Source organism: Thiorhodovibrio frisius (assembly GCF_033954835.1).
GTDB classification, from domain to species: domain Bacteria; phylum Pseudomonadota; class Gammaproteobacteria; order Chromatiales; family Chromatiaceae; genus Thiorhodovibrio; species Thiorhodovibrio frisius.
The window spans coordinates 3,717,345-3,832,687 of record NZ_CP121471.1 but is presented as its reverse complement, the minus strand read 5'-3'; the positions used below and the strand labels follow the sequence as shown (position 1 = coordinate 3,832,687).

General features: G+C 61.1%; 86 protein-coding genes (2 of these 86 cut by a window edge). 42 read left to right on the top strand and 44 right to left on the bottom strand.

Annotated features, from left to right (window positions below; all coding sequences use genetic code 11):
• Nucleotides 1-1,380: the 5' portion of a TMEM43 family protein gene (locus Thiofri_RS17475; protein ID WP_009147597.1), read on the bottom strand. It extends 81 nt beyond the left edge of the window; only the first 1,380 of its 1,461 coding nucleotides appear in the window; it begins with the start codon at nt 1,378-1,380; its stop codon lies beyond the left edge, outside the window.
• A gap of 454 nt (nt 1,381-1,834) precedes the next feature.
• On the opposite strand from Thiofri_RS17475, the gene Thiofri_RS17470 reads away from it, so the two are divergent.
• A complete protein-coding gene (locus Thiofri_RS17470; protein ID WP_009147598.1) occupies nt 1,835-3,037 on the top strand; it encodes a pyridoxal phosphate-dependent aminotransferase in 1,203 nt (400 codons plus the stop codon).
• A 71-nt stretch (nt 3,038-3,108) separates the two neighbouring features.
• Here the strand turns inward: Thiofri_RS17470 and xseA are convergent, their stop codons facing one another.
• On the bottom strand, nt 3,109-4,479 hold the full coding sequence (xseA, locus tag Thiofri_RS17465; protein WP_009147599.1) for an exodeoxyribonuclease VII large subunit: 1,371 nt from the start codon (nt 4,477-4,479) through the stop codon (nt 3,109-3,111).
• 117 nt (nt 4,480-4,596) lie between these two features.
• On the opposite strand from xseA, the gene Thiofri_RS17460 reads away from it, so the two are divergent.
• The gene (locus Thiofri_RS17460) at nt 4,597-5,406 is read left to right on the top strand and encodes a response regulator transcription factor (RefSeq protein WP_009147600.1); all 810 of its coding nucleotides are present in this window, start codon (nt 4,597-4,599) and stop codon (nt 5,404-5,406) included.
• Here Thiofri_RS17460 and Thiofri_RS17455 read toward each other — a convergent pair.
• Nucleotides 5,342-7,705, bottom strand: coding sequence for a M1 family metallopeptidase (locus Thiofri_RS17455; protein ID WP_009147601.1), 2,364 nt, complete (start codon nt 7,703-7,705; stop codon nt 5,342-5,344). The genes Thiofri_RS17460 and Thiofri_RS17455 overlap by 65 nt on opposite strands.
• Nucleotides 7,706-7,950: 245 nt before the next feature.
• On the opposite strand from Thiofri_RS17455, the gene Thiofri_RS17450 reads away from it, so the two are divergent.
• The 4 genes from Thiofri_RS17450 to Thiofri_RS17435 all read left to right on the top strand — a co-directional run bounded on the left by Thiofri_RS17450 (nt 7,951) and on the right by Thiofri_RS17435 (nt 12,366).
• A complete protein-coding gene (locus Thiofri_RS17450) occupies nt 7,951-9,156 on the top strand; it encodes a ChaN family lipoprotein (RefSeq protein ID WP_009147602.1) in 1,206 nt (401 codons plus the stop codon).
• 50 nt (nt 9,157-9,206) lie between these two features.
• Nucleotides 9,207-10,487: a U32 family peptidase C-terminal domain-containing protein gene (locus tag Thiofri_RS17445; protein ID WP_040855328.1), complete on the top strand. Its 1,281-nt coding sequence runs from the start codon at nt 9,207-9,209 to the stop codon at nt 10,485-10,487.
• Between the two features lie 202 nt (nt 10,488-10,689).
• Nucleotides 10,690-11,628 carry a 4-hydroxybenzoate octaprenyltransferase gene (ubiA, locus tag Thiofri_RS17440; protein WP_009147604.1) on the top strand — a complete coding sequence of 313 codons (939 nt, stop codon included), beginning with the start codon at nt 10,690-10,692 and terminating at the stop codon, nt 11,626-11,628.
• A 96-nt stretch (nt 11,629-11,724) separates the two neighbouring features.
• Nucleotides 11,725-12,366, top strand: coding sequence for a thiol:disulfide interchange protein DsbA/DsbL (locus Thiofri_RS17435; protein WP_009147605.1), 642 nt, complete (start codon nt 11,725-11,727; stop codon nt 12,364-12,366).
• 37 nt (nt 12,367-12,403) lie between these two features.
• On the opposite strand, the gene ygfZ is transcribed toward Thiofri_RS17435, so the two are convergent.
• Nucleotides 12,404-13,438 carry a CAF17-like 4Fe-4S cluster assembly/insertion protein YgfZ gene (gene ygfZ / locus Thiofri_RS17430; RefSeq protein WP_009147606.1) on the bottom strand — a complete coding sequence of 345 codons (1,035 nt, stop codon included), beginning with the start codon at nt 13,436-13,438 and terminating at the stop codon, nt 12,404-12,406.
• 269 nt (nt 13,439-13,707) lie between these two features.
• Here ygfZ and Thiofri_RS17425 point away from each other — a divergent pair, with 269 nt between their 5' ends.
• Nucleotides 13,708-15,558, top strand: coding sequence for an RNB domain-containing ribonuclease (locus tag Thiofri_RS17425; RefSeq protein WP_009147607.1), 1,851 nt, complete (start codon nt 13,708-13,710; stop codon nt 15,556-15,558).
• Here the strand turns inward: Thiofri_RS17425 and Thiofri_RS17420 are convergent.
• Complete coding sequence (locus tag Thiofri_RS17420; RefSeq protein WP_009147608.1) at nt 15,517-16,227, bottom strand: hypothetical protein; 711 nt, start codon at nt 16,225-16,227, stop codon at nt 15,517-15,519. The two genes, Thiofri_RS17425 and Thiofri_RS17420, sit on opposite strands and share 42 nt — an antisense overlap.
• A gap of 161 nt (nt 16,228-16,388) precedes the next feature.
• Nucleotides 16,389-16,766 carry an Mth938-like domain-containing protein gene (locus Thiofri_RS17415; protein WP_009147609.1) on the bottom strand — a complete coding sequence of 126 codons (378 nt, stop codon included), beginning with the start codon at nt 16,764-16,766 and terminating at the stop codon, nt 16,389-16,391.
• A 273-nt stretch (nt 16,767-17,039) separates the two neighbouring features.
• Here Thiofri_RS17415 and Thiofri_RS17410 point away from each other — a divergent pair, with 273 nt between their 5' ends.
• The 10 genes from Thiofri_RS17410 (at nt 17,040) to Thiofri_RS17365 (ending at nt 28,458) form a co-directional block, all read left to right on the top strand.
• A complete protein-coding gene (locus tag Thiofri_RS17410; protein ID WP_009147610.1) occupies nt 17,040-18,461 on the top strand; it encodes a TolC family outer membrane protein in 1,422 nt (473 codons plus the stop codon).
• A gap of 234 nt (nt 18,462-18,695) precedes the next feature.
• On the top strand, nt 18,696-19,805 hold the full coding sequence (aroC, locus tag Thiofri_RS17405; RefSeq protein WP_009147611.1) for a chorismate synthase: 1,110 nt from the start codon (nt 18,696-18,698) through the stop codon (nt 19,803-19,805).
• Nucleotides 19,805-20,944, top strand: a complete 1,140-nt coding sequence (locus Thiofri_RS17400; RefSeq protein WP_009147612.1) for an MFS transporter — start codon at nt 19,805-19,807, stop codon at nt 20,942-20,944. The genes aroC and Thiofri_RS17400 overlap by 1 nt, the downstream gene beginning before the upstream one ends.
• A 186-nt stretch (nt 20,945-21,130) precedes the next feature.
• Complete coding sequence (locus tag Thiofri_RS17395; protein WP_143741806.1) at nt 21,131-22,153, top strand: hypothetical protein; 1,023 nt, start codon at nt 21,131-21,133, stop codon at nt 22,151-22,153.
• 61 nt (nt 22,154-22,214) lie between these two features.
• On the top strand, nt 22,215-23,732 hold the full coding sequence (locus tag Thiofri_RS17390; protein ID WP_009147614.1) for a glycogen synthase: 1,518 nt from the start codon (nt 22,215-22,217) through the stop codon (nt 23,730-23,732).
• Nucleotides 23,733-23,887: 155 nt separating this feature from the next.
• Nucleotides 23,888-25,318 (top strand): 3-isopropylmalate dehydratase large subunit, encoded by a 1,431-nt coding sequence (gene leuC / locus Thiofri_RS17385; RefSeq protein WP_009147615.1) that lies wholly within the window; start codon nt 23,888-23,890, stop codon nt 25,316-25,318.
• A 9-nt stretch (nt 25,319-25,327) separates the two neighbouring features.
• Nucleotides 25,328-25,966 carry a 3-isopropylmalate dehydratase small subunit gene (gene leuD / locus Thiofri_RS17380; protein ID WP_040855338.1) on the top strand — a complete coding sequence of 213 codons (639 nt, stop codon included), beginning with the start codon at nt 25,328-25,330 and terminating at the stop codon, nt 25,964-25,966.
• Between the two features lie 15 nt (nt 25,967-25,981).
• A complete protein-coding gene (locus tag Thiofri_RS17375; protein ID WP_009147617.1) occupies nt 25,982-26,587 on the top strand; it encodes a Uma2 family endonuclease in 606 nt (201 codons plus the stop codon).
• Nucleotides 26,588-26,658: 71 nt separating this feature from the next.
• The gene (gene leuB / locus Thiofri_RS17370) at nt 26,659-27,744 is read left to right on the top strand and encodes a 3-isopropylmalate dehydrogenase (RefSeq protein ID WP_009147618.1); all 1,086 of its coding nucleotides are present in this window, start codon (nt 26,659-26,661) and stop codon (nt 27,742-27,744) included.
• A gap of 3 nt (nt 27,745-27,747) precedes the next feature.
• Nucleotides 27,748-28,458 (top strand): CDP-alcohol phosphatidyltransferase family protein, encoded by a 711-nt coding sequence (locus Thiofri_RS17365; protein WP_009147619.1) that lies wholly within the window; start codon nt 27,748-27,750, stop codon nt 28,456-28,458.
• A 114-nt stretch (nt 28,459-28,572) separates the two neighbouring features.
• On the opposite strand, the gene serB is transcribed toward Thiofri_RS17365, so the two are convergent.
• The 7 genes from serB to Thiofri_RS17330 all read right to left on the bottom strand — a co-directional run bounded on the left by serB (nt 28,573) and on the right by Thiofri_RS17330 (nt 36,898).
• Complete coding sequence (serB, locus tag Thiofri_RS17360; protein WP_009147620.1) at nt 28,573-29,847, bottom strand: phosphoserine phosphatase SerB; 1,275 nt, start codon at nt 29,845-29,847, stop codon at nt 28,573-28,575.
• Between the two features lie 205 nt (nt 29,848-30,052).
• Nucleotides 30,053-30,277: a carbon storage regulator CsrA gene (gene csrA / locus Thiofri_RS17355; RefSeq protein WP_009147621.1), complete on the bottom strand. Its 225-nt coding sequence runs from the start codon at nt 30,275-30,277 to the stop codon at nt 30,053-30,055.
• Nucleotides 30,278-30,562: 285 nt separating this feature from the next.
• The gene (locus Thiofri_RS17350; protein WP_009147623.1) at nt 30,563-31,801 is read right to left on the bottom strand and encodes an aspartate kinase; all 1,239 of its coding nucleotides are present in this window, start codon (nt 31,799-31,801) and stop codon (nt 30,563-30,565) included.
• 47 nt (nt 31,802-31,848) lie between these two features.
• Entirely contained in the window at nt 31,849-34,452 is a 2,604-nt protein-coding gene (gene alaS, locus Thiofri_RS17345) for an alanine--tRNA ligase (RefSeq protein ID WP_009147624.1), read from the bottom strand.
• Nucleotides 34,453-34,491: 39 nt separating this feature from the next.
• Nucleotides 34,492-35,016, bottom strand: coding sequence for a regulatory protein RecX (locus tag Thiofri_RS17340; protein WP_051023781.1), 525 nt, complete (start codon nt 35,014-35,016; stop codon nt 34,492-34,494).
• 131 nt (nt 35,017-35,147) lie between these two features.
• Nucleotides 35,148-36,230 carry a recombinase RecA gene (gene recA, locus Thiofri_RS17335; protein WP_009147626.1) on the bottom strand — a complete coding sequence of 361 codons (1,083 nt, stop codon included), beginning with the start codon at nt 36,228-36,230 and terminating at the stop codon, nt 35,148-35,150.
• Nucleotides 36,231-36,388: 158 nt separating this feature from the next.
• Nucleotides 36,389-36,898, bottom strand: coding sequence for a CinA family protein (locus Thiofri_RS17330; protein ID WP_009147627.1), 510 nt, complete (start codon nt 36,896-36,898; stop codon nt 36,389-36,391).
• A gap of 231 nt (nt 36,899-37,129) precedes the next feature.
• On the opposite strand from Thiofri_RS17330, the gene Thiofri_RS17325 reads away from it, so the two are divergent.
• On the top strand, nt 37,130-37,411 hold the full coding sequence (locus Thiofri_RS17325; RefSeq protein WP_009147628.1) for a cupin domain-containing protein: 282 nt from the start codon (nt 37,130-37,132) through the stop codon (nt 37,409-37,411).
• 106 nt (nt 37,412-37,517) lie between these two features.
• Here the strand turns inward: Thiofri_RS17325 and Thiofri_RS17320 are convergent, their stop codons facing one another.
• From Thiofri_RS17320 to Thiofri_RS17305, 4 genes are all read right to left on the bottom strand, one after another.
• Entirely contained in the window at nt 37,518-39,248 is a 1,731-nt protein-coding gene (locus Thiofri_RS17320) for a putative bifunctional diguanylate cyclase/phosphodiesterase (RefSeq protein WP_009147629.1), read from the bottom strand.
• A 100-nt stretch (nt 39,249-39,348) separates the two neighbouring features.
• Nucleotides 39,349-40,926 carry a SpoVR family protein gene (locus Thiofri_RS17315; RefSeq protein WP_009147630.1) on the bottom strand — a complete coding sequence of 526 codons (1,578 nt, stop codon included), beginning with the start codon at nt 40,924-40,926 and terminating at the stop codon, nt 39,349-39,351.
• A 3-nt stretch (nt 40,927-40,929) separates the two neighbouring features.
• Entirely contained in the window at nt 40,930-42,198 is a 1,269-nt protein-coding gene (locus tag Thiofri_RS17310; RefSeq protein WP_009147631.1) for a YeaH/YhbH family protein, read from the bottom strand.
• A gap of 25 nt (nt 42,199-42,223) precedes the next feature.
• Nucleotides 42,224-44,146: a PrkA family serine protein kinase gene (locus tag Thiofri_RS17305; RefSeq protein ID WP_009147632.1), complete on the bottom strand. Its 1,923-nt coding sequence runs from the start codon at nt 44,144-44,146 to the stop codon at nt 42,224-42,226.
• A 394-nt stretch (nt 44,147-44,540) separates the two neighbouring features.
• Between Thiofri_RS17305 and Thiofri_RS17300 the strand changes: the two genes are divergently transcribed.
• The gene (locus Thiofri_RS17300; protein ID WP_009147633.1) at nt 44,541-45,002 is read left to right on the top strand and encodes a molybdenum cofactor biosynthesis protein MoaE; all 462 of its coding nucleotides are present in this window, start codon (nt 44,541-44,543) and stop codon (nt 45,000-45,002) included.
• 30 nt (nt 45,003-45,032) lie between these two features.
• On the opposite strand, the gene Thiofri_RS17295 is transcribed toward Thiofri_RS17300, so the two are convergent.
• On the bottom strand, nt 45,033-45,701 hold the full coding sequence (locus tag Thiofri_RS17295) for a lysozyme inhibitor LprI family protein (protein WP_009147634.1): 669 nt from the start codon (nt 45,699-45,701) through the stop codon (nt 45,033-45,035).
• A gap of 268 nt (nt 45,702-45,969) precedes the next feature.
• The gene (locus Thiofri_RS17290; protein ID WP_009147635.1) at nt 45,970-48,990 is read right to left on the bottom strand and encodes a methyl-accepting chemotaxis protein; all 3,021 of its coding nucleotides are present in this window, start codon (nt 48,988-48,990) and stop codon (nt 45,970-45,972) included.
• A gap of 271 nt (nt 48,991-49,261) precedes the next feature.
• Between Thiofri_RS17290 and Thiofri_RS17285 the strand changes: the two genes are divergently transcribed.
• Together Thiofri_RS17285 and Thiofri_RS17280 are read left to right on the top strand one after the other, a co-directional pair.
• A complete protein-coding gene (locus Thiofri_RS17285) occupies nt 49,262-49,396 on the top strand; it encodes a PAS domain-containing protein (protein WP_143741807.1) in 135 nt (44 codons plus the stop codon).
• Nucleotides 49,397-49,430: 34 nt separating this feature from the next.
• A complete protein-coding gene (locus tag Thiofri_RS17280) occupies nt 49,431-50,792 on the top strand; it encodes an alpha/beta hydrolase (RefSeq protein WP_009147636.1) in 1,362 nt (453 codons plus the stop codon).
• Between the two features lie 236 nt (nt 50,793-51,028).
• Here Thiofri_RS17280 and Thiofri_RS17275 read toward each other — a convergent pair whose 3' ends face one another.
• The 22 genes from Thiofri_RS17275 to Thiofri_RS17170 form a co-directional block, all read right to left on the bottom strand.
• On the bottom strand, nt 51,029-53,107 hold the full coding sequence (locus Thiofri_RS17275) for a putative bifunctional diguanylate cyclase/phosphodiesterase (protein WP_009147637.1): 2,079 nt from the start codon (nt 53,105-53,107) through the stop codon (nt 51,029-51,031).
• Between the two features lie 3 nt (nt 53,108-53,110).
• The gene (locus Thiofri_RS17270) at nt 53,111-56,986 is read right to left on the bottom strand and encodes a transporter substrate-binding domain-containing protein (RefSeq protein ID WP_009147638.1); all 3,876 of its coding nucleotides are present in this window, start codon (nt 56,984-56,986) and stop codon (nt 53,111-53,113) included.
• A gap of 138 nt (nt 56,987-57,124) precedes the next feature.
• Nucleotides 57,125-57,517, bottom strand: coding sequence for a type II toxin-antitoxin system VapC family toxin (locus tag Thiofri_RS17265; protein ID WP_009147639.1), 393 nt, complete (start codon nt 57,515-57,517; stop codon nt 57,125-57,127).
• Nucleotides 57,514-57,753, bottom strand: a complete 240-nt coding sequence (locus Thiofri_RS17260; RefSeq protein WP_009147640.1) for a type II toxin-antitoxin system Phd/YefM family antitoxin — start codon at nt 57,751-57,753, stop codon at nt 57,514-57,516. Before Thiofri_RS17260 ends, Thiofri_RS17265 begins: the two co-directional genes overlap by 4 nt.
• 492 nt (nt 57,754-58,245) lie before the next feature.
• Nucleotides 58,246-59,604, bottom strand: a complete 1,359-nt coding sequence (locus tag Thiofri_RS17255) for a DUF4424 family protein (RefSeq protein ID WP_009147641.1) — start codon at nt 59,602-59,604, stop codon at nt 58,246-58,248.
• Between the two features lie 230 nt (nt 59,605-59,834).
• Nucleotides 59,835-60,884 carry a substrate-binding domain-containing protein gene (locus Thiofri_RS17250; RefSeq protein ID WP_009147642.1) on the bottom strand — a complete coding sequence of 350 codons (1,050 nt, stop codon included), beginning with the start codon at nt 60,882-60,884 and terminating at the stop codon, nt 59,835-59,837.
• A complete protein-coding gene (locus Thiofri_RS17245) occupies nt 60,881-62,413 on the bottom strand; it encodes a metallophosphoesterase (protein ID WP_009147643.1) in 1,533 nt (510 codons plus the stop codon). Before Thiofri_RS17245 ends, Thiofri_RS17250 begins: the two co-directional genes overlap by 4 nt.
• Nucleotides 62,400-63,146 (bottom strand): serine/threonine protein phosphatase, encoded by a 747-nt coding sequence (locus Thiofri_RS17240; protein ID WP_009147644.1) that lies wholly within the window; start codon nt 63,144-63,146, stop codon nt 62,400-62,402. The genes Thiofri_RS17245 and Thiofri_RS17240 overlap by 14 nt, the downstream gene beginning before the upstream one ends.
• 60 nt (nt 63,147-63,206) lie before the next feature.
• Complete coding sequence (locus tag Thiofri_RS17235) at nt 63,207-64,472, bottom strand: inorganic phosphate transporter (protein WP_009147645.1); 1,266 nt, start codon at nt 64,470-64,472, stop codon at nt 63,207-63,209.
• Nucleotides 64,473-64,576: 104 nt separating this feature from the next.
• Nucleotides 64,577-65,257, bottom strand: a complete 681-nt coding sequence (locus Thiofri_RS17230; protein ID WP_009147646.1) for a TIGR00153 family protein — start codon at nt 65,255-65,257, stop codon at nt 64,577-64,579.
• A 64-nt stretch (nt 65,258-65,321) separates the two neighbouring features.
• A complete protein-coding gene (locus Thiofri_RS17225) occupies nt 65,322-66,428 on the bottom strand; it encodes a hybrid sensor histidine kinase/response regulator (protein ID WP_009147647.1) in 1,107 nt (368 codons plus the stop codon).
• A 59-nt stretch (nt 66,429-66,487) separates the two neighbouring features.
• Nucleotides 66,488-70,441 carry a PAS domain-containing protein gene (locus tag Thiofri_RS17220; protein WP_323705506.1) on the bottom strand — a complete coding sequence of 1,318 codons (3,954 nt, stop codon included), beginning with the start codon at nt 70,439-70,441 and terminating at the stop codon, nt 66,488-66,490.
• Nucleotides 70,438-70,599, bottom strand: coding sequence for a hypothetical protein (locus Thiofri_RS17215; RefSeq protein ID WP_009147650.1), 162 nt, complete (start codon nt 70,597-70,599; stop codon nt 70,438-70,440). Before Thiofri_RS17215 ends, Thiofri_RS17220 begins: the two co-directional genes overlap by 4 nt.
• 59 nt (nt 70,600-70,658) lie before the next feature.
• Nucleotides 70,659-75,044 (bottom strand): response regulator, encoded by a 4,386-nt coding sequence (locus tag Thiofri_RS17210; RefSeq protein ID WP_051023784.1) that lies wholly within the window; start codon nt 75,042-75,044, stop codon nt 70,659-70,661.
• Nucleotides 75,045-75,171: 127 nt separating this feature from the next.
• On the bottom strand, nt 75,172-79,368 hold the full coding sequence (locus tag Thiofri_RS17205; protein ID WP_009147652.1) for a response regulator: 4,197 nt from the start codon (nt 79,366-79,368) through the stop codon (nt 75,172-75,174).
• 27 nt (nt 79,369-79,395) lie between these two features.
• Nucleotides 79,396-81,393, bottom strand: a complete 1,998-nt coding sequence (locus Thiofri_RS17200; RefSeq protein WP_009147653.1) for a hybrid sensor histidine kinase/response regulator — start codon at nt 81,391-81,393, stop codon at nt 79,396-79,398.
• Between the two features lie 60 nt (nt 81,394-81,453).
• Nucleotides 81,454-82,665 carry a TRAP transporter substrate-binding protein gene (locus Thiofri_RS17195; RefSeq protein ID WP_009147654.1) on the bottom strand — a complete coding sequence of 404 codons (1,212 nt, stop codon included), beginning with the start codon at nt 82,663-82,665 and terminating at the stop codon, nt 81,454-81,456.
• A complete protein-coding gene (locus tag Thiofri_RS17190; protein WP_009147655.1) occupies nt 82,665-83,729 on the bottom strand; it encodes an HD-GYP domain-containing protein in 1,065 nt (354 codons plus the stop codon). Before Thiofri_RS17190 ends, Thiofri_RS17195 begins: the two co-directional genes overlap by 1 nt.
• Nucleotides 83,730-83,929: 200 nt before the next feature.
• Nucleotides 83,930-84,724, bottom strand: a complete 795-nt coding sequence (locus Thiofri_RS17185; RefSeq protein WP_009147656.1) for a DUF4351 domain-containing protein — start codon at nt 84,722-84,724, stop codon at nt 83,930-83,932.
• Between the two features lie 234 nt (nt 84,725-84,958).
• Nucleotides 84,959-88,072 (bottom strand): diguanylate cyclase, encoded by a 3,114-nt coding sequence (locus tag Thiofri_RS17180; RefSeq protein ID WP_009147658.1) that lies wholly within the window; start codon nt 88,070-88,072, stop codon nt 84,959-84,961.
• Between the two features lie 80 nt (nt 88,073-88,152).
• Nucleotides 88,153-89,229: a polyamine ABC transporter substrate-binding protein gene (locus Thiofri_RS17175; RefSeq protein ID WP_223296682.1), complete on the bottom strand. Its 1,077-nt coding sequence runs from the start codon at nt 89,227-89,229 to the stop codon at nt 88,153-88,155.
• A gap of 242 nt (nt 89,230-89,471) precedes the next feature.
• A complete protein-coding gene (locus tag Thiofri_RS17170; RefSeq protein ID WP_040854766.1) occupies nt 89,472-90,527 on the bottom strand; it encodes a response regulator in 1,056 nt (351 codons plus the stop codon).
• Nucleotides 90,528-90,597: 70 nt separating this feature from the next.
• Between Thiofri_RS17170 and Thiofri_RS17165 the strand changes: the two genes are divergently transcribed.
• From Thiofri_RS17165 to Thiofri_RS17140, 6 genes are all read left to right on the top strand, one after another.
• Entirely contained in the window at nt 90,598-90,855 is a 258-nt protein-coding gene (locus tag Thiofri_RS17165) for a response regulator (RefSeq protein WP_009147661.1), read from the top strand.
• A complete protein-coding gene (locus tag Thiofri_RS17160) occupies nt 90,839-91,393 on the top strand; it encodes a SiaB family protein kinase (RefSeq protein ID WP_009147662.1) in 555 nt (184 codons plus the stop codon). The genes Thiofri_RS17165 and Thiofri_RS17160 overlap by 17 nt, the downstream gene beginning before the upstream one ends.
• Nucleotides 91,394-91,499: 106 nt before the next feature.
• Nucleotides 91,500-91,889, top strand: a complete 390-nt coding sequence (locus Thiofri_RS17155) for a DUF1987 domain-containing protein (RefSeq protein WP_009147663.1) — start codon at nt 91,500-91,502, stop codon at nt 91,887-91,889.
• Between the two features lie 11 nt (nt 91,890-91,900).
• The gene (locus Thiofri_RS17150; protein ID WP_009147664.1) at nt 91,901-92,749 is read left to right on the top strand and encodes a GGDEF domain-containing protein; all 849 of its coding nucleotides are present in this window, start codon (nt 91,901-91,903) and stop codon (nt 92,747-92,749) included.
• Nucleotides 92,727-93,536 (top strand): substrate-binding periplasmic protein, encoded by an 810-nt coding sequence (locus tag Thiofri_RS17145; protein ID WP_009147665.1) that lies wholly within the window; start codon nt 92,727-92,729, stop codon nt 93,534-93,536. The genes Thiofri_RS17150 and Thiofri_RS17145 overlap by 23 nt, the downstream gene beginning before the upstream one ends.
• Complete coding sequence (locus Thiofri_RS17140) at nt 93,520-95,250, top strand: PP2C family protein-serine/threonine phosphatase (protein ID WP_009147666.1); 1,731 nt, start codon at nt 93,520-93,522, stop codon at nt 95,248-95,250. Before Thiofri_RS17145 ends, Thiofri_RS17140 begins: the two co-directional genes overlap by 17 nt.
• 150 nt (nt 95,251-95,400) lie before the next feature.
• On the opposite strand, the gene Thiofri_RS17135 is transcribed toward Thiofri_RS17140, so the two are convergent.
• Nucleotides 95,401-96,684: an HD-GYP domain-containing protein gene (locus Thiofri_RS17135; RefSeq protein WP_009147667.1), complete on the bottom strand. Its 1,284-nt coding sequence runs from the start codon at nt 96,682-96,684 to the stop codon at nt 95,401-95,403.
• A 303-nt stretch (nt 96,685-96,987) separates the two neighbouring features.
• On the opposite strand from Thiofri_RS17135, the gene Thiofri_RS17130 reads away from it, so the two are divergent.
• The gene (locus tag Thiofri_RS17130; protein ID WP_009147668.1) at nt 96,988-97,941 is read left to right on the top strand and encodes an IS1595 family transposase; all 954 of its coding nucleotides are present in this window, start codon (nt 96,988-96,990) and stop codon (nt 97,939-97,941) included.
• Entirely contained in the window at nt 97,892-98,392 is a 501-nt protein-coding gene (locus tag Thiofri_RS17125; RefSeq protein ID WP_323705502.1) for a YybH family protein, read from the top strand. The genes Thiofri_RS17130 and Thiofri_RS17125 overlap by 50 nt, the downstream gene beginning before the upstream one ends.
• Nucleotides 98,393-98,532: 140 nt before the next feature.
• Here Thiofri_RS17125 and Thiofri_RS17120 read toward each other — a convergent pair whose 3' ends face one another.
• The gene (locus Thiofri_RS17120) at nt 98,533-99,336 is read right to left on the bottom strand and encodes a TMEM43 family protein (RefSeq protein WP_223296698.1); all 804 of its coding nucleotides are present in this window, start codon (nt 99,334-99,336) and stop codon (nt 98,533-98,535) included.
• Between the two features lie 655 nt (nt 99,337-99,991).
• Here Thiofri_RS17120 and Thiofri_RS17115 point away from each other — a divergent pair.
• The 12 genes from Thiofri_RS17115 to Thiofri_RS17060 all read left to right on the top strand — a co-directional run bounded on the left by Thiofri_RS17115 (nt 99,992) and on the right by Thiofri_RS17060 (nt 112,440).
• Nucleotides 99,992-100,168, top strand: coding sequence for a CsbD family protein (locus tag Thiofri_RS17115; RefSeq protein WP_009147671.1), 177 nt, complete (start codon nt 99,992-99,994; stop codon nt 100,166-100,168).
• Between the two features lie 236 nt (nt 100,169-100,404).
• Nucleotides 100,405-102,321, top strand: a complete 1,917-nt coding sequence (locus tag Thiofri_RS17110; protein ID WP_009147672.1) for a methyl-accepting chemotaxis protein — start codon at nt 100,405-100,407, stop codon at nt 102,319-102,321.
• A 166-nt stretch (nt 102,322-102,487) separates the two neighbouring features.
• Nucleotides 102,488-104,011 (top strand): chemotaxis protein CheW, encoded by a 1,524-nt coding sequence (locus tag Thiofri_RS17105; protein WP_040855385.1) that lies wholly within the window; start codon nt 102,488-102,490, stop codon nt 104,009-104,011.
• The gene (cheB, locus tag Thiofri_RS17100; RefSeq protein ID WP_009147674.1) at nt 104,008-105,072 is read left to right on the top strand and encodes a chemotaxis-specific protein-glutamate methyltransferase CheB; all 1,065 of its coding nucleotides are present in this window, start codon (nt 104,008-104,010) and stop codon (nt 105,070-105,072) included. The genes Thiofri_RS17105 and cheB overlap by 4 nt, the downstream gene beginning before the upstream one ends.
• Nucleotides 105,073-105,082: 10 nt before the next feature.
• A complete protein-coding gene (locus Thiofri_RS17095; RefSeq protein ID WP_009147675.1) occupies nt 105,083-105,706 on the top strand; it encodes a HEAT repeat domain-containing protein in 624 nt (207 codons plus the stop codon).
• Complete coding sequence (locus Thiofri_RS17090) at nt 105,696-106,556, top strand: CheR family methyltransferase (RefSeq protein WP_009147676.1); 861 nt, start codon at nt 105,696-105,698, stop codon at nt 106,554-106,556. Before Thiofri_RS17095 ends, Thiofri_RS17090 begins: the two co-directional genes overlap by 11 nt.
• Nucleotides 106,553-106,924 (top strand): response regulator, encoded by a 372-nt coding sequence (locus tag Thiofri_RS17085; protein WP_009147677.1) that lies wholly within the window; start codon nt 106,553-106,555, stop codon nt 106,922-106,924. The genes Thiofri_RS17090 and Thiofri_RS17085 overlap by 4 nt, the downstream gene beginning before the upstream one ends.
• Nucleotides 106,921-109,686 (top strand): chemotaxis protein CheA, encoded by a 2,766-nt coding sequence (locus tag Thiofri_RS17080; protein WP_009147678.1) that lies wholly within the window; start codon nt 106,921-106,923, stop codon nt 109,684-109,686. Before Thiofri_RS17085 ends, Thiofri_RS17080 begins: the two co-directional genes overlap by 4 nt.
• Nucleotides 109,686-109,922 (top strand): hypothetical protein, encoded by a 237-nt coding sequence (locus tag Thiofri_RS17075; protein ID WP_009147679.1) that lies wholly within the window; start codon nt 109,686-109,688, stop codon nt 109,920-109,922. Before Thiofri_RS17080 ends, Thiofri_RS17075 begins: the two co-directional genes overlap by 1 nt.
• An 18-nt stretch (nt 109,923-109,940) precedes the next feature.
• Nucleotides 109,941-110,315: a response regulator gene (locus Thiofri_RS17070; protein ID WP_009147680.1), complete on the top strand. Its 375-nt coding sequence runs from the start codon at nt 109,941-109,943 to the stop codon at nt 110,313-110,315.
• A 42-nt stretch (nt 110,316-110,357) separates the two neighbouring features.
• Nucleotides 110,358-111,635: a methyl-accepting chemotaxis protein gene (locus Thiofri_RS17065; protein ID WP_009147681.1), complete on the top strand. Its 1,278-nt coding sequence runs from the start codon at nt 110,358-110,360 to the stop codon at nt 111,633-111,635.
• Nucleotides 111,636-111,651: 16 nt separating this feature from the next.
• The gene (locus Thiofri_RS17060; protein WP_009147682.1) at nt 111,652-112,440 is read left to right on the top strand and encodes a ParA family protein; all 789 of its coding nucleotides are present in this window, start codon (nt 111,652-111,654) and stop codon (nt 112,438-112,440) included.
• A gap of 50 nt (nt 112,441-112,490) precedes the next feature.
• On the opposite strand, the gene Thiofri_RS17055 is transcribed toward Thiofri_RS17060, so the two are convergent.
• A complete protein-coding gene (locus Thiofri_RS17055) occupies nt 112,491-114,710 on the bottom strand; it encodes a putative bifunctional diguanylate cyclase/phosphodiesterase (protein WP_009147683.1) in 2,220 nt (739 codons plus the stop codon).
• A 396-nt stretch (nt 114,711-115,106) separates the two neighbouring features.
• Here Thiofri_RS17055 and Thiofri_RS17050 point away from each other — a divergent pair, with 396 nt between their 5' ends.
• Nucleotides 115,107-115,343, top strand: partial view of a hypothetical protein gene (locus tag Thiofri_RS17050; RefSeq protein ID WP_407702948.1) — the beginning only. The gene runs 396 nt beyond the window's last position; only the first 237 of its 633 coding nucleotides appear in the window; it begins with the start codon at nt 115,107-115,109; the stop codon falls past the right edge of the window.

The following is a 115,343-nucleotide window of genomic DNA, read 5'->3' as shown; positions in this document are numbered from 1 at the left end:
GAGGCGTTTTCCGGCGTGCTCAATGCTTTTCAGCTCTTCACGCGACAGGTTGCCATCGGCCAGGGCGAGTCGGATCAGTGTCTTCAGGTGTTCTTCGCTGGCAATGCGGCTTGGCGGGCCTGCGCTGCCCATGTCTTTCGCCTTCGCCAGCATGGTCGCGAAATGTGCGTCATTCCAGCCCTGCTTACGCGACCAGTCGCGCAGAAATTTTTCTTCCTTGGGATCGAACTGGCCATCGGCGAACACCAGCTTGGCCAGTTCGATGAACTCCAGTTCCGTCATGTCCAGGGTCTCGAGTTGAGGCCCGTACTGGGTTTGCAGATCTTGGTAGACCGCTTTCCGGGTCTGTTTCTTGCGCTGACGCAGAGCAATGATGCCGACGATCAGCAGGGCCGCCAATACCGCCGGGACCAGTGGGTTGGCCAGGAAGAAACCACCAAGCATGGTGATGAGTATGAGTGGGATGCCCAGCACCAGGGAAAGAACAAAAGCCCCGGATCTGGCGATGTTGCCAATGACAGGAACGGAGTAGAGAACTCCCAGGATGGTGCTGAAGAAGATATTGAAGCCCAGGATGACCGCCACTGACGCCAGACCCCGAACAATCCACTTTAACCGGCTGATATGGGCCGCCATGGTCGCCAGTGCGGTCTCGCGCTCGCCAGCGACCAGATGGTGCAAAATTCCGCTGTCCTGGATAAGATCATTGATCATGCCGGTGCGCGCCTGGGATGTATCGGCTACGCCACGTCCAGCTGCCGCCTTGCCAAAATAAGTGGCTGTCGCTGGCACTGGAATGCCAGTGTAGCGCACTCGTTCATCGCCGAGATTGTCGGACTGTCCTTTGGAGAGGTAGAGATACCCGCCCTGGTCTTGCAGTGCCGAGTGCGTTACCTGCAAATCCTGAGGTGATATTTCCACGGTTTTATCAACAAATTCAATACGTGCGCCATTGATGGCCAAGTCCCCAAGGTCGTACTGCGCCAGAGTAAATGTGCGCGAAGAAAGCTGCTGACGGATCCCCTGGTTGCGGGAATTGCTCTCCACGCTGCTCATCCACCGGCGCGTCCATGTCACGTGATCATCAGAGTCCGTGTCCTTGTCCCAGGCATAGATCTCGGCGCTGCGGCGCACCATTAGATAGCCGGTGAAGGTCTCGACATAGTCGCCGTCCATGACCAGTCCTTGATCCATATTTCCGGTATAGGAAAAGCGCTGCTCGGAGACCAAATCACGCGGAGATTGGACGCTCTGGGTTTGTTGCGCGGCCTGGTGATAGTCGAAGCGGGTCTCGTTTTTCCAGATGGCTCCCAGGCCGATGAACACGATGGCGGGACCGAGCAGAAGGCCTGCCCAGCGGTTTTTCTTATCTGTTGCCATGGTGCGTACCCCCCTAGGATTTGCAGGACTCTAAAAAAACATTCGTCAGATCATGGCTGATCTAGGCTGGCTGACGAAAACCTAGCATCCTTTTTTGGGCGGGACAACAGTCCTGTTTGCACCCTTACATGGACCGCCTGACGCTCATGGTCCCGGCCACCCCAGAGAATGAATCCATGTGATTCACGCTATACCAATCGCAAACCTTCACGCTTCTGGTGCGGAATCTAGGTCCGAATTGCCCTCTGTGCCAATCTGCTTGCGACACCGACGGGTGCTGTGCGAGCCTTCTGCTCTGGCTGGCTTTGCGGCGTGACGGCCTGAGACATGGGGCATGATGCTCGGCTATGATTGTGGCATCTGAGCGCCTTCCTGCATCGGTCCGCATTGTCGCGTTGGTGTTGCGGTGGCGCGCACCTGATCACTCTGTCCAACTTCAAGGTGTCAAACAACCATGACGATCAAGCTCTCTGCCCGGGTCCAGGCGGTCAAGCCCTCGGCCACTCTTGCGATTACCGCCCGTGCCAAGGCGCTGCGCGCGGCTGGTAAGGATGTGATTGGCCTTGGTGCCGGCGAGCCGGATTTCGACACGCCGGCCCATATCAAGGAGGCCGCGATCAAGGCCATTCGCGATGGCTTCACCAAGTATACGGCGGTCGATGGCACCACCGAGCTGAAAGCAGCTGTGGTGGCCAAGTTTGAGCGCGAGAATGGGCTGCATTTTGCTGCCGATCAGATTCTGGTGTCCTGCGGCGGCAAGCAAAGCTTCTATAACCTGGCCCAAGCGGTGCTTGATCCGGGCGATGAGGTGATTATTCCTGCGCCTTACTGGGTGTCTTATCCCGATATGGTATTGCTGGCGGGGGCCGCGCCGGTGTTTGTGCATGCGGGAGCGGAGCAGCAATTTAAGATCACTCCGGTGCAATTGCGCTCGGCCATGACCGAGCAAACCCGGCTGGTGGTGATTAACAGCCCGTCGAACCCGACCGGCATGGCATACAGCGCCGATGAACTCAAAGCGCTTGGTGAGGTACTGCGGGAGTTTCCGCGCGCACTCATTGCCACGGATGACATGTACGAGCATATCCGCTGGCGGAAAGACGAGCCCTTTGTCAACATCCTCAATGTTTGTCCAGATCTTGAACCGCGCACCATGGTGCTCAATGGCGTGTCCAAGGCTTACTCCATGACCGGTTGGCGCATTGGTTATGCAGGTGGCCCCGAGCCAATCATTAAGGCGATGAAAAAGGTCCAGTCGCAGAGCACCTCCAACCCGACCTCCATCTCTCAGGTAGCGGCGCAGGCGGCGCTTGAGGGCTCGCAGGAATGCATTCTGGAGATGGTCGCGGCCTTCAAGGAGCGTCACGATCTGGTGGTTGATGCACTTAATGGCATGCCTGGCATTGACTGCATGGCGACCGATGGCACTTTTTATGTGTTTCCAGAGGTGCAGGGGCTGATTGATGGTCTGAAGTCGGTCAGCACGGATCTTGAACTCGCGGAGTATCTGATTGAGCAGGCCGGCATCGCCTTGGTGCCGGGCTCGGCGTTCGGGCTCAATGGGTGCGTGCGCATTTCCATCGCTACCAGCCGTGACAATCTTGAGCAGGCGATGGAGCGGCTTGCCAAGGTGGCAGAGTTGGCTCAGGGGGGCTGAGCCGGCCTCATTTACTGTGAATCACTCAGATTCATTACCCTGGGTGGTCGGGACCATGAAGGTTATCCAGCTCAATCGCTGCTTGCTTGCTCTTCTGCCCGCGCGGTAATGGTGCCGTCTGCCAGGCGGATGCTCAGGCGCGCGTTTGGTTGCACTTGATGGCGGCTTTTGAGGAGTTTGCCGTCGCTACTGCTTACGAGCGCGTAACCGCGGCCCAGGGTCGCCAGTGGGCTGCGGGCATTCAGAGCGGCGCTGATGGCCTGCAGGCGCTGGCGGCGCTGTTCGATCAGCCTTTGCGCGGCTGCGCTCAGTTGGCCCTGGAGTCTGTCGCTGTGGTTGCGTTCGCGCTCAATGGTGCGGGCCGGGGTGGCAATGGCCAGGCGCTGTTGTAGGTGATTCAGTCCGTCATGCTGGCGCCGCAGGATGCGTCCCTGTATCTCGCACAGGCGTTGCTCGAGCCGATCAAGTCTTTGTGCCTGCTGTTGCAGTTGGTTGCGGGGATGCAACAGGCGCAGATGGCGTTCGGTGTTAATCAGGCGGCGTCGGACTTGGTCCAGCCAGGTTTGGGTCTTGGCCACCAGGCGACCTTCCAGGCCGAGCAGGCGCTCGCGCATGGCGAGCTGTGCCGGTGTGGCGCATTCAGCCGCAGCCGAAGGGGTCGCGGCACGGCGATCAGCGGCCAGATCGGCCAGGCTGAGGTCGACTTCATGACCGATGCCTGTCAGCACTGGGATGGCGGAGGCGCGAATCTTGCGCACCAGGCCTTCGTCGTTAAAGGCCATCAAGTCTTCAAAGGAGCCTCCGCCGCGCGCCAGGATCAGCAAATCGCAGTCAGCGCGTGCGTTGGCGCGTTCTAGCGCGGTGATCAGGCTCTCGGCCGCACCTTCGCCCTGGACCTGCGCCGGATAGATGAGTAACGGCGTGAGTGGCCAGCGCCGCCCGAGCACCGTGAGCAGATCATGCAGCGCGGCACCGCTCGCTGAGGTCACCAGGCCGATCTGGCGCGGCAAGGGCGGCAGCGGGCGTTTGCTGGATTCATCGAACAAGCCCTCGGCGGCAAGGCGTCTTTTTAGTGCCTCAAGTGCCATGCGCAGCGCGCCTTCACCGGCCGGCTCGGCATGCTCGACGATCAACTGGCAGTCGCCGCGTGGCTCGTAAAAGGCCAGGCGCGCGCGCACCAGCAGTTGCTGGCCATTTGCGGGCGTGACAGCAGCGAGCAGGCGCTTGTTGCGGAACATGACGCAGCGCATCTGTGCGGCTTGATCCTTGAGGCTGAAATACAGATGCCCGGAGGCCGGGCGCGCCAGATTGGAGACCTCGCCCTGCACCCATAGCAGCGGAAAACTGCCCTGGAGTACGGCGGACAGTTCGCGGTTTAGCCTGGAGACGGACCAGATATCTCGGTTAAAGTCAAGAGCGGGCGGTTGTTTGTCGTATGTCATGTCGCATGGGGCGATGGTTGGTTGCGGGCGTGCCAGGGAGCATGCTAAACAGTTCTTTTGCGCATTGAACGCATTTTACTCCGACTTTGGCAATGTTCTGGGAGGGGGAGGTTATGCATGAGGTTAGAACAGCAAGACGTTGCTGACGCGGCTTGCGGTGAATCCGCGCTTGAATACCCTGATGATGATCCGGTGCAGCCCTTAGGCGAGGACGAAGCGCCAGATCTGATCGCGGAAGCCGGTTCGGAATCCGTCCCGGAGGAGCCTCCGCCTCCACCGCTACCGATTCGGGTGCTTCTGGTCGATGATCATGTGATGGTGCGCGACGGGCTGGGTGCGTTGCTGCGGGGGGATCCCAGCGTCGAACTCATCGGCGTGGCTGGCGACGGCGATGAGGCCGTGCGCATGAGTGAGGAACTGGAGCCGGATGTGGTGGTGCTGGATGTTTGTATGCCCGGCATGAATGGCATCGAGGCGGCGGCGCGCATTCGTGCCCTGTCGGCCGGGGTGCGGGTGATTGCGCTCTCGGCACATGGCGATCAGAGCTTCGTGCAGCAAATGGCCGCCGCGGGCGCGACGGGGTTCGTGCAGAAGGACCAGTCGGTCGAGGATCTGCTTGACGCCATTCGGCAGGTCAAGTTGGGCGAAGCATTTTTCTCGCGCGCGCCTGAGCCAGCCGAGGAGGCCGGCTTCAACCGGCTGTCCGCGCGCGAGCGCGCCTTGCTTGAAGCCATGGCGCGCAACAGCGCGCTGCGCAATATCGCCGAGGACATGGGCATCAGCACCAAGACGGTTGATACCTACCGCCGGCGGATTATGAAAAAGCTTGGCTTTACCACGCCTGATGAGTTGCTGCGCTATGTCACGGCGCTTGGTGTGGGTGTGGGTGTGGGTGCGCGAGCGCATCGATCAGAGACTGGCGTTTGACCGGAGCCAGAGGCGTGCCGGTTTTATCGCTAAACCAGTGCATCAAGGGGGAGTCCCGCACCGGCCATTGGCCCTTGCGCTGGTTGGTGGGTTGGGCGCCGGCAAATAGCAGATAGCCGTATTTTCCGTAATGTGGCAGCTTGCGCGCCAGCCCGGCGATGGCGGCTGGGTCCTGTGCTGCGAGCCACCCCATTGGCCGAGAGTCCCTTGAGGCAGGCGCGGCACTATCGCTGCCGCCCGGTTTCGCGCCCGTTGCCGCTGGTCCGGCAGCGCCTGGATTGGAAAAGCGCGTCAGCACCGGAATTTGGTCTTTAACAAAGGCATCCTCGCCACTCAGCTTGACCAGCCGTTGTGCGGTGTTGATTTGGAAATTGGTGCTGTCGCGACTGAACTCAGGCAGAAAACGGTTTTCCCAGCCTAGCAGCCAGACTGCCCCGGAGGGTAGCTGTTCGATGTCGGCATCCGACAAAATACGCCAGTGCGGCTGGCCTTTTTGCCAGTCATCGGCGAGTTGCCGGTAGGCGCGCAGCAGCTCCGCCGGGGCCGCTGCGGGCAGGATCAGGGTGCCAGCTTCCGCGCCGAACAGGTTGCTCAGGCTGACGGGGGTTTCGCCGGGCTCTAGCATACGGAAGCTGTCGAATACTGGATCGACGGCCAGTCGCAGCGGGGGCTGATCGAGCGTCAAGGCAAAGGACCGCTCGCGCTCGCCGTTGAATGCAAGCCAAAGGCTATGAGGTGCGCCCAGGCTGTCGTGCACGATGACCGGCACCCGCAGCGGAAAGGGCGGTTCGGATTGCAGTTGTCGCACCCCAGCGCTGACCCGATAGCGCCCGTCGGGCTGCTGGTGCGATTCAACCCCCTCAAGACTCAGACGCAGGGCGCCCGGGCGTTTTGTCCAGGCGCTGAAAAATGCGTTCAGATCCTGTTCGCTGGTTTGCTCAAAGGCCTGCTGGATATCCTGCCAGCTCGCGGATTGGAATTTGTTCTGCGCATAAAACAGCCGCAGGCCGGCGATGAAGGGCGCATCGCCCAGCAGCTGGCGCAGCATGTGAAAAACCATCAGCGATTTGCCATAGCCAATGGCCTGCGAGGCCTGACTGTGGCGGGCGCGAAAATCGATCAGGGGCATGTCGCTCCCGGCGCGGACATAATCGGCATAGGCCTTGAGCTGATCACGCCGATAGGCGCTGCCCTGGCCGACGAGCGCTTTGTTTAGATGGTCGGCTAGATAGGCTGTCAGCCCCTCGCTCCAGTTGCCGCTGTCCCAGTCAACGAAGACGCCATTGCCCCACCAGTTGTGCAGAATTTCGTGTGGGTAGGAGCTGTGCAGGATAAAGGGCAGGCGCAGCACTTGTGGGCCAAGCAGGGTGAAGGAGGGCATGCCATAACCGCTCTCCCAAAAGTTCTCGACCAGGGCGAACTTGGAATAGGGGTATTGGCCAATCAGGGTGCTGTAGCGCTTGAGATAGTCGCGCGTGGCGTCAAGGTAGCGCTTGGCGAGAGTGTCGTCCTTCTCGCGCAGCCAGGCCTGGATGTCCACCCCATCGGCCGCCTGCTGATAAAACTCAAAGGGTGCGGCGATCAGGTAAATTTCATCCTGTGGATGGGATTCCTGCCAGTAGACTTGAACCGCCGAATGCTCATGGCTCGGCGCCTCCCCGGCGGATGAATCTGCTGTGTCGGGGGTATCGTCTGCGCCCAGCGGCGGGACTTGGCCAGGCCCGACACCCTGGGACACCGCACTCCAGCCTGCGGGGAGACCGACTGCCAGGGTGAAGGAATCCATGGTATTGTCCAGGCGCGGATACCAGCCGCTGTAGCCGCTTAGAAACACGCCATCCGCTGAAATAGTGCCGAGCGATTGCTGGCGCGAGCGGCCCATGCCTTCTGTGAGTTCCTGCAACCCGTGGCGAATGCGCCCGCGATAGTGCAGACTGATCTCGGTGGCCGGGCTTGGTAACTCGGCGCGATAAAAATGCAAGTGGCCGTGGCTGCCAGTCAGGTGCAACCGCCCCGCGCTCGCCAGCTCGGGGTGCAGATTTCGATGCAGGGCGAAATTCACCTCCCGCATCGGCTCGGGCAGCGTCAGCCGGTCGTTGGCGATGATCTCGCCCGCGCGCGGATTGAGTTTCACCACAAGCGCATGCGCGCTGGTGCGAACCTGGTCGTTGCCAGGGGGGGGAGCGGCTTTGGCCGGGATCGGCAGCAACACTGCAACCAGCAGCACAACCAGGCCGGCGAGCCATGACTGCTGCGGTGCGCTGCCAGGAAAAATCGGGCAAATTCGAGTGTGGGGCATCGTTCTCATCGAGCATATTGGCCGTTGAACCGATCAACTCCGAGCAAGTTTGGGGTTGTACCCAGTACCGCGCAACCTGATGTATACCGAAACTCCTTGAGATGTCGGCTCGTTCTGGGCCGGGTGACGGCAAGGTGGGTGGCAACTGGGGACACCGTGAATACATCATGGTTAGTGTCACCCAGCATCTTAGGGTATCGTCCAGCGCGCGGTCATCAGTCTTTCATCGCGGAGGAATCAGACCTGTGTTCAGCCACTCCCGCTTCTCCGGGGCGTTGCGCCACTGGCGCGCGTCCATGCTTGGTCTCCTCCTGATGTGCTTTCCGTTGTTTGCAGTCAGTGCGCAAGTGCCGCCGGGTGTCGCCATGGACGCGGAGGCAGCCACAGCCGAGCAAGCCGTCGCGAGCACCCAGGTGCTTGACATGACCAGCCTGGTCGGGCTTGAGGATCTGATCGAGCGCATTGCCGATCAGGATGCTGTGTTTATCGGCGAGACGCACGACAGCTATGCCGATCATCTCAACCAACTGGCCATCATCGAGCGACTGCACGCGCGTGGCAAGCCGCTGGCGATCGGGATGGAATTTTTCCAGCAGCCGTTCCAGTCAGTGCTCGATGCCTATGTCGCGGGCGACATCAGCGAACAGGATATGCTCAAGCAGACTGAATATTTTGACCGCTGGCGCTTCGACTACCGGCTCTACCGCCCCATTTTGCACTTCGCGCGCGAGCATGGCATCGCGCTGATCGCGCTCAATGTGCCCAAGGAGTTGACCGAAAAAGTCGGCGGCCAGGGGCTCGATGCCCTGTCAGCCGAGGAGCGCGCCCGGCTGCCGACGCAACTCGATGCGTCCGATCCTGCTTATCGGGAGCGTATCAAAGCCGTCTTTGATCTGCATCCGCAAGGCCCGGATAGCGACTTCGAGCGTTTTCTCGCGGTGCAACTCCTGTGGGACGAGGGCATGGCGGAGCAGGCGGCGCGCTATCTGGAGATGCACCCTGGGACGACCCTGGTTGTGCTGGCCGGTAGTGGACACATCGAATATGGTCAGGGCATCCCGCAAAGGCTCAAGCGGCGCCGTCCGGTGGAAATGGTTACCATTTTGAACGGCACCCATTATGCCTTTGCGCCTGAGCGGGCCGATTATCTGCTGTTTCCGCAGCCCGCAGAATTGCCCGAGCGTGGCCTGCTTGGCGTCATGCTGGATATTGAGTCGGACGGCGAGGGTATTGGCATCCAGGGCTTTGCGGCTGAGAGTGGTGCCAGGGACGCTGGGCTCAAGGAAGGCGACCGTCTGGTGCGCATTGGCGAGCGCACCATTGAGGACTACGCCGATGTGCGCATCGCTATGATCGACGCCACACCGGGGGAACGCTTGGTCGTGGAAGCTTTGCGCCCGGGACTCATCGGCGAGCCCGAGCGCCTGATGGTGACGGTGGAACTGCATTGACCGCCAATCCAGCGGCAAACCCGGCAGCCAATCCGGTAGACAACCCGGCAATTGGCACCGGCCCCGAACTCTTGGCGCCGGCCGGCACCCGACGCAATCTCGACTATGCGCTCGCCTATGGTGCCGACGCCGTCTATGCCGGCATTCCGCGCTACAGCCTGCGGGTGCGCAACAACGATTTTACCGGCAAGAATCTGATCACCGGCATTCGCGCCGCCCATGCGCTCGGTCGTCGCTTCTATCTGGCCGTAAATCTGGTGCCCCATGGCGCCAAGCTGCGCACCTTTGTTGAGGATTTGCGCCCCATTCTGAGCCCGGATGATGCAGCCGATGTGCCCGATGCGCTCATCATGTCCGACCCCGGGCTGATCGATCTTGTTTGCCAGCACTGGCCGGATATGCCCATTCATCTGTCGGTGCAGGCCAATACCACCAATGCGGCGGCGGTGCGCTTTTGGCGGCGACAGGGGATTGCGCGGGTGATTCTGTCGCGCGAGCTGTCGCTGGCGGAAATTGCCGAGATTCGCCAGCAGTGCCCGGATATCGAGCTGGAAGTCTTTATCCACGGCGCACTTTGTATCGCCTACTCCGGGCGCTGCCTGCTGTCCGGTTACTTTAATCATCGCGACGCCAATCAGGGCAGTTGCACCAACGCCTGTCGCTGGGAATACCGGCTTGGAACCGCCGCCCAGGCTGATCAGGGCTACGTGCTCGAAGAAGCGCAGCGCCCCGGCGAACTGCTGCCGGTGTTCGAGGACGAAAACGGCACCTACATACTCAATGCCAAGGATCTGCGCGCCGTCGAGCATGTTGCCGCGCTGGTCGATATCGGCATTGATTGTCTGAAGATTGAAGGGCGCACCAAATCCCACTACTACAGCGCTCGTGCCACCCAGGTCTACCGCCAGGCCATCAATGCCGCCTGTGCCGGTCTCCCCTTTGAGCCACGCTGGCTGGAGCAGCTCGAGGGTCTGGCCAACCGTGGCTACACAGCCGGGTTTTTCCAACGCCACGCGCCCGAACAGTTGCAGAACTATCAGGACGGCGTCTCGCGCAATGTTGGCGCCATATTTGTCGGCGAGGTGACTGACTATGATGCTGCGGCCGGTCTCGCCGAGATCGCGGTCAAAAACCGCTTCGCGCGCGGTGACCGGCTCGAACTGCTCACGCCCGCCGGCAACCATGCATTCGCCTGCGATCAGCTGACAGACAGTCAGGGCCAGCCGCTCGAGGTTGCTCCCGGCTCGGGCTGGAGCGTGCGCCTGGGCGTGCCGGCGATGGCCCAGAGCGCCGGGGTCGGTCAGTTTGGTCTGCTGACGCGTCGGTTGTGAGCCTCTCGTCTGGCCATCAAGCCATTCCTGTCCAGTGACATGAATCTTGTTGTTCTGGTCATCAGGGTTTTGCAAATGGCCTGGACTCGAGCGCGAGGGCTAATACCCCGCAGCGCATGGCTGTACCGGCGGCCTCTTCTGCGCCTGAGCGCTTGGCTGTGGCATAATCCAGGGCTTGTTTTTTTGGCTTTCGCGATGGCTCATGTCCGTACCTGACGTCAAACTCGCTGCTGCGCGCGGTCTGCGATTGCGCGAGCGCCTGCGTGCATACTATGAACTCGTGCGCCTGCATCGGCCGATTGGCATTTTTCTGCTGATGTGGCCGGCGCTCTGGGCGCTCTGGATTGCCGGGGACGGGCAGCCGCCCTGGGCTGTGGTGGTGATCTTTGTGCTCGGCGTGGTGCTGATGCGCTCGGCCGGTTGTGCCATCAACGACTATGCTGATCGCGACTTTGACGGCCATGTGCGGCGCACCATGGCGCGGCCGCTGGCGGCGGGGATTATCCGCCCGGGTGAGGCGCTCGGGGTCTTTGTGGTGCTTTGCCTGCTGGCCTTTGCTCTGGTGCTGATGCTCAACTGGCAGACGGTGGCCCTGTCCTTTGTTGCGGTGGGGCTCGCGGCCATCTATCCCTTCATGAAGCGTTTCACCCATCTGCCGCAGGTGTTTCTGGGCGCGGCCTTTGGCTGGGCGGTGCCCATGGCCTTTATGGCGATCAATGGCAGTATTCCCGGCTTCGCCTGGCTGATTTTTATTGCCGCTGTGGTCTGGGCGCTGATCTACGATACCCAGTACGCCATGGTTGATCGCGAGGATGATCTCAAGATTGGCATTAAATCCACTGCCATCCTCTTCGGCCAACAGGATCGACTGGTGGTTGGTCTGCTGCAGGTGCTGATGCTTGCGCTGCTGGTTGGGGTCGGGCTGGGCGCGGGTCTGGGCTTTGCTTACTACGCGAGCCTTGCGGTGGCTGCGGGGCTGGCCCTCTATCAGCAGTGGCTCATCATTGGGCGCGAGCCCGAGCGCTGTTTTCATGCGTTTTTGAACAATAATTACTACGGCATGGTCGTGTTCGCAGGGGTCGCAATCAACTACCTTACTCTGAAACAGCAGATTCATTCTCCGGGGTGGCCGGGACTATGAACCTTATTCAGAGGGTGGCTGGCTTGACCGGTCGCGGATCGGCTGTGCGCGGCAACCTTCGCTCAAGAAGAATTATCCGCAGAGAGGAAACTGCTCATGTCTGGTTTTCGTCTACCCCTACTGCTATTGATGCTGATCGGTTCCACTCTGGGCCTGGCATACGCAAGCGACATCGAAGAGGGTGTCGATTACCTTGCGGTTGAGCAGCCACAGTGGTTTGAGCCGGCAGGGGAGGAGGATGGCAGCATGGAGGTGCTGGAGTTCTTCTGGTACGGCTGTCCGCATTGCTATCATCTGGAGCCGGATCTCAAGCAATGGCTGGCCCGGCAGCCCGAACAGGTGAAATTCCGCCGTGTTCCGGCAGCCAATTCAGTGCGCTGGGTCAATCATGCCAAGGCCTTTTTTGCCGCCGAGCAGATCGGCGCGCTTGAGCAATTGCACGAGCCATTATTCAAGGCACTGCAGGAGGAACGCCGGCCCTTGTTCAGCGATGAGGAGTTGATCGCCTTTGCCGCCGAACAGGGCATTGATGAGGACGCCTTTCGCGCGGCTTATATGTCCTTTCCGGTCGATATGCAGGTGCGCAAATCGGCCGATTTCGCCACCCGTTTTGGTATTACCAGCGTTCCCACGCTGGTGGTCAACGGCGCCTATGTCACTAGCCCGAGCCAGGCCGGCAGCCGGGAGCGCACCTTCGAGGTGATCGATGCGCTGATCGTGCAGGAACTCGACCAATAAGCGAGGCCCCGCTGGCTTTGAGATGGCGGAAGATGGCTCAAACCTCCTGCGGAAAGCCGTAAGGGGGTGGCTGCAATTTTAGCGGCGTGCCGGTCTCCGCCAGCCTTAGGTCATTGCGTTCGACGGCGGCGATTTCTGCCACCGCGAGCAGCTCGCAGTGGCCAGCGGCGTTGAGCCTGGCATCCACGACCGCACCCGCCCCCTGACCAGACTGGCTGCCGGCGGAGTCGAGAAGGCTGCCGGGGGCGGGAGGCTGGTCAAGTGCGACCTCGCTGAGATACATGCGCCGTTTGAGCTTGCCGAGGTATTGCATGCGCGCGACTACTTCCTGGCCCGTGTAGCAGCCTTTGTGGAAGCTCACGCCATCAATCAGGTGCATATTGGTCATCTGGGGCACGAAAAGCGCGCGGGTGGCGGCCGTGATGGTGGGAATGGCGGCGCGGATGTCGTGCAGGGACCAGAGGTCGCCGCCGGCCAGGGCCGCGTCCTTTTCCCGCGCCTGCTGCCACAGGCTCTCGGCCGCAGAGGGCGGGCCGACAAACAGCCAGCGCGGGATCGGGCCGGCGATGCGAATCAGGCACTCATCCCCTTGGCGGACCAGGCCATTGTCGCTGTCGGGCAGTGAACCGAAGCGGTCTGTCAGCAGCGGACTCATGCATGCGCCGATCAGGCCAAGGCAGACAATTTCGTCGCTCAAATCAACGAGGTCGACTTGCGCGCGCAGCACGAACATTTTTAGCCGTGGCAGCACGGCGGCGATCTGCTCGCGCGGCAGAATCAAACGGTAGCCCTTGCCCTGGCGCAGTACGCGGAAATTGGCCAACATGCGTCCCTTGGCGTTGCAGTGGCTGCTGAGCTGCGCATGGGTGTCGGAGAGTTCGCGCAGGTCGTTACTGAGCTGCGCCTGCAGAAAATCGGTCGCCTCGGCGCCATCGATCGCAATCACGCCAAGTTCGCCCAGGGCGCAGAGCGCGCACTCGGCCTCGATGGGCATGTCGGGAAAACGTACCTTGGTGGAGGCGTCGAGGGTTCCGCCATGCGCTGTGATAAAACTCTGCCACTGGGTGTTCATGAGCGAATGCCTGTCTGCTGAGGCCCGTCTCGCACGGGCATGATTCTTAACCGTCATGGCTCCGGCCACCCCAGAGCATGAAGCTGCCATACCGAAACCCTTTCAGATTTCGGCCCAAACCCGAAAATCATTTGCGATTGGTATATTGCACGCTAAAGATGACTGCCCTGGGCTGACTGGGGTAGTGTGAGCGGATTGCGCCCCGCGCCTGGTCGCCACCATCGCGACTGCCATTCTTGCTGCGCCATTCTCTGGGAGATAGCTTCATCTTGTCCATTCATCAAGGCAGCCCGCGCGTCGATGCGCTGGTGCTCTACAAGTCCCGCCCGGCGCGGGTCAGCGCGCTCGACGACAAAATCGAGATCGAGCTCGAAGGCAGTCAGACCAAGCGCGTGCGCCCCAAAGACGTGGTGATGCTGCATCCGGGCCCGCTGCGCCGGCTTGCTGATCTTACCAATGGGCTTGGCGAACTGGCCGGTGATGGCGGGAGTGTCGAGGAGGCCTGGGAGTTGCTCGATGGCGAGACCACCACCCTGGCCGATTTGGCCGAGCTGATTCATGGCGAGTCCTCCCCTGCGGCTGTCTGGGCGACCTGGCAGTTGGTCATGGAAGGCGTGCTGTTCGAGGGCGCGCCCGATGCGATCCACCCGCGCTCGGCCGAGGCGATTGCCGAGGAGCGCGAGCAGCGCGAGGCAAAGGCGCGCGCTGAGCAGGACTGGACGGATTTCGTTGCTCGCGTCGAGCAGCGCGCGCTGGCCCCAGAGGATGCCGAGCGCCTGCGCGAGGTCGAGCGTGTGGCCTATCAGCAGAGCGAGCACTCGCGCATTCTTAAACACTTCAATGTGGCTGAGCAGCCGGCGAAGGCGCATGAATTCCTGCTGCGCATTGGGCATTGGCCGCCCGAGCATAATCCGCATCCGCGACGCTTCGGCGTGGCGCTCGCGGCACCCGAGTTGGCGCTGCCCGAGTTGGTCGAGGAATCACGCCTGGATCTGACAGGCCTGCCGGCTTTCGCGATTGATGACGCTGGCAATCAGGACCCGGACGATGCCATCAGCCTGGATGGCGAACGCATCTGGGTGCATGTGGCCGATGTGGCCGCCTTGGTGGCGCCAGGCTCGGAACTCGACCTCGAGGCGCGCGCGCGCGGGGCCACGCTGTACTTGCCAGAAGGGGCGGTGACCATGCTGCCAGAGGCGGCGACCGCAGCGCTCGGTGTGGGTCTGCAAGAGGTCTCCCCGGCCCTGTCCTTCGGCTTTCGCTGCACCGAGGAAGGCGAGCTGGCCGATATCGAAATTCATCCGAGCTGGGTGCGGGTTGAGCGCCTGAGCTACGCCGAGGCTGAGCAGCGGTTGGAGGAACAGCCCTTCGCGTCGCTCATGCAAATCGCCGAGCGCTTCCGCGCCCGGCGTGCGGCCAATCAGTCCGCCCGTATCGATCTGCCGGAGGTCAGTGTGCGGTTGCGCGACGGCCAAGTGGCAATCGAGCCGATCGAACGCTTGGCCGCGCGCGATTTGGTCACCGACGCCATGCTGATGGCCGGCGAGGCCGCAGCGCGCTTTTGCCAGGATCGCGCGCTTGCCATCCCCTTTGCCGTGCAGCCGCCGCCGGAGCGCATCGAGCAGCCGGAGACGCTGTCTGGCATGTACGCCTATCGGCGCTGTTTTAAGCCCACGCGGATGGCGGTGGAGCCCGGTGCGCATGGCGGCCTGGGCCTGCCGCTTTATGCGCGCGCCACCAGCCCGCTGCGCCGCTATGCCGATTTGCTGGTGCATCAGCAGTTGCGGGCGCATCTGCGCGGTGAGCCGGTGCTGGATGCCAGCGAGGTCGCCGCGCGCGCCAGTCAGGCCGAGGTGGCCGGAGCCGCAGTGCGCAAGGCCGAGCGCCTGTCCAATCAGCACTGGAAGCTTGTGTACCTGCAAGCGAATCCCGGCTGGCGCGGGCGGGGCGTGGTGGTGGCGCAGGAGGAGCGGCGCACGGTGGTGTTGATTCCGGAACTGGCGTTCGAGACCCGGCTGCGCGCCAAGTCGGAGCTGTCACTCGATGCCGACGTGAATATGACTCTTGCGTCCGTGGACTTACCTGAGCTCGATGGGCGCTTCCGGCTCTTCGGCGGTTGATGCAGCCTGGAGCAGCCGGGTGCGAGCGGTGTGAAAGTCTTTTGGGTTGAGATACTGGATGACAACGGCACCCTCGGGATCGCGCGCGATGTCCATGCCAAGGTCCGGATAAAGCCAGTGCTGGACGCCGGTCTTCTCGGCGATGCGCTCCGAGGGCTCGCCAAAGTTGCCGGCGATATCGCGCGGCTCGAGCCGCTTCCACGGCAGGTAGGTGAGGCGGTGCAGGGGTGCCTCGGTCAGCCGCGCGGCATCCTCGGGGGCCAGGCTGACCCTGCGCTTGCCATCGCCGAGGCTGGTGATACGCAGGCCGCGTTGATAGATCGCATCGAGTTGCGCCGCGGGGATCTGTAGGCTGGCAACCCAGTCGGCGCGGAGGCCGCTCAGGACGATGTCATCGAAGAATGCCTCCATGGTCATTCCGCTATCGGCGCCAACAAAGAGACTGAGTTTCCCCTGATCAGCGAGCAGCGCACGCAGATCGGCAAGCCGGCTCTCGCCCAGCGTCAGTCCGAAGACCTGCGTGTGGTCCCCAGCAGAGCGCGTGACATTCCAGGGCAGCTGCGGTGGGCCGGGTGGTTCCGCGGGTGGATTCAGCGACAGGAGCAGCCACAGGCCAGCGATGCCTAGCACGGCAGCGGCCAGGGTAGTCAGGATGATGTTGCGGTCCATGATTGGCAGGATGAAAGCGAATGTGGGTCAAAACGGCCTGAGCCTTGTGCGTGAGCGGTAGCGGATTGCTGCCAGTTCTCTCCTAAGTTCCCTCTCGACCCCTGCCGTGAATGACATGGATTCATTGTTCGGGGTGATCGGAACGATGCGCGTCAGGCAAGTCAGTCGTGCTCTAGAAGCAGGCCTGTTGCCACCCGGCGGCCTTCGCTTGCGAGCAGATTGTAGGTGCGACAGGCGGCGCCGGTTCGCATCCATTCGATGCCAATGCCGCGTTCCGTGGCGGCAGCCATCAGTGACGGCGGCGGCATGCAGTGGTTGGCGCCCGTGCCAATAAGGATCACCTGCGGGCGAGCATTGAACAGGGGTTCCAGGTCAGCCCCGGTGATGGTGCTCGCCGGCCCTGACCTCCAGGGCTGGACCTCGGCCGGGGGTAGCAGCAGGACGGCATGGGCGAAAACTTGCCCACTGATGCGGAAATGATCCGCGTCGTAGGCTTCGATGCGCAGGGCTTTGGGGTCAAGGATTTCGGAGAATTTCATAACACTCTCTATGATACGGCCGCTCAGGCTGCGACCGGGTGAATCTGCCGATGCAAGGCTGATCGAGACAAGGTATCATTTTATGTTTACTCCGCCCGTCAGTCTGGACAGTCTGGTGACGCGCTCTGGTGCCCTGGTGATGACACAGCGCTCACGCAGTAGGGTAGCGATGCGTCATGCTAGGCGCTTTTCTGGGCTTTGTACGGCCATGTACTGTCCGTAATCAGTCTCCATCCTGACTTGGATCCGATGCTTTTGGGAAGCAACACTGACATGTCAAAACCCATCACGGCGGCCCGTTCGGCCGCTTCACTCTTTGGTTTCGCGCGCGCCCGCCTGTTCCCGCGCCAAGTCTCCGGTGTCGTGCTGCTCGGCGCGTTGTGTCTCCTGCCGGGGGCGCAGGCGGCGGATTTGCTCACGATCTACGATCTTGCCACCAATAGCGACCCGACGCTGCGTGAATCGGAGCAGACATTTTATGCTGCGCGCGAGAACAAGCCCCAGGCGCAAGCTCTGCTGTTGCCCAATTTCTCGCTAAGCGGAAATGTGCAATACAACCAAGTCAAGACTGAAAACAACTATAGCAATTTGTCCGGATTTGGGGCGGGGACCGACACCTACCAGACCTCCGGCGCCGGTGCCCAGCTGTCCCAATCGGTCTACAACCGCGCTAACTGGGTTCAGCTTAGTCAGGCGGACAATACCATTGCCCAGGCCGAGGCCCAGTATCAGGCCGCGCAAATCGATCTGATGGTTCGCACCACCGAGGCCTACTTCGACGTGCTGCGGGCAAACGACGCGGTACGCGTGCAGAAGGCTCTGGAGACCGCCAACGCGCGTCAACTCGAGCAGTCGCAGCAGCGTTTCGACGTCGGTCTGGTTGCTATTACCGATGTCAACGAAAGTCAGGCCGCTTATGACCGCTCGCGCGCCAATCTGATCAGCGCCAAGAACGAGCTCGACAACAGGTGGGAGGCGCTTCGACGCATTATCGGTCCGGTTTCCTTGCCGCTTGCACGGCTCGGCGACAGACTGCCCCTAGCGCCGCCTGAGCCCAACGATATCAACGCTTGGGCCGAAACGGCGCTGGCAAGAAATTTCAACGTCATTGCCGCACAGCAGGCCGCCGAGTCCGCGCGCAAGGGCATTGAAGTCGAACGCTCGGCCTATTATCCGAGCGTTGATTTGCAGGCTGGGTACGATATTACGCGCTCTGGCGCCGAGTTTGGTTCCGATATCGATTCCGGCTACGTCGGCCTTAACTTGACGGTGCCCATCTACCAGGGTGGTGCCGTGGCCTCGCGTACTCGCCAGGCCGGGTATAACTTCCGCGCCGCGCAGGACCGGCTCGACCAGCAGCGCCGGGCGGTGATCAATCAGGTCAATGATGCCTTTCGCGGCATTCTCTCAAGCATTAGCGATGTGAAGGCTCGGCAAGCGGCCATTGTTTCGGCGCGCAGCGCGCTCGAATCCACCCAGGCCGGGCTTGAGGTTGGCACCCGGACCCAGGTCGATGTGCTCAATGCGCAGCAGAATCTGTTTCAGGCCGAGTTCGAGTATCTCTCGGCCCGCTATGACTACATTATCAACGGCGTTTTGCTGCATCAAGCCACCAGCACCCTGAATCGCGAGGTGTTGGCCATGGGCAATGCCTGGCTCAATCAGAAAGACCTGGTGCAGCCGCCGGCTTATTAGGTCCGGTCCTTGCCCTGAATTACATGGATTCATCCTCCAGGGTGATCGAGGCCATGAGCCTTTACCCTGAAACAAGGGGTTTCTTCGCCAAGGTGGCACGGACCATGAACATGAGGCGCGAATTGATTGGCCTGCGCGCCTGTTTGCGGTCGCATCGGAACATGTGCGCTCGGCATCTGTCGTCCATGATGTCGCAAAAATCCCCCCACCCCATTTTTAGCGGCACCTCTTAACATGTCTGGCAACAGCATCGGCAGAAGCCTGGTCTTTACCAGCTTTGGCGAAAGCCACGGCCCGGCAATCGGCGGTATTCTCGACGGCTGTCCGCCCGGTATTCCGCTGACCGAGGCCGATTTGCAGCCTGACCTCGATCGGCGCGCGCCGGGCCAGTCGCGCCACACGACCCAAAGGCGCGAACCCGACCAGGTGCGCATTCTCTCAGGCGTTTTCGAGGGGCTGACCACGGGTACGCCTATCGCCTTATTGATTGAGAATCTCGATCAGCGCTCCAAAGATTATTCCGAGATTTCCCAACGCTTTCGTCCCGGCCACGCCGACTACAGCTACACCATGAAATACGGCCAGCGCGATTATCGCGGTGGCGGTCGCTCCTCGGCGCGAGAGACAGCCTCCAGGGTGGCGGCGGGTGCGGTGGCCAAGCAGGTGCTCAAGCACTTGTGCGGGGCGCGGGTACGCGGTTATTTGTCGCAGCTCGGGCCGCTGCGCCCGCAAGCGCTCGACTGGGAGCAGGTGCACGCCAATCCCTTTTTCTGCGGTGATGCCAGCCTGGTACCCGAGCTGGAGGACTTCATGGACGCCTTGCGCAAGGAAGGAGATTCCATTGGCGCCGAGATCACAGTGGTGGCCGAGGGGCTGCCACCGGGGTTGGGTGAGCCGGTGTTCGACCGCCTGGACGCCGATATTGCCCATGCGCTGATGAGCATTAATGCAGTCAAAGGGGTGGAGATCGGCGCCGGTTTTGCCAGCGTCAGCCAGAAGGGCAGCGCGCATCGCGATGAAATGACGCCAGCGGGCTTTTTAAGCAACCACGCTGGCGGCGTGATCGGCGGCATCTCGACCGGGCAGGATATTGTTGCGCGCCTTGCGCTGAAACCGACCTCGAGCATTCGGTTGCCGGGGCGCACCGTCGATCTTAACGGGCAGGCGGTGGAGATTGTCACCAAGGGCCGGCACGACCCCTGTGTCGGTATTCGCGCAACCCCTATTGCCGAGGCCATGCTGGCGCTGGTGCTGGCCGATCATTTGCTGCGCCATCGCGGGCAGAATGCCGGAGTCAAGGCGCCGCTGGAGGCAGTTCCCGCGCAGGCGTCCTCTGAGGAGTGATGCCTTACTGGAGGCTGTCGGCCTACTACCTGTTCTATTTCGGCGCGCTCGGTGCCCTAGTCCCCTTTTGGGGGCCTTACCTGCAATCCCATGGCTTTTCGGCCGCCGCCATTGGCGCGTTGATGGCGATTTTGATGGGTACCAAGCTTGTCGCGCCCATGCTGTGGGGCTGGCTCGCGGATCACTTTGGCGCGCGCATGCCCCTGGTTCGGATCTCGGCCTTCGCGACCTGCGTGACCTTCGTCGGTATTTTCTGGTCCGACTCCCTCTGGTCGGTGGCGCTGGTGATGCTGGTGTTCAGCTTTTTCTGGAATGCTGCGTTGCCGCAGGTGGAGTCGGTTACCTTTAATCACCTGGGCGCGGCGGCTAATCGCTATTCACAGGTGCGTCTGTGGGGTTCAGTTGGCTTTGTGTTGGTGGTTGGCGGGCTCGGCTGGTGGGTCGGGCGGAGTGGAACCGGGGTGATTCCCGGCATTGTATTGGCGCTTTTTGTGGCGGTCTGGATGAGCGCCATGCTGGTTCCGGACTGCGGGCATGCCCATCATGCGCATCCGGTGGCATCCATTCGCCGCCTGCTCATGCGCCACGAGATTGCCTTTTTTCTGCTGAGCTGCTTTCTGATGCAGTTCAGCCATGGGATTTACTACGCCTTCTATTCCATTCATCTGGAAGCAGCGGGTTACAGCAGCGCCTTGATCGGTGCGCTCTGGGCCCTCGGGGTGATGGCGGAGGTACTGTTGTTCCTGCGCATGCACTGGTTGTTGGAGCGCTTCGGGGCGCGGCGCATCCTACTGGCGAGTCTGGCGCTGGGGGTGCTGCGCTGGAATCTGATCGGCTGGCTTGCTCCGGTCTTATTGGTCCAGGTACTGGCTCAATGCCTGCATGCCGCGACCTTTGGCGCCTTTCATGCCTCGGCCATTCATTTGGTGCATCATTATTTCCCCGGGTCGGTTCAGGGGCGCGGTCAGGCCCTTTACAATAGCCTGAGCTTCGGCGCCGGTGGCGGGGCCGGGAGTTTGCTCGGCGGTCAGCTCTGGGGACCGCTGGGTGCGGGGCCGACCTTTGCGCTGGCATCTGTGGCGGCCATTGGCGGCTGGTTGTGTGTCTTCTGGTTTGTTGATCGCGAGCGACATTTTTAGGCATGTCTCTGTTTTGTGTTAAAATGCGAGGCATTTCCTGCCACGATTCCGTGCCGTGAGCACCCATGCTCGCGCGCTTTTTTGCCGCTGCGATTTCCGGAGGCCAAGCGGATTTCTCGATTGTTTCCCCATTCGCGTGAGGCCACAGCTGGGACCAGAGTTGCGCCCAAAGTTGTGCCCAAAGTTGTGCCCAAAGTTGTGCCCAGAGGTGCGACTGACGATGCGCTGACTGGCGAGGCACAGATCACAGCGCCCGAATCCTTCGCGCTTGCCAGTGAGCGTGATTTTCTGCTGCTCTATCCCGCTAGCGGCGATGCACTGGAGTTGCGCTGGCGTTTCAGGGCGCTGAACGCAAAGGATGCCGCAGCCGCTTTTGGGTCCGAGACGCGGCGCGCGGTCTCGCCAAGCGTGCGTTTGCGCCGCTGGAACGAACTTGGCGCGGACGAGCCGAGCACCAGCCTGCTGCCGGTGGCCTCGGTGCGGCATGGGCGCTTAGGGCTGGTAGGACTGGAGCCGGACGCCTGGTATCAGGCCGAACTGGGATTGGCTAGTCCCGATGGTGGCTGGCTGATGCTGGCACGCTCCAATCGGCTGGCGCTGCCGTCTGTGGTGGGGGTTGATCTGCCCGCTCTTTGGAGCGCAGCGAATGCGCCGCTGCCCACTGGCCTCCAGGCGCTGGCTGAGTTGATCATGCCGGTTGCCGAGACGATGGGCGAGCCGAATCGCCAATCGGATATCAAAACCGGTTCGGAGGCTGGACTGCAAGCGCCTTTGGATGCAGACCTTGCCGGGTTCGGCCCCTCTTTCGATGTGGCTTTTCCGGTGTGGGAAACGTCATCTCCACCAAGCATGGTCGTGCCACCCTGGAATGACCTGCAAGCTGCCCCCGCGATCATTCCGGCGGCCGCAAGAGCTGCCGGGGCCGCGCCCGATGCCGCTCGGTCGCAGTGGCCGGTCGCCGGCAGCGGCCCCCTGGTCTCGCCGCGAGAGCCTGCGCGGATGACCCTGTGCGGTGCGTTGCGCATCAGCGGTCAGGCGCCGCCAGGTACTGTGCTCGATCTCGGTGGGCATGGCTATCGCGTCGGCCCGGGCGGGCGTTTTGGGTTCGATCTTGATATCACCGACCCTGAGTTGATTCATGCTTTGTTGCGTCTCCTGCCATCCCTGCCGGTTGAGTCCCTGCCTGTTGCGCCAGCAGATGCCGATTAAATCCCTGGTTGCGGCATGGCCCGGATGGGTGTTTTGGTAATCGCAATTTCGCAGATTGGCTATGCGCATCGCATTTCTTGCCGCTGAATGCGCGCCTGTGGCCAAGGCGGGCGGGCTCGGGGATTTTGTCCATGGGCTTGGGCGTGCCTTGCTGGCCGCAGGTACTGAGGTCGAGATCCTGCTGCCGGATTATGACTGCCTGCGCCACGAACTCATCATTGACCGCCAGGTGCTGCGCGATGATCTGTGGTTCGACTTTGCCGGGCAGCGGCTGCGCTGTCGGGTCTCGTCGGGACAGGTCGATGGCCTGAGTTGCCGGTTTCTGGCCCCCCAGTCGAGCGAGGCTTTTTTCGCACGCGGTCGCATCTACGGCGAGCCGGACGACGCCCTGCGCTTTGCCTGTTATTGCCGCGCGGCGCTCGAATGGCTGCATCAATCCGCCGGCTGGCCGGACATTCTGCATTGTAACGATTGGCAGACCGGCCTGGTGCCTGTGCTGTTGCGTGAAGACTTCGCGCAGCGCGGCCCGAAGCGCGTTCTGGATCGCGTCCGGGTGTGCTATTCCCTGCATAACCTGGGTTATCAGGGCTGGGTGGAGCCGCAGGTGTTGACAGCCGCGGGGTTGGATGCCGCGCGTTTGATGACGCCGGATCGTCTTTCAGACAGCGCCGGTGCGGTTGACGCTAAGCTGATGCCCCGTGCCAACCTGATGCAGGGCGGCATCGTATTTTCCAATTTCGTTACCACGGTCTCGCCGCGCTATGCCTGGGAGGTGCTGCGTACCGAGCAAGGCATGGGTCTGCAAGGGGTGCTGGCCGCCAAACAGGCTCAGGGGCGCTTTGCCGGGGTGCTGAACGGCATCGATTGGGAGAGCTGGAATCCGCAGACCGATCCCTTTATCGCGCAGTCGTTCAATGCCGACAGCCTTGCGCTGAAAGCTGCCAATACCGCCGCTTTACGCATGCGTTTGGGGCTGCAAGCGGCTAATAAGCCCCTGGTGGCTATCGTTAGTCGGCTCGACCGGCAGAAAGGTGTGGACCTCATTTCTCATGCAATGGTCTACACTATGGAAAAGAAAGGCCAGTGCGTTTTGCTCGGCAGTGCGCAGGAGCCGCAAATCCAGACGCGCTTTGAGCAGTTGCGCGATCATTATTCGGCCAACCCCGACTGTCATCTGACGCTTGGCTATGACGAGGAACTGGCGCACCAGATATACGCCGGGGCGGATTTAATGCTGGTGCCAAGCCTCTATGAGCCCTGCGGGCTGACGCAGCTCATCGCCATGCGCTATGGCTGTGTGCCGGTGGTGAGCCGGGTCGGGGGGCTGGCGGATACGGTGTTCGATGCCAATTTCTGCGGGAAACCGTTGGAACAGCGCAATGGTTTTGTTTTCGATAATTCGTGCCCTTTTGATCTCGAGTTCGCGCTTGAGCGCGCGCTTGGGCTCTGGTCGGACCATCCCGAGCAGTTTGACCGCTTGCGGGCCAATGGCATGGCTGCTGAGCACTCCTGGACGAGACCGGCGCGCGACTATTTGGAGATATATCGCTGGTTGCTTGGCGATGGTGCGATCAAGTAGCTTTTGGTCGCGTCCTGCCTTGACGATTGGCTGATCCCTGTAGCAAATGCGTTTTCTGTTTTCTGAAAACCAGTTTGCGATTGGCATGCCAGTTTGCCAAGCTTTGCCGCTCGCGCTTATCCTGCGACATTCTTTTCTGTTGAGGATGGCAGCGCATGAGTCCGAGGACGCTCTACGACAAGATTTGGGACGCGCATCTGGTGCGCGTCGATGACTCGGTGGCATCGGCTTCCGAGTCATCAAATGCCACGGCGCTTTTATACATCGACCGGCAGTTGGTGCATGAAGTCACCTCGCCGCAGGCCTTTGAAGGGCTGCGCCTGGCTGGCCGGAAACCGCGCCGGCCCGAGGCCAATCTGGCGGTGCCGGATCACAATGTGCCAACGCTTGATCGGCACCTCGGCATTGTCGATCCGGTCTCGCGCATTCAGGTCGAGACGCTGATCAACAACTGCCACGAGTTCGGTATCCCGCTGTTCGACATGGCGGACAAGCGCCAGGGCGTCGTGCATGTGATCGGCCCCGAGCAGGGCTTCACCCAGCCCGGCATGACCATTGTTTGCGGCGATAGCCACACCTCTACCCATGGCGCTTTCGGTGCGCTGTCCTTTGGCGTCGGCACTTCGGAGGTCGAGCATGTGCTGGCCACCCAGTGCCTGACGCAGAAAAAATCCAAGTCCATGCTGGTTCGCGTCGATGGGGTGCTGGGTGCCGGCGTGACGGCCAAGGACATCGTGCTGGCCGTCATCGGCGAGATTGGCACTGCCGGGGGCACCGGTCATGTGATCGAATACGCCGGCGATGCCATCGAAGCGCTCAGCATGGAAGGGCGGATGACGGTCTGCAACATGGCGATCGAGGCCGGCGCGCGTGCGGGACTCATTGGCATTGATCAGAAAACCGTCGATTACCTGCGCGGACGGCCCATGGCGCCCCAGGGCGCGGCATTCGAGCAGGCGGCGGCCTACTGGCTAAGCCTGAATTCCGATCCCGGTGCCGAGTATGACCGGGTGGTGCATCTGGACGCTGCCAGCATCCGCCCGCAGGTCACCTGGGGCACCTCGCCCGAGATGGTGGTGCCGGTGGACGCGACAGTGCCTGATCCGGCCGAGATCGCCGATCCGGTCAAGGCTGGCAGTTATCGCCATGCGCTCGCCTACATGGGCCTTGAACCGGGCGCGGCGATCAGCGACATTGCTTTGGATAAGGTCTTCATCGGTTCCTGCACCAATGGTCGCATCGAGGATCTGCGCGCCGCAGCCGAGGTCGCCAAAGGCAAACGGGTGGCGGCTTCTGTCAAGCAAGCGCTGGTGGTGCCAGGCTCCGGGCTGGTTAAGGAGCAGGCGGAGGCCGAGGGGCTGGATCGAATTTTCATCGACGCTGGCTTTGAATGGCGCGAGCCGGGCTGCTCCATGTGCCTGGCGATGAATGCCGACCGCCTGGAGCCAGGCGAGCGCTGCGCATCCACCAGTAACCGCAACTTTGAGGGCCGGCAAGGGCCGGGCGGTCGCACCCATCTGGTCAGTCCGGCCATGGCGGCAGCGGCGGCCGTTCATGGTCATTTTGTCGACGTGCGGGAGGTCTAAGCCATGCCCATGCAGCCTTTTGAGAATTTCAGCAGCGTCGTGGTGCCGCTCGACCGGGCCAATGTCGATACCGATGCCATCATCCCCAAACAGTTCCTGAAGTCTATTCAGCGCACCGGCTTCGGCCCCTATCTGTTCGATGAATGGCGCTATCTTGATCACGGTGAGCCAGGAATGGACTGCACCAACCGGCCTATCAATCCGGACTTCGTGTTGAATGATCCGCGCTATCAGGGCGCAAAAATCCTGCTTGCACGCCGTAACTTCGGCTGCGGTTCCTCGCGTGAGCACGCCCCTTGGGCGCTGGCTGATTATGGCTTTCGGGTGCTGATCGCGCCGAGCTTTGCCGACATCTTTCATCAAAATGCGACCAAAAACGGCATCCTGCCGGTGGTGCTCGACGAGGCGCTGATTGATGAACTCTTCACCCTGGCCAGTGGTGATGCACCTTTGACCATCGATGTCGATCTGCACAACCTCAAGCTCAGCCCAGATGGTCGCGCGCACATCGAAATCGACATCGACCCCCACCATCACCACTGCCTGATCCACGGCCTGGACGACATCGGCCTGACGCTGGAACATGCCGATGCCATCGCCGCCTATGAACAACGCCGCGCCACCGAGGCGCCCTGGCTATTCGCCTGATGGCGGGAGGCTGACATGCTGGCAGCGGAAGAGCGTCTAATTAGCGTGGAGGAGTACTTAGACGGAGAATGCGTCAGCGAGGTGAAACACGAGTATGTCGCTGGCCAGGTCTTCGCGATGACCGGCGCGAGCGAGGCACATAATCGGGTGGCGGGAAATTTGTTTTTTCACCTCCGCAACGCGACACGCGGCAAAGCATGCGGGCTTTTCATCAACGACATGAAGGTCTCGGTACCGGCGCAAGAGGCTTATTACTATCCGGATGTGATGCTGAGCTGCGAGGGCTATGACTCCCAAGCGACTGTGAAATCAGCTCCTTGCTTGATTGCCGAGGTGCTGTCTGCGAGTACGCAACACATCGACAGACGGGAAAAATTGCTTGGTTACCGTCAGCTTGAGTCGTTGCGCCATTATTTGATCATTGCTCAGGATCGCCTGCTGGTGGAACACTGGCGGCGGGATGCCTCAGCCACATCGAGTGGCGGTTGGGTGCATCAGCGCCTGAACGCCCCGGATGCGCGAATCCTAATCGACTGCCCGCCGGTAAGCTGCGAGCTGCGGCTCGCCGATCTCTATGAAGATGTCCGGCTCCCGGACATGCCCGACTCGACCCCGGCCTGATTCGACCCGACCTGACCCGATTTGGCCCGATCTGGCCCAACGCGACCTGAACCGAACGGAGAAACCATCCTTTGTCCAAGACCATTTTGATTTTGCCGGGTGATGGCATTGGCCCGGAAATCATCGCCGAAGCGGTGAAAGTGCTCGAATGCCTGCGCGATGACTTCGGCCTCGCCATCGAGATGCAGCAGGCCCTGGTTGGTGGCTGTGCCTATGATGCCACCGGCTCGCCGTTACCCGAGGAGACGCTGAACCAGGCCAAGGCCGCGGATGCTGTGCTACTCGGTGCTGTCGGTGGCGCTAAATGGGAGCCGTTGCCGATTGCCGTGCGCCCGGAAAAGGGTCTGCTTGGCCTGCGCGCGGGTCTGGGGCTGTTCGCCAATCTGCGCCCAGCCATCTTGTATCCGCAGCTCGCCGCTGCCTCCACGCTCAAGCCCGATGTTGTCGCCGGGCTGGACCTGATGATTATCCGCGAGCTGACCGGTGGCATCTATTTCGGCCAGCCGCGCGGGGTCGAGACCCTGGACTCTGGCGAGCGCCGTGGATTCAATACCCTGGTCTATAGCGAGTCTGAGATCGAGCGCATCTGCCGCGTTGCCTTCGATATCGCGATGAAGCGCAACAAGCGCGTCTGCTCGGTCGACAAGGCCAATGTGCTGGAAGCCACCGAGTTGTGGCGCGAGGTGGCCACCCAAGTCGGCCAGGATTACCCCGAGGTCGAGCTGAGCCACATGTACGTCGACAACGCCGCCATGCAACTGGTGCGCGCGCCCAAGCAGTTCGACGTGATGGTCACCACCAATATGTTCGGCGACATCCTGTCCGACTGCGCGGCCATGCTGACCGGCTCCATCGGCATGCTGCCCTCGGCGGCGCTGAACGAGAGCGGGCAGGGGATGTATGAACCCATCCATGGCTCCGCGCCCGACATCGCCGGCAAGGGCGTTGCCAATCCGCTCGCCACCATCCTGTCGGTGGCCATGATGCTGCGCTATTCGCTCGCCGCACCCGAACAGGCAGAGCGTATTGAAAAGGCCGTTGAGAAGGTCCTGGATCAAGGCCTGCGCAGTGCTGATTTGGCCTCGCCCGGCGCCACCACGGTCGGCACCGCCGCGATGGGCGATGCCGTCGTGGCCGCGCTGCGCGAGGCGCGCTAAGCCATGCTCTGGCAGCGGCTCCGCGATGGCTATGCGCGCCTGGATGCGCGCTACCATCCCGAGCCGCGTCGCCCTTATGAATATCCGATCAACCGCTACTACGCCCATCGGCTCGACACCCTGCTGACCTGGGCGGCGGATCGTCTCGGTTTCTCGCCCAACCAGGCAACTGCGCTCTCCGCCGCCGCCGGCCTGGCCGCCGCCGGGGCACTGGCGGCGCATTGGTTTGTCGCCGCCGCAGTGCTGCTTCAGCTCCACCATCTGCTCGACGGCGTCGATGGCAACCTGGCCCGTTACCACCAGTGCTGTAGCACCATCGGCCATCGGCTCGATCAGCTCAGCGATCAACTGGTGCGCTTTGTGCTTTTTGTCGTCCTGGTGGTGGTGGCCCATGTGCCGGCCTGGCTTGGTCTAGCCATGCTGGCGACCCTCTATCTTGACCTGGCCCTAGTTGCCTGGGTCATCACGCCCTGCGCGCGCCGTTATCCGCTGGTCCGCAGCCGTTGGAAAAAGTGGTTCATGGATCGCGGACTGATGCCTGGGTTCGACATCTTCACCCTCTATGCCCTGGTCAGCCTATGTCTGCTCCTGCATGCGCCGGTGCTCGCGGTGGTGCTGGTCACGCTGCTTAAGACGCTTGACTGGAGTTATCGGCTGTGGGAATGCGCGCGCTCCTGGCTTGCTTCGCAAAGCAAGGGCTCTGCACCCTCCTGATCTGCCGGGTGGCGACCTTGGGTGGTGTTCGACTCTAGCGGCTAAGGTCCATGGTCCTGGGCTTTGCGGAGGATGTACCAATCGCAAGCTGACTTTCGGTTTTGGGCCGAAATCTCAAAGGGTCTCGGCAGAAAGCTGCTGTTTCACGCTCAGGTGTTCTAGATCCCGGTCGCGCATGCCGAGCAGGTAGAGAATGCCATCAAGCCCAACGGCGGCCAGCGAGTGTCTGGCCTGTTCCTTGACGAGCGGTTTGGCATGAAAGGCGATGCCGAGGCCGGCGATGGCGAGCATGGGTAGGTCGTTGGCGCCGTCGCCGACGGCGATGACTTGCTCCAAGCGGATGCCTTCCTGCGTTGCTATCTCGCGCAGGAGTTGCGCTTTGCGCGCGCCATCGACGATGGGGGCGGTGACTTCGCCGGTCAGGCGGCCGTCCTTACTATCAAGCGGGTTGGCATGGACGATGTCGATGCCGAGGCGCTGCTTGAGATGCTCGGCGAAATAGGTAAAGCCGCCGGAGAGGATGGCGATGCGATAGCCAAGCGCTTTTAAACTCTGGATCAGCCGCTCCGCACCTGGGGTGATCGGCAGACGCGCAGCGATTCCGGCCAGCACGGATTCTTCCAGTCCCTTAAGCAGGGCGACGCGTTCGCGAAAGCTGGCGCCGAAATCCAACTCCCCGCGCATGGCTCGTTCAGTGATGGCGGCAACCTGTTGGCCAACTCCGGCAGCGGTGGCCAGCTCGTCGATGACTTCGGTCTGGATCAGGGTAGAGTCCATGTCGAAGCACACCAGCCGGCGGTTGCGGCGGAAGATGTCGTCTTCCTGAATGGCAATGTCGACATCAAGTTGGCTGCCGAGTTGCAGAAAGCTGGCATGCAGGGCGGAGATGTCCGGCACTGGACCGCGCAGCCAAAGCTCCACGCAGGCGGGGCGGGTTCCGGGTGCGGCTTGGCTATGGTGCGCAGCTTCCGGGCGCTGGGAAATGCGCCCCGATAGACGGGTAATTTGATCGATATTGAGCCCGTGACGGCTGACCACGGCAGCGACTTGGGCGATGTGCTCGGCATTGATCACGGCGCCAAGCAGGGTCAGGATGTGACGCGGCTGGCCCTGCTCGCGCACCCAGTCTTCGTAGGCGTCGGATTCAATCGGGGTGAAGCGCGCATCCAGTCCCAGGCGATGGGCAGCGAACAGCAGTTCGCGAAATACCTGACAGCCGCCGCTGTCGGTGGGCAACTCGACCAGGATGCCGAGCGCCAGGGTGTTGTGAATAACCGACTGGCCAATGTCGAGAATACGCACCTGGTCGCGCGCCAGGGCTTGAGTCAGGGTCATGGTAATGCCGGGGCGGTCGCGCCCGGTGACCTCGATCAGAACGACTTCTTGCATGGTGGATGTGTCGCTAGGGGGAGATTGCGGGTTGGCGCGGAGTCCGCATATCAATGCCTATCCCAGAGCGCTCTGCACCGCTTGGCCCCGAACCCTGAGAGAGGAAACAAGCTCAATCGTCCGCGCGGCGGCGAGACATCGGCCGCGCGGGCGTGAGTTGATCAGCGAATGTTTTGTGGAGATGCCCGCAGAGGGCGCAGCGATCCTAGCTCTCGGGTAAAAACTCCGCTTGGTCGGAGTCGGTGGGGGCGTCCGTCGAAGGTGTCTGCTCGCGCTTGATGCGTTCGTAGATTTCCTCGCGATGCACCGCGACATCTCTGGGGGCGTTGACGCCGATGCGAACCTGATTGCCTTTGACGCCCAGGACGGTCACTGTGACCTCGTCACCGATCATAAGCGTTTCGCCGACCCGGCGGGTCAATATCAGCATTGTTGTATCTCCCTGTTTTCCCTTTTATTTGCGGTGCGATCCCTGTCTTCCGGTTTTCGAGTCGGGCGCCTCTGGGTCGTGCTCAGTGGCGCCGGGCTTGAAGTGGGGATCGCGTGCCTTGCGGATGGCGATCAATGATCTGCCAGTGCGAGTGTAACAATTGTTACAGTTGAACAATAGCCTGGAATCGCAATGTTTCAGTCTGGTCTGGTCAAAAATAACCCGGTTCAGATAGCGCGAGAACGGGTTGCGCGAGGGCATGCGTCATCAGGGGGCGGCCCTGCTTCAAGTCGTTTTGCCTTCGCCGGCCTGATCAAGCCCAAAGGCCTTATGCAGCGAACGCACGCCGAGTTCGAGGTATTTCTCATCGACCACCACGGAGATTTTGATCTCGGAGGTTGAGATCATGCGGATGTTGATACCCTCGACCGCCAGCGCCTCGAACATGCGACTGGCGATGCCGGCATGGGAGCGCATGCCCACGCCCACCAGCGAGATTTTGACAATGGCCGGGTCGCCAAGTACCTCGCGGGCGTTCAGGCCGGCGCAGGTGTCGTGCAGAATGGCCATGGCCTTGTCGTAGTCGTTGCGGTGCACGGTGAAGGTGAAGTCGGTCGTGCGCTGATCGGCGGCGACGTTCTGCACGATCATGTCGACTTCGATGTTGGCGTTTGAGACGGGGCCGAGAATGCGATGGGCGATGCCGGGCTGATCTGGCACGCCAAGAATGGTGAGTTTGGCTTCGTCGCGGGCGAAGGCAATGCCGGCGATCTGGGCGTCTTCCACAGTGTCGTCCTCGAAAGTGATCAGGGTGCCTGCGCCTTCGGTAAAGCTTGAGAGCACACGCAGGGGCACGCGGTATTTTCCGGCAAACTCGACCGCGCGAATTTGCAACACCTTGGAGCCGAGGCTGGCCATTTCAAGCATTTCCTCGAAGGTGATGCGTTCGAGCTTGCGCGCATGGGGTTCGATGCGTGGGTCAGTGGTGTAGACCCCATCGACATCGGTATAAATTTGGCACTCGTCGGCCTTGAGCGCGGCGGCCATGGCCACCGCCGAGGTATCCGAGCCGCCGCGCCCGAGGGTGGTGATATCGCCCTGTTCGTCAACGCCTTGAAAGCCGGCGACCACTACCACACGCCCGGCATCGAGATCGGCGCGCACCCGGGCGGCGTCGATGTCGCGAATGCGGGCTTTGTTATGCGCGCTGTCGGTGAGCATGTGCACCTGGGCGCCGGTGTAGGAGCGCGCCGGACAGCCGATGGCCTCAAGCGCCATGCTGAGCAGGGCGATGGTGACCTGCTCACCGGTGGATAGCAGTACGTCAAGCTCGCGCGGGGCGGGGACGGCCTGTATGGCTTTAGCCAGTCCGAGCAGGCGGTCGGTCTCGCCAGACATGGCGGAGACCACCACGACCAGACTGTGCCCTTGGTCTGTGGCTTGTTTGACGCGGGAGGCGACATGCTGGATGCGCTCGATACTGCCAACCGAGGTGCCGCCGTATTTTTGAACGATCAGTGACATTGAAGAAGTGGTTAGTCGTTAGTGGCTAGTGGGCTATTGGCAATTGGCTAGTGGACGCGTTCGCGCACCCAGGGCTCAACCAGCGCTAGGGATGCCGGGATGGCGGCGGGGTTGTTGCCGCCGGCCTGGGCCATGTCGGGGCGGCCGCCGCCTTTACCGTCAACAGCGGCGGCAACCACTTTAATGAGGTCGCCGGCTTTGAAGCGGTCGGTCAGGTCTTTGGTGACGCCGACGATCAGACTGGCCTTGCCGGCGTTTTCAGTCGCCAGCACCAGCACGCCAGAGCCGAGTTTGTTCTTGAGCTGATCGAGCGTATCGCGCAAGGATTTGGGGTCGACTCCATCAAGCTTGGCGGCCAGCACCTTGACCCCGTTGATGTCGATGGCCTGATCCGCCAGCTCGGAGCCGGCGGCGCTGGCGAGCTTGCCCTTGAGTTGTTCGAGCTCTTTCTCCAGTCGGCGCGCGCGCTCGGCGAGCTGGCTGACTTTTTCATCCACATCAGCGGGCGAGCCTTTGACCAGCTCGGCGATGCGTTGCAGACGGCTTTCTTCGTCCTCAACCCAGCGCAGGGCTTGCTCGCCGGCGACCGCCTCGATGCGGCGCACGCCGGAGGAAATGCCGGTCTCGGAAAGGATTTTAAAGAGCCCGATGTCGCCGACTGCGCGCACATGGGTGCCACCACAGAGTTCAACCGAGAAATCCCCCATGCGCAGCACCCGCACCTGATCGCCGTATTTCTCGCCGAACAGGGCCACGGCGCCGGAGCGCTTGGCGTCTTCGATCTCCATGATGCGGGTCTCGACCATGTGGTTGTTGCGGATCTCGCGATTGACCAGATGCTCAATGGCGCGCAGCTGCTCGCGCGTGACCGGCTCGAAGTGGGAGAAGTCGAAGCGCAGCCGCTCTGAGCCGACCTGGGAGCCGCGTTGCTGGACGTGATCGCCGAGCACCGTGCGCAGGGCCGCATGCAGCAGATGGGTGGCGGAGTGATGCAGGGCGGTGGCGCTGCGGTGCTCGCCATCGACCCGGGCGCTGACCTGGTCGCCCACTTGCAGCTCGCCGCTGACCACCCGGCCGTGATGACCAATGACGCCATCGCCGTGCTTCTGGGTGTCGAGTACCTCAAAGCGGGCGTTTTCTGTCTCGATCACGCCGGTGTCGCCCACTTGGCCGCCGGACTCGGCATAGAAAGGTGTCAAATCCAGAATCGCCAGGCCGCTTTCGCCTTCGCTCAGGCTGTCGCGCTCCTCGCCGTCGCGGTAGAGCGCCACCAGGGTGCCCTGGTCGTCGGTGCCCTCGTAGCCGGTGAAGTCGGTCTTGCCCTCGAGTTCAATCCGGTCCATCGCGGCGCCGCCGAATTGGCTGGCCGCGCGTGCGCGCTCTTTCTGCCGCGTCATTTCAGCATCAAAGCCGGCCAGATCGAGCGTCAACCCGCGTTCGCGGGCCAGGTCGGCGGTCAGGTCGGCCGGGAATCCGTAGGTGTCATAGAGCTTGAATACCGCTTCGCCAGGAATTTGACCACCTCGGGCCTGGGCGACCAGGTCATCGAACAGCCGCAGGCCCAGCTCGAGCGTGTCGGCAAAGCGTTCTTCCTCGGTGCGCAGCACGCGCTCGATGTAGTCCTGCTTGCCGGCCAGTTGCGGGTAGGCGCTGCCCATCTCGGCGACCAGGGGCGCGACCAATTGATAAAAGAAGGGCTGTTGCTGGCCGAGTTGATAGCCATGGCGGATGGCGCGACGAATGATGCGCCGCTGCACATAGCCACGTCCCTCGTTGCCAGGGGTGACACCATCGGCGATCAGGAAGGCAGCAGAGCGGATGTGATCGGCAATCACGCGCAGGGATTTGCTGTTCTGGTCTTTGCAGCCGGTAGCCTCGGCCGCGGCGCGGATTAGATTGCGGAAGAGATCGATCTCATAGTTGCTATGCACGCCCTGCACCACGGCGGCCAGGCGCTCCAGGCCCATGCCAGTATCTACCGATGGACGAGGCAGTGGGCTCAGCTGGCCGCTGGCGTCGCGATTGAACTGCATGAACACCAGATTCCAGATTTCCACATAGCGGTCGGCTTCGGCATTCTCGGAGCCGGGCGGGCCGCCGGGGATCTCAGGGCCGTGGTCGTAGAAAATTTCCGAGCAGGGGCCGCAGGGGCCGGTATCTCCCATGGACCAGAAATTGTCCTTCTCACCGCAGCGCGAGAATCGGGTTGGGTCGACCTTCAGCTCCTTGAGCCAGATGTCGGCGGCCTCGTCATCCTCGGTGTAGACCGTCACCCACAGCCGTTCGGGTGGCAGGTGCAAGACCTGAGTCAGAAAATTCCAGGCGTAGTTGATGGCCTCACGCTTGAAGTAGTCGCCGAAGCTGAAATTGCCCAGCATCTCAAAGAAGGTATGGTGCCGGGCGGTGTAGCCGACGTTTTCCAGATCGTTGTGCTTGCCGCCTGCGCGCACGCACAATTGCGAGCTGGCGGCGCGGCTGTAGGGGCGCTTTTCGCGACCGAGAAAGGTGTCCTTAAACTGCACCATGCCGGCGTTGGTGAACAGCAGGGTGGGATCGTTGCCCGGCACCAGCGGGCTGCTGGGCACCAGGGTGTGGTCCTGCTGGGCGAAGTAGTCGAGAAAGGCTTGGCGAAGCTCGGCGCTGCTGTTCATCTTTAAGGTGTCTTATGGGACTGAATAGTCGATTGGGCGTCAGAAAGAAAAGGCGTCGTCCTGGCGAAGCAGCCGGGCGATCAGATGCGTGGGAAAGCCGCGCGATTCAAGAAAGCGCGCGCGCTTGGCAGTTTCGCGCCGGCAGGCGTCGGCTTCGGGCTCATCGGAAAAAGGCCTTTCATTGACCTTCATCCAGTGGCTGTCGGCACGGCAGAGGAGTTCAAAGCAAGTTTCGTCATCAATGCGCACATGGCGGTCAATCAGCGTCTCGCCAATGCCCCGGGTTTGGAGTTCAGAGCGGATGCGCAGCGGGCCGAAGCCTTTGTCGAAGCGCTCCGCCACATAGGCCTCGACGAAGCGATCCTCGTGCAACAGGCCTTCCTGTTCGAGCGCATCGAGCACCGCATCAATGGCCTGCGATGGGCCGTCGTGCCCTCTGAGCTTGCGCTCGAGTTCCAGCCGGCTGTGCTCGCGGCGGCTGAGCAGGCGCAGCGCGCGGTTGCGGATCTCCACGGCGGGCTCGCTTGGCTGCGCGGGCGTGCCTGATGGTGACAGGGGACTCACAGCCTGCTCTTGGTCTCGGTATTCGCGTGAATCACTGGGAGCCATTCTCCGGGGTGGGCGGGACCATGAGCGCTGGAGCCTTGAACGCTGTCTTGAACATTGGGGCGCAATCGATCCACAGCGGGTCCGGATCAGGTCTCGGCCTGTTTGGCGCTCTTCTCGGCCTTGGCCGGAGGGAGCTCCGCGCCGGCATCGGAGGAGTCCTCAGCCTCTAGGGCTTCGGCGCTGGGCAGCAGTTGAGCGCGGATTTTGGCCTCGATGTCTGCTGCCATGTCCGGATTTTCCTTTAAATAGTTGCGCACATTGTCCTTGCCCTGGCCGATGCGGTTGCCGGAGTAGCTGTACCAAGCGCCCGACTTGTCGATGATGTTGCCAGCCACGCCAAGATCGATGATCTCGCCTTCGCGCGAGATGCCCTCGCCATAAAGGATGTCGAAAGTCACCTGTTTGAAGGGCGGGGCGACCTTGTTTTTGACCACCTTGACTTTGGTCTCGTTGCCGATGACTTCCTCGCCCTTTTTCAGCGAGCCGATGCGGCGGATATCGAGTCTCACTGAGGAGTAGAACTTGAGCGCGTTGCCGCCAGTGGTGGTTTCCGGACTGCCGAACATGACGCCGATCTTCATGCGAATTTGGTTGATGAAGATGACAATGGCGTTGGAGCGCTTGATGTTGGCCGTCAGCTTGCGCAGCGCCTGGGACATGAGCCGCGCTTGCAGGCCGACGTGGGAGTCGCCCATCTCACCCTCGATTTCCGCCTTGGGCGTGAGCGCCGCAACCGAGTCGATCACCACCAGATCGACCGCGCCGGAGCGCACCAGCATGTCGGTGATCTCCAGCGCCTGCTCGCCGGTGTCGGGCTGGGAGACCAGCAGCTCGTCCATATTCACGCCGAGCTTTTCGGCATATTGTGGATCAAGCGCATGCTCGGCATCAACGAAGGCCGCAGTACCACCGGTTTTCTGCATCTCGGCCACTGCGTGCAGGGTTAGAGTGGTCTTGCCCGATGACTCCGGGCCGTAAATTTCGATGACGCGCCCGCGCGGCAGACCGCCGATGCCAAGGGCCACGTCCAGGCTCAGGGAGCCGGTGGAGACGACCTCGATGTTGCGAATGGCCCCGGCATCGCCCATGCGCATGACCGAGCCTTTGCCAAATTGCTTTTCGATCTGTCCCAGCGCGGCGGCCAGGGCTTTCTTGCGATTGTCGTCCATTGTTTCTCCGCTCGGTGCGCGCCCAAATGTGCCTGCTGCGCGGCCGGCTCGGTGGAGAGCAGGTCGCAGGGCAATGAGCGCAAGATTATCACACAGGCTTTCGGGCACGTCACCGCGCGCTGGGGCAGTTGGTGTCCTGGCTCGCGTTGCGCGATGCGCTATGCCAAGATATCGAGCAGGCGCGCCAGGCTGTACTGAACGCTCTGGCGGCGGACCTGGTCGCGGTCGCCGTTGAAATGGCAGGTCTCGACTTGCGGCGGCTGTTTTTCTGCTAAGCGGTCGCGGTCCATCCAGGCGCAGCAGAGGGTGCCCACGGGCGTCTGCGCGCTGCCGCCCCCCGGCCCTGCTACGCCGGTGACGGCAATGCTGACCTCGGCCTGGCTGCGGGCCAGCGCGGCACTGGCCATGGCGGCGGCGACCGCCTCGCTGACGATGCCAGCGCGTTCAAGGAGTTCGGACGACAGGCCAAGCATCTCCTGCTTGGCCTGGGGGCTGTAGGTGACAAAGGCGCGGTCGAACCAGGCACTGCTGCCGGGAATATCGGTGCAGACTTTGGCGATTTGCCCACCCGTTAGAGATTCAGCCGTGACCAGCCGCCAGGCGCGCGCGCTCAGGGCAGCGGCAACTCTGGTGGCGAGTTGCTGGAGTTGTGCGTCGGTGACTAGCATTTTATAGCTGTAGCAAATGCGTTTCTGTTTTGGGTCGGGCAGCGGTCACGGGGGTCTCGGCGGCAGGGATGCCGCCGGGAAGCCCCCATGGAAGGGTTCACGGCGTCCCCCGTGACCGCTGCCCGGCCCAAAATAAGCCGAAAGTCCATGTCCGCTGGGTATGCCGACCAGGTCAGGTGCGATACTGTCGTGTGTTGATCAGATGTTGTGAATGACAGGAGGAATTGAATCATGTCCGAGCAGGAAATTCTTTGCGAGCATAAACCCTCTCCGGCCAAACTGGAGGTGCTGGGTGTGGAGCAATGGCCAATCTGGCGCAAGGAGCCGTCTACCTTCGACTGGCACTATGATCAACCCGAGACCTGCTACATCATCCGTGGTCGCTTTAAGGTGACGCCCGCAGGCGGGGAGCCGCAAGCCTTCAGTCGCGGGGATTTCATTACCTTTCCCGCTGGCATGAGCTGTACCTGGGAGATTACCGAGGCGGTAGAGAAATACTACGATTTCGGCTGAGCGAATCGGCGCCATGCAAGCTGCAAGGGTGCCAAGGAGGTGATGATCACTGCGGGCGCGAACGGCGAATGGCAAACTCTCGCGACGGACGTTGCCGCAGGGCTCACTAAGAGAGCAGGGTCTTAATATACCCGTTTTTCAGCAGGGCTTCGATTTCAGCTGGTGGCTGCGGTTTGGCAAGCCCGAAGCCCTGCGCAAGATCGCAGCCATGGTTGCGCAGGAAGTCGAACTGCGGCTTGGTTTCGATGCCCTCGGCGACGACCTCAAGCTCCAGACTCTTGCCGATTTGCACGATGGCCCGCAGCAGCGCCTCAGACTTGCGCGATCCTCCAACGGTGCTGACAAAGGAGCGATCAACCTTCATCGCATGGAAGGGGAATGCCTGTAGGTAGGTCAGCGCACTGTAGCCGGTGCCAAAGTCGTCCAGGGCAATGCGCACGCCCATGGTGTCGAGCTGGCTCAGTAGCTGATGAGTGCCCGGGAAGTCCTCAATCAGCAGGCTCTCGGTTACCTCCAGCTCGAGCTGATGCGGCGGAATGTGATAACGCTTGATGGCATTCTTGACCTGCTCGAGCAGATTGTTGCTCTGGAACTGACGCGGCGAAAGATTGATGGCAATGCGCAGCGCGGATTGCCCCGGCAAGGTATCGAGCCAGACGCGCGCCTGGGCACAGGCCTGATCAATAATCCATTCCCCGGCCGGAATGATAAGACCGGTTTCCTCGAGCAGCGGGATAAACTGACCGGGCGGGACCACGCCGCGGGTCGGGTGATTCCAGCGCAACAGTGCTTCAAGCCCCACAATGCGGCCATCGGTCAGCGCCACCTGGGGCTGAAATACCAGGAAAAATTCTTCGCGCTCAAGCGCGCGGTGGAGTTCGGTTTCGAGCTGGATTTGTTCGCGCACTTGCGCGTCCGTGGCGGCATCGGCGAAGGCATAGGCCAGATCGGTCTGGCTGCGGGCGCGGGTGAGAGCCGTGTCGGCGCTGGCGAGCAGCTCGCGGGCGTTACGGCCATCTTTTGGAAACAGCGACGCGCCGATGTGAGCCGTGGGGCGGAATTCCACGTCGTCGATCTGCATCGGCAGGTGAAGATCGTCGAGCAGATGCTGTAGACGGTCGGCCAGGTTGCTAAAATGCGCGGCTTCCAGCCCCAGCATCACAATCAGAAAGCGCGCCCCCTCGATGCGACCGATAATGGTCTGGCGCTGTGGGAACATCTTTAGGATGCGATCCTTGAAGGCACACAGAAGACGGTCGCCGGCCTCATGGCCGAGGCTCTGATTGATGCGATCAAAGCGTTGCAGCGCCAGCAGCAGCACGGCAACGGGCTCATCCTGGCGATTGGCCAGATTATCGTCGAGCAGGCGGATGCTGTAGTCGCGGTTGGGCAGGCCGGTCAGGTTGTCGTACTGGGAATAAAAGCGCAGTCGCTCTTCTTCGCCCTGGCGCAATGCCAGCATGTTTTCGATGCGCACGAGTAGTTCGGCGCGGTCGAACGGCTTGGTCAGAAAGTCGCGCGCACCGCCCTGTAGCGCCTGCAAACGCGAGGACTGATCGCCTTGCGCGGTCAGGAAGACCACTGGCGGGCAGCTGTCCTCGAGTTGACTCTTTAGCTGACGCAGCACGCCGAATCCATCAATGTGCGGCATGTTGAGATCGAGCAACACCACCCCGGGGCGATGGCGTTCTACCAGCGCCAGGGTCTCGCGCGAATCATTGGTGGTGACGACCGAGGTATAGCCGGCTTTCGACAGGATTTTGTCGAGCACCTTGGTGTTGGTCGGTTCGTCGTCAACCACCAGTATGGTGTAGGACAGCAGGGGATTGGATGCCATTACCAGATCGATCTGATCGGGGGTTGATGTTTGAACAAGTATAACAAAGCCTTTTGTCCTGTGATGGAAGCTGATGTGGCCCGCGCGCCCTGGCGGCCGCTCAGACCTCGGCTACTAGGTGGGTGTAACCGTCTTCTTCGACCGCCTCAAGGCGCACGTCAAACCCCCACAGGCGGCGGATATGGCGCAATACCTCCTCCGCGCTTTCATCAAGCGGGCGGCGATTGTAGCGATAGTGGCGCAGCGTCAGCGAACGGTCGCCGCGAGTGTCCACCTTGTAGACCTGAATATTGGGCTCGCGACTGCCAAGGTTGTACTGATCGGCGAGTGACTTGCGCAGTGCCCGGTAGCCGGCTTCCTCGTGGATAGCGGTGATTTCGAGTTCTTCCTCGCGGTCATCGTCGCGCACCGCGAACAGGTGGAGTTCCCGCATCAAATGCGGTGAGAGGTACTGGGCGATAAAGCTCTCATCTTTGAAGTTGCGCATGGCAAAGTCCAGCACCTTGATCCAGTCCTGACCGGCAAAATCAGGAAACCAGTCGCGGTCTTCATCGGTTGGTTCCTCGCAGATGCGGCGGATGTCACGCATCATCGCAAAGCCCAGCGCATAGGGGTTGATGCCGGAATAGTAACGCGAGTCAAATGGGGGCTGGTAGATGACATTGGTATGCGACTGGAGAATTTCGATGATGAAGCCGTCATTGACCAGGCCCTTTTCATACAGCCGATTGAGCAGGGTGTAGTGCCAAAAGGTTGCCCAGCCCTCGTTCATGACCTGGGTTTGGCGCTGGGGATAAAAATATTGCCCAATTTTGCGCACAATGCGCACCATCTCGCGCTGCCAGGGCTCAAGCAGGGGCGCGTTTTTTTCGATGAAGTAGAGCAGATTCTCTTGTGGCTCGGAGGGGAAGCGCTGTTCTTCTTTCTCGGTTTCGGCATCTGGTGCCACCGGCAGGGTGCGCCATAAATCATTAACTTGCGCCTGAAGGTAGGTCTCGCGTTCGTGCTGGCGTTTTTTCTCTTCCGCCATGGATAGCGGCGACGGGCGCTTGTAGCGATCGACCCCATAGTTCATCAGTGCGTGGCAGGAGTCGAGTAACAACTCGACTTCTTCCTGACCATGGCGTTCTTCGCATTCTGCGATATAAGACCGGGCAAAGACCAGATAATCGATAATGGCATCGGCATTGGTCCAGGTGCGAAACAGATAATTGCCCTTAAAAAAGCTATTGTGGCCATAGCAGGCATGGGCAATAACCAGTGCCTGCATCGGCAGGGTGTTTTCTTCCATCAGATAGGCGATGCAGGGATCGGAGTTGATCACGATCTCATAGGCCAGCCCCATCTGACCGCGCCGGTAAGTCTGCTCGGTGGCGACAAACTGCTTGCCGAAGGACCAATGGTTGTAATTAATCGGCAGCCCGACCGACGAATAGGCATCGATCATCTGCTCGGAAGAAATCACCTCGATTTGATTGGCGTAGGTATCCAAACCAAACTCATCGCGCGCGATCTTGCCAATCTCGCGGTCGAAGCGTTCGAGTAGGGGGAAACTCCATTCCGATGAGGTCGAGATGAAGCGATCCTCGGTTGCGGAGGCTTCGGCTTTGCCGTTCTGAGGCTTCTTGTTCTTAGCCTTGGTATTTGTGGGGGCAATCACTGGTTCTTCCACGTCCATGGCTCATGCCTCCTGCTTTTTGAACAACTCGCGGAAAACCGGAAAAATATGTTCGGCACCGCCGATTTCTTCCATCGCGAAATGCGGGTGGGCCGCTTTTACATCTTCGTAGGCGTACCACAGACTTTGATGTTGACGTGGTGTGATTTCAACATAGGCAAAATAGCGCATCAGTGGCATGATTTGGTCGATCATCAAGTCGCGACAGATGCTCGAGTCGGAGTCCCAGTTATCGCCGTCTGATGCCTGGGCAGCATAGATGTTCCACTGGCTGGAATCATAGCGCTCTTTAATGACCTCATGCGCCAGGCTGAGCGCGCTGCTGACCACTGTGCCGCCGGTTTCGCGCGAATAGAAGAATTCCTGCTCGTCCACCTCCTGCGCAACCGTATGGTGGCGAATAAAGACGACCTCGATTTTGTCGTAATTGCGTTGCAAGAAAAGATACAGCAGGATGAAAAACCGCTTGGCGAGATTCTTGCGCATCTGGTCCATTGAGCCCGATACATCCATGATGCACAGCATCACCGCCTTGCTGCTCGGCTTCGGCTCGCGGGTGAAGGACTGATAGCGCAGGTCAAAGGTGTCGATAAAGGGTAGGGCTTTGATGCGGGTTTTCAGCCGCGCGATCTCCTCGCGCAGGGCTGATACTTCGGGGGCAGTCTCGGGCGCGCCAGCGGCAAGTAGAGCTTCGAGTTCTTGCTCCAGCTCGCGGATGCGCCCGCGATGGGGGGCGCCAAGGGCCGTGCGCCGGGCGATGGCGCCTTTGAGCGAGCGCACCACGTCGATGTTGCTGGGCGCTCCGCTGGTGGTATAGCCGGCGCGGATGGTTTTGAATTCGGTGGTGCCCAGCAGTTGATTGCGCACCAGATTGGGTAATTCCAGGTCATCAAACAACAGGTCCATGAACTCCTCACGCGAGAGTTCAAAGACAAAATCATCCTCACCGCTCCCGTCGCGGCTGGCGCGTCCTTGTCCCCGACCACCCTCGCCGCCTTCTGGGCGCGGTACCCGGTCGCCAGCGGCAAATTCCTTGTTTCCCGGATGAATCTGCTCACGCTGTCCGCCGGGGCCGTGATGAAACACCGGCTCGGACAGGTCTTTGGATGGTATGCCCACCTTCTCGCCGGCGTCCATGTCGGTGATGCTGCGCCGGTTCACCGCATCAGAGACGGCACGCTTGAGCTGTGCTTTATATCGCTTGAGAAAGCGCTGGCGATTGACAGCGCTTTTGTTTTTCGAGGAGTTGCGGCGGTCGATAAAATGCGACATGCGCTAATGACAGGGGTCAGTCGGGTTATTGGGCCTTGCGTACGCGCAGATACCATTCGGACAGGAGCCGTACCTGCTTGGGTGTGTAGCCTTTTTCCACCATGCGGTCGACGAATTGCTCGTGCTTCTTCTTCTCGTCGGCTGATGCCTTGGTATTAAAGGAAATCACTGGCAGCAACTCCTCGGTGTTGGAGAACATTTTCTTCTCAATCACCACTCGCAGCTTTTCGTAGCTGGTCCAGCGCGGGTTGGAGCCCTTGTTATTGGCGCGCGCGCGCAGCACGAAGTTCACAATCTCGTTGCGGAAATCTTTGGGATTGGAGATACCTGCCGGTTTTTCGATTTTTTCGAGTTCCTCATTGAGCGCGCCGCGATTCATCATCTCGCCGGTGTCAGGATCACGATATTCCTGATCCTGAATCCAGAAATCGGCATAGGTGACATAGCGGTCGAAGATGTTCTGACCATACTCGGCATAGGATTCAAGATAGGCGGTTTGAAGTTCCTTGCCGATGAACTCTGCATAGCGTGGCGCCAGATATTGCTTCAAAAAGCCGAGATAACGATCCTGCACCTCGGGGGGCAAATGCTCGCGAATGACCTGGCGCTCTAACACGTAGAGCAAATGCACCGGATTGGCTGCGACTTCGCTATGGTCGAAGTTAAAAACTTGCGAGAGAATTTTAAAGGCAAAGCGGGTGGAAATGCCCGACATGCCTTCATCGACGCCGGCATAGTCGCGGTATTCTTGCACCGATTTGGCCTTGGGGTCGGTGTCTTTTAGATTCTCGCCGTCGTAAACCCGCATTTTGGAGAAAATGCTCGAGTTCTCGGGCTCTTTCATGCGCGTCAACACCGAGAACTGTGACATCATCTCAAGCGTTCCCGGCGCGCAAGGAGCATGATTGAGCGAGCTGTTGTATAGCAGCTTCTGGTAAATCTGCTTTTCCTCGGTCACCCGCAGGCAATAGGGCACTTTCACGATATAAACGCGATCAAGGAACGCCTCGTTGTTTTTGTTGTTGCGGAAGCTTTGCCATTCCGACTCATTGCTGTGGGCGAGAATAATCCCCTGGAAGGGTAGGGCGGAGAGACCCTCGGTCGGGTTGTAATTGCCTTCTTGTGTCGCCGTCAGCAGCGGGTGCAGTACTTTGATCGGCGCTTTGAACATCTCGACGAATTCCATCAATCCCTGATTGGCTCGGCACAGGGCGCCCGAGTAGGCATAGGCATCGGCATCGTGCTGGGCGAAATGTTCGAGCTTGCGAATATCCACCTTGCCGACCAGGGAGGAAATATCCTGATTGTTTTCATCGCCGGGCTCGGTCTTGGCGATTGCCACCTGTTCGAGAATGGACGGATAGAGCTTAACGACCTTGAACTGGGTAATGTCGCCGTTGTATTCCTGCAAGCGCTTTACCGCCCAGGGCGACATGATGGTGCGTAGATAGCGGATCGGGATGCCGTAGTCTTCCTCGAGAATTGGGCCGTCTTCCTGTGGTGAGAACAGGCTGAGGGGGGACTCAAATACCGGCGAGCCTTTGATGGCATAAAAAGGCACCTGCTCCATCAGTTCTTTGAGTTTCTCGGCGAGCGACGACTTGCCGCCGCCAACGGGGCCGAGCAGATAGAGAATCTGCTTGCGCTCCTCAAGCCCCTGAGCCGCGTGCTTAAGATAAGACACCAGCTGCTCGATGGACTCTTCCATGCCGAAGAAATCGCGGAATGCCGGGTAGCGGCGAATCACTTTGTTCTGAAAAATCCGGCTCAGGCGCGGATCATCATGGGTGTCGACCAATTCGGGCTCACCGATGGCGTTCAGCAGCCGCTCGGGCGCGCCGGCATAGGTCAGCGGATCGCGCTTGCACAGATCCAGATACTCATTCAGCGTCATCTCCTCTTCGCGCGAGGACTCATACCTGGCTCGGTAACGCTCGAAAATCGACATCGATGGAACCTCCGTGGATCGATCAGCAGTTACACCGAAACCCTTTGAGATTTCGGCTCGTTCTGGGCCGGGTGACGGCCACGGGGGACGCCGTGAATACTTCCCTGTAGGCTTCCCGGCGGCGTCCCTGATCCAATCAATGGCCGCCGAGACCCCGTGGCCGTCACCAGACCCATAACCGAAAACCATCAGTTTGCGATAGGTCTATCCCAGTTTTCCACAATGAGGGTGGCCACCCCTTCTCACGAGCCCGCGAAGCGATTATTTTTGACCGCAGGTGGCTGGCGTGGGTTCAGCGGCGCAAATTACTCCCAATCTCTCAGGGCCAATCTCTCAGGGCCAATCTCTCAGGGGTAGCGGCAACCCCGTCAATTCTCTGAGCCGAGGATGCATCATGATGTTCGACGTGCGGGTACAGCTTCAGACATTCGATCCCGAGCAGGAGCAGCGCGCTTTGCGCGAGGCCCTGCCGGGCATCGGCGCAATGGTCAGCTTTGTCGGCATTTTAAGGGATTTGAACCATGGGCAGGCGGTGCACGAAATGGTTCTGGAACACTACCCCGGCATGACCGAAAAGGTGCTACATCAACTGCTTGAGGAGGCCCGCGCCCGCTGGTCGCTCGCGGGCGGGCGCATTATTCACCGGGTCGGTGCACTGCATCCTACCGATGCCATTGTGCTGGTGGTGACCGCCAGTACCCACCGCAGCGACGCCTTCCGTGCCTGCGAATTCCTCATCGACGCCCTCAAAACCCAAGCTCCGTTCTGGAAACGCGAACTCACGCCAGCAGGCCCCCGCTGGGTCCAAACTCGCGAGCAAGACGCGCTGTCAGCTGCGCGGTGGAAATCAGGCTGAGCGGATATCTGTTTCCATGAGGCGCTTCAATCAGTCGGGTACCTTGCGGTAGTGTCCATTGAAGGTGACGTTCAAGCCACCGCATTGGCCATTGTCATCGCTCACGGAGATGGCGTTTTGCGCCAGCCTGATCATCAGGCGGCAGCCATAGGCACCGCCTTCGGCGAAGTCAATCAGCTTGCCATCCAAGGTGGCGGTTCCCTCGAAAGAGCCGGTGCGGGCGTTCAGGCCCGCGCCTGTCTGTAGTGCCAGGACTGCGTTGCCATCGACCTGAACTGTTCCGTCGCCAAGTGAGCGGATGCGGATATCGGCAGAGTTCTGGTCTGGCTGGCCGTCCACCCGCCGGCTGTATTGACCGCTGATGCCAGCGTCCACCTGGTCGTCAGTGGTAACCTGCTCGAGTTGCTCAAGTCTCGTGCGGTAAAGGCTAATCAGACAGTCGCTGGTGGAGCAAGTGTCGCGCTGGTTGCTCAGCCAGTCACGCTGGCTAGCGCGAAGTGCTGCGGCCTTGCTGGTCTTGCGCAAGGCAGCCCGATAGCTGCGGGTTAAAGCATCATCGAGCCTTGAGAGTGCCGGATCGGCGCAGATGGTCTTCTCGACCCAGCTCTGGGCCTTGGCGCAATCGAAACCAGCCGCAGACACCTGAGCAGCGGCGATGACAAGACCAAGGACGAGTGTTTGAAGCGAAAATATCTTCATTCTGTGTCACTCGCAAGGAATGTGTCCAAAAAAGGTCGATTGGCCGACACAATCAGACCCGCGCCACCCTAAGTGTCATAGCCCCGGCCACCCCGGAGAATGGATCTGCTGGGTTAGGGTAACAGCAGGAAATTCTGCGGCAATTCTGCAGGAAAATAACTGCCGTGCACAAGTAAACTGGCCTGGTGGCGCAGTCTCTCGCCAAATTCCAGGCTAACGCGCTGGATAGAATCAAGCAAGGCCCGATTGTTTGGATATGGGGCCTAAGTCAGGTCTTGAAAAAGGCCACCAGCTCGCTCAGCCGCGCTGCCATCTCGGCGAGTTGCCCACTGGCCTCGGCCGTCTGGCGTGCGCCATTGGCGGTTTGATGGGTCTCGTCGCTAATTCCGGTGATGTTGCGGTTGATCTCCTCGGCAACCGCAGATTGCTCTTCTGCGGCGCTGGCAGTTTGCATGTTCATCTCGCTGATGCGCGAGGTGGCGGTGCCGATGTTGTGCAGCGCGTTGCCCGCTTCGCCGGCATGCGCCACGGCTTTGGTGGAAGCCTCGTTGCCGCTCTGCATCGTGGCGACGACCCGCCGGGTCGAGTCTTGCAGTTGGTGAATCATGTGCTCGATGTTGGTGGTGGAATCGCTGGTGCGGGCGGCCAGGGTGCGCACCTCATCGGCCACGACGGCGAAGCCGCGGCCCTGCTCGCCGGCGCGAGCAGCTTCAATTGCGGCATTCAGCGCCAGCAGATTGGTCTGATCGGCGATTGAGCGAATCACCTCCAGCACCGATCCGATCTCAGCGCTGCTCGACTCGACATCTGCCATCACGGTGGCGGCCTGGCGCACATGACCGGCCAGCTCTTCGATGGCGGAAATACTGCGCTGCACCACCTCGCTGCCTTGGTGGTTGGCGTTATCCGCCTCGCGCGCAGCCTCGGCCGCACCGGCGGCGTTGCGCGCGACTTCCTCCACCGTGGCGGCCATTTCATTCACGGCCGTGGCCAGCTCATCGATGCGATTCTGTTGGGTGTCGACACTGCGGCTGGTTTGCTCGGTGATGGCGGAGGTCTGTTCCGCCGCTGAGGAGAGCTCCTGACTGGTTTGGCGGATGTGCTCAACCATGTCGCGCAAGCGGTGCGCCATGCGCCCCATCGCGGCATAGACGCCGGTGTGCCGATCCGGGTCATCCAAGGTCATGGACAGATCGCCATTGGCGATGCCCTCACTGAGCTCGAGCATCTCCTCCGGCTCGCCGCCGAGCGGGCGGGTGATGCCGCGGGTGATGCGCAGGGCCACTGCCAGAATCGCCAGCAGGGCGGCGCCGAGCACCAGGGCGACCACCTTGATCTGGCGATTGACTGCGGCCATGGCCTCGGTCTCGTCGATCTCCGCCACCAGCGCCCAGCGTGTCCCTTCCACCTCGAGCGGGGCATAGGCTGAGAGGACCGGATTGTTGTTGTAATCGGCGATCACTTGCGTCCCGCTCTTGCCCGCCAGCGCTTCCTTGGTCGCTTGGGTCAGCACGCCGTTTTTATCGACCGTTCCGGCAAAAGAGGCGGCGACGCTGCGGCCCTTGGGGTCGAGGAAAGAGTCCGAGCGCATGCGATGATCGGGGCCGACCAGATAGGACTCGCCGGTCTCACCCATGCCGTCGCGAATGGCCATGATGCGGTTGATCGGCTCCAGCGGCAGTTGCAGGGCCACCACCAGCTCGGTCTGGCCATCGTATACGATCGGCTGTGCAATAAAGCCTGCGGGCTGGTCGTTGCTAGGCGCATAAGGGGCATAGTCAGCAAAGCCGTATTCCCCGCTTTGCAAGACTTGGCCGAACAACTCGCCGAGGTTGCTGCGGGCATAAGGCCCGTCGCTCAGGTTGGTCTCGTAATCCGGCTCTTTGGCCACGGTGTAGAAGACGTAACCATCGGGATTGACCAACAGCAGGTCGTAGTAGCCGTACTGGTCGATGTATTTGCGGTAAAAGTCCTCGCCGGCCAATTGCGGGCTGAAGGCTTCGGCCACGTCAATCTCGGCGAGAATGGCCCAATGCAGTCCGGCCACATTCAGCGGGGCATAGGCGGACAGCACCGGGTGGCCGTCATAGCCCTTTATGACGCGGGTGTCGGCCTGACCGCCGAAAGCCTCGCGCGTCGCTTCTGTATCGACCTGTCCCTGCTCCGGATGACGGAAGGAGGCATCGACGCTGCGACCGTCGGCATCGATAAAGGCATCGGAGCGCATCAGCCCATCTTCCCCGACCAGATAGGTTTCCCCGGTTTTGCCGAGGCCCGCGCGTTCACCCATGATGGCGTTGAGCCGGTCGATCGGGAACTGAAAGATAGCCACTCCAAGGCGCTGATCGCCGTTGAAGATGGGCGTGGCGACAAAGCCGGCAGGGGCCTCGTAGGATGGCGTATAGCGCGCGAAATCGACCAGCACCACCTCCCCAGGGGGTGCCGCATCGGCGCGGCGGAAGGCATCGGCAAAGTTGGTCTCGGCGTATGGGCCGTCCATCAGCGAGGTGGCGTAGTCCAGCTCCTTGAACACCGAATACACGATCTCGCCACTGCCGCTATTGACCAAAAAGATGTCGTAGTACCCAAAGGCCTCCAGATAACTGCGAATCCACGGATGAAAGCGCCGATGCAGTGCGCTATAGGCCGAGCCGTCGCTTGCGGCATCAAGGCGGTGTTTCTCGCCCAGCGGGTGGGAGTTGTCGCCGATATAGAGGTTTTGCAGGGCCAGGGTAGCGCCCGGCAGCGGATCGAGCAGCGCCTGCCAGTCCGGCGGGCTGCCGTTCAGCTCCGCATAGCGTTCAGCAAAGGGGCCCTGGTAGTAGTCGGCCAAGGCGGCACGCAGGCGCTCAACCTCGCCGGGAACAGCCGCCACCGCCTCGCCCTGCTCCGCAAAAGCCCCGGTGAAACCTTGCATCGCCTCCACGATCATGCCGTCTGAGGCAAAGGTGCGGGACTGATTCAGCACGTCCGTCAGGTAGCGCTCCACTGCGGCGCGCTTGATCTCGCGCACAGCGGTCAAGCGGTGAAAGGCCTCGCTGCGCAGCGTACCGATCAGATCGACCAGCACGCCCATGTCGCCCTTGCGCTCTTCAAAATAGCGTTCAATCTGGGCCTGCTTGATCCCGCGGATCGACTCCAGACGACTGAACGCGCCATCCTCCAGCGCCCCCGCCGCGTTCCAGGTGGTAATGACAGTGACCACCGTCGCCGGCAGAATGCCCACCAGCAGAAAGGAAAGTAACAAACGGTAACGCAAGGGCAAACGGCGAACTGATGCGTGAGTCATTGTCTTGCAAGCTCTGATTGTCTGAGGGAAAGCCAGGAGAATCCGATACACAAGAGGCCAGGAATCCAATAAGTCCCATAAAGAGTGTAGCTTATGCGAAGGTTTTGCGATTGACTATCATGAATCCGCAAAGCGCTGCCGGTTGCATCGGTTCCGCTGTCAGCAGCCATCCCCCGTTCGCTGACCTGCCGTTTTACTCACTGTCAACTCCCGGTGATTGCGTTTATCCTATCCGGGGTTCTAGCCGCATATCCCAAAGAGAAAGCGCAAGATGTCTTCTGATATCCTCGGTTTTTCCACCGCAGATATTCATCGCGATCCCTTTCTGTGGCACAACGCCATTCATCCCGACGACCGCCCCGCATCAAGGCCGCCATCGACGCCTTTGCCGACGGTGACTCCATAGGCCCCGTTCGCAGTCAACAAAGGTTTTGACGCTGATGCAACAACCTGTCCTTAAGCTCGGTAGCGCGCTGCTGACCGCTGCCCTGCTCGCCGGCTGCGCCGGCAGCGCGCGCCAACTGATGCCGACCCCGACCCTGTACCAGCTTCCAGGCGGCCAGGCGGTGTTCGAGCCGGCCGTGGAGGCGCGTCAGAGTCTCGGGCAAAGTCAGGACATTGATCTCCTTTATGTTACCGACCGCGCTCCGCCAACGCCCGCAGAGCTCGAGGCGCAAGCCAAGGACGAGACGCCGCTTCCTTACGGCCAAGGACGTGCCCGGCACATCGCCTTCGGCTCCGCCCAGGTACAGATGGTCCCGGCGTTGGGCTGGAACACGCTGCGCGAGCAGAGCCAGCTTGCGGAGCGCACCGAGGAGGTCAATCTTGAACTCGGTCAGGTGCGGGAGTTGGGGGTCTATCCGGAAGAGCCCTACTCGGTGATCAGGGGCGACGACGGCAAGGTCCTGCGCGACCGTGCTGAGCTTGCGCGCCACTTCAATGCCAAGGCTGCGCTCCAGGGCGAGGTGGAGCGCAGGCTTGCTGCGGTGCCGAAGAAAGAGCTCATGCTCTACGTGCACGGTTTCAACGAGACCTTCGCCACCGCCGCCTTTACTGCTGCGGAGCTGTGCCACTTCCTCGGCCGCGAGCAGGTCTGCGCCTTCTTCACCTGGCCGGCCTCCACCACCGGCAACTTCCTGATCTCCTACACCACCACCACAGAATCGGCCGATTACGCAGTCGCGCATCTCAAGAAGACCATCCGCACCCTCGCGAGTACCCCGGGGCTCGAGCGGCTGCAAATCCTTGCCCATAGCCGCGGCACGGCCCTAACCTTGCGCGCCGTGAGCGAACTGGTGACGGAGGCCATCGCCGCCGGCAAGGAGCCTGTGGATCTTTACAAAATCGACAATCTGGTGCTGCTGTCGCCGGACATTGACGTCGATATCGCCGCTCAGCAGATCACCGGCTTCCTCTCCGATCCAGAGCTGATGACGGTCTGGCCCGAGGGGCGGCTGCCGCGCGCGATCAATGGCCGCTTGACCATTTATGCCTCGCCGGAGGACCGCGCCCTGCTGGTTTCCCGCATCCTCTTTCGCAGTCGCAACCGCGTCGGTCAGCTCCGCACCGAGGACATTCCTGACAGTGCCCAGCGCTATTTCGAGGCCGTCGGGCGCATCGACCTGATTTCCTACGAGGGTAAGCGCACGGATCTGTTCGGCCACTCCTACTTCACCACCAATCCGCAGGTGAGCTCCGATCTGATCGAATTGATCCGTTACGGCAAAAAGTTGGGGCAGCCGGGGCGGGAGCTGGTCAAGACCGGCCGGGTGACTTGGACGTTTCCAGCGGATGGGCCATGATGACAAGCGCGCAGGCGAGGCCGATCTGCGGCGGCTGCTTGCTGCTATTGATCCCCTTCGGCAGACTTCGGCTCGCCACCGGGCTGCGGACAGCAACAAGATCGATTCGGACTCCATGCCATCGACACCGTCGGTATCGTGCATGCAATGCTCTTGCGCATCCAGGCGCTGCTGTTGCCGGTCAAGACCCTGGTCTTCGGGGGCATTAACTGCGAGCTGGCCGCCGACTGCACGGATCACGTCTCGTGACGGCTCAGAAAGGCTTCGAGCTCGGTGGCCGGCAGGGGGCGCGAAAACAGGTAGCCTTGGCCATAGGCGCAGTCGAGATCGCTTAGGAGCTGTCGTTGCACGGCGTTTTCGATACCTTCGGCCACTACCTGCAAGCTCAGTTCATGACACATCGCCATGATCGCCCGGATCAGTGTCCGGTCACGTTCCTGTTCGACCATGTCGCGCACGAACGCGCGGTCGATTTTGACCGTGTCCACGGGAAAGTTCTTAAGATAGGACAGCGATGAATACCCGGTGCCGAAATCATCCAGATACACCTTGAACCCCAAGGCACGCACCGCTTTCAGCCAGGCGGCGACAGATTCGATCTCGCTCGCAAACAGGCTTTCCGTGATCTCCAAGACCAAGGATTCTGGCTCCAGCCCCAGGCGGCTGACGAGCTGACTCAGCCAGTCCGGATGAACGCCGTCTGGGATCTGGCGCGTGGAGACATTCACCGAGGCATAGAGCACCCAACCCCGGCGCTGCCAGTCGCCAAGCTGACGACAGGCCGTTTCGATGACCCAGGTGCCGATGGCCTGAATGAGTCCGGAAGACTCGGCGATGGGAATGAAGGTATCGGGGCTGATGGCGCCAAACTCGGGATGCTGCCAGCGCAACAGACATTCGACACCTTGGGGTTGGCCGCTGCCGAGGTCCACGATGGGCTGGTAATACAGCTCCAGCTCGCCACGCTCCAGCGCCTGTTTCAGATCCACTTCCAGACGATGGCGCTCGAGCAGCTCGCGTCCCATGGCCTCCGTGAAAAAACGCACCTGGCGTCCGCCATGTTCCTTGGCGCGCGACATGGCGATCATGGCATTGCGCAGCACGATCTCTACGCCGTCACCATCATCGGGGAACAGACCGATGCCAATGCTCACGCCAATCTCGGCACGCGCCTCCTCCAGGGTAAAGGGTTGCGACAGGGCTTCGAGGAGCCGACAGGCCAGGCGTTCGGTCTCTTCATAGTCGGCTTGATCCACGATCATGAGCACGAACTCATCGCCACCAATCCGCGCGGCGGTGTCGATGTCACGAATCTCAGCCGCAAGCCGCGCGGCGACCTGTTGCAACAGTAGGTCGCCGCGGATGTAGCCCATGGCTTCATTGACGGGCTTGAACCTGTCCAGACTGATGCACAAGAGACTCAGTCGACGCCCATTGCGTCGATGATCCTTGAGCGCCATCTCGAGCCGCTCCAGAAGCAGGGAGCGATTGGCCAGCCCGGTCAATGCGTCATAGTTGCCACGATCACGGATTTCCTTCTCCGTAAGCTGACGCCGGGTGATATTGCTCCATTGCGACACATAGCCGGTCACCTTGCCGTCATGGTCGCGAATCGCGGTGATCGTCTCCCACTGTGGAACGATGGAGCGATTCTTGTGCCGGTTCCAGATCTCGCCTTCCCAGTACCCATTGCTCAACAGCTCGCGCCAGAGTGTTTGGTAGAACTCGGGCGCGTGATGTCCCGACTTAAACAGCCGTGGCGTTTGGCCGATCACCTCATCGGCGGTAAAACCAGTGATGTTGGTGAAGGCGGAATTGACTCGCCGGATCACGCCATCCGCGTCGGTCAGGACGATGCCCTCACCGCTCACCTCAAACAGGGTGGCCGCCTCCTGCAATTGCTGGTTTTGAGTTCGCAGAGCCTGTTGCAGGGCATGCAAGTGCAGATGGGTCGCGACCCGCGCCAGCACTTCATCGACCTGAAAGGGCTTGCTCACATAATCGACCCCGCCGGCGGCGAAGGCGCGTACTTTGTCCTCCGCGTCGTGCAGGGCACTGATGAAGATCACCGGCACATCGCGGGTGAGCGGGTCGGCTTTGAGCCGGGCGCAGACCTCATAGCCATTCATGCCCGGCATCATGATATCGAGCAAGATCAAATCGGGCACTTCGGACAGGGCCGCGCGCACGGCCAGCTCACCACTGGAGAGCGGACGGACCTCGTAGCGCTTGGCGGAGAGAATGGTCTTGAGAATTCCGAGATTCTCCGCAATGTCGTCGACGACCAAAATGCTGGCGGGCTTGTTCTCGTCCATTCCTTATGCCTCTTGCTTCTGGGCAGCGATCCAGTCCAGAACGCGCTGATAGTCATAGTTTTCGATCCAATGCCGCAGATCCTCGCTCAGCGCTGCGTTCTGCTCGGGCAGTTCCGCCAAGAGATCGATGGCCCGATCCGGTTTGGCGCGAATGAGGGTCTGCTCCAAGGTCGAGAGCCAGGCGACCGGGAGCGGGCCGGCCGCAGGGACTGGCGGCGTGTCGGTCGCAGAGATCGACGCGTTCGGCTCGGTTCTCATCCACACCAGCGGCAGATGCCTCTGAAGCACCTGAAACAGCAGATTATTGTCCACGGGTTTGGATAGAAAGTCACGGCAGCCGCCCGCCAAACATTCGCGACGGTCTTCCTCAAAGGCCCGTGCGGTGAGGGCGATAATGCATTGATTCTGTTCGCCGAGTCGAGAGAGGATGATGCGCGTGGCCGCCAGACCGTCCAGATTCGGCATCATCATGTCCATGAGAATCAGATCGAAATCCGACTCAGCGGTCATCGCTACCGCCTGCTCGCCGTCGGCCGCCGCCGTGACGCCAAAGCCCAAGGACACTAATTGGTGTTCAAGCAACAGGCGATTGGTCGGTTCGTCATCCACCACCAGGATGCGCAACGGCTCGTGCCGATCATCGGTGCGCCGATAGCCATTGATCTGGACTGCATCGGACGTCAAGACCGGCGGCGGAAGCTCTGACTCTAGCACGGGTGCTGGAATGGAGAGGGTTACGCAACTGCCGCGTCCTTCTTGGCTGTCCAATTCAATGTGCCCGCCCATATTGCTGACAAGCGAGCGGCTGATGGCGAGGCCCAGGCCGGTGCCCTGCTGTTTTTGATGCGCCTCGCCAGCCTGGATGAAAGGCTCAAACACTGCCTCGCGCATGGCTGCGGGAATGCCAATGCCGGTATCGGTCACCTGAAGAATCAAAGCGCCCGCCTGATAATTGGCCTCCAGGCTGACCTCCCCCCGTTCAGTGAATTTCACCGCATTACCGAGCAGATTCATGCATATCTGCCGCAGGCGCTTGGCATCCAACTCCACAATCTTGGGCAAGACGCCTGCCCGATAGCGGAAGGCGAGCCCCTTTTCGTTGGCGCGTAACTGGAAGGGCTCGCATAATTCCCTCAACACATCTTGTAACCGACAGGGAGTCGGCAAGCATTCCAGGTAGCCGGCCTCGATTTTCGCTAGATCCAGGACATCATTGATCAACGTCAGCAGATGATCGCCGCTACGATTAATAATGTCGATGCCTTGCTGCTGCATCTCAGTGAGCGTCGCATCGCGCTGGAGGATCTGCGCATACCCGAGAACGGCATTCAGCGGGGTGCGCAATTCATGGCTCATGTTGGCGAGAAATGCGCTCTTGGCCTGATTGGCGCTTTCCGCAGCCTCCTTGGCGAGGCGCAGATCTTCAGCGGCCAGCTTACGCTCGGTGATGTCCTCGACAAGACCTTCGATCGAAGTCACCTTGCCCGCCTCATCCTTGGCCGGTTTGGAAATGACCAAGATTGTGCCGATTTGACCATCCGGTCGATGGAACTCGATCTCCCAGGGCGGCAGTGCCTCGCCGCTCTGCAGTACGTAGGCAAGATTCGCCCAGGCGAGCTCAAGGGATTCCGGCAGCCAATCGACGACATCCGCGAAACTTTGCCCGATGCATTCGGCCTGAGTCAGACCGAAGACCCGTTCGACGTTTTTGCTCACATTGGTGAGGATGCCATGTTCGTCATGGGCATAGACGATAAACTGACCGCCGATGTCATCGACCAGACGCTGATACTTGGCGTGGCTCCGACGCAAGGCGATCTCGGCCTGTTTCCGGTCGGTGAAGTCGCGCGTGACGATAGTGCTGCCGATGAAACGCCCCCTGTCGTCATAACGCGCTGAAACGCTGGCATTGAACCAGCGCCCATCACCTTCAGGCAACGGCATGAAATATTCGAATTGTTGCGCGCGCTGACCGCGAATCGCCTTGATGGCGTCATCCAGTTTCGCGTAGATCGCTGGCGGCAGCACCTCGGAACACGGCTTGCCAAGAAATTGCTCGGGAGGCATCAAGAGTCGCCGTTCATCTTGATAGTAGGCATCGATAAAGCGCTGCTCGGTATCGAGCACGAAGACCAGATCCTCCATCGAAGCCAAGATCGAGCGCAGGCGCTCCCCGGTTTCCTGTAATTGCCCCTCGGCGTGTTTGCGTTGCCTGATTTGACGGGCGAGCTGATGGTTCCAATACAGGATCGCCAAAATGACCAGCAACCCAATGCCGGTCACCCGCCACAGCAAGCCGTAGTCGATTTCCCGGGCTGTGACCACATCGCGCCACATCCATTTCTTACTGATCTCGATGCGTTCCTCCGGGGTAATGGCGGCAATCGCGAGGTTCAGCAGAGGCACCAGGCGCGCGTGCTCCTGACTCACCATGATTTGCAGCTTGAACATCAGGTCGGTGACCCCGGACAGCAGCACCTCGGGGTCGTTGCGCGCGGCGATTTGATATTGCAGGACGGGCAAAATATCCACCGCTGCGAAGGCCTCGCCAGCAGCGACTGCGGCAATCGCGGCGCGGGTATCGCGTACCGGCAGAAACTCGATTCCGGGGTAGCGGGCCTTGAGCAAGTGGTAGGCGCTGTAATTCTTGCCCACCGCCACAACCTGGCCTTGCAGCGTTGCGGCATCGGTGATGAAACCGCTGTCGCGACGCATGGCAATGGCGATGGGATAGCCTTCGTAACTGTCGGTGAACAGCGCGTAGGCCTCGCGCGGGCTGACGCGGGTCGTGCTGGCAAAGATGTCCACCTCCCCCTGCCGCATGGATTGCAACACCTCGGCAAAATCCACCGGCGCCAAGGTGTCTTCTTTTAATCGCAGCTTATGTTTCACCAGTGCCCAATAATCCTCGCTCATACCCACCACCCGGCCATCGTTGCCGATGAAGCTCAATGGTGGCCAACCCCGGGCCGTGGCGCGCCGAAAGAGCGTGGTATCAAGGTAGTCGCGCTCCCGCGCTGACAGCTGAAGGCGGCCCTCGTCGCTGAGCTTGAGGGTTGACACGAGCGTCGGCGGCAAGCCACCCCATTTATCGAGGATCGCGTCAATCTCGCGCGGACCAATCGCCTCCAGTGCTTTGTCGATGATGCTGAGCAGTAAGGGATATTCCTTGCGAATGGAATAGCGCAGATCCACTTCGCTACCGGGGATACTGAAGGCAATCTCGAGATCAGGAAACAGATCCTCGCGAATGGTCAGCAGCAGACTGATGCTCGAGATGGCCGCGTCCACTTCGCCCTTGAGCAATGCCGTGGCAATCGCCTGATTGGAGGAAAAGGACACCGGCACGATCTCCGGCCAGCGTTGAAGCGTCTTGAGCTCGGCCAGATTACCGTCCAGGTAGCCGACGCGTTGACCGGACAGATCCTCCATGCGCGTCACGGAGGCGCCGTCGCGTGCGTAGACATAGCGCGAGAGGCGATAAGGACTCTTGCTGAACAGAAAGGTCTCCGCCCGCTCGGGATGCTTGGCCGATAACGCCAGCCCGTACAGCTCGCCCTGCTCGGCTTGCCGCACCATCTCCGACCACTCGCCCAAGACAAGACGGATATTGGCGCCGGTCAGCACCTTGATACGTGCCAGGATGTCAGGCTCGATGCCGACGGCCTCGCCACTGCTGGTCGTCTGGACGTAAGGCGTCCAGGTTCGCGCGGTGCCAATCAGGATATCCGGGTTGGCCGCCAGCCAGGCGCGTTCCTCGGCACTCAACTCGACAGTGGGCTGGCGCGTCTCTTCGGCGATGCATGTCCAGGCCATGCTGGACAGAACAGCAAGACAGAGCGCCCAAACAATGTTCTTGCATCGATCTGGTTTGATCATGACTGCTACACACAAAGCCTGAGATCAGGCAACCTGAGCAGCGGCCAGATATCCCGCCTTGCGCTGTTCATAACGCTCCACCATCAAAAGAATCCGAACCTGGAAGTCTGTAATTAATGCATCGGCCAGATATCTCGGTCAGGCTGATACCTGGTGGGTTGCAACGGGATACTGCACGATGAAGTCATCTGTGGTCATCAGCGTCAGCCCTTCAACCATGGCTTGCGCAATTAAAATGCGGTCGAATGGGTCTTTGTGAATTCTGGGCAAATTTTGAACCATGAGCGTATGGCGACTATTGATGGGTAGTTCGCGGTAGCCATTGTCGAGCAGACCGCGACGGAGTGCGTGCGCATCGACCTGAAAATCCTTGCGGCCAAGCCCGAGCTTGATCACCACTTCCCAAAGATTGACCGCGCTGAAATACAACAGATTCTCCGGCGCCTCAAGGACAGTGCGCGTCTGGTTCGGGAGTCGCGCCGAGTCGCCTGCGGTCCAGAGAAGAATCTGGGTATCAAGTAACAGCCTCACGGCTGCTCTGCGAATAGGGCCAGGATGGCATCCTCACCCATGCGGTTGAAATCATCGGGAACACTGATCTGCCCCGCCATGAAGCCAACACGCCGCGGAACAACAGGCTCGCCGAGGGGCACTACCTTGACCATCGGGCGTCCCGCCTTGGCAATGACGAAGGGATCGCCGCCGGCCGCTTTCTCAACAAGTTGGGACAGATGAGTTTTTGCTTCGTGTATATTAACAGTGTGCATGGCCTTGCCATCAAACTAAACTCGATGAACTTAGTCTAGGTCGGCGGTCCCACCCCGTCAATGCAGACCCCAAAGACAATTCAGAATACCTTTTTAGCTGTCATGGTTCGCTCATCGAGAACGACTAACGCCCGAGACGGCCGCGACAATCGGGGTATTGATCCACATCGAAGTCCAGGGCGACCCCGAAAGCGGCTTCGGTGAACGGAGTTCGTCTACCAATACCGACTGTGGGATCATTACGGGATGGACGTTGTCACCATCTGGGTCGCAATGCTGTCCGCTTCCCGGGATAGCTGCCCGATAGTTGCCGCAGCTGCCAGTGACTCGGTAGCGACAGAAGTGGTTTTCTATCGGTGGCGGGGCGACAGCAGCAAAGGGTCGGGAGCGATCGCGATAAGGCCCATTGAGTTTGTCGGGTAGTCGCCCTTCTCCAGGCAAATTGAGGCCATTACCGGTCTTTACGCCAGACCACACACCAAAGCGCGCGGCCTATTGCCGCGAACGCTCGGCCGCCTGGATGACGGCGACGTTGGCCTGCTCCAGTGGGGTCAGAGTGACCGTCTGTTTAGGGCTGGGCTGATACCAATCGGCGGCCTGAAAGTGCTTCTGCCAGCGCGCGGAGCGAAAGACATGGCCGTGACGGGCATAGATTTCGTTGCGCATCTCCGCCAGATCTTCGGTGGCGATGTTTTCCAGCTCTTGGGGGTCGATGCGTCGCACGGAGGCACCCGGAAAGCGCCCTGGCGGCAGGTCCCAGGCGTTTGGTGAAATCCAGTAGGGCTCGGTCATGCCGGGCCAGGCACCATAGGCATACATCAGGTAGGCGTCGGCACCGGCATGGCGCGCTTCCGGCGTGGCGGTGGGGAACCAGGTCACGACGATGTCGCGGTTTGGTGCGAAATTTGTGATTTCCGTCCTCAGACGACCATCGGCATCGCGGTGCAGGTCATTCAGGCCAGCGACCACGATGACCTCGCGCTGCGCGGCCGTGCTCGGCTCGATGGTCAGGGAGAAGCGCTCGATGGCGCCGGTCCAGGTGTTGGCTGTGGTCAGAACATAGCGTACCGCCCAGACGGTGCCCCAGCCGCCGATGTCGCTCGGTCCCCAGACCGATCCGCCGGGTACGGGCTCGTAACGGTGGACGACCTCCAACGGGCGGTCGGCCGGAAAGGTCTGGCGGCGATAGTGGCGGATGCGCTGGACCCAGTTTGCATGCAGCTCATCGCCGAACTGGCGCACCGCGCCCAGGTCCAGCAATTCCTGGCGCGCGGACGGCGACAGGCTATTCAAGCGCGCCTGGACAGGCTCGGCCTCAAGGAGGTCGAGCAGCCCAAGACGTGCCAGTGTGTCAGTGATCTCGGGCGTGCCCCGAGCAGGGGTGCAGCTCTGGGTGTCCCAGTCGTAATCGGCGCAGCAGCGCTGCTCGGCGGCACCGGTGTCGATCCAGCCACCACCCCGGCAGGCGAAGGCGCGGCGCTCGCTCTGATAGGTCACCGGCTGGCCATCAACCTCGGTGCGGAACGACAGAGCGGCGAGCTCCGACGGCGTCGTGCCGGCGGCCTCGTGCGGATCACCGGGGGCGATGTCGGGCAGAGGAAAGGCGACCAGCGCCTCGACCGGATGGCCGCTGCGGTTCTCGAATCGATAAACCACCTTGATCCGGTCGCTGGCGATGGTCAGATCCTCGCGCGCGATGTGCAAGCCGTCCGGGGCCTCCACGAACACGAGTCCGCCGGCGCCCTTCTCGGCAAAGCCGTCGTTGGCTTGTGCTGCGCCCAGGATGGTTATGGCGATGAAACCCGCCAGCCAGGAGCGTCTGCTCGTTCGTGCTTGGTGGGCAATCGTCATTTCAGCTTGGAGTCGTGTCGTCATGATGAACAGCAAAGGTTTGAAACATTATGCCAACTCGTTGAAGAAATTATCGCGCTGTACAAAGCAGATCACAAGCCACTTCCTCCGGTGACATCGGGAAGAGACTTTGTCAATTTGCTGCAATGTGCCGCTTGAATTGCATTTTCAGAGCTTTTGATGATGGCGTGTCACGTTTTGGCAATGACGAAGGGATCGTGTAAGGCAGCTCACTTCATTGCGCGGATGCGCTGGGCGTTGTCGGCCCGCTCCTGCTCTGGTAGTGGGACCAGGCCATGGTCGACCAGGTAGCCTTCCTCTCCTGCTGCTGCCGGGCTGAGCAGCTCTTCGAGAAAGCGGCGTAGTCCTGGTATTCCCGCGAGTTGCTCGGATTTGACGTAGATGAACAGTGGGCGGGACAGCGGGTAGTGGCCGGTGTAGATGCTGTCTAAGTCCGGGGCGATGCCGTCGATGGTGGCGGCGTTGAGCTGGTCGCGGTTCTGGTCGTAGTAACTGAAGCCAAGAATCCCGACCGCCCCGTTTGAACCGGCCACTTTGCGCACGATCAGATTGTCGTTCTCGCCCGATGCGACATACTGACCGTCTTCGCGGATGGCGCCGCAGGCGGTGCGGAAACGCGCGGGGTCACTGGACTCGAGCGCGCTGAGCTGGGGGACGCGGCGGCAACCCGGCTCGAGCGCGAGCTTGATCAGCAGATCGTAAGTGCCGGAGGTGGGTGGCGGGCCGTAGACCTGGATTGGCGCCTCGGGCAAGGCGGGGTTGATCTGATTCCAGCGCTGATAGGGGTTTTCGATCAAGGTCCCGGTATCGGCATCGGTATCGGTATCGGCTGGGTCCGGCACCTCGCGCGCCAGGGCCAGATAGAGGTCTTCTCGGCTCAGCTCGAGCGACAGATCCCTGGGCGTGACCAAGGTGATCCCGTCGCTGCCAAAGCGTAGCTGTAGCAACTCGCCGACACCGTGCGTCTGGCACCAGGACAGCTCCTCAGGCGTCATCTCGCGAGACATGAGCGCGACATCGACCTCATCGGCACCGAGGCCGTGACAAAAGAACTTGGCCCCGCCGCCGCTGCCCCAGGCTTCGATTCGCGGCGTTTTGAAGTCTTGATCCTGCCCCACCTGTTCGGCCACGACTGTCGCGAACGGGAACACGGTCGAAGAGCCAACCGCCCAAGGGTAATCGCGCGCCTGGCAGAATGCGCCGGGCAGCGCCGTTATGGCGAACAGCGCCAGCAGCATGGGTAGGCGGGTGGGTCTCATGGTTCCTCCTGATGGTCAGGCGCGGTCTCTGGCAAGTAATTGTCATCGGAATCGCCCATCGCAGCTTCAAAGCGGCCGGTGCGCACCAACCGGTTATACACCGCCATCAGCGGCTCGACGGGATAGGTCAGTGGCAGCATCTCTGCGCCTGAGCGGGTGAGCACGCCGACTTTGTTCGGATTCGCGCCAAACAGCACGAAATGCTGCTTGATGCCACCGGCGTCGCTCCACACCGCCTCGTCGGCCGAGCGCGGCGTATGGCCGACGATGAAGGGCGTCTGCGCGGCCACGTCGAGATGTTTGCGTAGCCGGCGCACATCGCTGGCGCCATAACCGTCGGGCTTATTGGAATGGCGCGGACGCAGCCGGGTGAGCTGTAGCTGGAGCTTCGGCTTGCGGCGGGCATTAATCAGGTCCGCGCGCGAATATTTCATGGTCGGCGCGCCGGCATGGCAGCAGATGTAATCCGCCGAGTAGGCGATGTAGGGTAGCCGATTGTAAAGGCGGTGCATTGCATCGCGGTAGCGCTTGCCGCGCTGGTCGTGCAGCGCCTGCTCCCACACCAGCCCCTGCGGGACGCCGCCCTTGGCAATATCCTCGGCAAAGCTGTCGTGATTGCCGCGCAGATAGAACACCCGATCCGGAAACTGCACCTTGAGGCGAAAGATCAAATCCATCAGCCACATGGAGGTCTCCATCTCGGCTTCCCGACCTGGCTCGTCGGGATGTGCGGCGTCGCCGAGCAGGATCAGCACCGCGCGGCCCTGCGTGAGCGCGTCGAGAAAGTCGTTTTGGGTCAGCACCACCAGCAGGTTGTCGATGCAGGCATGCAGGTCGCCGACGATGATCGGAATCGCCTGGCTTGGCAGGCGCAAGACACTGCCGGGGCGGTCGTCGCGGCCGGCCAGTCGATGGGGCTCGCAGCGCATGATCGCAATCACCTGCTCGAGCAAGTCGAGCGCCGCCGCGCGCGGGGGCTCCTCAATGGGCGCCTGCAGCAGATCGGCGAGCGCCCTGAGCTTGTCTTGGCGCCATCGCGCCATGCGCTCGATGGACTGACGATCAGTCAGCGGCGCAATGCTCACGCCCCGGCTCGGCGCGCGGTTCTTGAACGACAGCCCTTTTTCGTTCAGCTTCAGCCGCAGGTGCTTGTCGGCCACGCCATCGGGGTAGTCGAGCAGTTGCTGCTGAGCCGCGTTCTTGCGCCCCAGGGTGAGCGAGGCGCCACGCCGCAAGCGCAAAAACCCGCTGACGGAGGAGAAGAACCGCGCCGGGTCGAACAGCAGATACTGCCCGTTATGGACAAACTGCCCATCGGCGGTGACGACGATTTCCGGACTGAGCTCCAGGGTGCAGCCATCCTCGCCGCCGAGGTGGATTTGCAGCGGCACTTTGGGCTCGGGCACGCGGATCTTCTTCTCACCGAGGGGCAGGACGGCCTCAAGCGCCTGTTCATCGCTGTCTTCCATGTCCTGAATCAGCTCATAGAAGAAGCGTAGAAATTTATTGCTGGCTTCAGGCGCGAGCATCTTCGCTCCTGATTGATTGGGCGCCAGCCTGATCGCCTGATTGGCCACCTGACTGGTCGCCTGCTTGATCGCCTGACTGGCCGCACAACCGCAGCGGTCGACCAAGAAGCCGCTGTCGCACATAGACCTGCATGCCGTGTCTGTGAAACAGCGCCAGGACGGCGCAGTAGAGGGCGACCTGGGTGCGGATCTGCTCAAGGTCGATGCGTTCATCCACCGGATGCGTCCCTTCCCGGGCCCGCACGCAGCGATCGGCGTAGATGCGCTCGGGCGGCGGCAGCAGGAACTCAAAGACGAAGCGCCCCAGCCAGTCGACGGAAAACAAATGGCGCTTGGGGCGCGGCAGCTGCACCCGCGACGGATCGAGCACCAGGGTCTTCCAGTCACGCTGCCAGGCCTCGTCGAACAGCGCAATGGCACCTTGATGGCCCACGAAGGGCAGGCCCAGATGCACTTCCCGGGGCCGCATGGCCAGGGTTTCCGCCCGCCACCAGCCGCGCCGGGTCAGGTCGACAAAACCTTCCTCCGGCCAGCCGCCGAGCTGACGCACTAGCGTGGATTTGCCCGCACCCGGGGGACCGGTCACGATAATCTGGCTGAAGCGAACCGCTTGGGCGAGCGGCACCTCGCGGACCACGCGCACCTCGGTCACCGGCTCGAGCAGCAGGCCCGGCAGCGATGTGACGCGACACCCGGACTTATGCTCATGGGCCGGCTGCGGGCTAGCGGGCAAGGGTAAGCCCCTCCCGGATCAAGCGGGCCTGAGCGCAAGCGATTGGACTGCGGCCTGGCTTCAACCGAAAATCGCCTTAAAGATGAAGAAGAAGATCGCCGCCAGCAGGGCACCGGCCGGCAGGGTCACCAGCCAGGACACGAAAATATTGCCAATCACCCGCATGTCCAGCGCGCCGATGCCGCGGGCCAGTCCGACCCCCATTACGGCACCGACCGCGATATGGGTGGTCGACACCGGCAGCCCGGTTTTTGAGGCCAGCACCACGGTGGCCGCCGCCGCCAGGGTGGCACAGTAGCCGCGCGTCGGGGTCAGCTCGGTAATGCGCACGCCGATGGTCTGCATCACCCGATAGCCCATGGTTGCCAGGCCGACCACAATGCCAATCCCACCAAGCCCCAGAATCCACAGCGGCAGCGCCGATTCTTGCCCGACTTGACCGCCACTTTGCACAATCGAGACCACGGCCGCCATCGGCCCGATACCATTGGCCACGTCGTTGGAGCCATGGGCAAAGGCCATCGCACAAGCGGTAAAGAGCATCATGGGTGCAAAGACACGCTCGACACTGGCGAAATGGAAGTCACGATCAGCCGAGACGTTGGGTTGCACCCGATCGATCATCAGCTTGCCGGCGATGGCGACCAGCAGACCGATCACCGTGGCGACCATCAGGCTTTGGAGGTTGGTCAGATGCAGATCGAGATGCTTGAGTCCCTTAAACAGGGAGACCAGGCTGACGATCCAGCCGACCAGAAACAGGTAAAACGGCCCCCAGCGCTTGGCACTCAAGAAGGGATTGTCGCTGGTAAAGATCAGCTCGCGAATGCTCAGCATCAGCAGCCAGGCGATGAGTCCGCCCAGCAGTGGAGAGAGAATCCAACTGATGGCAATCTGCCCAATGGCCGCCCACTGCACCGCATCGACACCAATACCTGCCACGCCAAAGCCAACAATGGCGCCGACAATTGTATGGCTGGTCGACACCGGCCAGCCACGGCTGGTCGCGATCATCAGCCAGATGGCGGCGGCAAGCAGCGCCGCGAGCATGCCGTAGACCAGCAACTCGGGCGTCTGGGCGATGGGTCCGGGATCGATAATGCCCTTGCGGATGGTCGCGGTCACATTGCCACCCGCGATCAGAGCTCCGGCAAACTCAAAAATCGCGGCGATGAGAATTGCCTGCCGGATGCTGATGGCCCCGGAGCCGACCGAGGTGCCCATGGCATTGGCGACATCGTTGGCGCCAATCCCCCAGGTCATGTAGAGCCCAAAGACAATGGCAAGAACGAGAAAGAGGGTGCCGTGGGTGGCGATGATTTCCATGGTTGTTTTAGAACCCAGTCACATGCGGAGACAGACGCGGCGGCCAGATGAGCCAGCCAGCGACCAGCTAGCAAAGCAGCCGGCGATTGCAGTTAGAGACGACATCAGCGTGCGATCAGCAGCAGCAGGCGCTCCCCCACCTTCTCGGCATTATCCGCCAGATTACCGATCCATTGGATCAATTGGTACCAGAGCATCACCGATACCGGGTCCATGGTTTGCTCATGCTGAAAAAGTGTCTGTAACAGGCGGGTCACAAGTGCGTCGGTCTCGGTTTCGGTTTGATTCAACTGCGCAATCATCGCCTCCACCCGCGCCGCCTCCGGTCCACGAAAGCCGGTCTCGATCAGCTCGTCAAGCTCATCGATAATAGCCCGCGCCTGACCACAGGCCTCAACACAGCGCTGGACCAGTTCTCGCAGACCCTCGCGCATGCTCTCCAAGACCTTCAGCTCACGCTGGGTCAAAAGCCCGGCGATATCCTGGGACACATCGGCGATCCTATCCTGCACCTCCAGGATGGCCAGCAGATCGCGTCGATCCACTGGCAGAAACAGGCTCTTGGGCAAATGCAAGCGCACATCGTTCTTGATGGCATCCGCCTCACTCTCCTTGGCGTCAATTGCTTCGCGCGCGGCCAGCAGCGCCGCCGCATCGCCGTCGATCAAGGCATCGAACAGCCCAGGGACGAGGCCCACGCAGTCATGGACCACAGCCATGTGCTGTCGCATGGGCTTGAACGGAGATCGCGCAAAGAGCGCCGAGAGTGGTGGAATGGCTTGCATGGACAAGGATTTTCTCCCGAATAAGAACATTTTGGCAGACAATCGCGCAGGCGGTTGATTTCCCTCATGTGTCGTAGTTCGCCGTCGCAGCCGGAAGCCGAACGGTTAGGGTCGTGCCCACATCCTCACTGCTCTCCATGGCGATGTCGCCATGCTGGGTCGATGCCATCAGCCGTGCTGAATAGGTGCCGAGTCCGGTGCCGCTGGACTTGCCGGCGGTGACGTACTTGTCGAAGAAGTGTTCGCGGATTGATGCCGGGACGGCGCCCTGGTTGTGGATGCTTGCCACCACCCATCCAGGGGCTGCGTCGGCGACGGTGACGGTGATCTGGCCTTGTTCTGGCGAGGCTTCGATGGCGTTCTTGATCAGGTTGCAAAAGAGCGAGTAGCAGAGCATTTCATCGCCCAAGAGGTGCCCGGCCTCACCTTCTGAGGCGATGCTGAGGTGCTTTTGCTGTACCTGGAAATCGAGATCGCGGGCCACACGTTGCAACAACGGCAGTAGCTCCACGGGTTGCGGGATTAACTCATAGCTGCCTTGCTCCATCTTATACAGATCCAGCGAGCGATTGATCATGTCGAGCATCTTCAGGCCGGCGCCATGAATGAGATCCATGCATTCGCGCTGCTCTTTATTGAGTTCCGGCTCATCGCGCAATAGGTCGGCAAAGCCAATCACCGGGTTCAGTGGCCCCTTGAGGTCGTGCCTGAGGATGCGGTCGACGTCATCGCGCAAGCGCGCGGCCGCGACCAGCTCCTCCACTTGCAGTGCAAGTTGGTGGCGGGCCTGCGCCAGGGCCAAATGGGTGGCGACCCGCACTTGCACCAAGGGGACCGAGATCGGCTTATGGATGTAGTCCACGGCGCCAAGCTCAAGCCCCTTGGTTTCGCTGTCCACGTCGGCCAGGGCGGTGAGGAAGAGCACCGGGATGTCGCGGGTGGCGGCGTCCGCCTTCAACTGTCGACAGACCTCATAGCCGTCGATCCCGGGCATCATAATGTCGAGCAGGATGATCGCCGGCGGCGGCTGCCGTCGTGCCACCTTTAGGGCCCGCTCACCGTCACGGGCGGCAGCTACGGAATAGCGGCCCGACAGTGCTGCCACCAGAATATCCAGATTCTCGGGGGTATCATCAACAATGAGTACAGTTGGGCGATGATTGTCACGCATCGATCTTCATCCTCTGTTATAGGTGTGACGTCAATGGAGGTTGGCGGTGACCATGCGCTTTAGTCCATCTTGATCTCCAGACCGAGGGCGGCGGCGATTTCCCGCAGGATGGCCAGCGCTGCGTCACTGTCATAGTCCGACATAGCACGTCCCAGGCGCGCCATCTGGTCGCGCACCTGGCTTGCACGCAGGAGCTTGTGCAAGAGCGCAAGATGCTCATTGGCCGCGCCAAGGTCGGACTCGACCTCCCGGGCGATGGCGCTGAGCAGCGGCGCGACCGCGTCGAGATTGGGTGCCTCGGCTTCAGGTTGCGGTTCTGCGCGATCCGGCTCCTGGCGATCATCGGGGAGGAATTCGTCGAGACCGCCGATCACCTCCTCAAGCGCGCCGGCAAAGACGGCCAGCGCCTCGCCCAGATGCTGATCCGAATCCTGGCCAGAATCCTCACCCAGATCATCGCCCAGACCATCACCGGCGGCGAGCCGCGCCTCCAGACGTGCGGCGGCAGAGCCCAAGCGCTCGGCCCCAAGGTTGGCGGCGACCCCTTTGACTGAGTGGGCGACGAGGCGCGCATCGGCCCAGCGGCCCTCGGCCAGCGCCCGGCTGATCGTCTCGGCATCCCGGCGATGCCCGTCGCGGAAGTGGCGCAGCAACTTGCCGTGAAGCGCCCGATTATTGGCGACCCGGCGCAGGCCGGCGGCCAGATCGATGCCAGGAAGAGCGCTCGGCAACGGCGTCTCGGGCGCTGCGTCCCCGTTGACCACCTCATCCGCCACGGATGCTGGAATAGGCATCAATGCCGCAGCCGGGGCGATCCAGCGCACCAAGGCGGCGTGCAGCGCATCGATGTCGATTGGCTTGACGAGGTAATCATCCATGCCCGCTTGCAGGCAGCGTTCCTTCTCGCCTTTCAGAGTGCCGGCGGTCAGGGCGATGATGGGCACGCGCCTGCCGCTTTCGCGCGCGCGGATCTGGCTGGTTGCGTCATAGCCGTTCATCCCCGGCATTTGTACGTCCATCAAGACCAAGTCCGGCGTGTTTTCAGTACAGTAACGCACGGCATCTTCACCGCCACTGAATTCCTCGATGTGCGCTCCGGGAAGCATCTCGGCGACCAGGTGTCGTGCCAGTATGAGGTTGAGCGGATGATCGTCCACCAGCAGAATTCGCAGATCAGTCTGGGGCGTGGCGACGGCGCTTGCCGCAATCGCATCCTCCCCAGCCTGCGCGGGCGCGGCCCCATTCCCGCGCCCTGCCTCTGCTTCAGCCAGCGCACCGCCAAGCTTTAACGCCACCAGCGCATTGTAGAGCTGGCGGCTGTCGATTGGCTTGTTGGCCATTTTATGGATGCCAAGCGGGGCTGCTTGCGCGCGCAGTTGGACATCTTCAACCAGGCTGTGCAACAACATGATGCGCAGCGACTCGGCACCGAGATTGAGCTGCTGGCGAATCCTGCGGATCACCTCCAGGCCGTCCATAACAGGCATCTGGTAGTCGACAATGGCGATGTCGACAGCCTGCTGCTGCAAGAAGGTCAGCGCGGCCGGCCCGTTGTCCACCGTGGTACAGCGCACGCCGACGAGATCGAGCATGTCTTGGATAATCTTGCCGTTATTCAGATTATCGTCGATCACTAGCACATGATGTATGGAGTCGAGCACGGCCTTGTCGGCCAGCCGATCCAGCGCCCGGCCGCCTTCGCTCGGCAGGCGCACGCGAAACGAGAAGGTGCTGCCCTGACCCGGCTCGCTGTCGAGCTCAAGCCGGCTGCCCATCAAGTTCAGCAGGCGGTTGGAAATCGACAAGCCCAGTCCGGTGCCGCCAAACTTGCGTGTGGTCGAGGCGTCCTCCTGGGTGAAGGCGTCAAAAATGCGTTCCTGCTGATCGAGTGCAATCCCGCACCCGGTATCGCTGACGGCAAAGCCCAGTTCGCTGATGCCAGGCGTGTCCGTTTGCTCTGCGCTGATGTCGATGCGGATGTGGCCGGCCTCGGTAAACTTGATGGCGTTGCTGATCAGGTTGATCAGCACCTGACGCAGCCGGATGGGATCGGCGTGGATGACGTGGGGCACCTCCGAGGCGATGTGCAACAGCAACTCCAGCCCCTTCTCGTTGGTTTTGTAGCGCACCACATCGATGATTTGGCGCGTCAGGTCATCGAGGTCGATCTGTTCTGGCGACAGCTCAAGCTTGCCCGCCTCGATCTTGGAGAAATCCAGAATGTCGTTTAGCAGATCGAGCAGCGACTTGGCCGACTGATTCACGTATCCGACATAATTGCGCTGAGTTTCATTCAGCTCCGACGACTGGCGCAGCAGATCGCTGAAGCCAATGACGCTGTTGAGCGGGGTGCGGATTTCGTGGCTCATGTTGGCGAGGAATTCCGACTTGGACCGATTGGCCGTGTCGGCTTCTGCCCGCGCCTGTTCGAGCGCTTCGCGAATCTTCTTGGCCTCGTCGATGTCCTGAAAGGTGCCGAACAGCCGCTTGCAGCGCCCGTTGTCGAATTCGGCATTGCCGACGGCGCGCACCCACAAAAGCTTGCCGGTGGCGGTGATCATCTGCACGTCCAGACCATAGGGCGTGCCGTCTTCGATGGCCTGCGCGACCGCCTGCTGGAGTTGCACGCCGGTTTCTGGCGTGTAGAAGGCCATCGCTTTCTCGTAACTGGGCTCGAAGTCCAGCGGAACCTCGTGGATTTCGCGGATGGAGTCGGTCCATTCGATCTTTCCACTGACCAGGTCATATTCCCAGCCGCCCACGCGCGCGACCCGACTGGTCTGATTGAGGAAGGCATGGGCGCGCTTGAGCTGACGCTCCGCCTCGCGACGCGCGCTGATGTCGGTGATATTGGCAAAGTAATGTGTGACCTGCCCCGTGGTATCGCACAGCGAGCCGGTTGAAAGATGCACGGGAAACCGCTCGCCGGTCTTGCGCTTGAACATCAGTTCGAAATCGCCCATCCCAACGCTGAGCATTGTTCCAAAGGCCGCATTCAGGGTTTCGAACGCTTCTTCCGGCCAGTAGGGGAAGGGCGCCGACTGGCCGAGCAGTTCTGCTTCGCTGAACCCGGTCATCTTGCACAGCGCCTTGTTGGCGACCTGCTGCCGGCTCTGCGCGTCCACCACCGAGAAGCCATCGGCCATGTTGGCGAGCAGTTGCTCGGAGAATCGCCGGCTTTGCTCAAGCGCCAAACGGGCTTCGACCTGATCAGTGACATCCTGCACCGTCCCCAGAGCGCGCACATTCTGGCCATCAACTTGCGGTCGCGCGCGGCCGCGGGAGCGATGCACGCGTTCATCCCCATTCGGCAGAACAACGCGGTACTCCTCGTCCAGTTCGATGCCATGTGCCAGCAGTGCTTCGTAAGCCGCTTCCGCCCGCTCCCGGTCATTGGGGTGGATCATGTCCAGCGCCTGTTGAAATTTCAGGCTCCCAGGCGTGCCACGCTCCTCGGGTGTGAGCAGATGTCGATCCCAGGTGATCGTTCGCTCGGGCTGCGTGATGCTCCAGACCCCGATCTGGCTGGCCGCGAGCACCGCCTCAAGCTTGGCGGTTTTTTCTTCGAGCTGGGCTAGATGGTCTTTGAGCTGCTGCTGAGCAGTATGCTCGGCAGTCACATCATTGTGCGCACCGAGCATGCGGGTCGGCTTGCCGTCGGCGTCGCGAATCGCCAGCCCCCGGCAGCGCACCCAAACCGTCGAGCCATCGCGGTGGCGATAGCGCACCAACTGATCGTAGGGGTGGGAGGGATCGGCGAGATGCTTGTGGAAGTTCTCGGTGGCTCGCGCCAGATCCTCGGGGAAAATAATGTCCTGCCAAGCCGAGGCGCGATGCGGCATCTGCTCGGGGTCATAGCCAAGGGTGGCCCAGAACCGGGCGTCCATCCATTCGTTTTCGGGCTGCTCGATATCCCAATACCACAGACCATCGAGCGCACCTTGCCGAATAAAGGCGAAGATCCGGCTGTCGGTTTTGACCAGTTGGTCAAGCTCTTGCTGAAGATAATTCACGTTTTGGTTACACTTATGCTGGCGACGAGTGAGGCATGGTTGGTCGGCAGGTCGGCACCGGCCACGGAATAGCGGCCCGTCAGTGCTGCCACCAGAATATCCAGATTCTCGGAGGTATCATCGACAATGAGTACAGTCGGGCGATTTTTGTCACGCATCGATCTTCATCATTTGTTATAGGTGTGACGTCAATGGAGGTTGGCGGTGACCATGCGCATTATTCCATCTTGATCTCCAGACCTAACTTGATCTCCAGACCTAGGGCGGCGGCGATTTCCCGCAGGATGGCCAGCGCTGCGTCACTGTCGTAGTCCGACATGGCGCGTCCCAGGCGCGCCATCTGGTCGCGCACCTGGCTTGCACGCAGGAGCTTGTGCAAGAGCGCAAGATGGTCATTGGCTGCGCCAAGGTCGGACTCGACCTCCCGGGCGATGGCGCTGAGCAGCGGCGCGACCGCGTCGAGATTGGGTGCCTCGGCTTCAGGCTCTGCGCGATTCGGCTCCGGGCGATCATCGGGGAGGAAGTCGTCGAGACCGCCGATCACCTCCTCAAGCGCGCCGGCAAAGACGGCCAGCGCCTCGTTCAGATGCTGATCTGAATCCTGGCCAGAATCCTCACCAGAATCCTCACCCAGATCATCGCCCAGACCATCACCGGCAGCGAGCCGCGCCTCCAGACGCGCAGCAGCAGAACCCAACCGCTCGGCCCCAAGGTTGGCGGCGACCCCTTTGACCGAGTGGGCGACGAGGCGCGCATCGGCCCAGCGACCCTCGGCCAGCGCCCGGCTGATCGTCTCGGCATCCCGACGATGCCCGTCGCGGAAGTGGCGCAGCAACTTGCCGTGAAGCTCGCGATTATTGACGACCCGGCGCAGGCCGGCGGCCAGATCGATGCCAGGAAGTGCGCTCGGCATCGGCGTCTCGGCCGCTGCTTCCCCCATGGCCACCTTATCCGCCACGGATGCTGGAATGGGCATCGATGCCCCAGCCGGGGCGATCCAGCGCACCAAGGCGGCGTGCAGCGCATCGATGTCGATTGGCTTGGCGAGATGGTCATTCATGCCCGCCGCCAGGCAGCGCTGCCGCTCGGCGCTCATGGCATGAGCGGTCATCGCCACAATCGGCAGCTCGGCCCAGCGGGCATCGGCGCGGATCTGGCGGGTCGCCTCGAAGCCATCCATCACCGGCATCTGCAAGTCCATCAGCACCAGATCGAAGGCGTCGGGCTCGGCGGTGAGATGTTCCAACGCCTCGCGGCCGTCGTTGGCGGTGGTGACCCGCAGGCCGATGCTCTCCAGCAGTTCGGTGGCGATCTGGCGATTGATGTCTTGATCCTCGGCCAACAGCACCCGCTGGCCACGAATCCCATCCAACTCCGCCAAGGGCCTACCGGACTGGAAGGCAACACGCGCTCGCGGCCCACCCGCGCCGCCATCAAGCAGCACCTCAAACAGCCGCGCGGGGTTAATCGGCTTCTCCAGCAGGTTGGCGAACCCAAGCTTTCGGGCCTTGATGGCGACCTCCTCTGAGCTGAAGGCGGTGACCAACACGGCCATTGGTTTGGGCATGATCTCCGCATCCTGAAGCACCTGCTTGAAGGTCGCGATACCGTCCAGCTCCGGCATCTGATAGTCGATCAGCAGCAAGTCGTAAGGACAACCTGCGCGCGCTGCCTCACGCAGCGCGGCGATCCCCTGCCTGCCGTCACTTGCGGCTGCGGCCTTGGCGCCGTAGCGGCCAAGCATGTGTTGGAGCACCTGGCAGGCCACCTGGTTGTCGTCAACGATCAGGATGCGGCGGTCGATTTGTGGGCGTTGCTCTGGTGTCTCTTTGTCCGCTTCATGCTCCTCGCAGAGCGGAAAGTCGAGGGTGAAGCTGAAGGTACTGCCCTCCCCAAGGGCGCTCTCCAGGGAAAGCTCCGCTCCCATCAGACCCAGCAGATGCCGGGAGATCGACAGGCCCAGACCGGTGCCGCCAAACCCCCGGGTAATCGAGCTGTCGGCCTGCTCGAAGGGGCGAAACAGCCGTTGGCGCTGCTTGCGGCTAATGCCGATGCCCGAATCACAGACGAACACATCGAGCCGAACCTTGTCGGAGCTGCAATCCACCACATCGATGCCCAGCACCACCTCGCCCTGCAAGGTGAACTTAACGGCATTGTTGAGCAGGTTGATCAACACCTGGCGCAGGCGCAGCGCATCACCGAACAGCAGGCGCTCCAGCGGCGGGATATCGAACAGGACTTCCAGTTCGCGTTCGTCGGCTTTGACGGTGATGACATCGGCGACGTCACTGATCAGATCGATGAGCCGGAAGGGCACTGCGTCCAAGGCCATCTTGCCCGACTCGATTCTGGAGAAGTCGAGAATGTCGTTGATGATCCCGAGCAGATTTTCGCCGGAACGCAGCACCTTTTCGATGTAATCGCGCTGCTGGGCGTCGAGGTCGGTCTTTAGCGCCAGGCGACTGAGATTGATCACCGCGTTCATCGGCGTGCGGATCTCGTGGCTCATGTTGGCGAGGAACTCGCTTTTCGCCCGCGTCGCCTCCTCCGCCTTGTGCCGGGCGACAATCAGCTCCTTGTCGCGGTTATGGCGGGTCAGAGCGATGGCGAGCAGATGGGCGGGGATGCCGATCCGGTCGAGTTCACGGTCGCTGGGCGGGCGCGACTCGTTGATGTAAATGGCAATGGTTGCCAGCACATCGCCGTCTTCGTCCTTTGCCGGCACCGACCAGCAGGCTCGCAGCCCGGCCGCCGCCGTCACCTGACGCAAGGCCACCCAGTCCGGGTGACGGGCCAGATCCTCTGCCACCACCGCCTCGCCGCTCACCGCAGCCGTTGCGCAAGAGCCGCAGCGCTCGCCGCAGGCGATCCCATCGAGCAAGGCATTCAAGGCCGCTGGCAGGCGGGGAGCGGCCCCCATTCGCAGGGTGTCCGCCGGCTGATCGACCAGCATGATCGAGCAGCGGCTGTCCGGGATGAACAGTTCCGCCAGTTCCACAATCCGGTTCAGCACCACGGCCAGCGTCTGGCCGCTGGCGATCTTCTCCAGGGTCTTGTGGCCCTCGGCCAGATGGCGTTCATCGCGGTAGCGCTCGGCGATGTCCCGCAGGGTGAAAATGCAGCTGCGCCCGGACTCGTCGAGCAACTCCGCGCGGGAGATCTCCAAAGGCACAGTGGTGCCATTGGCGTGCCGCCCGAACACTTCAAGACGCTCAGACAGGTCATCACGGCTGATGAAATCCCAGCACAAGTGGCTATCCTCGGCGAGACGCTCGGGCTCGGCAATCAGCAGGCTCAGGTTGCGCTCGAGCAGCGCCTCCTCTGGGTAGCCGAACATCTTTTCCACCGCCGCATTGGCCATGGTCATGCGGCCTTCGCTGTCGACTTGCAGGATACCGTCGCTCATCGAAGACAGAATGGCCTGCAGCCGCCCCTCGCTGGCCGCCAACTGCTGGGTGCGTGCGGTGACCCGCCGTTCCAGCACCTCGTTGGCCTCGGCAAGCGCTGCTTTCTGGGCGAGGATGGTGGCGACCATGGCGTCGAGCGCGCGGCATAGCTCCGCCGCTTCGCAGTGACCCGTCACGCGCGGCAGCGCCACCGCCAAATCACCGGAGCTGATGCGGCAGGCTGCCTCCACGCTTGCGCGAATCGGGGAGACCAACCGCCCCACCGCCGCCCACACCAGCCAGCCGAGCGCAAAGGCCCCAAGGGCTCCGATCATCCATAGCCGGTGCTTGATGGTGCTCCCCTCGGCCAGGGCAATGCTGGTGGGCTGACTCACCGTCACGCGCCAGCCCAAGCCCGGGTAATCGTCGAACCCATGACTTACGCCGATTCCGACCAGGTAGGAGTGGCCATCCTTGTCCGCCATCAGACGATAGTCACCGCGCGGGTCGCCGCCTTGCGTGAGCGATGGCAGCGGCGGCTCCCGCGTGCCCTTTAGCAGCGCCTCAGACCCCAGCAGCGCTTTGCCCTCGCTGCTGAAGATGACTACCTCTAGTCCGTGCTCATCGCCCAGGGGCCCGAGCAAGCCGTCGCGCGCATCGCCCGCCCAGTCCCAGCCAACATGCGCGACCAGGACGCCGATCGGGGCGCCGGTCGGGGCGTCAGTCGGGGCGTCGGCGGCCCCGTAGATCGGCTGGGCAAGGTCGACGAAACGCAGCGGCAGGGAGTCATGACGCGGTGGCGGCAGATGCCGAGCGAGCAGCCAGGCCTCGTGGACATCACCGGCATAAGGCTCGCCGCCTATGGCGGCCTTGAAATACTCGCGCGCGGAAACATCGCTCCCCTCAAGGCGGCCGTCGGAGGCGACCTCGATCCGACCCTCGCGGTTGAGCAGTCCGATCCAGGCGAACGATGAGCCGGCCCGCCAGCGCGACAGCAGGGCCCGGCGCTGCTCCGGGGAGAAGGATGGATCGATCAGCCGCTGATCGGCGGCATGGATGCCAATTTCGTCCAGCCGGGAGGCCATGTCCCGATCCAGTTGGTTGACCAGGCTCTCGGCGATATGAAAAAACAGCGCCCCCTTGTTGGCTACCACCTGGCGTTGGAACAGCTCGCCCAGCAGCAGGCCGCCGGCGATGGTGCAGACGGTGAGCATCAGCCAGATGGAGAAACTAAGCCGGAAGCGCAGCGAAGCGAACGGACGACTGTTTTTCCATGTTGAGGAACTTACAGACCTCAACCATCCAAGACGATTTGATAAGGCGTTGTGAATCTTCATGACGCTAGGGCGTGTCGAGGCCGTTGGGGTCATTCAGGAGCACGGCGACCTGGCGCAGGATGTCGAGCGCGACCTCGTAGTCGTATTGAGCAATCGCCTTGGCGGCCGCCGCCAGTTGCTTGGCGACAGGTGCAGGAAGTGCCGCGATGCGCAGAATCTCTTGCATGGTCTGATCGACCGCCGCATCGGACTCCTCCAACTCACCACAGGCCTTGTCCAGCAGCGGCTGTAGGCGTTCGATTGAGCCCCCCGGAGATGCGGCGCTGGCTGGGGCGCTGGCCGCGTCTGGCGCTGGCCGGGACGCGAGCGCGGTGACGGCGGCCTGGGTCAAGTCCCCAAGTTTCGCCGCCACCGACGCCAACATGGCCTCGATGCGCGCGCGCTCGCTTTGCTCGCGCAGGCCCAGCTCCAGGGCGGCGGCCTGCTCGGCCAGCTCGGCTGCGCCCAGGGTGCCGCTGAGGCCTTTCAGGGTATGGGCCAGGCGGCGGGCCTGCTCGGTGTCTACCGCATCCAGGGCCGCGCGTATGGCGTCCACGGCGTTGTGCTGGTTGGCGAGGAATTTCTCCAGAATCTCATAGTAGAGGTTGAGGTTCCCGCCCAGGCGGCGCACGGCGGACTCGACCTCGACGCCGGGCAGATCGGGCATGGGCAAGCTGGGCAAGGACGGCGGGGCGACCATCGCTGGGGGCGGTGGCGCGGGCAGCGGCGCGGACTCAGATCCTGACTGCGCAGGCGCAAGCCCCGGCTTCACCCACTGCGCCAGCACCTGAAACAGCACATCCGGGTCAATGGGCTTGGCAATGTGATCGTTCATACCGGCCTCACGACAGCGCTCAATGTCGCTGGCCATGGCATTGGCGGTCATCGCGATCACGGGCAGCCGCTGCAGCGCGGTCTGGGCGCGGATCGCGCGGGTGGCGGTCACCCCGTCCATCACCGGCATCTGCATGTCCATCAGCACGCCGTCGAAGGTCTCCCGGCGCAGGATCTCAAGCGCTTGCTGGCCATTCTCGGCCACCATCACGCCGATGCCCGCGCCGGCCAGCAGCTCGCAGGCCACCTGCTGGTTGATCGGGTTGTCTTCGACCAACAGCAGTCGCGCGCCCTGGACCTGGGCGCGACTTGCGCCATCGTCGACACTCCAGGGCCGTTGCCCAGGGATCAGCTCCAGATGGTCGAAGATGCCCATGATGGCGTTAAACAAGCCGCTGGCCTGAAAGGGTTTGGCCAGCAGACCATCAACCAGGTCGCGCTGCGGTTGCAGCCGCTCCAAGCGACCAGAAGAGGAGACCAACAGAATTTTCAGCGTGCCGCCCAGTTCTGGATGCGCACGCAGGCGGCGCGCGCAGTCAAGGCCGTCCCACTCGGGCAGGCGGGTATCAACCACCAGCAGCTCGAAAGGATCGCCGGCGCGCGCGGCGGCGAGCACGGTTTCGGTCACCTCGGCGCCGGTGGCAATGGCCGTGACGCGGAAGTTGAAGGATTGCAGATAGTTTGTCAGCACTTCAAGCACGCGCCGATGGTCATTGACCACCAGCACACGCAGGTCGCGGAGATCCTGCGGCGGGGCGAAGCTGCGGGCGCTCGGCTGGTCGGGCAGACCCAGCTCGGCGCTAAAGTAAAACACCGAGCCTTCGCCAGGCTGACTGCGAAAGCGCAACGCGCCGCCCATCATTTCCACCAGACGCTTGCTGATCACCAGCCCGAGCCCACTGCCGCCGTATTTGCGCGTGGTTGAGGAGTCGGCCTGAGTGAAGGGGCGAAACAGGCGCGCGGCGTCCGCCTCGCTCATCCCGATGCCACTGTCCTGCACCTCAAAGGTCAACTCGGCAGTGTCGTGCTCGCGTCCTTGCAGCGCGATGCGCAGACTGACTTCGCCGCGCTCGGTGAACTTCACGGCATTGCTGAGCAGGTTGAGCAGCACCTGGCCGAGGCGCAGGGGATCGCCGATCAGGTGCGGCGGGATTTCGAGATCGGTGTCGATCAGAAATTCAAGCCCTTTCTGCTCGGCGCGGATGGCAATGATCGAGGCCACCCGCTCGATGACTTCGTCAAGCTCGAAGGGAATGCGCTCAAGCTCCAGCCGTCCCGCCTCAACCTTGGAAACATCCAGAATATCGTTGATGAGCCCCAGCAGGCTTTGCGAGGCGGTGTGGATCTTCTCCAGATAGCCGTATTGCTTCTCCGACAGCTGGGTTTGCATGCACAGATGCGAAAACCCCATGATGGCGTTCATTGGGGTGCGGATCTCATGGCTCATGTTGGCCAGAAAGGCGCTCTTGGACTGGTTGGCGGTCTCGGCCTGCTCCTTGGCCAGCATGAGCTCGGCTTCGCGTTGCTCGCGCATCAGCACGATGGCGACCAGATTGGCGGCCACGCGCATCTGATCCAGCTCGCGTTCGTCGGGCAGCCCCGGTTCCCGGCGATAAACGGCCAGGGTGGCGAGGAGCGTGCCCTCGCTGTTGCGCACCGGAATCGACCAGCAGGCGCGCAGACCAGCGGCGGCGGTGGCGTCACGAAACGCTGCCCAGTAGGGGTGAGTTGCCACATCCTCGACCAGCATGCACTGGCCCGTGGCGGCCACGGTGCCGCAGGAGCCTACGCCCACGCCATAGGTGAGCCCGTCGATCAGGGCGTTGTAGTCCTCGGGCAGATGCGGTGCCGCACCGTGGCGCAGGCAACCGTGCTCGCGATCAATCAATAAGATCGAACCCAGGCTTCCGGGAACCAGCACCTCGACCAGCTCGACCACGCTATCGAGCACGTCACGCAACTGCACTCCGGATGCAATGCGTTCGAGAACGGCCCGACTCAGGTCGCGACTCTGCCCGGCCAGCACTTGCTCGGTGATGTTCTGCAAGGTTCCGATCATGCGGCGCGGTCGGCCTCGCGCATCGCATTCCAGTACGCCGTGATCACGCACATAACCAACCGTGTTGCCAGGTCGGCAAAAGCGATATTGGATGTCGTAATCCTCACCGGTCTCGCGGGTGCGCGTGATGGCTTGGCGGACGAGATCCTGATCAGCGGGGTAAAGAATGTCGAAAAAGGCCTCCCGGGTCGGCTGAAAGGCCTGTGGCTCAAAGCCGAAAATGCGGAAGGTCTCGTCGGACCACTCCAGCACATCGTCTTCGATCTCCCATTGCCAGCTCCCGGTATGGGCGATTTCCTGCGCACGTTGCAATTGTCCGGCGCGCAAACGCACACGCTCTTCGAGGTTGGCCTGAATGGCCGCCAACTCGGCGGTGCGCGCATCGAAGGCTTGCGCCAGCAGTTCGAGTTCGTCGTGCGTCCCGACCGGCGCGCATTTGCGCTCCGCGCTGCCATCGGCCACGGCCACTCGGTGGCAGAGCGTCAGGATCGGCTGGGCAATAGAGCCCCCCAGACGGCGCGCAAAAAACACGGCAATGCCCACCATCAAGGCACCGAATAATGCGACATAGAAGGAGACGCCAAGCACTCTCGTCAGGTATCCCGCGATTGGTGTGCCCAGCTCCAGCACTAGGCCGAGCGAGTGCATGTCCTCTGGCAGCTCGGCATCGCGCAGCTCGTAGGCTTCGATCAGATAACGGGTGTCCTGGCGGAAGCCCAGGCGATACAGCGTTTTATTGCCGTTATGAAGCAATCGCTGCGCGAAGCTGTCTTCGGCCACCAGTACGTCCTGGGCAATGGCACGCAAATCGAACTCAACGATGAGCGCACCGAGCGTGGAGTCGTAGTAGTCGATGGGCACCATGAAGATGATCCGCCCGTCCTGCGTTTCGATCTCGGCTGAAACGCTCCCCGAGGCCAGCGTCTGGCGCAGCGCCTGCGACTTGGCATAGACCGGTGGCGAGTCCAGCGTTGAGAAAATGGCCTGACCATCAAAATCCACCAGCGCCAGGGAGTGGAGATGGCGGGTGTCACCGAGGTTGTCCACCAGTTGCGGCAAATAAGTTGATCGACCGTCCTGATCCGACATGCCATCAATGACCAAAGGGTTGGCGGCCATGCGTCTGGTGTTTTCGAGCAGGTAATCCAGGCGCTGCGCCAGCAGGTGGCTATCGAATTCGACCCAGTTGCGCAGGTTTTCTTTGACATTCTCCGACGCCTGATAGGCAAGGAGCAGCGCGACGGCAACAGTGGCCAGGATCATCACGCCCGCAACAAAGCCGGTAAAGGCGCGGGTGATGCGTTGTTTAAGACGGCGATCAGGGTGCATGTCAGCGAAAGCCTTGGCTCGAAATGTTCAGCTGTTGAGGTCATCGCTGCGCTCGGCCTCTTGGCCAAGCGCGGATGCGCCGGGTTGCGGCCGCGCGCGTCCGATCTGGCGCAGGATGTCGAGTGCGACATCGTAATCGTAGCGAGCAATCGCCTTGGCGGCCGCCGCCAGCTCCTTGGTCACTGGCCCAGGCAGGGCGGCGATGCGCAGAATCTCCTCCATCGTCTGGTCGACCGCTGCATCACACTCATCCAACTGAACACAGGCTTTGTCCAGTAGCGGCTGCAAGCGTTCGAGGGAGATCCCAGGGGCGCTGGCGCTGGCGGCGTCCGGCGCGGGTCGGCGCGCGGTGGTCTCGACCCCGACGCCTGGCAGATCGGGTATGGGCAGATCGGGCATGGGCAGATCAGGCATGGGCAGATCAGGCATGGGCAGATCAGGCATGGGCAGATCAGGCATGGGCAAATCGGGCGTGAGGGCCGGGGGCAGCGGCGCCACGCTCCGGGCGGTCAGCGCGTCGGGCAGACCCAGATGGGCGCTGAAGTAAAACACCGAGCCTTCGCCGGGCTGGCTGCGAAAGCGCAGCTCACCGCCCATCATCTCCACCAGGCGCTGGCTGATGACCAGCCCGAGCCCGTTGCCGCCGTATTTGCGCGTTGTCGAGGCGTCGGCCTGGGTAAAGGGGCGAAACAGGCGCGCGGCGTCCGCTGCGCTGATGCCAATGCCGCTGTCCTGAACCTCAAACTTCAGCTCAGCGCTGTCGTGCTCGCGTCTTGACAGCGCGATGCGCAGACTGACTTCGCCGCGCTCGGTGAACTTGACCGCATTGCTGAGCAAGTTGAGCAGGACCTGGCCCAGGCGCAGTGGGTCACCCATCAGCTGCCGCGGGATCTCAGGGTCGGTCTCGATCACAAACGCGAGCCCTTTCTGCTCGGCATTGATGGCAATGATCGCGGCAGCCCGCCCGATGACTTCGTCAAGCACAAAGGGAATGCGCTCCAGCTCCAGCCGCCCCGCCTCGACCTTGGAGACATCGAGAATATCGTTGAGGAGCCCAAGCAGGCTTTGCGCGGCGGTATGGATCTTCTGCAAGTAGTCGGACTGCTTCGGCGACAGCTCGGTCTGCATGCACAGCTGCGAAAACCCCATGATGGCGTTCATCGGGGTGCGGATCTCGTGGCCCATGTTGGCCAGAAAGGCGCTTTTGGTGGCATTCGCCGCTTCCAACTCGGCGGTGCGTTGCGCGACCCGTTCCTCCAGGTGCTCGCGATGCGCCTGCAACTCCTGGGTGCGCGCGGCGACTTGCTCTTCGAGCGTCTCGGTATGTTGCTCAAGGTCGCGTTGCGCGTCCTTCAGTCTCCCGATGAGTTGGCTCATCTGCTGATTGAAAGGGCGGAAAATGAACAGCGCCTCCGACACCAACAACAGCAGGGTCAGCAGCCAGACCACCGTCTCGATGCGGTGCAATGTCCGCACCGCCGCCTCGCCCTCGCGCTGGTACTGCGACACCATGGCATCGAGCGCCTCCAGCAGGACGCCGGGACCGACCATCAGCAGATAGCGCAGCGCCGGATGCTCGATGTTCAACTGGGCGTCATCGGCGTTCGCGAGCAGGCGTGCGGCCTCAAGATAGCGCCTGACCTGCGAGTCGAGGGCGTCCTCGCCGTCGAAATACATGGCTCTGACCGGCTCGGACTGCTGGCTTGGTAGCTTCATGTCGGGGTCGCCGTGGATCAGCCCCTGATGTGAGTGCTCCATTAAGTCGAGCGTCTGGCGCAGTTGCTCGCGCACGCCGGGGCGCTCGCTCGGGGGCGCGTTGACCAACTCCATGGCGAACAATGCGGTGCGCTGGCTGAGCATGCGCTGGCGACCGCTGACGTTGACGATGGCGGCCGTGCTCTCATGCGTGGTGATGACCAGTTCCAGACTGATCCAGGCGGTGGTGGCAAGGCAGGCAATCAGGGCCAGACCGATCAGGTAACGTCCCGTCAGCGAACGCGACAGCCGTTGCTCGGTGGACGACAAGGGGTTGGGAATCGGCCTGTTCAGTGCTAGCTCCGTTGCTGCGGTTTGATGACCTCCTGGTCAATCCACCGGTGTGGTGTTCCGGTTGCCACTGGTGCCCGCGCTGGTGCCCGCGCTGGTGCTCCCGCTGGCGCTCCCGGTGTTAGCGTTTTCCCGGTCAGCGCGCATGTCCTCAATCGCGGCATGCAGGTCGGCACCGATCAGCGTCTCGAAGCGCTGGGGGATCACGGCGAGCGCTTTGACAAAGCGCTCGCGCTCGGCAGCGGTGAGCGTGGTCACCGTCACGCCCGCTGCCTTGACGCGTTCGAGATAGTCGGCGTCTCGGCGTTGTGTTTCCTCGCGTTCCCACTGGGTGACTTCCTCGGCGACAGCGATCAGCAGCGTGCGCGCCGAGTCCGGTAGCTGATCAAACACCTTGGCGCTGATCGACAGCACATAGGCCAGGTAGCCATGGTGGCTCAGGGTCAGATGTGATTGCACCTCATAAAAGCGCATGCCGACGATGGCCACCAGCGGGTTTTCCTGACCATCCACGGCGCCATCAGCCAGTGCCTGATAGGTCGCGTTGAATTCGATCGGCACCGGCGTGGCACCCAGCAACCGGAACTGCTGGATAATGATGCGGCTTTTCATGACCCGAAAGCGCAGGTCGTGAAAGTCCTCCGGGGTGCGCAAGGGGCTGTTGGCCGTAAACTGCTTGAAGCCATTTCCCCAAAAGGTCACGCCCACCAGGCCTACCGGTCGGAGTTTGTCGAGCAGCATTTGCCCCGGCTCGCCATCGAGGATGGCGTAGAGCGTGGCGCGCGAATCATAATAAAACGGCAGATCAACAAACTGGATGGCCGGAACGTCCGAGCTTAACTTGGCCGTCGGCGACAGCAGCAAATCCAAGCTTCCCTGCTTGGCCATTTCGATCATCTGAAGATCGTTGCCCAGGCGGCTGGCCGGATACACCTCGATGCGAATGCGCCCGTCGCTACGCGCTTCGACTTCTCGGGCATAGCGCGCGGCGGCGGCATGCAGGGCGCTATCCTCTACCATGTTGTGCCCGAGCCGCAGAGTTAGAGGTGCAATCGCCGCGCGCGCGCCGGGCTCTTCGGCCAGCGGGGCCTGATCAGGCGCGCTGGTTGCCGGCACCCCGCTTGTGGGCACCCCGTTGGCGGGCGCTTTGTTTGGCATCCAGACTCCAGCGGTCACCAAGAGCAGCGCGATCACCAGGATGATCGCGATGACAACAGCAACGGCAAGACCGGGCGGCGGGCGAGGCACCATTAGTCTGCGCCTGCCGCGCCATCGGCGAAGGTTTCCTTGACGGATTCGATCTGCGGGCGCAGACCAAGAAAGAGCGCGACAAGCTCGGGGTCGAGGGCATTTCCCGCTTCCTTGGCAATGACGTCCAGCGCTTTATCCAGGCTCCATGCCTCTTTATAGGGTCGCACGCTGGTCAGGGCATCGAAAATATCTGCAATCGCCGTCATGCGACCGTGCAGCGGGATCTCCGTCCCCGCCAGCCCCAGCGGATAGCCTTTGCCATTCCATTTCTCGTGGTGCGTCACGGCGATGTCGCGCGCCATGCGGATCAATGGATGCGGGTGCTCGCCGATGATCTCAGCGCCAATGGTGGTGTGAGTCTTGATGACCTCAAATTCCTCCTCGGTCAGCTTGCCCGGTTTGAGCAAGATGCGATCCGGAATCGCGATTTTGCCGATGTCGTGCAGCAAGGAGGCGCTCATGATCCGCTCGACCGTCTCGCCGGGTAGCTCCGCCGCCTTGGCCAGCAACTGAACGTAGTGGCTCAAACGGATGACGTGCAGGCCGGTTTCATTGTCGCGATACTCCCCCGCCCGCCCTAGCCGGCGCAGGATCTCAAGCCGTGAGGCTTCCAACTCCAGGGTCTTGTGCACCAGGCATTGCGTCTGATCATCAACCAATTCTTGCAGCAGGCGACTGCGATCATTCAGCATCAGATGCGTCTTGATGCGCGCCATGGTGATAGCGGCATTCAACGGCTTGATCAAATAGTCCACCGCGCCAAGCTCGAGACCGCGCGTCTCGTCGTCCGCATCGCTGAGCGCCGTGACAAAGATCACCGGAATTGACTGGGTGCGCTCATCGGCCTTGAGCTGTTGGCACACCTCATAGCCATCCATCTCCGGCATCATCACATCGAGCAAGATGAGATCGGGCGGCTTGCCGGAGCGCGCGATCTTCAGCGCCAGGCGACCGCTGGTCGCCACCCGGATGCCATAGTGGCCAGACAGCATGCCTTTGAGGACATCGATATTTTCCTGGTTGTCATCGACAATCAAAATCGAAGCCGTCGCTGCTTGGTTCAATAGTCCGAACTCCTCCATTCAGCACCCGTGGCGGGCTCATCCCGGCATTGTGCGCTAGCGGCTTCGAACATTCAAATACACATATCTAGAATCAATTTTCCTCGAATTCTCTATGCGGAATTATTTACAGGGTGCTCAAAAAAGCTCATTAGCCCTAAATTTGGTGATTAAGCGCATCGCGCACGCAAGGTCGTTCTGGGTCAATTGGCGTTTAGCCATGCGCGCAGATCTTGCTCTTGTTGGAAATCCAACAGCGCATCGCCGAGCGCGCTTAGTCGGGCTGAGTCGAGCCCGCGTATTTGGGTCGCGAGAACTGGGGCCAGGCCACCCAGGCGCTTGTCGAGGAGACGCAACAGGATGTTTAGCTCGCCTTCAGCCATCCCCTCAGCCCTCCCTTGGTCGCGAACGGCATCCAGACTCTCGTAGCCCTTGCGTTGTAGCAGATTGCGCAGCGCCGCCTCGTGCGCGGCCTGTGGGTCGTAGAGTGCCTCGACCGGGAGCGGGTTTTTCAGCACACCGGGCGCCCTAAGCTCCTGACCCGGATAGAGCGTCTGGCAGGTCTTGCCCGCCTCATGGATCTCGACTCGTCGCGGGCCATGCAAACGCACCACCCACAGGTAGCGCGTTCCTGCGGCCAGAAGCTCGCGGATTTTGTCTTGAAGCTCATCCTCATCTTGCCCGCGGTCGGCATATTCCACCGCCAGGGGCGGGACACCTGAAATCCAGCCAGGGGCGTCGGGAACATTGCCAACGGCGATATCCGGAGCGCGGAGATCCTGCGAACCAAAGGCATAACCGGCATCCACCGCTGCGGCATCTACTTTGGGATCGGTCTCCATAGCCAAGCCGCCGACCAAATTGGCCCAGGCGTGGCGTCCCCCGGCGGGCAGGCATTCGATGGGATGGCCGTTACTCAGTTCATAAGGATCGCCATCGCGTAATTGCTCGGCGAAAAAGGGACCGCGAACTTGGCGCAGGGGGTGTTGCGACATCATCCATGCTCCTGTCATTTAGAATAATAAGTGTATACAGCGGTTTGGCGTGCGAGTCCAAACATGGCGATGCTGCGGCGTTCAGCTAGTCAAGCCACAGCTGGGTGTGTTTCGCGACTGATCGCGTTTGTCGGCATGTCGCGCCTTGGCGTGAATCTCAAAGAAGGCGTGACTTTCATGGCTTCATTGCCCGGGGTGGGCGGGATCAGGCGTGTTGGAGCGGCATCGTCGATCCGGTCAATCGTCTGGACCACGATCAACCAATACGCAATTTCGGCCCTGGCGCTTGGCCCGATAGAGCGCGGCATCGGCGCGCTCGAGTAACGCCGATGCTGGCATTGCGCCATCCGGCACCCGGGTTGCCACGCCAATGCTGACGGTGACATGGTCGGCCACCTCAGAGTCATCGTGCGCGATGCCGAGCGCGGCGACGGCGGCACGGATGCGCTCGGCCAGCGGCAGTGCCTGGTCGGCATCGTCCGCGACCAGGACGCAGAACTCCTCGCCACCGTAACGTGCCACCAGGTCGCCGCCGCGGCGCGCCTGCTCGCACATCACGTCGGCCACTGCCTGCAGGCAGCGGTCGCCTTCCGGATGACCGTAGCGGTCGTTGTAGGCCTTGAAGAAATCCACGTCCAGCATCAGCGCCGAGAGCGGCTGCGCATGGCGTTGTGCGCGACTCCATTCTCGCTCCACGGCCAGATCGAGCGCGCGGCGGTTGAGTAGCTGGGTCAGGCCGTCGAGCATCGCCAGGCGTTCCATTTCCGCCCGTGCCGCCTCCAATTCGTGGGTCCGTGCAGTCACACGCTGTTCGAGCTCGCGCGTCAGCAGTCGCAGCGACTGGGTGCGCTCGACCAGACTGGCATGGGCATGAACGCGCGCGATCAGCTCGCCGCGCGAGAAGGGCTTGGGCAGGTAGTCGTTGCCGCCGACGCTAAAGCCGTGCAGGATGTCGCCCTCGCGATTACGCGCGGTTAGGAACACAATCGGCAGTTCGTCCGGACCGAAGCGCTGCCGCAACCGCTGGCACAGCTCGAAGCCGTTCATATGCGGCATCATGACATCGATCAGCACCACGCTGGGTTGTTCGGCTGGCAGAACTCCGTGCATAGCTTCGGGCACGTCTGAGGGTGGGCCTGTAATCCAATCCTTGGGTGCGCCATCGCTCTGGTCACTCCCGACGGCGGCCATTAGAGCCAGGGCCTGCTCCCCGTCGGGAGCGGTCTGGACGCGGAATCCCTGGATGCCAAGCTGGTTGTCCAGCACCCGCAGGTTAACCGGATCATCATCCACCACCAGCACGAGCTGGCCGTTGCCGCGCCAATCGCGCAGCATAGCGTCGGTGGTATCGCTGGCGTCGCTGGCGCCGACCAGGCGGTCCGCCCCGGGCAGCATCTGCGCTTGCGCTGTTCCCGCTTCTGCTTCTGCCATCGCAGAAGGCGCCATGTCAGCCGCCAGCGCCTGGCCGGCTGCCTGGGCTGTCGGGTCGGCCACGGGCAAGGTGAAATTGAAGCAGGCACCAGCGCCGGGTTGGGATTCGAGCGAAATACTGCCGCCCAGCGCCTGCACCAGCGAGCGGGTGACCGCGAGGCCGAGCCCGGTGCCCCCATGCACCCGCCCGGCGCCGCTGTCGAGTTGCTCGAAGGAGGCAAAGACCGCCTCGTGCTGCTCCGGCGCAATACCTGGGCCGGAATCGCAGACGCGCAGGGCAATCCGACCGTCGTCATCCACCTCGGCACAGACCTGCACCCAGCCCTGCTTGGTGAACTTGATGGCATTGCCGAGCAGGTTGTAGAGAATCTGCTGCAGGCGGTTCTCGTCGGCTAGCGCCGGCGGCAGCCCCTGAGGCACCTTGTTGATCAACTCCAGTCCCTTGGGCTCGGCCAGGCTCGCCACCAGCTGCAAGACCAGCTCGCAAACGGCCCGGACATCCACGGCAGTGAGATTTAGCCGCAGCTCGCGATGACGCAGCCGCGAGAAGTCCAGAATATCGTTAACCAGGGTTGCCAGCCGCCGTCCGGAAGCGATGATCAGGCGCAGATTGTCATCAGTCGCCGCTGTCAGTGGGCCAGCGGCGCCGCCGCGCAGACTCTCCGCCAGGCCGATGATGCCATGCAGCGGCGTGCGCAACTCATGCGAGGTGTTGGCGAGAAAATCATCCTTTAGCCGGTCAGCCTTGCGCAGGCTGTCGATTGCGAGCTGCTTGCTGTCGAGCGCCTCCTGCTGGGCGCGGTCCTTTTCCTGCTGCGAGGTCTGCAGGTTGGCCGCCATGTGATTGAACACTGCCGCCAGATGAGCAAGCTCGTCACGGCCGCGCACCACCAGCCGCATTTGCAGATTGCCGGCGCCGATGGCCTGGGCACCGCGCTCGAGCTGCCGAACCGGCTGCAGCACCAGCAGATGGAGCGCGATCAGCAGCAGGGTTGAGGCGAGCAACAGGGTGACAAGGGCAATGATGACGACCTTGCGCCCCAGGGCCGCCCCGGCGGCGTCGAGCTCGTCCTCCGACAAGAGCGCAATCAGCGACAGATTGGGTGTCAGCTCGCGCGCGCTGACCAGATTGCCATGTCCGGCTTGTTCGGTTCGTTGCACGCTATGAGCGCTCGTTGCCGCCGTCACCGAGGCGTGCAAACTTGCGGAAAGCCACTCACCAGCCGGATTGGCCCCGTCGGCAAACAGCCGTCTTGCCTCAGCATCGGCAAAGAGAATGCGACCGTTGCGACCAAAACTGCCCTTCTCGACCTGCTGGCGCAGATGCTCAGGCGAAATCACCAGTAACAAAAAACCGCGCAAGGACGGCTCGGCGAAGCTGTTGTCCTCGAACACCGGATCGACAAACACCAGCTTGAGTCCCACCAGCAACCGCGGCTCGCCGTCTTGGTTCCGCACATAGCGGGCCAGCGCTGGCTGGTCGCTCGCGCGCAGCGCGTCGAGATAGTCATCCAAGCCCACCAACGCCGACGCGCTGCCATGCTCGTCCGCCAGATAGCGCGCCAGTTGCTTGCCGTCCGGGTCGATCAGGCGGATGTCGCCATAGTCGGCATAGGCGTCGTGATAGCTCGCGAACAGATTCAGCAGCGGCAGTAGTAGAAAGCTGACGCGCTCATCCTCGGGTGCGAACAGATAGCGCTTGAGCAGATTGGAGCCGCCGAATAGCTTGGCATTGGCGAGCGCCGTGCGGCGGTGGGTTTCCTCGCTCAGCGTTACCTGCTCGAGCAGAGTGTCCATTTCCCGCAGCAGCGTCGTCTCGGCATTGGTGCGCAGACCGTCGTAGGCCAGCCAGCCGAGCCCAAGCAACGGGCCGATGACGAGCGGCAGAACGAATAACAGCAGTTTGAGCCGCAGTGGCATCAGTCAGGCACGAGCAACAGGTTTTCGGGTGAGAACAGGCGGAAATGGAAACTGATTAAAAGCATCAGGATGCGGGTCAGCTAATTGATCAACTGCGCCCAGACGCTAATCATGCGTGCCTGAATCTCCGCCGGCAGCGGCTGTTGCACCTCGCTGCGCGCGAACACCTCAGGCGGCGGATAGATCACCGGATTGTTGAGGAAGTCTTGCGGCAGCAGCGCTTTGGCCGCCAGATTGGTGGTCGCGAATTGCAGGCTTTGGGCGCAGGCCGCAGCGTTGGCGGGCTCATGTAACCAGTTGATGAAGGCATTGGCCAGTTCGGGCTCGCGCGCCTCGGCGGGTATGACCAGATAATCGATCATCAACTCCCCGCCTTCCTTAGGCACGATGTAGCGAATCGCCGGATTGCGCTCCATCAGCATCAGCGCATCGCCATTCCAGGTCTGACCGATCCAGGTCTCCCCGGAGACGATGCCCGAGTCGGCATCGGTCTTGAAATAGCCGTAATTCTGCACGAATGGCTTTTGCGCCCGCAGCAGGGCGGCGGCTTCGTCAATTTCATCAGGCACTGTTGAATTGAACGAATACCCGAGGGATTTCAGCGCCATGCCAAAGGCAATCCGGTACTGATTGAGCACCATCACATGGCCAGTCCAGGCATCTTGGGGCGCATAGTACTGGCCCCAACTCGTCAGCGGCTGATCGATCAAATCGGAGCGCCAAATGAGTCCGGTTGTCCCCCAGAGGTAAGGCGCGGCGTACTGGTCTAAACCTTCAAAGCCCTCAATCCAGCGCCGGTCGATATGCTCCAGATTGGGAATGGCTGCCTTTTCGAGCGGCTGCAACCAACCGCGCTTGATGTAAGGCGGCAGATCGCCGGCCGTCACCACCAGCACATCGAAGCCCTTGCCCTCATTCCGCATCAGGGTTTCATCGCGCTCGTCGGCGGACTGAAAATACCGTTGCTCGACCCGCGCGTTGTATTTTTCCTCGAACGCCTTGACCACGTCCTGATCGACGTAGGCGGTCCAGTTGTAGAACACCAGCTCGCGCGGCGGTGAGTCCCCTTGCTGCTGCTGATCCGACAGGGCACTCGACTCGATCGATTCGGCCAGCACATAGGCGCTTGGCCAGAGCACCATAAGCAGAAACAGCATCCGGGCCGCAGCAGCCGGGAGTGAGCTTAGGCAGTTTTTTAAGCAAAGAACATTCATGGCACTTGATCCTCGTGACCTGGCTCGGCCAACCATATATAGAGCTGTAGCAAAAGAGTTTTCCGTCTTGGAAAGGGTAGCGCTCCCGATGGTCTTAGCGCCGTTGATTATGTGGCGAAACCTTTTATCTGCCGGTGCTTCTCGCAGGCAAGGCGTGCTTCATGCCTGCGTCCTGACGCGGCTGGTCATTTGTCCAGAGATGCCTCGCGCACGGCGATGATGCGCGGCAAAATCTTCTCAAAACTATCCACCAGATGCGGATCAAAATGACGTCCGCGCTCGCGTTTGAGCAGAGCGACAGCGTCCTCGATGCTCCAGGCGGCTTTGTAGGGCCGGTCAGAGGTTAAGGCATCGAACACATCGGCAACAGCGGCGATGCGCCCGACCAAAGGAATGTCTTCCCCGGCAAGTCCGTGCGGATAACCGCTGCCATCCCATTTTTCGTGGTGGGTAAGCGCGATAATGCTCGCAAGCTCGATCAGTGAATGGCTGTCGTCGGCGTTCTGGCCGATGATTCTGGCGCCGATTTCGGCGTGTCGGCGGATCTCAGCAAATTCGGCCTCGTCGAGGCGATCGGGCTTGCGCAAAATGTGGTCCGGGATGCCGATCTTGCCCACGTCGTGCATCATGGCGGCATGCTGCAACAACTTACAGAAGTCTTCCTCCAGACCATGGGCTTGTGCGAGCAGACCGACGTAGCGGCTCATGCGCACCACATGCAGACCGGTTTCCTCATCCTTCAGCTCGGCCGCACGCCCGAGTATTTCTACAACTTGCAGCCGGGTCCGCTCAAGCGCCTGGGTGCGCTCTCGCACCAGGGTTTCGAGGTGGCGTGTCTGATCGTAGAGCGCGAGTTGCGTTCGCACGCGCGCCCGGACAATCACGGGTTTAATCGGCTTTGTAATATAATCCGCCGCGCCTAGGTCGAAGCCGACGGTTTCGCCTTGGAATTTATCTAAAGCCGTGACGAAGATAACCGGGATATTCTGAGTCAACGGGTTGCTTTTCAGGCGTCGGCAAACTTCGTAGCCGTCAAGATCAGGCATCTTCACGTCGAGCAGAATCAAATCCGGCTTTTCAGTCGCGTTTGCCGCTTCAAGCGCTGCGGCCCCATTGCAAGCCAGTTTCACGCGGTAGTCGTCTTTGAGAATCTTAGCAAGAATTTTCAAATCCCCTGGCGCGTCATCCACGGCAAGAATCGTTGGTTTGTCGGTGCTAGCGGTGACGGCTTGCTGAGTCATAAGCGAGTGTTTCATGGGGGATTCACGGCGGGATCCATGGGCTTTTTCCTGACTGTTTAGAGGGTTTTGAATGACAGACCCGCATTCGATTCTGATCGTTGACGATCAGATTGACAACCAGCGCAGTCTTGTCAATCTGCTCAAGCTGGAGTATCACGTACTGGCAACGCGCGAGGCTGTCGCGGCTATTCGGCTATTGTGCCGCACTGGCGCGACCTTTAACATGATGGCTCAAAGAGCCGGTGTCGGCGCGGTGATGCGACCGGTCCTCAGAGCCCCCAATGTCAGGCGCTGCCCGTGGGAGTCCACCGATGCATCTCGCCCGTGACTATTTCGAGTTTCAGCGACTGACCGGCAATCGCGGTCTGATTTTCTCCTTCGTCGGTTTTTTGTCCGAGGGGATTCTGTACTCCCTCGGCGAAGCGCTGAAACAGAAAATGACCCTCGAAGACACCGACGCGAACGTCACCAAGCGCGTTTTCTCCGTCTTTGTCGAACAGGTGCAAAATATCCTGCGGTATTCATCGGAGCGCTTGATCGACCCGCCCAGCCAAGCGACGGCACTCAGCTCGGGCATGGTCTCGGTCGGTCGCGAGGCGGATGGCTTTTTTGTCGTCTGTGGCAATGTGGTGCGCGAGCAAGAAGCCATTGCACTCGATCAGCGCCTCAGCGCCATGGCGAAAATGGACAAGACCGAGCTCAAGGCGCTTTACAAGGAAAAACTCAGAGAACCCGCAGAGTCCGATAGCATCGGCGGCAATGTCGGTCTGATTGAGATCGCGCGTCGTTCGAGTCGGCCAATTGAGTTCGACTTCGTTCCCGTTGGCCAGCAGCAGACATTTTTCTGTCTCAAGGCCTATATTTAAGTTGCCTGATCAATCACTCGGCCAGGCCACTCACCCGGTCATCCAATCAGGTCATCCAATCCGGTCACCCGCAATCCGCGCCCAGTTAAGTCCGCGCCGAGACAGCATGCAACCGATCCACCGCGAAGCCACCGAACGCTCCCCCGCGCTCCTGTTTGATTTTGAGCATCATCGCCTCTCCCTGGCGGGTGAGTCCTATCCGGAGGATGCGGCGGCTTTTTTTGGCCCTCCGCTCAAGGCGATGGCGGAATATCTCGACGGTCTTGTCGATGCGCGCGTCGAGCTTGAACTGCGCATGACCTACTTCAACAGCAGCAGCGCCAAGGCGCTGATGAACATGTTTCAGCTCCTCGAGCACGCTGCATCGCGCGGGGTCTCGACGCGCGTACGCTGGTTTTTCGACCCCGAGGATGACGCCATGCAGGAGTTTGGCGAGGACTTCGCGGAAGACTTCGAGCACGGAGAATTTGAACTGGTGCCGCTCCCCCAAGGCTAGGATATCTCGCCATGATCCAACCCATCGAATCCCCTGACGCGAGCTTCACGCTCTTTGCCTACGAGGAGAAAATGCTGGACCAGGCGGAAGCCATGGTGCAAAGCCTGGAACGCATTCCCGAGGGCCTGCCCGAAGGCTTCAGCCTGCTGCGCGATGCCTACCGCCGCAGCTATCGCGAGTCGCGCCGGCTGCTGCGCATCAGTGATCGGCTGCAGCTCGATCTGCACCGCGCCAATCAGCTACTGTCCGAACAGACCACAAAACTCCAGGCCCTGAATGACCAACTGCATGAAGAGATTCAGCACCGCAAGGTGCTCGAGGCCGAACTACGCCGGATGGCAACCACGGATGAACTGACCGGCATTAGCAACCGTCGGCATATTCTGGAACTCGGTGAGCATGAGGTCCGCCGCCACCGTCGCACCCAACAGCCGCTGACCCTGATGCTGTGCGATCTCGATTATTTCAAGCAGGTCAATGATTGCTATGGTCACGGCATCGGCGACGACGTGCTGTGCCATTTTGCAGACCTGTTTCGCTCTGAATTGCGCGAGGGTGATGTAGCGGGACGTTTGGGCGGGGAAGAGTTTCTCGGTATTCTGCCGGAAACCACCCTCGACGACGGTCTTCAGGTCGCCGAACGCCTGCGCGAGCGCCTGGCTCAGGCGCAAATTCAAAGCCAGCGTGGCCCCATCCAAATGACACTCAGCATCGGGGTCGCGTCACTCGCCAAGGATGAGCCGCTGAACCGCGCCATCGCGCGCGCTGACCGCAGCCTCTATCGCGCAAAAGATGCCGGACGCAATCAGGTGGTCGCGGACACGCTGGATTCAGCGGATGCACCAATCACGCGTGACTGAGCATCACTTAAAAACCGTGCTTGGCCTCTGCGCTCTGACGCTGCTGGTTCTCTCGGAAGCGACCGCGCAAAGCGAGACCTACAGCGTCGGTGTCGAGCAGATCGATTATCTCCCCGTGCATGCTTGCCAGGATGGCCGCTGCATGGGCGTCTTGCCGGAACTGCTCGACGCCTTTGCCGAGGATCAGGGCATCCGCTTCGACTATCGCCCGCTCCCTGTCTCGCGTCTGCTGAGCAGTTTTCTCACTGGCCAGATCGACTTTAAGCTACCCGACCATCCCGCTTGGCAGCGCGATAAACGTGCGGGCTTCGAGATTCACTACAGCCGGCCCTTGCTGGCCTTCACCGATGGCACCCTGGTGCGCCCCGAACGCGCGGGCCTGGGTCGCGCCAGCGTCAAGACTTTGGCCACGGTGATCGGCTTCACGCCCTGGGCCTGGCAGCAGGAGATTAGCCAGGGCCAGGTCCAGTTGCGCAAGAGTCTGGACGTCAAAGCACTGATGCGCCAGACCATCGCCGGGCGCGTTGATGCCGCCTATGCCAACACCCAGGTCGCGGCCTATCAGCTCGAACAGGCCATCGGCCAGCCCGAAGCACTGGTGTTCGATCCCAGCCTGCCGCATTCGCGCGATCATTACCATCTCTCCACCCTGAAATATCCGCAGGTCTTGCAAGCCTTCGATCACTGGTTGGAGCGGTCCGCCGCTCAGGTGCAAGCCATCAAGGCGCGCTGGGGGCTGGGTCAGGCCGACACGGAGAGGACAGATCCGATTGAAGGCGCCCACTGAACCGCTCACGCCACACCCCGACTTGGCGAACGCCCAGGTGACCTTCTGGCGCGGCCTCACCTTCAAGCAGGCCACCATCACCCTGCTGGTGGTGTCACTACTGAGCTTATCGACCGGCGCCGCTCAGCTCTATCTGCAATGGCGCGGCATGCGCGCCGACCTCCAGGCCGAAATCGACCGCACGCTCGCGCTGGTGCGCGGCTCCGCAGCCGAAGCGGCTTTCCAAATGCATCCCGAGCTGGCGCGCCAGCTCATCAATGGACTCCATGCCCTGCCTGCCCTTGCCGCCGCCGAGCTGCGCGACAACTTCGGGCAGGTGCTCGCTGAGATCAAACCCGCATCGGCATCGCCGCCGACGGTTCTGGTGCGCGCGCTGGCGCCCTCCTTTGCCGACATCCTGCATTACCGCCTGGTCCTGCATGATCCTCAGAGCGCCCCCGAGGCATCCACAGAGCCGGGCGAACCCATCGGCACCCTCAGCCTGGAACTCTCGGCCAATGCCCTGGCCGCCAGCTTTCTGGTCCAAGCCCGCAACAACCTGCTGGTGACCACGGTGCAAATCCTGCTGGTTTCGGCGCTGGTGGTGGCCGTGTTCTATTGGATGATCACCCGCCCGATTCTGCGACTGTCCGATGCCATTACCGAGGTCGACCCCGGCGCACCGGGATACTGGACACCGCCGCGACTGCGCGGACACCAGCGCGACGAGCTGGGTATGTTGAATCTGCGCATGGGCGCTCTGCTCAGCGCCTTTCAGCAGGGTCTCAATCAGCGCGATGTGGCTGAACAGGATCTGCGTGCGCTGACGCAGGAACTCGAAGCCCGCGTTCAGGAGCGAACCTGTGCGCTGCACAGCGCGATGCAGGATCTTGACCAGCAAAAATCCGCGCTCGAGCAGGCCTTCGGCGAACTTGACAGCACCCATGCCCGGCTCGCCGATGCCAATGATCAACTGCTCGCCAGCATCAATTATGCGCGGCGCATTCAAAACGCCATTCTGCCCGCGTCGGATCGCATCCGCCTGCACCAGGCTGAAATCGCCGTGCATTGGGAGCCACTGCAAGCCGTGGGCGGCGACTGGTATTGGTTTGAATCCCTGGCGAATCAGCCGCTCATCGTGCTCGCCGACTGCACGGGGCACGGGGTTCCTGGCGCCCTGATGACGCTAGTGGTGGCCTCGGCCCTGGAGCGCATTCTGCACGAGCAGAAATTGCGCGACCCGGTTGAGATACTCTATGCACTCGATGATCTGGTTCGCAAACGCATGCGTCAGGATGCTCACGACAGCGTTGCCGACGATGGGCTTGAAGCGGCGGTTCTTTGTCTCAACCCGGACTGCACCCAGGCGCGTTTCGCCAGCGCCGGCATTGCGTTGATCCAGCTCGACGCCGATGACCGGGTGAAGGTCTATCGCGGCGGCCATGCGCACCTCGGCTACGCCAGTCTGCCGCCACCGCGCCGGATCGAACTGCATCGGCTGGAGATCGCACCCGGCGATCTGTGTCTGCTGCTCAGCGATGGCGTGACCGACCAGATGGGCGGCGAGCCGCAGCGGCTCCTGGGTCGCCGCCGCTTCATCGAACGACTCAAGCGCAGCCGCAAAGCCAAGCTGCATGACTGGATGCTCGCGCTTGAACAGGCACTTGCGGCCTATCGGGGTGAGCAGGCGCGCCGCGATGATATGACGCTCATCGCGATTCACAAGAATGATTGATCAACGGCGAGTCGCGCCGGATTCGTGCCCGTGCCGACGGAGTCAAGAAAGACATCGCCGGCGCACGCCCGTCTGCCCATCATTGAGGATCGAATGGATTTCTGATCAATGGCTTGATCGCGCATCTCGCGGCGGTTTAAAAAATCTCGGTTAGCCAAGCCAGTAATGTTCAGCTTTGCTTCTGACTCGAGCGATCACAGCCGAATCGTCCATAGTGGAGAGTTCCGCATAAAGCGCCGGTGCAATGTCGCGAAACAGATCCACTAATCGAGCATCGAAATGGCTTCCGGCGTCCTGCTTTATGATGGCCATGGCCTTTTCCAGGGGCATGGGTTCTTTATAGGGTCGCTTGGAGGTCAGGGCGTCGAAGACATCGGCAATGGCAAAAACGCGCGCAGCAAGTGGGATGTCTTCACCTTTGAGTCCGCGCATGTAGCCTGAGCCATCGATTTTTTCATGGTGAAATTCCACCACTTCCCGGCCTTTTTGTAGCCATTCAGAACTTGCGACTATGTCCACTCCAAGCTTGACATGGGTTCGCATAATGTCGAACTCCTCTGGGGTGAGGCGGCCCGGCTTGAGTAGGATGGCATCGCTGATGCCGATTTTTCCGACATCGTGCAGGAATGCACCGATCATTAAATCGCGAATACTGTCTTCTTTCATGCCCGCTGCAGCCGCCAGTTCAAGCGCCAGCAGGGTCACGCGATAATTGTGGATGTTGGTGTCCGAATCCCGCTTGGCGATAGCGGCACCCAGCGCGTCCAGGGTCTCCAGGTTGCCGCGCAGGACTTGTCGGGAGCGCTCTAAAACAACCCGATTGAGGGACAAAATCACTGGAATCATCACCAGCGAAGTGAGCAGAACGGCCGCGATGACCACCAGTACGGTAATGATAACGTCCTGTTTCAGGCGAGCGAGGATTTCCGGGGCCGTGACATAAACGCCTTCCAGGTAGCCGCTGATGATCCCGTCAGCGTTTTTTACCGGAACCAGCACCACTAACACCAACTGGTTCAGAATAAAGTGCTTTTCGTAGTGCACCTCGTCGTCGATAGGAAAGGCATGATGTTGAGCGGCGAGCAGTTCTTCCAGTGATTCCCAACCCGGCGCGACTTCTTCGACGAGCTTTTCTCGGTCGTGGTTGTAAATTTCCACCACAACGAATTGCTCGTACAGCGCATTTTTGGCCTGGGTTCGCAGGGCGCCTGGCCCTTCTTGGTCCAGGTTGCGGTGCTGGAGCGCCTCACTATCGATGTGGTTTGCGGCGGCGACCGCCATCCCAAGTACCCGATCATCAATGCGTTCGGTTTCAAATCCCCACACCGCTAGGCCCATCAAGAGGCTGGTTATCACGCCGACCAACACTAAACGCACGGTTACTTGGCTCATCGGATGCCGGATGGTATAGGCTGCGCGTGTGGAAGAAGCCATCTGAATACTCCTCATTTGTATAAAAGAGCCGAGCGATTATTCTGTTTTTATATTCGCTTTCACGACTACAGGGGGAAACGGACATAATCAGTTGCCGCTGCGCGCAGGAACGAGTGGGGCTCAGCTCCGCATCGCCCGCAAATTTCACTTGCCTAAAACCGCTGTTCTGTGGCACGGTCCCTCTGCATTCATTTGACCCAAAAGGCCACCTGATTAGCAAGCTTCTTCAGCCACCAGAATTTCCGACGACAAAAGGAAAAAGGGCGCACACTGAGTTACCTCATTCTGCCTCAGGACCAAACCATGCCGATGAATCGCGTTCAATTCCAAACCGGCCTGTCGTTGCCGGATTTTCTCGCGCAATTTGGCACCGAGGCGCAGTGCGAAAGCGCCGTGGAGCAGGCACGCTGGCCTGAGGGGTTTCGTTGTCCCGACTGCGGGCATGCCCATGCGTATATTCTCAAAGGTAGCAAACACAAAACCTTTCAGTGCCAAGCATGCCGCAAGCAAACCTCGCTGATCGCCGGGACCCTATTCCAAGGCACGCATCTGGAACTGACGCTCTGGTTTCTGGCGATCTATTTGATCAGCCAGGCCAAGACCGGGCTGTCGGCCTTGGCACTGAAACGCCTACTCGGCGTCAGCTATCCGACCGCTTGGCTGCTGCAACACAAGCTCATGCAGGCGATGTGCGAACGCGACAGCGCCTATACGCTCGTTGGTGACATCCAGGTCGATGATGTCTACCTCGGCGGAGAGCTCACCGGCGGCACAGCCGGACGGGGCTCGGAGAATAAAGTGCCCTTCGTTGCGGCCGTCTCGCTGACACCCGAGGGGCATCCGCAGTATGCGAAAATGGCGCCCGTCCCAGGCTTCACTCGCAAGGCCATTGCCAACTGGGCAGCCAGTGACTTGACCCCTGGATGTCGGGTAACGTCCGACGGCTTGGGCTGCTTTGCTGGCGTGACCGATGCTGGATGCCAGCACAGCCCCATCGTCGTTGGTGCCCTCAAGCCAAGGGATCTCCCGCAATTTGCTTGGGTCAACACCGTCCTGGGCAACCTCAAAACCAGCTTCGGCGGCGCTTACCACGCCTTTGATTTCGCCAAATATGGCACGCGTTATCTTTCCACCTTCGCCTATCGCTTCAACCGCCGCTTCGACCTCGACACAATTCAAAATCGCTTGCTCGTCGCAGCGGTCACGATTGGACCACGCCCGCAACGCTGGCTTCGGGCTGCTGAGGAATCTTGCTAATCAGGAAAGGCCATATTCCATGTCCCACATTGTACCGATTGCTTTCGCGATCCTGCTCGTGTTTGCCTCCGCCGTCTCAGCACAGCAGGACAACCCCATTATTGCGCGGATGAACGCCTTTGCCGAAGCCTACAACGCGCAGGACGCCCAGGCCGTGGCCAACTTCTACGCCGAGGATGCCGCGCTGTTTCTGCCTGGCCAACCCGTGATCCTCGGTCGCGATGGCATTGCGAAAAACTATGCGGCAGCCTTTGCAAAGGGTGTGCGCAACCTGCAGTTTAAGGTGATCGATATCCGCAACTATGGATCGAACGCCGCCTATGAAATTTCCGACATGACGGCAGAGATCGGGGAGCAACGCATCACCGGTCGCTACATGCATATGTGGGAAGTGATCGACGGTCAGATCCTGTTGACCCGCGATTTTTTCCAGGTGATTTCGGTCGAATAGATCCCGAAGGGCCTCGGCGCGGCGCGCGCGCGGAGGCTATCCCTGTGCCTGCTTCCGGGGCGGGGCTCATGGCGCGCGAAGGCTATCCTCAAGCTGCGCTCAGTGACGATCAGTGGAGACTTGCCGGCTTACCTCGCGTTTCACTGCTCTGATTTGTGCTGGAACTTTTGCACCGCGAACCAGGTACCCGCAAAACCAGCTAGACCAACGACAAGCAAGGAAAAACCCAACACCGGGCGATAGAATATCCACCCTAAAGAAATAACCACAAAGGCTAGGCCAATAGCAATCCCAAAGGCAAACAGGCCAATGCCAAAGTTCGCCATGTTGCCCAAGATGGGAATGTAGCCGAGTAACGAGGTCAACGGCTTAAAAATCATCATCAGCCCGACGAAGATGCCCATAAAGCCCATGAAACGGAGCATCCAAGTGAGAACTGTATTTTTCGATTGAGCCATGGTGAACAAGGCTTTGGCGCTGTGCATCCCTGTCTCAAATAGTTCCACCGGATAGTAGCTTGTGTCGTAGGGCTGAAAGCTGTTACCCCTTTGTTGTGCCACCACCGATACCTCTCCCGGCCGGATGATGGCGAAACTGACTTTCACGTCGCCGACTTCGGGCGATTTTTCGTTTTTCCCCAGATAAAAGTACCCACTGTTGATCAGCTTAACGGGTCGCGATAACTCTGGTGCTTTTTCGATCTGAATCTGCTGAAAATCATTCATCTGCTCGACCATGTTGGGCGGCAGAACAAAGGCGCCGACGGTGACGGTTTCAGCATTAAATATTTCGCCGTGATAGGGCATGGGCGGATTATCGTACCCCTCTCGATGGAAGCTATTGGACTGTATTGTCTCATCTGTCCAATCTTTGTAGTAGCTGTAATCGGTACTGTTCTCACTGCCTGATCGTTTTGACGAACTCTTTTCGTGCCATTGATACATCTCGACGGTGCGTTTGAGGCGCAAGACATGTTCCTCTGTAATCCCAAAAAGCACGTCTCGCACCGGCTTGTTGTTGGTGGCTCGACCGGCAATATGAACCAGCTTGCCCTCATTAGCTGGCTCAACGGTGTCTGCGGCAACGGAGATGACCGCGGCCGTGCCCTCAATCAGAGAGCGATAGGTGTTAATCGCCCGGCCTTCGTTCCAAAATAGCATGGGCAACATCATCAATATAAACAGCCCACCAATGAAAGGGGTAGCAAATAAACAGCCTTTATTGTTACTCATAACGATCCCTCATTTAAGGGATAAGAAATCCAAACAACCCTGATGAACTAATCCGGGTACCAAGAGCGGAGATTAGCGGGTACGAGGTACCTGGTCAACGCTCGAGAATGCCGTCGAGCAACCTTCCTGAGGACTCTGTGGCGACTGGCTGGGACATTCAGCCCCCCCCGAGAGATCCCTGTGCCGCGGCTTGGAACGCTGAGGTGTCCAGAGCCGTCGGTTCCGTAGTGCAAAAATAAATACTCCTGCTCTATGTGCGCTGCCGAACCGACGGCCAGCCGCCTTGCGCGTACATTTTCTCTACAAGCGATGGGAAATGACATTCCGCGCTTGGGCGATGGTTTAACTAATCAGATAGGGCAGAGAGATGAACAAAAAGCAAGTCAATGGTCGCTACGAAGAAGCCAAGGGCAAAGTGAAAGAGGTTGCCGGTCATGCCGTCGGCAATAAGACGCTGGAAGCAAAAGGAAAAGTCCAAAAGAACGCTGGCAAGATGCAGGCGGGTGTCGGTGATATCGAGGCGCAGATCAAAAAAGACGGCTAAGACGCGGGTTGCGGCGCATCTATTGGTGGTGAATTGGCTTGTCGGCGGCCAAGCAGCGCTGGGGCGTTGTTTGACACTGGCAGGCTCGGCCACTGCCCACTTCAGTGCGCCGCGACCGAAACAGCCGGTCACTTTCTTCCCTTTCCTGGAATAGCCTGATTCGCGAATTAGAAAAAGGACAGTTTCTCAAGTTTGCGATTCGGTGAGCCAATCCTTCGAACATCAGGAGACACCGCATGGCACTCGTGAAACATTCCTCAACCGCCGCCAGTGCCAATGCGGCTGAAGGCAAGACATCCGCAGCGGCCGCCCGCGAGGCAGAGGCGCAGCGCAAGCGCGCGCGCACGCTGGCCAAGCAGCAGCAGGCGGCCGAGCGCATCGCCGCCGCCACCGGCCAGTTGTCCTCAGGCGTCAATGAGGCAGCTTCTGCCGCCGAGGAACTCAAACGCGCGGTTGATCAGATCGCCGCCGGCGCCGAGGAGGCGTCCGGTGCGGCCCAGGAGTCACTTACGGCGTTCAAGCAGGTCGAGGTGGCCATCGGGCGCCAACTGAGTAGCGCGAGTACCAGCCAAGAGAAGAGTGATGCCACTCAGACCTTGGTGGCTAAGGCCAGCGCTGAGATCGACGGCCTGGTCACGAACGTTGGTCTTGCGGCTCAGCGTCAATCGGCCTCGGTCGAGCGCGTGGCGGAACTGGAGAAACAAGCGGCCAACATCGGCGATATCGTCAAGGCGGTGGCGCGCATCGCTGACCAAACCAACCTGCTGGCGCTCAATGCCGCCATCGAGGCGGCCCGCGCCGGCAAGCACGGCAAGGGATTCGCGGTGGTGGCCGACGAGGTGCGCACCCTGGCCGAGACCTCGGAGAAGAGCGCCAAGCAGATTCAGGACCTGGTGGGGCAGATCCAAGGCGAGGTGAAGACCATCGCCCAGGGCATCGGCACATCGGCCAAGACGGTAGAGGGCGAGGCGGCAAAGGGTCAGTCCATCATTACCCAACTGGAGCAGATTCGTCTTGATGCGGCGGAGATCGTCAAAGGCGTGCAGGAGATCGCCACCGGTGCCCAGCAGTCCAGCACCGCCGCCAAGCAGGCGCTCAAGGGCTCGGAGGATATTGCCGCCGCTGCCGAGGAGCAGTCTGCTGCCGCCGAGGAAGCCGCCAAGACGGTGGCTGAACAGTCGCAGGCGTTGGCTGAGTGCGAGCAGGCGGCCCAGGCGCTCTCGGAGCTGGCCGAGGACCTCAAGACATCGACCGATGTCGCCAAGAGTGCCGAGGAGGTGGCCTCCGCCGCTGAGGAACTGTCATCCGCCGTCGCTGAGATCAATCGTTCCAGCACCCAGATCGAGGTCGCCATCGACCAGATCCGCAAGGGGGCCGAGGTGCAGTCTGCGAGCACCGAGGAGTCGGCCGCTGCTGTGACCCAGATTGAGCGGGGGCTGGAGCTGGCCCAGGCGCGCGCCACCGCCGGCGCCGAGAAGGTGGAAGCGATCAAGGCCCTGTTGGCCGAGAACAAGACCACCGTCGACGGCCTGGTTAGCGGGGTCTCGACTGCGGCGGATGCCTCGCGCTCGAGCATCAAACAGATCAATGACCTGGAGCTGGTTTCCCGGCGCATTGACAAGATCGTCGACGCCATCACTACGGTTTCCATCCAGACCAACATGTTGGCGGTGAATGGTTCGATTGAGGCCGCGCGCGCTGGCGAATTCGGCAAGGGCTTCGTGGTGGTGGCCACCGACATTCGCAATCTGGCCCATGACTCGGCCGAGAACGCCGACAACATCAAGGATCTGGTCAAGGCAGTGCAGGATCAGATCGGCATCGTCGGGCGCGATCTGGAAGAGATCGTCTCCTCCGCGCTCACTGAGGTAGAAAAGGCCAAGGCGACCACAGCCAATCTGACAACCATCGAGACGGATATCGTCACCGTGGAGGAGGGAACACAGGAAATTCTTGCCGCCGCTGGCGAGATCGTCGCGGCTGTCACGCAGGTGAAGACTGGAATCGAGCAGATCTCCGCCGCCGCTCAGGAGGCCGACAAGGCCGCGACCGAGGCGGCGTCCGCTTCCCAGCAGCAGTCGCAAGGGGCTGAGGAACTGGCATCCGCCGTCGAGGAGATCGCCTCGCTCGCCGACGAACTGCAAAGCGCCTAGGGGTGCGATCATGACGATAGAGACTCCCCCTCCAGAGATGCGCCCAGAAAAAGTTGGACCAGAACAAATTGAACCAGAACAAATTGAACCAGAGACCCTGACGGAAAACCCCAAAGACTCCCCCCCTAAAAGCAGGCAAGGGCAAAGCAAGCAAGGACGCGATGGGGTGCCACTGGATGATGACCTCGATGAGCAAGTCAGCGATATTCGCCAGTTCGTCACCTTCGTCGTCGGCGAGGAGGTCTTCGCCGTCGACATGGCCCCGGTGCAAGAGATCATCCGGGTACCGGAGGTGGTCCGGGTGCCACTGGCACCACCCAGTCTGCAAGGCTTGGCCAACCTGCGTGGCAAGGTGTTGCCGATCATCGCGCTGCGCCATCTGTTCGGACTGCCCGAGCGTGAGCATGATGACACCACCCGCGCCTTGGTGATCGACATTGGCCAGCCCCTAGGCTTTGTGGTCGACCGGGTTGCCAGCGTGATAGGCGTGGAGCCGGCCAAAATCGAGGCGGTCGGCTCCATCAGCAGCACCGTGGATACCCAACTGCTGTCCGGTCTCATCAAGGATGTGGGCGGTCACGCCATGATTATGGTGCTGGACTTCGCTCAACTGATCAGTCGGGAGTTCGCGGACATCGCCAAGCTGGCCAAGTCCGCAGGAATGACGGCGGGCCTTTCCAGGCAGGCCGAAACCGAAGAGGAAGAGGACAGCGACGAACTGCAACTGGTGAGCTTCGATGTTGCCGGGCAGGAGTACGCCGTCGCGATCGAGAATGTTCAGGAGATCGTGCAGGTGCCCGAGCATATCGTGCAGGTGCCGCGATCGGAGCAGCATGTGCTGGGTGTCATGAGCTTGCGTAACCGCCTGTTGCCTCTGGTGAGTCTGCGCCGGATGTTCGCGCTGCCACCGCAGGAGGCGGACGAACATAGCCGCATCGTGGTGGTGTCGCTGGGCGGGACCTCGGTCGGCCTGGTGATGGACAGCGTTAACGAAGTCCTGCGGGTCGCCAAGGCCGTGGTTGAGGCCATGCCCGGTCTCTTGGCGCGCGACGGGGATATGGCCGACATCTCCGATATCTGTCGGCTCGACGAGGGCAAGCGCCTGGTGTCGATCATCTCCACCGACAATCTCTTCCGTCATTCAGCCATCAAGGAGGCCTTGACCACCGTGGATAGCATGAATGAGAGCGAGCGAGCCGATGTTGAGGATTCTGACGAGGAAAGCGCCGACGATGATGAGCAGGTGGTGGTGTTCCGCCTCGACAAGGAGGAGTTCGGAGTGCCGATTGAGAGTGTGCAAGAGATCGTGCGGGTTCCGGAAGAGTTGACCCATGTGCCCAAGGCGCCGGCCTTTGTGGAGGGGGTCATCAATCTGCGCGGGACGGTGCTGCCGGTGATCGATCTGCGCCGACGCCTTGGCTTGCAGAGCGTGGAGCGCACGGACCGCCAACGTGTCATGGTGTTTCTGATCGAAGGCGCGCGCACCGGCTTCATTGTGGATTCGGTGGCTGAGGTGCTCAAGATTCCCAAAACCGCCATCGAACCGGCGCCGCAATTGTCCAGCGAGCAATCACAACTCCTCGCGCGCATGGCGAACCTTGAAAAGCAGCAGCGTCTGGTGCAGTTGATTGATCCCACGCAGTTGGTGCGGGGACGTGAGCTGGCCGACCTGGCGGCCTTGTCCGCATGATTAAGCTGCTGCTTGTTGACGATTCGGCGCTGATGCGCCGTCAGTTGGCCAATGTCTTCCAGGCCGAGGGGGATTTCGAGATTCGTCAGGCGCGCAACGGCCAGGAGGCGGTCGAGGAGAATCGCGCCTTCGAGCCGGACGTGGTGACGCTCGATATCAACATGCCGGAGATGGACGGCATCACAGCGCTGTCGCTGATAATGGCAGAGCGGCCGGTGCCGGTGGTCATGGTGTCCTCGCTCACCGAGCAGGGCGCGCTGGCTACGTTTGAGGCGCTCAATCTAGGCGCCGTGGATTATCTGGCCAAACCGGGCGGCACCATTTCGCTCTCTATCGAGGAGATCAGCGCTGAACTGGTGGCTAAAGTGCGCGCTGCGGCAGGCGCACGGCTCAAATCCAGGACAGCTCGGACGGTCAGTAACCGCTTGCGTCAGGAGCAGGCGAAACCCGCCCCGCGACCGCTTGCCGTGCGTCGCGGCGTGGCGGGCGAGGGGCTGGTGGTGATTGGCGTCTCGACCGGCGGTCCGCGCACTCTGGAGGACATCCTGCCGCGCTTGCCGGCTGATTTTCCCTGGCCGGTTCTGGTGTCCCAACACATGCCCGCGTCCTTCACGCTCCCTTTCGCTCAGCGCATGAACGGGCTCTGCACCCTGAATGTCGTGGAGGTCGCGCGTCCCATGCCGGTCGAGCCGGGCACCATCTACATCGGCAAGGGCGGCGCCGACATGGTGGTGGGTCAGCGCGGCGGGTGCCTGACAGTCCTCTCCAAGCCCGAGAATCACGACTTTCTCTGGCACCCCTCGGTCGAGCTCTTGGGTCGCTCGGTGCTGGAGCATTGCGACCCCGCGCGGGTCATCGGCATCCTACTGACAGGCATGGGCTATGACGGCGCCGATGCCTTCGCCGAGATAAAAGCGCGCGGCGGGCGCACCATCGCCGAATCCGAGGAATCTTCTGTGGTCTTTGGGATGCCAGCGGAACTGATCGCGCGCGGTGGCGCCAGCCTGGTGCTGCATGCGGAAAAAATCGCCGCGCAGGTCAACACCTGGGCGGGGCGTTGAGGCTTCGATCATGGCTCTCGTCAAAACCCAAACAGACGAGCCCATCACGACAGACGCACGCGAGGCGGACCGCGATTGCGCGAGTCTGATCGTGCAGTTGGAGGCGTCGGACCCGACCGCTCGGCGCTGGGCGGCGCGTGATCTGGTCGATTGCCCGGATGCCTCGCCCGTCTTGGTGGCCTGCCTTAAACAAGAAGCGGATGTTTCAGTTCGGGAGGTCATTCTTACGACCCTGACCAGCCTGGGCGACGCCACAGCGGTAGCGGGTCTCGTCGACTGTCTGCGCAGCGAGGAACCGGCGCTGCGCAACGAGGCGATTGAGGCCATGCAGCAGTTGCCCGATGAGGTGGCGCCCATTATGCGCGGCCTGCTCGCCGACTCCGATCCGGATGTCCGGATCTTCGCGGTCAATATTCTGGAATCCCTCTGTCACCCGGAGGTGGAGACCTGGCTGATCGAGGTCATTGATCACGACTCCCATGTCAATGTCTGCGGTACAGCGGTGGATCTGCTCGGAGAGGTCGGGACGGTGTCGGCTCGCGAGAGTCTATTGCGCCTTAAGGTGCGCTTTGCCGACGAGCCATACATCCGCTTTGCGACCGACCTGGCTCTAGGGCGTCTTCGTGAAGCCTGATCCGGCGCCGGCCAATATCCGGATCAGCGACGAGGATTTCCAGAAGTTTCGGGAGTTTTTCTATCGCAAGACCGGTATCCAGTTCGATACATCCAAGCGCTATTTCGTCGATAAGCGGTTAGTGGAGCGCATTGAAGCCACGGACAGCGGCAGCTTTCGCAGTTATTTCACCTTGCTGCGCTTTCAGGCGAGCAGCGATGAAGTGCAGTTATTGACCAATCTGATGACGGTCAATGAAACCTATTTTTTCCGTGAAGAGTATCAGTTTCAGTGTTTGGTCGATTCACTGCTGCCCGAAATCGTCGCGCGCAAACGCGATCAGCGCGCCATTCGTATCTGGGTGGTTCCATCTTCCTCCGGCGAGGAACCCTATTCCATTGCCATCTATCTGTTGGAGCGTTGGCCTGGTATCAATGAATGGGATGTCGAAATCGTTGCGTCCGACATCGATACCCGAATTCTCGCTCGCGCCCGTGAGGGGCTTTATTCAATCCGCTCGGTGCAGCATTTGCCGGCCAAATACCTGCAGCGGTATTTTCGCCGCCAGGCTGACGGCTATCAGATTTGTGATGATCTGCGTGAGTCGGTGGAGTTCACTCGGGTCAATGTCTCCGAGCGCGGTGATACTCGGAGCTATCGCGACTTTGACGTAATCTTCTGCCGCAACCTGCTGATCTATTTCGACGATGTCTCGCGCAAGACGGCGACTGAGACCTTTTATGACGCTTTGAAGCCAGGCGGCTTCGTTTGTCTCGGTCATTCGGAATCCATGAGCCGCAGTTCGTCACTTTACAAGGTGCGGAAATTCCCTGAGGCCATCGTCTATCAAAGGCCACTGGAGACGTCATGAAGCGCATTCTGATTATCGATGATGCGGCGACAGTGCGCTTGTATCACCGCCGGATTCTCGAAACGGCGAATTTCGCCGTGGAGGAGGCGATGAACGGCATTGAGGCACTGGAAAAATCCTTGCAGTCGAGCTTCGATCTCTATCTGGTGGACATTAACATGCCCAAATTGGATGGCTATGGTTTCCTGCGCGAATTGCGCGGCAGCGATCTGCCGCAGGTGCCGGCCATCATGATCTCCACCGAGGCACAGCCTGCCGATGAGCAACGCGCCTATGCCGCCGGCGCCAACCTGTATGTGATCAAACCGGTCAAGCCCGATCAACTCCTGGCCCAGGTCCGGGTGCTCTTGGGGGAGGTGGCTCAATGAGTCCGTTGCTCGAACAGTTTTTGTCGGAGGCGCGCGATTTCCTGCAAGGCATCAGCGAAAAGCTGATGGAGTTGGAAAACGCCCCCGGCGACGCGGCCATGATGAATGAGCTGTTTCGTCTGGTGCATACCCTCAAGGGCAACAGTGGCCTGTTCGATTTTCCCGAAATGACCCGGGTGCTGCACGCTGGCGAAGACCTCATGGATGCGGTGCGCAACGGCCGGGTGGCCTACTCGCAGCTCCTGGCTGATCGTCTGTTGGACGCGATGGATTTCGTCGGCATGCTGTGCGATGAAGTCGAGTCGGACGGTGTCATGGGCAAAACCCACGGGACGGATGCCGCACGCTTGGGAGCCTCGCTGCGCGAGCTGATGCAAGCCGATGACAGCCAGGCTCCCGACCAGGCTTCCGGCCAGGCTCCAGGCAAGCCCGGCGCGCCCGATGTCGCAACGGGTGCGGAGACCAAAGAACCGGACCCCGAGGCATCCGCGCAACTGCCGCTCGCCGCTATTCCCGAGGCCGCGCGCATGGATGCCTACCGGCGTGCCCGCGCGGGTGATCCGCTGCACTGGCTCGTCTACACCCCGTCGGAACAATGTTTTTACCAGGGCGATGATCCCTTCTTTCTGGTGCGCCAAACCCCCGAATTGCTGTGGGGCGGCATTGAGGCACGCGATCCATGGTCGCCCTTGGCCGAGCTGGACGCCTATGCTTGCGTGCTGGATTTCAGTCTGCTGAACGCCGCACCCCGTGCCGCGCTGGAGGAACACTATCGCTATGTGGCGGACCAGATAAGGCTCATACCAGTCGCCCGGCTCGCGCTGGTTCTGCCTCATGGCGACACCAATGGTGGGCCGGTCTACGATGACTTCCTCTCTGATGCATTGGAGCTGTTGCGGGCCGGCGATCTTGACGGCCTGGCTCGCAACGCCGGCACCATGCTCGAACTCTCCAACCCCGATCTTTGGATCGCCTCGGGCCTGCGCTGGCTGCGGGTGGTACTGGAAACTGAGCGGGAGACCGAGCCAGAGAGTCCGGCCGTTCTCGACGCGCTCCTAGAGTCATTGCGCACCTTCGAGCCGCCCGCTTGGGATGGCGTTGGGGCTGTCGCAGCAGAGGGCAGCACTCAACGCGACGATGTCGCCACCTTGTCTGTGGAGGAGGCTGAGGCGCTGGAGGCTGTCGTCGCCACGCAACGGACCATTCTGAGTCAGACAGACAATCCCGATTGGCTGCCTGGTCGGATTCAGTCCGTCGCTGCCGCACTGTCCGGCTGCCTGCGCGTCTGCGGCGACAGTGCGGCGCTGCCGGGGCTTGATACGGCAACCGGAGAGGCCTTGGAGGCAAACAGCGGGGTGGCCCTTCTGGCCTGGCTGGATGCACGCTTTCCCGCTGTGGCCCCGGTGCTTGCCGATGCCGGCGCAGAGCATCAGCCGGTATCGCCCCAGCTTCCCACAGCGAGTGCTACAGCGCTCGGCGAGGCTCCACAAGCTGCCGCTTCATCAGCCGCTGCCCAGGCAACACCGGCGCCAGAAGGGGGGGGCGGCGGGGTCAAATTCGGTCGCCGCGCCGAGGATGCCATCGCCGGCCCCAAGAGCCTCAAGGTCGATCAGACCAAGATCGACCGCCTGATGAACCTGATCGGCGAGATGGTGGTGGCCAAGAATGGCCTGCCCTACTTGGCGGGACGGGCCGAGGATGTGTTCGGGGTGCGCGAACTCTCGCGCGACATCAAGGGCCATTACGCGGTGATCAATCGCATCGCCGAGGAGATGCAGGATGCCATCATGCAGGTGCGCATGATGCCCGTTTCCTTTGTTTTTCAGCGCTTCCCGCGTCTGGTGCGCGACATCTCGCGCAAGCTCGGCAAGGATGTGCACCTGGTCATGGAGGGCGAGGACACCGAGGCCGATAAGAACATCATTGAGGCCTTGGGTGATCCGTTGGTGCATATCGTGCGCAACAGTCTTGATCATGGGTTCGAGTCGCCCGAGGTGCGCGCCGCTGCCGGCAAACCAGTGGCTGGCACCCTGACGCTGCGTGCCAGCCAGGAATCCGACCGGGTGGTGATTGAGATCAGGGACGACGGCAAGGGCATCGACCCCGAGACCATCAAACGCAAGGCCTATACCAAGGGACTCATCGACGAGGCCACGCTAGAGCGCATTAGTGACCAGGAGGCCGTGAATCTGGTGTTCGCCGCCGGTTTATCGACTGCAGAGACGGTGTCAGACCTCTCCGGGCGCGGGGTGGGCATGGACGTGGTCCGCACAGCCGTAGAAAAGGTCAACGGTGCCATTTCGCTCACAAGTGTTCTGGGGCAGGGCACCCAACTGCGGCTGTCGGTGCCTTTGTCGATGGCGGTGACCAACGTCATGATTGTCGTCTCCGATGATCAGTCCTTCGGTGTCCCCATGGACACTGTGGTGGAAACTGTGCGAGTTCCCCAGTCTGCGATTCGCACTATCAAACGCAGTCTGGCCGCGGTCTTGCGCGGGCGTATTGTGCCGCTGAAGTCGATCAACACCCTGCTCGGGATTCAGGCGCAGCACAAGGCCAACGCTGATGACGAGTTGGCGGTGCTAGTGGTGCGGCTGGGCGATGAAACCCTAGGCCTGCTGGTGGACGATTTCCGCGAGACCGTCGATATCATCCTCAAGCCCATGACTGGTGTTCTGGCGAGTCTGTCTGCCTATTCCGGTTCCGCGCTGATGGGCGATGGCTCGGTGCTGATGGTGCTCAATGTCAAGGAGATTCTGTGATGCCCATTGAGTTCAAAGGCAATCATGCCCTGTTTCTTGACATTGTGACCGTTGAGGAAGCCGAAACCTTATTGGAATGGTTGCAGAAGAAACCGACTGCGAAGGTGAATTTGGCCGATTGCGTCCATCTGCATCCAGCCAATCTGCAAGTCTTGATGGCCGCCAAGCCTGTCATCAAAGCTTGGCCCAAGGATGCTGGATTACGTAGTTGGCTCGAATCCGCTTTGATCGAGTAATTTTTGTGGAGCACATGAATGTCAAAGACTATTATGATCGTGGACGATTCTGCCACCATGGTCTATAGCGTAAAGACGACCCTGGAGATGAGTGGCTTCCAGGTCGAGACGGCCGGAGACGGGGTGCAGGCTCTGACTAAGCTTAAGGGCGGAGTGAAGCCCGATCTCATCATCACCGATATCAACATGCCCAACATGGGTGGGCTGGAACTCATTAAGAACGTGCGCGCGTTGCCGGGTTTCCGCTTCACGCCTATCCTGACCCTGACCACCGAGACTCAGGCGGAAAAGCGCGACGAGGGCAAGAAACTGGGCGCCACCGGCTGGTTGGTGAAACCTGTGGACGGGCCTGCTCTCGTTAAGGTGATCAAGCAAGTGCTGCCGGGTGCTTAGGTGGGGGAAGTGGCCGCCACCATGAACCTTAGAATGGCTGCGATGGAAACGCCAATCCCTGTGCGTGATGCGCTCAATCGGCTGCTGATGGCCGCTGCCATGGCGCTGGCTATCAATGTGTCGGTCGCTTGGCTGATCTCGCCTTGGCTGCGCGATCTGTTTATCACCCCGTTGGGCATGAGTTATGCCGCCGAGATCGCCATCACCACCTTCTTGTCGACAGTCTCCGTGCTGATATTGACCGGAGTCCTGGCCTGGGTTTTTTTGCGCAGGGATTTGGAGGTCTTCAGTCGCGTGCTTCACGAAGGCCGCCACCAACTTGAAAATGCGTCCATGCAACAAGCCCTAATCAAGGACGAGATCAGCCATGTCTCGCCCTACCTCGACATTATGCGCAAGCAGATGGAAGGCAGCGTTCAAGAGACAGAGCAGGGCGTCATGGCGGTCATCGAGCAGATCAATCAGGTTCACGGCCTCTCCCAAGCGCAGATGGATCGAATCGGGCATTCCATGGCGAATGGCATGGAGCTGGCGGAGGTCATGGAACAACAAGCGACCAGCAACAAGGAGGTGGTCGGTGTTCTGAGCGAGCATCTCGATGAGCAGATGGCGGAACTGGAGAGCAACCTGGAGCGTATCGAGCGCCTCTCCGGCCAGGTGGATGCCCTGTCCCCACTGGTTGGGGTGATTGCCAACATTGCTAAACAGATCAATCTGCTGGCGCTCAACGCGGCCATTGAGGCCGCCCGTGCGGGGCAGGCGGGACGTGGTTTTGCTGTGGTGGCGGACGAGGTGCGTGCGCTCTCTACCCAAACCGCCAGCGCGGCCGAGGATATCGCCCGCAAGATCAGCGCAGCGACCGAGAGCACGGAAAAAGAGCTTATCGTGGCACGCGAGGCCAGGGACCGCAAGCAATACAGCGACCATATTCATCGGATTATCACCGACATCAGCGCCATGGAGGCGCGTTTCGCCGAGGGGAGCGCCTTGCTGCTGGAGGTGATTCAAGGGGTGGAGACGGGGAATCAGGAAATCGTCACACGCCTGTCCGGCGCACTGGGATATATTCAGTTTCAGGATGTGGTCCGCCAACGCTTGGAACAGGTCGGAATTGCTCTCGGCGAGTTGGACGAGCATTTGCAGTCGCTCATGGATCGTTTTGGCGATGCCGCATGGGATGGCTCAGTGCATCCGAGCCTCAAGGAGCGCCTGGATGGACATCTTGATCGCTATGTGATGTCCAGTCAGCGCAATGCTCACGCCGCAGTGGTCGGTGCCGGGGCGGCGACTGACGAGCGGCCCCAGATCGAGCTTTTTTAATGGGTGCGCCCTAGCCATGCCCCGGATCATTGCCGTCTCCAACCGCAAGGGCGGGACCGGCAAGACCACGGTGGCAGTCAATCTCGCCGCCGAACTGGCCGCGCTCGGGCGTCGGGTTCTTCTGGTTGACCTCGACTCACAGGGCCATTGTGCCGCTGGGCTGGGCCTGAAATTGGACCGGGATTCGCCCACGGCCCATAGCATCTTTCTCGATCCTCTGGCAAAACTCTCGGTTGCCGTCTACCCGAGCGCCTTTGCGAATCTCTCCCTGAGCCCTGCCGATCAACGCTTCGAGCATGGTAGCGGTGTGGGCGGTCAAGATCGTTTGGCCCAGGCGCTCGCGCACCAGGACATTGCCTCGGCTTTCGATCTGGTGATCTTGGATACGCCTCCTTCCCTGGATCATTTGCTGTTCAACGCACTGACGGCGGCGCATTGGGTGCTGGTGCCTTATGTTCCGCACCATCTCTCGCGGGAAGGGGTGCGGCAACTGATGCGGGTGCTGTTCAAGATCATCTCGGGCGGCGCCAATCCGCACCTGAAAATCCTCGGTTTTCTGCCGACCATGTCGGCGGAATACGTCCGCCAGCATCGTCAGGTAACCGGCGAGGTCGTGCGTCAATTCGGCGCCCTGAGAGTCCTGGCCGGCATTCGCTCCGACATCCGTTTGGCGGAAGCCTTCAGCGTTGGCAAGCCGGTTCGTAGCTATGCGCCAAAGTGTCGTGGCGCTCAGGATTTCGCCAATCTTGCAGCAACCCTCGTGCCCCTCTTGGATGGCGTGGACGCTGACTCTAAGAATGCATAGAACATATTTTGCGAGACAGCCCGGATGAACGCGGAAGCGGCTTGGTTGTGCTATGCCGGTGCCAAGTTTTCCGCTAAGTCTTCCGTTAGCTCAGCCCAGAGCGCGGGCTGCCGATAAGCGGTCGCCCATTCGGTGAGGCGCTCGGCATCCATGGGACGGGCGATGCCATAGCCTTGGGCTCGATCACAGCCCAGGCGCATCAGCAGACAACCGTGCTCCAGGGTTTCCACGCCTTCGGCTATGACCGCAAGATTAAAGGCGCGGGCGAGTCCGATGACCCCTTCGACGATGGCGCGGTCTTCCTGATTATTGAGCATGTCGCGCACAAAGGTTTGATCGATCTTGAGTGTCCGGGCGGAGAGCCGACGGATGTAGGTCAGCGACGAATAGCCAGTCCCGAAGTCATCGAGTGAGAAGGACAGCCCGAGCAGGGTACCCTGGCGGATCACCGTGCTGACCAGATCCAGATCATCGAGTGCCGCCGTCTCCAGAATTTCGAGTTCAATCCCACCGGGCCGGACACCCGGGTGCTGACCAATGAATCCCGAGACCTCCAGCATGAAATCGGGTGTCAGCAGGGAATAGGCCGAGACATTGATATGCAGGCGCAGTTGTAGCCCCTGACGGATCCAGGCTTCCTGCTGGGTCAAGGCTTCGCGCAGCACCCAGTGATCGAGTTGGCGGATCAGGTCGCTGCCCTCAATGGCGGGCAGGAATTCGCCCGGCGCCAGGAGGCCGCGCCGCGGATGCTGCCAGCGCACCAGCGCCTCGACAGACTCGACCGCTGCGGTGGAGTCGCTGCGCATGTTGACGATCGGTTGATATAGGAGTCTTAGCTCGCCGGCGTTAATCGCCTGCTGGATGTCGCGCAGACGTTCGCGGTTCGCGATGCCCAGAGGATCCTTCTCTGGGTCAAAAAACTGATAGTTGTTGCGTCCGCACTGCTTGGCCAGGTACATGGCGTGATCAGCGTGTCGCAACAGGCTATCGGCATCGCCATGATCTTGCGGATACAGGGTCACCCCGATACTGGCCGAAACGGGCTGTGGTTGCTCTTTGATCAGACGTTCGTTCAGGCCATGCAGAATACGGTCAAGGATCTGAATACAGGCGTCCCGATCCACGACATCGGCAAACAGCAGCGCGAACTCATCGCCACCCCAACGGGCAATGGTATCGCTTGGGCGGACACAGGAAACCAGACGTGCTGCAACGGCTTGTAGAAGAATGTCGCCTACTTCGTGCCCGCACTGATCGTTGACGGGCTTGAAGTCGTCCAAGTCCAGATAGCAGACGGCGATCTGCGTGTTCTCGCGTTCGGCCACCGCGATCGCTTGGCGCAGTCGGTCCAGGAGCAGGCGTCGGTTGGCGAGTCCGGTGAGATGATCGTAATAGGCCAACTGTTCCAAACGTATCTGGCTGTCGAGCAAATCCTGCTCGCTCGTTTTACGTTCGGTGATGTCGCGGGCCACACCTGCCAGGCGGATGGCTCGACCGTTTGCGCCGCGAATCGCGTCACCATCGGTGGCCAACCAGTGACTTGACCCGTCGGGCCAGAGGACACGAAACTCGATTTTGAGTTCGGCGCCATCCTCAACACAGGCCTGCATGCTCTTGCGCCAGTGCGCGAGATCATCGGGGTGGATGCGCGCGGCGATCTCCTCGAAGGTGCCACGAAACAGTCTCGGAGCAAGGCCCCACATTGAAGCCATATCCTCAGACCATGTCACTTGGTCGGTGTCGGTATGCCACTCCCAGATCGCCGTTTTTGAAAGTTGCAACGCCAGATACAAATGTTCCTCGGTATCCCGGATTGCGTCTTGCATCCGAATCCGCTCAGTAATGTCCTGCGCGGCGCCGCACAAGGCCGTGGGCTTGCCATTGGCGTCATACAGGAACTCGCCATAGTCCTGAATGAAGCGAGTTCTTTGGTCGTCCGGACGGATGATGCGGTGCTGGTGAACGCAGGGCGCGTTTTCTTCCAAGGCGCGCTGGATGGCGGCCAGCATCCCCGCTCGATCATCGGGATGGAGGATTCGCAGCAGGCTGTCCAGGGTCGATTCACCCGGCTCGACACCGTGGAGATGGCACCAGTGAACCGTCGGTCGGAAGCGACTGCTGTTTGGCTCAAGCGTCCAGCCGCCGACCTGCGCCAGACGTGCGGCGTGGGAGAGCATTTGTTCGCGTTCGTTCGACCACAGGGCGCGCGGCGCGGACGATAGATGTTCGGGCTCGTTGCAACCGCTGTGGCTGTTAGATCCCTGTTCCATCGTATAGGTCGATTCCGCTTGTTTGGCCTTTCTGTAATTTAATAACTGTCAAGTCCTGGAAAAATGGCATGTCATTGATGCATCAGTTGACTATTCAGGTCGGCGCTGGTTATCAGAAATCACTGCTTACTTCGTTGCGGGGAGCTGCCTTAATCGTAAACCCGGCAGTTGGGCTGGCTTTCTGATCATATTAGCCTGAATCCATGCGACATTGTTGGAAGTTGCAAGTCACTCGTTTAGTGACCATTCCAACTGCTCCGAAGTTGAGTGGCCTACTTACAAAACATGGGCTTAGAGAATTTCAGGCTCCCGAGCTGCCGGATTTAGGATAACCCGCACAAGCCCGGGCGTCCATCGCATACCTATCACACCTATTTCATCGCCAACTTGCGCTTGGTGCTGGATGTCGAGGTCAAGCCTGGCAACCAGAGTGCCTCCAAATACAGTGCGCCGGGATTATGGGAACTACTGGGTCGATTGCCCCGTTCACTCTGGCCGTCGCTGATCCGCGGTGATCGTGACTGGGGGAGTGAGGCAAACATGGCGCGCGCCGAACAGGAAGGGGTGCCATTCCTGTTTAAGCTGCGCATGAGCAAAGGCGTCAAGCAGAGCATTGAGCGGTTGATGCGCGAC

Excerpts from the sequence above, each read along its gene's own strand:
- Thiofri_RS17470 (WP_009147598.1), top strand. The coding sequence starts at position 1,835 with ATGACGATCAAGCTCTCTGCCCGGGTCCAGGCGGTCAAGCCCTCGGCC.
- xseA (WP_009147599.1), bottom strand. The coding sequence starts at position 4,479 with ATGACATACGACAAACAACCGCCCGCTCTTGACTTTAACCGAGATATC.
- Thiofri_RS17460 (WP_009147600.1), top strand. The coding sequence starts at position 4,597 with ATGAGGTTAGAACAGCAAGACGTTGCTGACGCGGCTTGCGGTGAATCC.
- Thiofri_RS17455 (WP_009147601.1), bottom strand. The coding sequence starts at position 7,705 with ATGCCCCACACTCGAATTTGCCCGATTTTTCCTGGCAGCGCACCGCAG.
- ubiA (WP_009147604.1), top strand. The coding sequence starts at position 10,690 with ATGTCCGTACCTGACGTCAAACTCGCTGCTGCGCGCGGTCTGCGATTG.
- Thiofri_RS17435 (WP_009147605.1), top strand. The coding sequence starts at position 11,725 with ATGTCTGGTTTTCGTCTACCCCTACTGCTATTGATGCTGATCGGTTCC.
- ygfZ (WP_009147606.1), bottom strand. The coding sequence starts at position 13,438 with ATGAACACCCAGTGGCAGAGTTTTATCACAGCGCATGGCGGAACCCTC.
- Thiofri_RS17420 (WP_009147608.1), bottom strand. The coding sequence starts at position 16,227 with ATGGACCGCAACATCATCCTGACTACCCTGGCCGCTGCCGTGCTAGGC.
- Thiofri_RS17415 (WP_009147609.1), bottom strand. The coding sequence starts at position 16,766 with ATGAAATTCTCCGAAATCCTTGACCCCAAAGCCCTGCGCATCGAAGCC.
- Thiofri_RS17410 (WP_009147610.1), top strand. The coding sequence starts at position 17,040 with ATGTCAAAACCCATCACGGCGGCCCGTTCGGCCGCTTCACTCTTTGGT.
- aroC (WP_009147611.1), top strand. The coding sequence starts at position 18,696 with ATGTCTGGCAACAGCATCGGCAGAAGCCTGGTCTTTACCAGCTTTGGC.
- Thiofri_RS17400 (WP_009147612.1), top strand. The coding sequence starts at position 19,805 with ATGCCTTACTGGAGGCTGTCGGCCTACTACCTGTTCTATTTCGGCGCG.
- Thiofri_RS17390 (WP_009147614.1), top strand. The coding sequence starts at position 22,215 with ATGCGCATCGCATTTCTTGCCGCTGAATGCGCGCCTGTGGCCAAGGCG.
- leuC (WP_009147615.1), top strand. The coding sequence starts at position 23,888 with ATGAGTCCGAGGACGCTCTACGACAAGATTTGGGACGCGCATCTGGTG.
- leuD (WP_040855338.1), top strand. The coding sequence starts at position 25,328 with ATGCAGCCTTTTGAGAATTTCAGCAGCGTCGTGGTGCCGCTCGACCGG.
- Thiofri_RS17375 (WP_009147617.1), top strand. The coding sequence starts at position 25,982 with ATGCTGGCAGCGGAAGAGCGTCTAATTAGCGTGGAGGAGTACTTAGAC.
- Thiofri_RS17365 (WP_009147619.1), top strand. The coding sequence starts at position 27,748 with ATGCTCTGGCAGCGGCTCCGCGATGGCTATGCGCGCCTGGATGCGCGC.
- serB (WP_009147620.1), bottom strand. The coding sequence starts at position 29,847 with ATGCAAGAAGTCGTTCTGATCGAGGTCACCGGGCGCGACCGCCCCGGC.
- csrA (WP_009147621.1), bottom strand. The coding sequence starts at position 30,277 with ATGCTGATATTGACCCGCCGGGTCGGCGAAACGCTTATGATCGGTGAC.
- Thiofri_RS17350 (WP_009147623.1), bottom strand. The coding sequence starts at position 31,801 with ATGTCACTGATCGTTCAAAAATACGGCGGCACCTCGGTTGGCAGTATC.
- alaS (WP_009147624.1), bottom strand. The coding sequence starts at position 34,452 with ATGAACAGCAGCGCCGAGCTTCGCCAAGCCTTTCTCGACTACTTCGCC.
- recA (WP_009147626.1), bottom strand. The coding sequence starts at position 36,230 with ATGGACGACAATCGCAAGAAAGCCCTGGCCGCCGCGCTGGGACAGATC.
- Thiofri_RS17330 (WP_009147627.1), bottom strand. The coding sequence starts at position 36,898 with ATGCTAGTCACCGACGCACAACTCCAGCAACTCGCCACCAGAGTTGCC.
- Thiofri_RS17325 (WP_009147628.1), top strand. The coding sequence starts at position 37,130 with ATGTCCGAGCAGGAAATTCTTTGCGAGCATAAACCCTCTCCGGCCAAA.
- Thiofri_RS17320 (WP_009147629.1), bottom strand. The coding sequence starts at position 39,248 with ATGGCATCCAATCCCCTGCTGTCCTACACCATACTGGTGGTTGACGAC.
- Thiofri_RS17315 (WP_009147630.1), bottom strand. The coding sequence starts at position 40,926 with ATGGACGTGGAAGAACCAGTGATTGCCCCCACAAATACCAAGGCTAAG.
- Thiofri_RS17310 (WP_009147631.1), bottom strand. The coding sequence starts at position 42,198 with ATGTCGCATTTTATCGACCGCCGCAACTCCTCGAAAAACAAAAGCGCT.
- Thiofri_RS17305 (WP_009147632.1), bottom strand. The coding sequence starts at position 44,146 with ATGTCGATTTTCGAGCGTTACCGAGCCAGGTATGAGTCCTCGCGCGAA.
- Thiofri_RS17300 (WP_009147633.1), top strand. The coding sequence starts at position 44,541 with ATGATGTTCGACGTGCGGGTACAGCTTCAGACATTCGATCCCGAGCAG.
- Thiofri_RS17295 (WP_009147634.1), bottom strand. The coding sequence starts at position 45,701 with ATGAAGATATTTTCGCTTCAAACACTCGTCCTTGGTCTTGTCATCGCC.
- Thiofri_RS17290 (WP_009147635.1), bottom strand. The coding sequence starts at position 48,990 with ATGACTCACGCATCAGTTCGCCGTTTGCCCTTGCGTTACCGTTTGTTA.
- Thiofri_RS17285 (WP_143741807.1), top strand. The coding sequence starts at position 49,262 with ATGTCTTCTGATATCCTCGGTTTTTCCACCGCAGATATTCATCGCGAT.
- Thiofri_RS17280 (WP_009147636.1), top strand. The coding sequence starts at position 49,431 with ATGCAACAACCTGTCCTTAAGCTCGGTAGCGCGCTGCTGACCGCTGCC.
- Thiofri_RS17275 (WP_009147637.1), bottom strand. The coding sequence starts at position 53,107 with ATGGACGAGAACAAGCCCGCCAGCATTTTGGTCGTCGACGACATTGCG.
- Thiofri_RS17270 (WP_009147638.1), bottom strand. The coding sequence starts at position 56,986 with ATGATCAAACCAGATCGATGCAAGAACATTGTTTGGGCGCTCTGTCTT.
- Thiofri_RS17260 (WP_009147640.1), bottom strand. The coding sequence starts at position 57,753 with ATGCACACTGTTAATATACACGAAGCAAAAACTCATCTGTCCCAACTT.
- Thiofri_RS17255 (WP_009147641.1), bottom strand. The coding sequence starts at position 59,604 with ATGACGATTGCCCACCAAGCACGAACGAGCAGACGCTCCTGGCTGGCG.
- Thiofri_RS17250 (WP_009147642.1), bottom strand. The coding sequence starts at position 60,884 with ATGAGACCCACCCGCCTACCCATGCTGCTGGCGCTGTTCGCCATAACG.
- Thiofri_RS17245 (WP_009147643.1), bottom strand. The coding sequence starts at position 62,413 with ATGCTCGCGCCTGAAGCCAGCAATAAATTTCTACGCTTCTTCTATGAG.
- Thiofri_RS17235 (WP_009147645.1), bottom strand. The coding sequence starts at position 64,472 with ATGGAAATCATCGCCACCCACGGCACCCTCTTTCTCGTTCTTGCCATT.
- Thiofri_RS17230 (WP_009147646.1), bottom strand. The coding sequence starts at position 65,257 with ATGCAAGCCATTCCACCACTCTCGGCGCTCTTTGCGCGATCTCCGTTC.
- Thiofri_RS17225 (WP_009147647.1), bottom strand. The coding sequence starts at position 66,428 with ATGCGTGACAATCATCGCCCAACTGTACTCATTGTTGATGATACCCCC.
- Thiofri_RS17215 (WP_009147650.1), bottom strand. The coding sequence starts at position 70,599 with ATGCGTGACAAAAATCGCCCGACTGTACTCATTGTCGATGATACCTCC.
- Thiofri_RS17210 (WP_051023784.1), bottom strand. The coding sequence starts at position 75,044 with ATGCTCACCGTCTGCACCATCGCCGGCGGCCTGCTGCTGGGCGAGCTG.
- Thiofri_RS17205 (WP_009147652.1), bottom strand. The coding sequence starts at position 79,368 with ATGCACCCTGATCGCCGTCTTAAACAACGCATCACCCGCGCCTTTACC.
- Thiofri_RS17195 (WP_009147654.1), bottom strand. The coding sequence starts at position 82,665 with ATGGTGCCTCGCCCGCCGCCCGGTCTTGCCGTTGCTGTTGTCATCGCG.
- Thiofri_RS17185 (WP_009147656.1), bottom strand. The coding sequence starts at position 84,724 with ATGATGTCGCAACACCCCCTGCGCCAAGTTCGCGGTCCCTTTTTCGCC.
- Thiofri_RS17180 (WP_009147658.1), bottom strand. The coding sequence starts at position 88,072 with ATGCCACTGCGGCTCAAACTGCTGTTATTCGTTCTGCCGCTCGTCATC.
- Thiofri_RS17175 (WP_223296682.1), bottom strand. The coding sequence starts at position 89,229 with ATGCTGTTTCTGCTTATGGTGCTCTGGCCAAGCGCCTATGTGCTGGCC.
- Thiofri_RS17170 (WP_040854766.1), bottom strand. The coding sequence starts at position 90,527 with ATGACTCAGCAAGCCGTCACCGCTAGCACCGACAAACCAACGATTCTT.
- Thiofri_RS17165 (WP_009147661.1), top strand. The coding sequence starts at position 90,598 with ATGACAGACCCGCATTCGATTCTGATCGTTGACGATCAGATTGACAAC.
- Thiofri_RS17160 (WP_009147662.1), top strand. The coding sequence starts at position 90,839 with ATGCATCTCGCCCGTGACTATTTCGAGTTTCAGCGACTGACCGGCAAT.
- Thiofri_RS17155 (WP_009147663.1), top strand. The coding sequence starts at position 91,500 with ATGCAACCGATCCACCGCGAAGCCACCGAACGCTCCCCCGCGCTCCTG.
- Thiofri_RS17150 (WP_009147664.1), top strand. The coding sequence starts at position 91,901 with ATGATCCAACCCATCGAATCCCCTGACGCGAGCTTCACGCTCTTTGCC.
- Thiofri_RS17145 (WP_009147665.1), top strand. The coding sequence starts at position 92,727 with ATGCACCAATCACGCGTGACTGAGCATCACTTAAAAACCGTGCTTGGC.
- Thiofri_RS17135 (WP_009147667.1), bottom strand. The coding sequence starts at position 96,684 with ATGGCTTCTTCCACACGCGCAGCCTATACCATCCGGCATCCGATGAGC.
- Thiofri_RS17130 (WP_009147668.1), top strand. The coding sequence starts at position 96,988 with ATGCCGATGAATCGCGTTCAATTCCAAACCGGCCTGTCGTTGCCGGAT.
- Thiofri_RS17120 (WP_223296698.1), bottom strand. The coding sequence starts at position 99,336 with ATGTATCAATGGCACGAAAAGAGTTCGTCAAAACGATCAGGCAGTGAG.
- Thiofri_RS17115 (WP_009147671.1), top strand. The coding sequence starts at position 99,992 with ATGAACAAAAAGCAAGTCAATGGTCGCTACGAAGAAGCCAAGGGCAAA.
- Thiofri_RS17110 (WP_009147672.1), top strand. The coding sequence starts at position 100,405 with ATGGCACTCGTGAAACATTCCTCAACCGCCGCCAGTGCCAATGCGGCT.
- cheB (WP_009147674.1), top strand. The coding sequence starts at position 104,008 with ATGATTAAGCTGCTGCTTGTTGACGATTCGGCGCTGATGCGCCGTCAG.
- Thiofri_RS17095 (WP_009147675.1), top strand. The coding sequence starts at position 105,083 with ATGGCTCTCGTCAAAACCCAAACAGACGAGCCCATCACGACAGACGCA.
- Thiofri_RS17085 (WP_009147677.1), top strand. The coding sequence starts at position 106,553 with ATGAAGCGCATTCTGATTATCGATGATGCGGCGACAGTGCGCTTGTAT.
- Thiofri_RS17080 (WP_009147678.1), top strand. The coding sequence starts at position 106,921 with ATGAGTCCGTTGCTCGAACAGTTTTTGTCGGAGGCGCGCGATTTCCTG.
- Thiofri_RS17075 (WP_009147679.1), top strand. The coding sequence starts at position 109,686 with ATGCCCATTGAGTTCAAAGGCAATCATGCCCTGTTTCTTGACATTGTG.
- Thiofri_RS17070 (WP_009147680.1), top strand. The coding sequence starts at position 109,941 with ATGTCAAAGACTATTATGATCGTGGACGATTCTGCCACCATGGTCTAT.
- Thiofri_RS17065 (WP_009147681.1), top strand. The coding sequence starts at position 110,358 with ATGGAAACGCCAATCCCTGTGCGTGATGCGCTCAATCGGCTGCTGATG.
- Thiofri_RS17060 (WP_009147682.1), top strand. The coding sequence starts at position 111,652 with ATGCCCCGGATCATTGCCGTCTCCAACCGCAAGGGCGGGACCGGCAAG.
- Thiofri_RS17055 (WP_009147683.1), bottom strand. The coding sequence starts at position 114,710 with ATGGAACAGGGATCTAACAGCCACAGCGGTTGCAACGAGCCCGAACAT.